Source organism: Faecalibacterium sp. I4-1-79 (assembly GCF_023347235.1).
In the GTDB taxonomy this organism is placed as follows: Bacteria; Bacillota; Clostridia; order Oscillospirales; family Ruminococcaceae; genus Faecalibacterium; species Faecalibacterium tardum.
On the sequence record NZ_CP094467.1, the window covers coordinates 170,952 to 282,531 of the forward strand.

General features: G+C 59.8%; 111 protein-coding genes, 1 tRNA gene and 1 other annotated feature (2 of these 113 only partly in view). Of the genes, 62 read left to right on the plus strand and 50 right to left on the minus strand.

Annotation, left to right across the window (positions count from 1 at the left end; genetic code table 11):
- Both thrS and MTP36_RS00830 read right to left on the minus strand, forming a co-directional pair.
- A protein-coding gene (gene thrS / locus MTP36_RS00825) for a threonine--tRNA ligase (protein WP_249252812.1) crosses the window boundary here: on the minus strand, nt 1-36 show its 5' portion. The gene continues 1,749 nt to the left of window position 1, outside the view; only the first 36 of its 1,785 coding nucleotides appear in the window; the start codon lies at nt 34-36; its stop codon lies beyond the left edge, outside the window.
- 82 nt (nt 37-118) lie between these two features.
- Nucleotides 119-304 carry a hypothetical protein gene (locus tag MTP36_RS00830; RefSeq protein WP_143406238.1) on the minus strand — a complete coding sequence of 62 codons (186 nt, stop codon included), beginning with the start codon at nt 302-304 and terminating at the stop codon, nt 119-121.
- Between the two features lie 214 nt (nt 305-518).
- Here MTP36_RS00830 and MTP36_RS00835 point away from each other — a divergent pair, with 214 nt between their 5' ends.
- Nucleotides 519-1,439 carry a nucleotidyltransferase family protein gene (locus MTP36_RS00835; protein WP_097779343.1) on the plus strand — a complete coding sequence of 307 codons (921 nt, stop codon included), beginning with the start codon at nt 519-521 and terminating at the stop codon, nt 1,437-1,439.
- A gap of 83 nt (nt 1,440-1,522) precedes the next feature.
- On the opposite strand, the gene MTP36_RS00840 is transcribed toward MTP36_RS00835, so the two are convergent.
- On the minus strand, nt 1,523-1,978 hold the full coding sequence (locus MTP36_RS00840; RefSeq protein WP_249252814.1) for a MarR family winged helix-turn-helix transcriptional regulator: 456 nt from the start codon (nt 1,976-1,978) through the stop codon (nt 1,523-1,525).
- A gap of 81 nt (nt 1,979-2,059) precedes the next feature.
- Complete coding sequence (locus tag MTP36_RS00845; protein WP_249252816.1) at nt 2,060-3,733, minus strand: Na+/H+ antiporter NhaC family protein; 1,674 nt, start codon at nt 3,731-3,733, stop codon at nt 2,060-2,062.
- A gap of 107 nt (nt 3,734-3,840) precedes the next feature.
- Here MTP36_RS00845 and MTP36_RS00850 point away from each other — a divergent pair, with 107 nt between their 5' ends.
- Complete coding sequence (locus MTP36_RS00850) at nt 3,841-3,996, plus strand: hypothetical protein (RefSeq protein ID WP_154252423.1); 156 nt, start codon at nt 3,841-3,843, stop codon at nt 3,994-3,996.
- On the opposite strand, the gene MTP36_RS00855 is transcribed toward MTP36_RS00850, so the two are convergent.
- Complete coding sequence (locus MTP36_RS00855; RefSeq protein ID WP_249252818.1) at nt 3,993-4,382, minus strand: thioesterase family protein; 390 nt, start codon at nt 4,380-4,382, stop codon at nt 3,993-3,995. The genes MTP36_RS00850 and MTP36_RS00855 overlap by 4 nt on opposite strands.
- Nucleotides 4,383-5,277: 895 nt before the next feature.
- On the opposite strand from MTP36_RS00855, the gene MTP36_RS00860 reads away from it, so the two are divergent.
- From MTP36_RS00860 to MTP36_RS00875, 4 genes are read left to right on the plus strand one after another with little or no spacing between them, the layout of a single operon-like run.
- The gene (locus tag MTP36_RS00860; RefSeq protein WP_055186601.1) at nt 5,278-5,613 is read left to right on the plus strand and encodes an ArsR/SmtB family transcription factor; all 336 of its coding nucleotides are present in this window, start codon (nt 5,278-5,280) and stop codon (nt 5,611-5,613) included.
- Nucleotides 5,614-5,654: 41 nt separating this feature from the next.
- The gene (locus MTP36_RS00865; protein ID WP_055186604.1) at nt 5,655-5,876 is read left to right on the plus strand and encodes a cation transporter; all 222 of its coding nucleotides are present in this window, start codon (nt 5,655-5,657) and stop codon (nt 5,874-5,876) included.
- Nucleotides 5,866-6,123: a hypothetical protein gene (locus MTP36_RS00870; protein ID WP_249252820.1), complete on the plus strand. Its 258-nt coding sequence runs from the start codon at nt 5,866-5,868 to the stop codon at nt 6,121-6,123. Before MTP36_RS00865 ends, MTP36_RS00870 begins: the two co-directional genes overlap by 11 nt.
- Nucleotides 6,124-6,135: 12 nt before the next feature.
- Nucleotides 6,136-8,019, plus strand: a complete 1,884-nt coding sequence (locus tag MTP36_RS00875) for a heavy metal translocating P-type ATPase (RefSeq protein WP_249252821.1) — start codon at nt 6,136-6,138, stop codon at nt 8,017-8,019.
- 59 nt (nt 8,020-8,078) lie between these two features.
- Here the strand turns inward: MTP36_RS00875 and MTP36_RS00880 are convergent, their stop codons facing one another.
- From MTP36_RS00880 to MTP36_RS00890, 3 genes are all read right to left on the minus strand, one after another.
- Nucleotides 8,079-8,762, minus strand: coding sequence for a 5'-methylthioadenosine/adenosylhomocysteine nucleosidase (locus MTP36_RS00880; protein ID WP_118658520.1), 684 nt, complete (start codon nt 8,760-8,762; stop codon nt 8,079-8,081).
- Between the two features lie 223 nt (nt 8,763-8,985).
- A complete protein-coding gene (gene ychF, locus MTP36_RS00885) occupies nt 8,986-10,119 on the minus strand; it encodes a redox-regulated ATPase YchF (protein WP_249252833.1) in 1,134 nt (377 codons plus the stop codon).
- Between the two features lie 86 nt (nt 10,120-10,205).
- On the minus strand, nt 10,206-11,102 hold the full coding sequence (locus tag MTP36_RS00890) for a Fic family protein (protein ID WP_249252843.1): 897 nt from the start codon (nt 11,100-11,102) through the stop codon (nt 10,206-10,208).
- A gap of 252 nt (nt 11,103-11,354) precedes the next feature.
- Here MTP36_RS00890 and MTP36_RS00895 point away from each other — a divergent pair, with 252 nt between their 5' ends.
- The 11 genes from MTP36_RS00895 (at nt 11,355) to MTP36_RS00945 (ending at nt 23,769) form a co-directional block, all read left to right on the plus strand.
- The gene (locus MTP36_RS00895; RefSeq protein WP_005921458.1) at nt 11,355-12,053 is read left to right on the plus strand and encodes a response regulator transcription factor; all 699 of its coding nucleotides are present in this window, start codon (nt 11,355-11,357) and stop codon (nt 12,051-12,053) included.
- A complete protein-coding gene (locus MTP36_RS00900; protein WP_249252845.1) occupies nt 12,053-13,582 on the plus strand; it encodes a sensor histidine kinase in 1,530 nt (509 codons plus the stop codon). Before MTP36_RS00895 ends, MTP36_RS00900 begins: the two co-directional genes overlap by 1 nt.
- A 503-nt stretch (nt 13,583-14,085) precedes the next feature.
- Nucleotides 14,086-14,736: a ribulose-phosphate 3-epimerase gene (gene rpe / locus MTP36_RS00905; RefSeq protein WP_118658524.1), complete on the plus strand. Its 651-nt coding sequence runs from the start codon at nt 14,086-14,088 to the stop codon at nt 14,734-14,736.
- A 12-nt stretch (nt 14,737-14,748) separates the two neighbouring features.
- Nucleotides 14,749-15,768 carry an RnfABCDGE type electron transport complex subunit D gene (locus MTP36_RS00910; protein WP_249252847.1) on the plus strand — a complete coding sequence of 340 codons (1,020 nt, stop codon included), beginning with the start codon at nt 14,749-14,751 and terminating at the stop codon, nt 15,766-15,768.
- The gene (locus tag MTP36_RS00915; protein WP_249252849.1) at nt 15,765-16,490 is read left to right on the plus strand and encodes an Rnf-Nqr domain containing protein; all 726 of its coding nucleotides are present in this window, start codon (nt 15,765-15,767) and stop codon (nt 16,488-16,490) included. Before MTP36_RS00910 ends, MTP36_RS00915 begins: the two co-directional genes overlap by 4 nt.
- A complete protein-coding gene (locus tag MTP36_RS00920) occupies nt 16,487-17,101 on the plus strand; it encodes an Rnf-Nqr domain containing protein (protein ID WP_249252851.1) in 615 nt (204 codons plus the stop codon). The genes MTP36_RS00915 and MTP36_RS00920 overlap by 4 nt, the downstream gene beginning before the upstream one ends.
- Nucleotides 17,102-17,125: 24 nt before the next feature.
- Nucleotides 17,126-18,235 (plus strand): putative glycoside hydrolase, encoded by a 1,110-nt coding sequence (locus tag MTP36_RS00925; protein ID WP_249252853.1) that lies wholly within the window; start codon nt 17,126-17,128, stop codon nt 18,233-18,235.
- A gap of 32 nt (nt 18,236-18,267) precedes the next feature.
- Complete coding sequence (locus tag MTP36_RS00930) at nt 18,268-19,560, plus strand: DUF1015 domain-containing protein (RefSeq protein WP_055186591.1); 1,293 nt, start codon at nt 18,268-18,270, stop codon at nt 19,558-19,560.
- A gap of 10 nt (nt 19,561-19,570) precedes the next feature.
- The gene (locus MTP36_RS00935) at nt 19,571-21,454 is read left to right on the plus strand and encodes a DEAD/DEAH box helicase (protein WP_249252855.1); all 1,884 of its coding nucleotides are present in this window, start codon (nt 19,571-19,573) and stop codon (nt 21,452-21,454) included.
- Entirely contained in the window at nt 21,451-22,299 is an 849-nt protein-coding gene (locus MTP36_RS00940; protein WP_117930009.1) for a putative RNA methyltransferase, read from the plus strand. The genes MTP36_RS00935 and MTP36_RS00940 overlap by 4 nt, the downstream gene beginning before the upstream one ends.
- 285 nt (nt 22,300-22,584) lie before the next feature.
- Nucleotides 22,585-23,769 carry an alpha/beta hydrolase gene (locus MTP36_RS00945; protein ID WP_256466549.1) on the plus strand — a complete coding sequence of 395 codons (1,185 nt, stop codon included), beginning with the start codon at nt 22,585-22,587 and terminating at the stop codon, nt 23,767-23,769.
- A gap of 81 nt (nt 23,770-23,850) precedes the next feature.
- Here MTP36_RS00945 and MTP36_RS00950 read toward each other — a convergent pair whose 3' ends face one another.
- The 3 genes from MTP36_RS00950 to MTP36_RS15920 form a co-directional block, all read right to left on the minus strand.
- Nucleotides 23,851-25,206, minus strand: coding sequence for an MATE family efflux transporter (locus MTP36_RS00950; protein WP_055186588.1), 1,356 nt, complete (start codon nt 25,204-25,206; stop codon nt 23,851-23,853).
- A gap of 89 nt (nt 25,207-25,295) precedes the next feature.
- Nucleotides 25,296-26,735: an alanine/glycine:cation symporter family protein gene (locus MTP36_RS00955; protein ID WP_249252859.1), complete on the minus strand. Its 1,440-nt coding sequence runs from the start codon at nt 26,733-26,735 to the stop codon at nt 25,296-25,298.
- A gap of 415 nt (nt 26,736-27,150) precedes the next feature.
- Nucleotides 27,151-27,276: a hypothetical protein gene (locus tag MTP36_RS15920; RefSeq protein WP_256466534.1), complete on the minus strand. Its 126-nt coding sequence runs from the start codon at nt 27,274-27,276 to the stop codon at nt 27,151-27,153.
- Nucleotides 27,277-27,349: 73 nt separating this feature from the next.
- Between MTP36_RS15920 and MTP36_RS00960 the strand changes: the two genes are divergently transcribed.
- Nucleotides 27,350-28,273 (plus strand): hypothetical protein, encoded by a 924-nt coding sequence (locus MTP36_RS00960; protein WP_154252161.1) that lies wholly within the window; start codon nt 27,350-27,352, stop codon nt 28,271-28,273.
- Here MTP36_RS00960 and pdxR read toward each other — a convergent pair.
- Nucleotides 28,180-29,622 carry a MocR-like pyridoxine biosynthesis transcription factor PdxR gene (gene pdxR / locus MTP36_RS00965; RefSeq protein WP_249252861.1) on the minus strand — a complete coding sequence of 481 codons (1,443 nt, stop codon included), beginning with the start codon at nt 29,620-29,622 and terminating at the stop codon, nt 28,180-28,182. The two genes, MTP36_RS00960 and pdxR, sit on opposite strands and share 94 nt — an antisense overlap.
- A gap of 166 nt (nt 29,623-29,788) precedes the next feature.
- Between pdxR and MTP36_RS00970 the strand changes: the two genes are divergently transcribed.
- Nucleotides 29,789-30,448 carry an ECF transporter S component gene (locus MTP36_RS00970; protein ID WP_117930003.1) on the plus strand — a complete coding sequence of 220 codons (660 nt, stop codon included), beginning with the start codon at nt 29,789-29,791 and terminating at the stop codon, nt 30,446-30,448.
- A 57-nt stretch (nt 30,449-30,505) separates the two neighbouring features.
- Here MTP36_RS00970 and MTP36_RS00975 read toward each other — a convergent pair whose 3' ends face one another.
- A complete protein-coding gene (locus tag MTP36_RS00975) occupies nt 30,506-31,756 on the minus strand; it encodes an aminoacetone oxidase family FAD-binding enzyme (protein WP_249252863.1) in 1,251 nt (416 codons plus the stop codon).
- Between the two features lie 156 nt (nt 31,757-31,912).
- Here MTP36_RS00975 and MTP36_RS00980 point away from each other — a divergent pair, with 156 nt between their 5' ends.
- A complete protein-coding gene (locus tag MTP36_RS00980) occupies nt 31,913-32,455 on the plus strand; it encodes a stage V sporulation T C-terminal domain-containing protein (RefSeq protein WP_249252872.1) in 543 nt (180 codons plus the stop codon).
- A 70-nt stretch (nt 32,456-32,525) separates the two neighbouring features.
- Here MTP36_RS00980 and MTP36_RS00985 read toward each other — a convergent pair whose 3' ends face one another.
- Complete coding sequence (locus tag MTP36_RS00985) at nt 32,526-34,208, minus strand: hypothetical protein (RefSeq protein ID WP_249252874.1); 1,683 nt, start codon at nt 34,206-34,208, stop codon at nt 32,526-32,528.
- 721 nt (nt 34,209-34,929) lie between these two features.
- On the opposite strand from MTP36_RS00985, the gene hrcA reads away from it, so the two are divergent.
- The 4 genes from hrcA (at nt 34,930) to dnaJ (ending at nt 40,002) form a co-directional block, all read left to right on the plus strand.
- Entirely contained in the window at nt 34,930-36,003 is a 1,074-nt protein-coding gene (hrcA, locus tag MTP36_RS00990) for a heat-inducible transcriptional repressor HrcA (protein WP_097785731.1), read from the plus strand.
- On the plus strand, nt 36,000-36,617 hold the full coding sequence (locus MTP36_RS00995) for a nucleotide exchange factor GrpE (protein ID WP_118658541.1): 618 nt from the start codon (nt 36,000-36,002) through the stop codon (nt 36,615-36,617). Before hrcA ends, MTP36_RS00995 begins: the two co-directional genes overlap by 4 nt.
- Nucleotides 36,618-36,718: 101 nt before the next feature.
- On the plus strand, nt 36,719-38,545 hold the full coding sequence (gene dnaK / locus MTP36_RS01000) for a molecular chaperone DnaK (protein WP_055186579.1): 1,827 nt from the start codon (nt 36,719-36,721) through the stop codon (nt 38,543-38,545).
- Nucleotides 38,546-38,829: 284 nt separating this feature from the next.
- A complete protein-coding gene (gene dnaJ, locus MTP36_RS01005) occupies nt 38,830-40,002 on the plus strand; it encodes a molecular chaperone DnaJ (protein ID WP_249252876.1) in 1,173 nt (390 codons plus the stop codon).
- A gap of 246 nt (nt 40,003-40,248) precedes the next feature.
- On the opposite strand, the gene MTP36_RS01010 is transcribed toward dnaJ, so the two are convergent.
- The 6 genes from MTP36_RS01010 to MTP36_RS01035 all read right to left on the minus strand — a co-directional run bounded on the left by MTP36_RS01010 (nt 40,249) and on the right by MTP36_RS01035 (nt 45,569).
- Nucleotides 40,249-40,578, minus strand: coding sequence for a hypothetical protein (locus tag MTP36_RS01010; protein WP_249252878.1), 330 nt, complete (start codon nt 40,576-40,578; stop codon nt 40,249-40,251).
- 75 nt (nt 40,579-40,653) lie between these two features.
- Nucleotides 40,654-41,007, minus strand: coding sequence for a hypothetical protein (locus MTP36_RS01015; protein ID WP_055186576.1), 354 nt, complete (start codon nt 41,005-41,007; stop codon nt 40,654-40,656).
- A 223-nt stretch (nt 41,008-41,230) separates the two neighbouring features.
- Nucleotides 41,231-42,403, minus strand: coding sequence for a DHHW family protein (locus MTP36_RS01020; protein ID WP_249252880.1), 1,173 nt, complete (start codon nt 42,401-42,403; stop codon nt 41,231-41,233).
- A 12-nt stretch (nt 42,404-42,415) separates the two neighbouring features.
- The gene (locus MTP36_RS01025) at nt 42,416-43,834 is read right to left on the minus strand and encodes an MBOAT family O-acyltransferase (protein WP_249252881.1); all 1,419 of its coding nucleotides are present in this window, start codon (nt 43,832-43,834) and stop codon (nt 42,416-42,418) included.
- 166 nt (nt 43,835-44,000) lie between these two features.
- Complete coding sequence (locus tag MTP36_RS01030) at nt 44,001-44,573, minus strand: DUF4358 domain-containing protein (RefSeq protein WP_249252883.1); 573 nt, start codon at nt 44,571-44,573, stop codon at nt 44,001-44,003.
- A gap of 141 nt (nt 44,574-44,714) precedes the next feature.
- Nucleotides 44,715-45,569, minus strand: coding sequence for a M15 family metallopeptidase (locus MTP36_RS01035; RefSeq protein ID WP_249252885.1), 855 nt, complete (start codon nt 45,567-45,569; stop codon nt 44,715-44,717).
- 78 nt (nt 45,570-45,647) lie between these two features.
- Between MTP36_RS01035 and MTP36_RS01040 the strand changes: the two genes are divergently transcribed.
- From MTP36_RS01040 to MTP36_RS01055, 4 genes are all read left to right on the plus strand, one after another.
- Nucleotides 45,648-46,097, plus strand: a complete 450-nt coding sequence (locus tag MTP36_RS01040; RefSeq protein ID WP_249252886.1) for a SpoVA/SpoVAEb family sporulation membrane protein — start codon at nt 45,648-45,650, stop codon at nt 46,095-46,097.
- An 88-nt stretch (nt 46,098-46,185) separates the two neighbouring features.
- Nucleotides 46,186-47,202, plus strand: a complete 1,017-nt coding sequence (locus tag MTP36_RS01045; RefSeq protein WP_249252888.1) for a stage V sporulation protein AD — start codon at nt 46,186-46,188, stop codon at nt 47,200-47,202.
- A gap of 1 nt (nt 47,203) precedes the next feature.
- Entirely contained in the window at nt 47,204-47,560 is a 357-nt protein-coding gene (spoVAE, locus tag MTP36_RS01050; protein ID WP_117527757.1) for a stage V sporulation protein AE, read from the plus strand.
- A gap of 75 nt (nt 47,561-47,635) precedes the next feature.
- Nucleotides 47,636-47,884: a peptidoglycan synthetase gene (locus MTP36_RS01055; RefSeq protein ID WP_118658550.1), complete on the plus strand. Its 249-nt coding sequence runs from the start codon at nt 47,636-47,638 to the stop codon at nt 47,882-47,884.
- 72 nt (nt 47,885-47,956) lie between these two features.
- Here the strand turns inward: MTP36_RS01055 and rpsT are convergent, their stop codons facing one another.
- Nucleotides 47,957-48,217, minus strand: coding sequence for a 30S ribosomal protein S20 (gene rpsT / locus MTP36_RS01060; protein WP_005943554.1), 261 nt, complete (start codon nt 48,215-48,217; stop codon nt 47,957-47,959).
- Between the two features lie 164 nt (nt 48,218-48,381).
- On the opposite strand from rpsT, the gene gpr reads away from it, so the two are divergent.
- Nucleotides 48,382-49,167, plus strand: a complete 786-nt coding sequence (gene gpr, locus MTP36_RS01065; protein WP_249252890.1) for a GPR endopeptidase — start codon at nt 48,382-48,384, stop codon at nt 49,165-49,167.
- A 657-nt stretch (nt 49,168-49,824) separates the two neighbouring features.
- Entirely contained in the window at nt 49,825-50,949 is a 1,125-nt protein-coding gene (gene spoIIP, locus MTP36_RS01070) for a stage II sporulation protein P (RefSeq protein WP_249252892.1), read from the plus strand.
- Nucleotides 50,950-50,952: 3 nt separating this feature from the next.
- Here the strand turns inward: spoIIP and MTP36_RS01075 are convergent, their stop codons facing one another.
- The gene (locus MTP36_RS01075; RefSeq protein ID WP_242852982.1) at nt 50,953-51,486 is read right to left on the minus strand and encodes a hypothetical protein; all 534 of its coding nucleotides are present in this window, start codon (nt 51,484-51,486) and stop codon (nt 50,953-50,955) included.
- A gap of 146 nt (nt 51,487-51,632) precedes the next feature.
- Nucleotides 51,633-51,894 (plus strand) — a binding site (T-box leader).
- A 45-nt stretch (nt 51,895-51,939) separates the two neighbouring features.
- Here MTP36_RS01075 and asnS point away from each other — a divergent pair.
- The 8 genes from asnS (at nt 51,940) to MTP36_RS01115 (ending at nt 58,518) form a co-directional block, all read left to right on the plus strand.
- A complete protein-coding gene (asnS, locus tag MTP36_RS01080) occupies nt 51,940-53,328 on the plus strand; it encodes an asparagine--tRNA ligase (RefSeq protein WP_097779388.1) in 1,389 nt (462 codons plus the stop codon).
- An 86-nt stretch (nt 53,329-53,414) separates the two neighbouring features.
- On the plus strand, nt 53,415-54,458 hold the full coding sequence (gene mutY, locus MTP36_RS01085; RefSeq protein ID WP_249252894.1) for an A/G-specific adenine glycosylase: 1,044 nt from the start codon (nt 53,415-53,417) through the stop codon (nt 54,456-54,458).
- A gap of 241 nt (nt 54,459-54,699) precedes the next feature.
- Entirely contained in the window at nt 54,700-54,888 is a 189-nt protein-coding gene (locus MTP36_RS01090) for a hypothetical protein (protein WP_055186669.1), read from the plus strand.
- 113 nt (nt 54,889-55,001) lie between these two features.
- Nucleotides 55,002-56,306 (plus strand): murein hydrolase activator EnvC family protein, encoded by a 1,305-nt coding sequence (locus MTP36_RS01095; protein ID WP_249252896.1) that lies wholly within the window; start codon nt 55,002-55,004, stop codon nt 56,304-56,306.
- A gap of 25 nt (nt 56,307-56,331) precedes the next feature.
- Nucleotides 56,332-56,988, plus strand: coding sequence for a hypothetical protein (locus MTP36_RS01100; protein WP_249252898.1), 657 nt, complete (start codon nt 56,332-56,334; stop codon nt 56,986-56,988).
- Nucleotides 56,979-57,251 carry a hypothetical protein gene (locus MTP36_RS01105; RefSeq protein ID WP_249252900.1) on the plus strand — a complete coding sequence of 91 codons (273 nt, stop codon included), beginning with the start codon at nt 56,979-56,981 and terminating at the stop codon, nt 57,249-57,251. The genes MTP36_RS01100 and MTP36_RS01105 overlap by 10 nt, the downstream gene beginning before the upstream one ends.
- Before the next feature lie 86 nt (nt 57,252-57,337).
- Entirely contained in the window at nt 57,338-58,030 is a 693-nt protein-coding gene (locus MTP36_RS01110; RefSeq protein ID WP_249252902.1) for a zf-HC2 domain-containing protein, read from the plus strand.
- 2 nt (nt 58,031-58,032) lie between these two features.
- Nucleotides 58,033-58,518: an RNA polymerase sigma factor gene (locus MTP36_RS01115; RefSeq protein WP_249252904.1), complete on the plus strand. Its 486-nt coding sequence runs from the start codon at nt 58,033-58,035 to the stop codon at nt 58,516-58,518.
- Between the two features lie 191 nt (nt 58,519-58,709).
- Here the strand turns inward: MTP36_RS01115 and ptsP are convergent, their stop codons facing one another.
- The 4 genes from ptsP to MTP36_RS01135 form a co-directional block, all read right to left on the minus strand.
- On the minus strand, nt 58,710-60,353 hold the full coding sequence (gene ptsP / locus MTP36_RS01120) for a phosphoenolpyruvate--protein phosphotransferase (protein ID WP_249254447.1): 1,644 nt from the start codon (nt 60,351-60,353) through the stop codon (nt 58,710-58,712).
- A 102-nt stretch (nt 60,354-60,455) separates the two neighbouring features.
- Nucleotides 60,456-60,719: an HPr family phosphocarrier protein gene (locus tag MTP36_RS01125; protein WP_005925323.1), complete on the minus strand. Its 264-nt coding sequence runs from the start codon at nt 60,717-60,719 to the stop codon at nt 60,456-60,458.
- A 282-nt stretch (nt 60,720-61,001) separates the two neighbouring features.
- On the minus strand, nt 61,002-61,655 hold the full coding sequence (locus tag MTP36_RS01130; RefSeq protein ID WP_129872664.1) for a DUF4830 domain-containing protein: 654 nt from the start codon (nt 61,653-61,655) through the stop codon (nt 61,002-61,004).
- Nucleotides 61,656-62,322: 667 nt separating this feature from the next.
- A complete protein-coding gene (locus tag MTP36_RS01135) occupies nt 62,323-63,741 on the minus strand; it encodes a GH25 family lysozyme (RefSeq protein WP_249252906.1) in 1,419 nt (472 codons plus the stop codon).
- A 391-nt stretch (nt 63,742-64,132) separates the two neighbouring features.
- Here MTP36_RS01135 and MTP36_RS01140 point away from each other — a divergent pair, with 391 nt between their 5' ends.
- The 9 genes from MTP36_RS01140 to MTP36_RS01180 all read left to right on the plus strand — a co-directional run bounded on the left by MTP36_RS01140 (nt 64,133) and on the right by MTP36_RS01180 (nt 77,540).
- On the plus strand, nt 64,133-65,191 hold the full coding sequence (locus MTP36_RS01140; protein WP_249252908.1) for a PTS transporter subunit IIC: 1,059 nt from the start codon (nt 64,133-64,135) through the stop codon (nt 65,189-65,191).
- A gap of 306 nt (nt 65,192-65,497) precedes the next feature.
- Complete coding sequence (locus MTP36_RS01145; protein WP_249252910.1) at nt 65,498-66,730, plus strand: argininosuccinate synthase; 1,233 nt, start codon at nt 65,498-65,500, stop codon at nt 66,728-66,730.
- Nucleotides 66,731-66,864: 134 nt separating this feature from the next.
- Nucleotides 66,865-68,265 (plus strand): argininosuccinate lyase, encoded by a 1,401-nt coding sequence (argH, locus tag MTP36_RS01150; protein WP_097779399.1) that lies wholly within the window; start codon nt 66,865-66,867, stop codon nt 68,263-68,265.
- On the plus strand, nt 68,262-69,203 hold the full coding sequence (gene argC / locus MTP36_RS01155) for an N-acetyl-gamma-glutamyl-phosphate reductase (protein ID WP_005925346.1): 942 nt from the start codon (nt 68,262-68,264) through the stop codon (nt 69,201-69,203). Before argH ends, argC begins: the two co-directional genes overlap by 4 nt.
- Before the next feature lie 33 nt (nt 69,204-69,236).
- Nucleotides 69,237-70,466: a bifunctional glutamate N-acetyltransferase/amino-acid acetyltransferase ArgJ gene (gene argJ, locus MTP36_RS01160; protein ID WP_249252912.1), complete on the plus strand. Its 1,230-nt coding sequence runs from the start codon at nt 69,237-69,239 to the stop codon at nt 70,464-70,466.
- Between the two features lie 16 nt (nt 70,467-70,482).
- Nucleotides 70,483-71,337 (plus strand): acetylglutamate kinase, encoded by an 855-nt coding sequence (gene argB, locus MTP36_RS01165; protein WP_055186682.1) that lies wholly within the window; start codon nt 70,483-70,485, stop codon nt 71,335-71,337.
- Nucleotides 71,338-71,436: 99 nt separating this feature from the next.
- Complete coding sequence (locus tag MTP36_RS01170) at nt 71,437-72,639, plus strand: aspartate aminotransferase family protein (RefSeq protein WP_249252914.1); 1,203 nt, start codon at nt 71,437-71,439, stop codon at nt 72,637-72,639.
- Nucleotides 72,636-73,550 carry an ornithine carbamoyltransferase gene (argF, locus tag MTP36_RS01175; RefSeq protein ID WP_249252916.1) on the plus strand — a complete coding sequence of 305 codons (915 nt, stop codon included), beginning with the start codon at nt 72,636-72,638 and terminating at the stop codon, nt 73,548-73,550. Before MTP36_RS01170 ends, argF begins: the two co-directional genes overlap by 4 nt.
- A gap of 612 nt (nt 73,551-74,162) precedes the next feature.
- The gene (locus tag MTP36_RS01180) at nt 74,163-77,540 is read left to right on the plus strand and encodes a hypothetical protein (protein ID WP_249252918.1); all 3,378 of its coding nucleotides are present in this window, start codon (nt 74,163-74,165) and stop codon (nt 77,538-77,540) included.
- Between the two features lie 260 nt (nt 77,541-77,800).
- On the opposite strand, the gene MTP36_RS01185 is transcribed toward MTP36_RS01180, so the two are convergent.
- The 3 genes from MTP36_RS01185 to MTP36_RS01195 all read right to left on the minus strand — a co-directional run bounded on the left by MTP36_RS01185 (nt 77,801) and on the right by MTP36_RS01195 (nt 80,046).
- A complete protein-coding gene (locus tag MTP36_RS01185; protein ID WP_249252919.1) occupies nt 77,801-78,094 on the minus strand; it encodes a GIY-YIG nuclease family protein in 294 nt (97 codons plus the stop codon).
- Nucleotides 78,078-78,908 carry an MYG1 family protein gene (locus tag MTP36_RS01190; protein WP_005925370.1) on the minus strand — a complete coding sequence of 277 codons (831 nt, stop codon included), beginning with the start codon at nt 78,906-78,908 and terminating at the stop codon, nt 78,078-78,080. Before MTP36_RS01190 ends, MTP36_RS01185 begins: the two co-directional genes overlap by 17 nt.
- Nucleotides 78,909-79,410: 502 nt before the next feature.
- Entirely contained in the window at nt 79,411-80,046 is a 636-nt protein-coding gene (locus tag MTP36_RS01195; RefSeq protein WP_055186688.1) for a phosphoribosyltransferase, read from the minus strand.
- Between MTP36_RS01195 and MTP36_RS01200 the strand changes: the two genes are divergently transcribed.
- Together MTP36_RS01200 and MTP36_RS01205 are read left to right on the plus strand one after the other, a co-directional pair.
- The gene (locus tag MTP36_RS01200) at nt 80,036-80,389 is read left to right on the plus strand and encodes a hypothetical protein (RefSeq protein WP_249252921.1); all 354 of its coding nucleotides are present in this window, start codon (nt 80,036-80,038) and stop codon (nt 80,387-80,389) included. The two genes, MTP36_RS01195 and MTP36_RS01200, sit on opposite strands and share 11 nt — an antisense overlap.
- A 39-nt stretch (nt 80,390-80,428) precedes the next feature.
- On the plus strand, nt 80,429-81,796 hold the full coding sequence (locus tag MTP36_RS01205; protein ID WP_249252922.1) for an MATE family efflux transporter: 1,368 nt from the start codon (nt 80,429-80,431) through the stop codon (nt 81,794-81,796).
- Between the two features lie 157 nt (nt 81,797-81,953).
- Here MTP36_RS01205 and MTP36_RS01210 read toward each other — a convergent pair whose 3' ends face one another.
- From MTP36_RS01210 to MTP36_RS01225, 4 genes are all read right to left on the minus strand, one after another.
- A complete protein-coding gene (locus MTP36_RS01210; RefSeq protein ID WP_249252924.1) occupies nt 81,954-83,237 on the minus strand; it encodes an ATP-grasp domain-containing protein in 1,284 nt (427 codons plus the stop codon).
- A gap of 128 nt (nt 83,238-83,365) precedes the next feature.
- Nucleotides 83,366-84,124: an esterase family protein gene (locus tag MTP36_RS01215; RefSeq protein WP_249252926.1), complete on the minus strand. Its 759-nt coding sequence runs from the start codon at nt 84,122-84,124 to the stop codon at nt 83,366-83,368.
- A gap of 46 nt (nt 84,125-84,170) precedes the next feature.
- Nucleotides 84,171-84,941 carry an alpha/beta hydrolase gene (locus MTP36_RS01220; RefSeq protein WP_055186692.1) on the minus strand — a complete coding sequence of 257 codons (771 nt, stop codon included), beginning with the start codon at nt 84,939-84,941 and terminating at the stop codon, nt 84,171-84,173.
- Nucleotides 84,942-85,273: 332 nt separating this feature from the next.
- Entirely contained in the window at nt 85,274-86,353 is a 1,080-nt protein-coding gene (locus tag MTP36_RS01225; protein WP_005925392.1) for a branched-chain amino acid aminotransferase, read from the minus strand.
- Between the two features lie 252 nt (nt 86,354-86,605).
- Here MTP36_RS01225 and MTP36_RS01230 point away from each other — a divergent pair, with 252 nt between their 5' ends.
- Nucleotides 86,606-87,259: an HAD family hydrolase gene (locus tag MTP36_RS01230; protein ID WP_249252928.1), complete on the plus strand. Its 654-nt coding sequence runs from the start codon at nt 86,606-86,608 to the stop codon at nt 87,257-87,259.
- A 442-nt stretch (nt 87,260-87,701) separates the two neighbouring features.
- Here MTP36_RS01230 and MTP36_RS01235 read toward each other — a convergent pair whose 3' ends face one another.
- The 8 genes from MTP36_RS01235 to MTP36_RS01270 all read right to left on the minus strand — a co-directional run bounded on the left by MTP36_RS01235 (nt 87,702) and on the right by MTP36_RS01270 (nt 94,405).
- Nucleotides 87,702-89,657, minus strand: a complete 1,956-nt coding sequence (locus MTP36_RS01235; RefSeq protein WP_249252930.1) for a bifunctional metallophosphatase/5'-nucleotidase — start codon at nt 89,655-89,657, stop codon at nt 87,702-87,704.
- 430 nt (nt 89,658-90,087) lie between these two features.
- The gene (locus tag MTP36_RS01240) at nt 90,088-90,291 is read right to left on the minus strand and encodes a hypothetical protein (RefSeq protein WP_249252932.1); all 204 of its coding nucleotides are present in this window, start codon (nt 90,289-90,291) and stop codon (nt 90,088-90,090) included.
- Nucleotides 90,292-90,334: 43 nt separating this feature from the next.
- On the minus strand, nt 90,335-91,285 hold the full coding sequence (locus MTP36_RS01245; RefSeq protein ID WP_242852970.1) for an ROK family glucokinase: 951 nt from the start codon (nt 91,283-91,285) through the stop codon (nt 90,335-90,337).
- Nucleotides 91,286-91,435: 150 nt separating this feature from the next.
- Nucleotides 91,436-92,320: a fumarylacetoacetate hydrolase family protein gene (locus MTP36_RS01250; protein WP_113992453.1), complete on the minus strand. Its 885-nt coding sequence runs from the start codon at nt 92,318-92,320 to the stop codon at nt 91,436-91,438.
- Between the two features lie 15 nt (nt 92,321-92,335).
- Nucleotides 92,336-92,887, minus strand: coding sequence for a DJ-1 family glyoxalase III (locus MTP36_RS01255; RefSeq protein ID WP_249252934.1), 552 nt, complete (start codon nt 92,885-92,887; stop codon nt 92,336-92,338).
- Nucleotides 92,888-92,975: 88 nt separating this feature from the next.
- On the minus strand, nt 92,976-93,269 hold the full coding sequence (locus MTP36_RS01260) for a YerC/YecD family TrpR-related protein (protein ID WP_005925416.1): 294 nt from the start codon (nt 93,267-93,269) through the stop codon (nt 92,976-92,978).
- A gap of 111 nt (nt 93,270-93,380) precedes the next feature.
- Nucleotides 93,381-93,875, minus strand: coding sequence for a GNAT family N-acetyltransferase (locus MTP36_RS01265; RefSeq protein WP_005925419.1), 495 nt, complete (start codon nt 93,873-93,875; stop codon nt 93,381-93,383).
- An 8-nt stretch (nt 93,876-93,883) separates the two neighbouring features.
- Nucleotides 93,884-94,405, minus strand: a complete 522-nt coding sequence (locus tag MTP36_RS01270) for a nitroreductase family protein (protein WP_055186463.1) — start codon at nt 94,403-94,405, stop codon at nt 93,884-93,886.
- Nucleotides 94,406-94,630: 225 nt separating this feature from the next.
- Between MTP36_RS01270 and MTP36_RS01275 the strand changes: the two genes are divergently transcribed.
- The 4 genes from MTP36_RS01275 to nagA all read left to right on the plus strand — a co-directional run bounded on the left by MTP36_RS01275 (nt 94,631) and on the right by nagA (nt 99,005).
- Complete coding sequence (locus tag MTP36_RS01275) at nt 94,631-95,221, plus strand: RICIN domain-containing protein (RefSeq protein ID WP_097779417.1); 591 nt, start codon at nt 94,631-94,633, stop codon at nt 95,219-95,221.
- Nucleotides 95,222-95,412: 191 nt separating this feature from the next.
- Entirely contained in the window at nt 95,413-95,922 is a 510-nt protein-coding gene (locus MTP36_RS01280) for an NUDIX hydrolase (protein ID WP_112091557.1), read from the plus strand.
- Between the two features lie 286 nt (nt 95,923-96,208).
- The gene (locus MTP36_RS01285; RefSeq protein WP_249252947.1) at nt 96,209-97,672 is read left to right on the plus strand and encodes a PTS transporter subunit EIIC; all 1,464 of its coding nucleotides are present in this window, start codon (nt 96,209-96,211) and stop codon (nt 97,670-97,672) included.
- Between the two features lie 205 nt (nt 97,673-97,877).
- A complete protein-coding gene (gene nagA, locus MTP36_RS01290; protein WP_249252956.1) occupies nt 97,878-99,005 on the plus strand; it encodes an N-acetylglucosamine-6-phosphate deacetylase in 1,128 nt (375 codons plus the stop codon).
- A 120-nt stretch (nt 99,006-99,125) separates the two neighbouring features.
- Here the strand turns inward: nagA and MTP36_RS01295 are convergent, their stop codons facing one another.
- The 5 genes from MTP36_RS01295 to MTP36_RS01315 form a co-directional block, all read right to left on the minus strand.
- Nucleotides 99,126-99,638 carry a PTS sugar transporter subunit IIA gene (locus MTP36_RS01295; protein ID WP_249252965.1) on the minus strand — a complete coding sequence of 171 codons (513 nt, stop codon included), beginning with the start codon at nt 99,636-99,638 and terminating at the stop codon, nt 99,126-99,128.
- Between the two features lie 242 nt (nt 99,639-99,880).
- Entirely contained in the window at nt 99,881-100,219 is a 339-nt protein-coding gene (locus MTP36_RS01300; RefSeq protein ID WP_055186469.1) for a GIY-YIG nuclease family protein, read from the minus strand.
- 11 nt (nt 100,220-100,230) lie between these two features.
- On the minus strand, nt 100,231-100,437 hold the full coding sequence (locus MTP36_RS01305) for a hypothetical protein (RefSeq protein ID WP_249252967.1): 207 nt from the start codon (nt 100,435-100,437) through the stop codon (nt 100,231-100,233).
- 21 nt (nt 100,438-100,458) lie between these two features.
- Complete coding sequence (locus MTP36_RS01310; protein ID WP_155515407.1) at nt 100,459-100,611, minus strand: hypothetical protein; 153 nt, start codon at nt 100,609-100,611, stop codon at nt 100,459-100,461.
- A gap of 30 nt (nt 100,612-100,641) precedes the next feature.
- Nucleotides 100,642-100,827 carry a hypothetical protein gene (locus MTP36_RS01315; protein WP_055186471.1) on the minus strand — a complete coding sequence of 62 codons (186 nt, stop codon included), beginning with the start codon at nt 100,825-100,827 and terminating at the stop codon, nt 100,642-100,644.
- Between the two features lie 255 nt (nt 100,828-101,082).
- Here MTP36_RS01315 and MTP36_RS01320 point away from each other — a divergent pair, with 255 nt between their 5' ends.
- The 3 genes from MTP36_RS01320 to MTP36_RS01330 all read left to right on the plus strand — a co-directional run bounded on the left by MTP36_RS01320 (nt 101,083) and on the right by MTP36_RS01330 (nt 104,674).
- Nucleotides 101,083-102,183: a hypothetical protein gene (locus MTP36_RS01320; protein ID WP_249252969.1), complete on the plus strand. Its 1,101-nt coding sequence runs from the start codon at nt 101,083-101,085 to the stop codon at nt 102,181-102,183.
- Nucleotides 102,184-102,358: 175 nt separating this feature from the next.
- On the plus strand, nt 102,359-103,582 hold the full coding sequence (locus MTP36_RS01325) for a DUF3048 domain-containing protein (RefSeq protein ID WP_249252971.1): 1,224 nt from the start codon (nt 102,359-102,361) through the stop codon (nt 103,580-103,582).
- 12 nt (nt 103,583-103,594) lie between these two features.
- A complete protein-coding gene (locus MTP36_RS01330; RefSeq protein WP_249252973.1) occupies nt 103,595-104,674 on the plus strand; it encodes a DUF3048 domain-containing protein in 1,080 nt (359 codons plus the stop codon).
- Between the two features lie 207 nt (nt 104,675-104,881).
- On the opposite strand, the gene MTP36_RS01335 is transcribed toward MTP36_RS01330, so the two are convergent.
- The 3 genes from MTP36_RS01335 to MTP36_RS01345 all read right to left on the minus strand — a co-directional run bounded on the left by MTP36_RS01335 (nt 104,882) and on the right by MTP36_RS01345 (nt 106,865).
- Complete coding sequence (locus MTP36_RS01335) at nt 104,882-105,487, minus strand: hypothetical protein (RefSeq protein ID WP_055186475.1); 606 nt, start codon at nt 105,485-105,487, stop codon at nt 104,882-104,884.
- Nucleotides 105,488-105,585: 98 nt separating this feature from the next.
- Nucleotides 105,586-106,260, minus strand: coding sequence for a histidine phosphatase family protein (locus tag MTP36_RS01340; RefSeq protein WP_249252975.1), 675 nt, complete (start codon nt 106,258-106,260; stop codon nt 105,586-105,588).
- A 38-nt stretch (nt 106,261-106,298) separates the two neighbouring features.
- Nucleotides 106,299-106,865, minus strand: a complete 567-nt coding sequence (locus MTP36_RS01345; protein WP_097779428.1) for a leucine-rich repeat domain-containing protein — start codon at nt 106,863-106,865, stop codon at nt 106,299-106,301.
- Nucleotides 106,866-107,280: 415 nt separating this feature from the next.
- On the opposite strand from MTP36_RS01345, the gene MTP36_RS01350 reads away from it, so the two are divergent.
- The 5 genes from MTP36_RS01350 (at nt 107,281) to MTP36_RS01370 (ending at nt 110,478) form a co-directional block, all read left to right on the plus strand.
- The gene (locus tag MTP36_RS01350) at nt 107,281-107,976 is read left to right on the plus strand and encodes a helix-turn-helix domain-containing protein (RefSeq protein WP_005925474.1); all 696 of its coding nucleotides are present in this window, start codon (nt 107,281-107,283) and stop codon (nt 107,974-107,976) included.
- Nucleotides 107,977-108,093: 117 nt separating this feature from the next.
- Nucleotides 108,094-108,711 (plus strand): twin-arginine translocation signal domain-containing protein, encoded by a 618-nt coding sequence (locus MTP36_RS01355; RefSeq protein WP_249252977.1) that lies wholly within the window; start codon nt 108,094-108,096, stop codon nt 108,709-108,711.
- A gap of 170 nt (nt 108,712-108,881) precedes the next feature.
- Complete coding sequence (locus MTP36_RS01360; RefSeq protein ID WP_097779430.1) at nt 108,882-109,394, plus strand: twin-arginine translocation signal domain-containing protein; 513 nt, start codon at nt 108,882-108,884, stop codon at nt 109,392-109,394.
- Nucleotides 109,395-109,438: 44 nt separating this feature from the next.
- A complete protein-coding gene (locus MTP36_RS01365; RefSeq protein ID WP_249252979.1) occupies nt 109,439-109,978 on the plus strand; it encodes a twin-arginine translocation signal domain-containing protein in 540 nt (179 codons plus the stop codon).
- Between the two features lie 409 nt (nt 109,979-110,387).
- A tRNA-Ser gene (locus tag MTP36_RS01370) sits at nt 110,388-110,478 on the plus strand.
- A 108-nt stretch (nt 110,479-110,586) separates the two neighbouring features.
- Here MTP36_RS01370 and MTP36_RS01375 read toward each other — a convergent pair.
- Nucleotides 110,587-111,580 carry the 3' portion of a tyrosine-type recombinase/integrase gene (locus MTP36_RS01375; RefSeq protein WP_249252981.1) on the minus strand. 206 nt of this gene lie beyond the right edge of the window, so the window shows 994 of its 1,200 coding nt (coding positions 207-1,200); its start codon lies beyond the right edge, outside the window; the stop codon is at nt 110,587-110,589.

Here is a 111,580-nt window from a genome sequence, read left to right on the forward strand (position 1 = left end):
CTCGTCCACATGACCGTCCTTGTAGATGACCTTCATAGTAGATTCTCCTTTGACAATGCGGTTTTGAACAAAAATAAAAAGCGCTTCACCCCGTAAAACGCACGGGATGAAGCGCCGATCAAATGTCTGCGTTCCACGGTTCCACCCGAATTGCGCGCTCCCCGGCGGGGAAACGCGCCCCTCGCAGTGCTGTAACGGGCACGCCCGGCAGAGGTTCGCCTCTGCACTCTGCGGTGGTAGAAGCCGGGGTCATGGCAGGCTGCTTGCAGCACCCGGAAACCCGGGGCAGCCCTCTCTGCGGCATGAAAAGCGGGGCTTCAGTTTGTCCGCATCAATGTTTTGGACAGGATGAAACTACGCTGATTGTAGCACGCCGGAACAAAAAAATCAAGGGATAGCGGCAGAAATGTATAAAATCGTTCTCCCCTCTGCACCTTGCCACAGGCGGCGAAGCAGTGTATAATAGCCTCAGAACGCTACAACGCCGGAACCCCCGGCAGATACAGGAGGAAATGAAGATGAATAAACCGGTACTGGTCGTCATGGCTGCCGGCATGGGCAGCCGCTACGGCGGCATGAAGCAGATCGACCCGGTGGGCCCCAACGGACAGGTCATTATGGACTATTCTCTCTACGACGCCCGCCGCGCCGGCTTTGAGACCGTGATCTTTGTCATCAAGCACGAGATCGAGGACGCCTTCAAAGCTGCCATCGGTGACCGCGTGGCCAAAGCAATGAACGTGAAGTACGCTTTTCAGCAGCTGGAAGAGCTGCCCGCCGGCTTTGCCGTGCCGGAAGGCCGTGTAAAGCCTTGGGGCACCTGCCATGCCGTGCTGGCTGCAAAGCCCCTGATCGACGGCCCCTTTGCGGTCATCAATGCGGACGACTACTACGGCCCGGAGGCCTTTCAGGTGATGTACGATTACCTGTCCACCCACGCCGATGATGATTTCTACCGCTACTGCATGGTCAGCTACCTGTTGAAGAACACCCTGTCCGAGAACGGCAGCGTGGCACGCGGCGTGTGCATCAAAAACGAGGACGGCACCCTGCAGAGCGTGACCGAGCGCACCCGCATCGAGCCCTGCGATGGCGGCGCACACTACACCGAGGACGGCGGTGAGAGCTGGGTGGATCTGCCCGGCGACACCCCCGTGAGCATGAACCTGTGGGGCTTCGGCAAGAGCTTTCTGGACGAAGCTGAGCAGCGCTTTGCGGGCTGGCTGACCGAGAATCTGCCGGTGAACCCCCTGAAGTGCGAGTATTTCCTGCCGCTGGTGGTGACCGAGCTGATCGAGGAAAACAAGGCGAAAATTCAGGTGCTGCGCAGCACGGATAAGTGGTTCGGCGTCACCTACCGGGAGGATAAGCCTTTGGTGGTGGATGCCATCGCCCGCAAGACCGCCGAGGGTCAGTACCCCGAAAACCTGTGGAAGTAAATGCTTCCTGATCGCGTAAAATTATTTTGACAAAACCAAAGACGGGCAGCCTGCGGGCTGCCCGTCTTTGCGTTTTATCGTTCTTATTCCCCGCCTTTTTTCAGGATGTCCAGTTCCGGCATCAGCTCGGTGCTCACGATGGTAAGCATCTGTTCCAGCTTAGCGCATTCCTCGGGGGTAAAGCGCTGCCGGGCACGCTCCACTACGGTGTGCAGATACGAGTAGCTGATGTTGTAGTAGTCGATATACTTCTGGGTGGGGCGCAGATGGTACTCCCGCCGGTCGGTGGTGGACTGGATCTTTTCCACATAGCCCTTTTTCACCAGACTGCCGATCTTGTACGCCGCATTGGGGGTGGAGATCTGCATCATGCGGGAAAACTCCGCAATGGTGGGCTCGCCCATCGCCATGATGCCCTCCATGCAGAAGGACTCCACCGTGGTCAGGGTAGCCTCACGGGTGGCAAAGCGCTGGAACACGTTCTGATAAAAATGCAGCTTGAATTTGGTATAGACGTCCTGAAAAGCTTTTTCCAGCATGGGTCATGCGCCTCCGATGCTTTAGTTTTCTTGCTATACGGCTAGTATACCACGAAAATGCCCCGCTGCATAGCGGAATTTTTACACAGCATCCCCGGAATTTTTTGCCCGGGTGCGGGCGCGGATGACACCGAGCACCGCCAGTTCCAGCACGATGGCAACCACCAGCAGCACCAGCGAGGTGACAAGGCTTGCGCGGCTGCCCAGCACTGCCTGTGCAAGGCCGGTGATGATGTAGCACACCGCCGAGCAGGCCGCTGCCGTAATGGCGTAGGGCAGCTGGGTGGAAACGTGGTTCACATGGCTGCAATGTGCGCCCGCCGAAGCCATGATGGTGGTATCCGAGATGGGAGAGCAGTGGTCGCCGCATACCGCGCCGGACAGGCAGGCGGCAATGGACACCACCAGCATCTCGCCGTCCGGGAAGGCCTGACAGACGATGGGGATCAGGATGGAGAAGGTGCCCCAGGAAGTGCCGGTGGCAAAGGCAAGGAACACTGCCACAAGGAAGATGATGAACGGCAGCAGATACTGCAAAGCCGCCGCAGAGCTGCCCAGCAGGTTTGCCACATAATACTTTGCACCCAGCAGGCCAGTCATGCCGGACAGCGTCCATGCAAGGGACAAAATCAGCATGGGGCTGACCATGGCCTTGAAGCCCTCGGGGATGCAGGCGGCAAAGTCCTGAAAGGTCATCACGCCGCGTACCCGGTAAAATACAAAGGTGAACAGCAAAGCGATGCTGCTGCCCAGCACCAGACCCGCCGAGGCGTTGCAGTCCGCAAAGGCGGTGATGAAGTCCACGCCCTCAAAGAAGCCGCCGGTGTACACCATGCCGAAGATACAGGCCGCGATCAGCACCAGCACCGGCGCGATCAGGTCGATGACATGGCCGTTGGTATCATTCCCATCGTCCACATCGTCGCCGTAGGGACGGTCGGCGGTGGTAAACAGGTCGCCGTTCTTGGCGTTGTCCTCGTTCAGCTTCATGGGGCCGAACTCTGCCCCGGTAAAGATGAGGAACAGGCTCATCACAACGGTCATGACGGCGTAATAGTTATAAGGAATGGTGCGCAGGAACATGGTAAAGCCGTTGATGCCGGAACCCGCCGGGACGCTGGAAGTGACCGCAGCCGCCCAGCTGGACACCGGCGCAATGATGCAGATGGGTGCGGCGGTGGAATCGATCAGGTAAGCCAGCTTTGCGCGGGACACCTTCTGCCGGTCGGTCACCGGGCGCATCACCGAGCCCACGGTCAGGCAGTTGAAGTAGTCATCCACAAAGATCATCACGCCCAGCAGCAGGGTGGCAAACTGTGCGCCTGCCCGGCTGTGGATGTGGGTGGACGCCCAGCGACCGAAGGCTGCCGATCCGCCCGCCTTGTTCATCAGCGCCACCAGAATGCCCAGCATCACCAGAAAGGCCAGAATGCCCACGTTGCCGGAGTCCGACAGCTTGGTGATCATGCCGCCGTCCTCGTTGAAGAACAGGGTGTTCAGCGCCAATTCAAGGTTGCCGTTGGCGTACAGCAGCGCGCCGGAGGCAATGCCCACCAGCAGTGAGGTGTACACCTCCTTGGTGTTCAGCGCCAGCACGATGGCAATGACCGGCGGCAGCAGGGAAAAGAAGGTGCTGTACACCGCACAGGTGTAGGTGGCGGGGTCGGCCACCTTGCCGGGGGTTACCGCCGTGCACCACAGCAGCAGGGCAAAGACGAACAGCGCCCCCACCCAGGAAAGGTTTTTGTTTTTCATAAGCTCCTCATATCAGGTGTCAATCATTGTCTGCGGGGTTCGTCCGGCGTATCGGGGCGCAGGCTGCGGGGCAGACTACCCACAGAAATGCAAAGGGGGTGTGCACCGTGCCGGATTATAAGGCTATGTACTTTGAACTGTTCCGTGCCAGTGTGCAGGCTGTGCAGCTTTTGCAGGACGCGCAGACCCGCGCCGAGCAGCAGCTGCTGGCTGCAGACTTGCCGCCGCTGCGGCTGGACGAAACAGAACCGGACGATCCTTAGCCCTTTTTGGCCTCGGCCTTAGCGGCAAACTTTTCCTCAAAGATGACAAAGCGCTCGTGAGTGCCGCCGCCCACAGGGCCTTTCTCGTCCGCAAGCGTCACCTTGAAGGTCAGCTTGCGGCCTTCCACAGCCACCAGCTCACTGTGGCAGGTCACGGTCATGCCCACAGGGGTGGGTGCGGTGTGCTCCAGCTCCAGCTTGGTGCCCACGGTGCCGCTGCCCGCTTCCAGCGCAGGGGCAACGCTCTGCCAGCAGGTCTTTTCGGCCAGTGCCACCAGTGCGGGGGTAGCAAACACGTCCAGCGTGCCGCTGCCCATGGTCTTTGCAGTGTTCTCTGCGCTCACGCACACGCTCTGCTCGCCGCAGATTCCGGTTTCCAACTTCATATACAGTTCCTCCTTATGCGTCCTTTGGACGCAGTTGTGTTATTTGTGGTTACACACCTTTATAAGATATCACAAAACGCGCCGGAATGCACTATTTTTTGCATATTTTTTCAGGGAAGCGCCCGGAAAGCGGGAGGACTGGAAGCGTGTCGCGCTCCGCGGGGAACGTTTCTGCCTGCCTTCAGCGTGCAGGGACGCTCCGCTGGGCCAGAGGCAGGGAGGGGTGTTCCGATTCCCCCCTCCCTACCTCTGGACTCCACCCACCCCGCAACGGGCCAAGGGCTGCTCGCCCTTGACAATCCTAAAGAAGAAGTCGAAGCACAAAAAAGCTAGCGCTGCGCCAGTCGGCGCTATCGCTTTAACGCTTTTTTCGCTTCTCCATTAAAAGCCCCTCAGTCGCTGCGCGACAGCTCCCCCGAGGGGGAGCGAGCGCCCGCCCGCAGCGCTGCGCTTTCGCAGAAAGCGGCGCTGCAAATGCCGTTTCCCTCTACGACCCCTCCCGTGAAAATAGCGTTTGGAGCGCTCCAAACGCGAAAATATAAATATTATTTCCGCTGAACATGGCTAGCAACGACGACGACCGCCGCCAGCGGCGGAAACAGGGAGGAGTTGTTGGGGCAGCGGCCAGCAAGACGCGCGTGCCGCCCAAGGCACGATGCGGATGCTGGGTGCCGCAACCCGGAAGAAGCGGAAGCCATTCCAAATCGTTTTGCCTGTCCAACCCGCACCCAATTTGCAAATTAAATTTGCATCTTTTTTGCGTTTTACGGCGATTTTCAGCAATTTTGCGGGGATGTAAAAAACTTTGCGGATTTTGCTTGACAGGGGGCTGTCTGCGTGTTATCATGAACACATGAACAGATGCTCATATATCAAAACGAAAGGAGAGGACAGCATGACCGGGCTAGAACAGACTGCACCGGAAAAGGAAAAACAGCCGGTAGAGATGCCGGACGATGAGGTGCTGTACGAACTGGCAGACCTGTTCCGCGTGTTCGGCGATTCCACCCGCATCAAAATTCTGTACGCCTTGCATGACAGCGAACTTTGCGTGCAGGATATCGCGGACGCCGTGCAGCTGAGCCAGTCTGCCGTCAGCCACCAGCTGCGGGTGCTCAAGGACTCCAAGCTTGTGCGCTTCCGGCGGGAAGGCAAAACTGTTTTCTACGCACTGGACGATGACCATGTGCGCAGCATCCTTTCCATGGGAATGGACCATATCGAAGAGTAACCGGGCACATGCCCGCACAAAAAGAAAGGCTGGTACTTATTATGAAAAAGACCTACAAGATCGAAGTGGACTGCGCCAATTGCGCCCAGAAGATGGAGGATGCCGCCAACACCGTTTCTGGTGTGGAAAAGGCGACCGTCAGCTTTATGACCCAGAAGATGAAGGTGGAGTTTGCCGAGGGTGCCGACCCCCACGCCACCATGGAGAATGTGCTGTCTGCCTGCAAGAAGGTAGAGGACGACTGCGAGATCTTTGATATCTGATGTGCGGCAAAGCTCTCCCGGTCGGTACGGACTGGGAGAGTTTTTCTGTGGAAAAATCCGCCACTTTTCAACAATTTCCACCGGGTTTTCAACAGGTTTCGTGAGGAAAACGAAAAAGAAGCGTGAAAAAGAGCTTTTCTGCCGGAAAACTGTGTGGAAAACCCGGGTAAAACTGTGGAATACCCATTTTTTTGCCGAAAAACTTGTGGAAAACCACCCGTTTTTCATCCGCTGCACCGCAAAATGAGGAGCGTTGCTTATGAACAAGAAACAAAAAAAGACCCTTGAGCGCATTCTGATCGCCGTGGCGTTGGTGATCGTGCTCAAGCTTTTGCCCGCCTTGCCCATGCCGGTTGAGCTGGCGCTCTACTGCATCCCCTACCTTGTGGTGGGCTGGGATGTGCTGCGCAAGGCGCTGAAGGGCATCAAGAACCGTCAGCCCTTTGACGAGTGCTTCCTGATGGCAGTTGCCACCGTGGGTGCGTTTGCACTGGGCGATTATGTGGAGGGCTGCGCCGTTATCATCTTCTACCAGATCGGCGAGCTGTTCCAGAGCGTCGCCGTGGGCAAAAGCCGCCAGAGCATTGCCAGCCTGATGGACATTCGCCCGGACTACGCCAACATCGAGGGCGAGGACGGCAAGCTGGAACAGGTGGACCCGGATGAGGTCGAGGTGGGCACCGTCATCGTGGTGCAGCCCGGCGAGCGGGTGCCCATTGACGGCGTCATCGTGGAGGGTGCATCTGCCCTGAACACCGCCGCCCTGACCGGCGAAAGCCTGCCCCGGGACGTGAACGCCGGGGATGAAGTCATCAGCGGCTGCGTGAACATGACCGGCCTGCTGAAAGTGCGCACCACCAAGGAATTTGGCGAGTCCACCGTCTCTAAAATTCTCGACCTTGTGGAAAATTCCAGCATGAAAAAAGCCCGGGCAGAAAACTTTATCACCCGCTTTGCCCGGGTGTACACCCCCGCTGTCTGCTACGGCGCACTGGCGCTGGCGCTTCTGCCGCCGGTGGTGCTGCTGCTTATGGGACAGCCCGCCCGCTTTGGCGACTGGGTCTACCGCGCCCTGACCTTCCTTGTCATCAGCTGCCCCTGTGCGCTGGTCATCTCCATCCCGCTGAGCTTTTTCGGCGGCATCGGCGGCGCTTCCGCCTGCGGCATCCTCATAAAAGGCTCTACTTATCTGGAAGAGCTGGCAAACACCGGCGTTGTGGTGTTCGATAAGACCGGCACCCTGACGCAGGGCACCTTTAAGGTCACCGGCATCCATCCCGCCGAGGGCGTGACCGACACCGCACTGGTGGAAGCCGCTGCGCTGGCGGAAAGCTGGTCAAAGCACCCCATCTCCCTGAGCATCAAAGCTGCCTACGGCAAGCCCATTGACGCCGCCCGGGTCACGGATGTGCAGGAGCTTGGCGGTCATGGCGTGACCGCGAAGGTGGACGGCAAGAGCGTTGCCGCCGGTAACGCCCGCCTGATGGAAAAGCTGGGGCTGACCGTGCCCGCCGTGGACGGCGTGGGCACCATCGTGCACGTTGCCGTGGAGGGCAGCTACGCGGGCTATCTGCTGATTTCGGACGTGGTAAAGCCCCACAGCGCCGATGCCATCCGCGCTTTGAAGGCTTCCGGCGTGCGCAAGACGGTCATGCTGACCGGCGATGCACAGCCGGTGGCACAGGCGGTAGCGCAGCAGCTGGGTCTGGACGAGTACCACGCCGGTCTTTTGCCCGGCGACAAGGTGGACCAGATCGAAAAGCTGCTTGCCGCAAAGCAGCCTAAGGAGAACCTTGCCTTTGTGGGTGACGGCATCAACGATGCGCCGGTGCTGTCCCGCGCAGACGTGGGCATTGCCATGGGTGCGCTGGGTTCGGACGCTGCCATCGAGGCCGCAGACGTGGTGCTGATGGACGACGACCCCGCCAAGATCGCGCTTGCCATGCGCATTGCCCGCCGCACCCTGCGCATCGTGCACCAGAACATCGTGTTTGCGCTGGGCATCAAGGCGCTGTGCCTGCTGCTGGGCGCACTGGGTATTGCCGGAATGTGGGCAGCCATCTTTGCAGATGTGGGCGTGATGGTCATTGCCGTGCTCAACGCCACCCGCGCACTATATACCAAAGACCTGACCGAAAACTGACATAAACGCAAAACAGCCAGACCGGCACTGCCGGTCTGGCTGTTTTTGTTTCAAGACTTTTACAGCTTTTCCACCATCGCTGCCACGATCTTGGTGGCGGTGGCGACATACTCGCTGATGCTGAACTTCTTCACCACCAGAACTTCGTGGCCGTCCTCGTCGGCGTTGTCGCTCATGGCGCGCAGAATGACGCAGGGCACGCCGTTCTTGGCGGCGATCTGACTTACCGCAGCGCCCTCCATCTCTACGCAGTCCGGGGCGCACTTGGCTTCAATAGCGGCTTTGGTCTCGCTGTCGCCCACGAACAAATCGCCGGTGGCAATTTTGCCCACCAGTGCCTTGACCCCGGCTTCGGCGCAGGCGGCTTCGGCGGCGGCGATCAGTGCCGGGTCGCCGGTGTATTCCTTCAGGAACGGCGGGTTCTGGCAGATCATATCCAGCTGAGCGTCGTGGTACAGCACCGTCTTGCCAATGACCACATCCCCGATGCCGATCTTGCTGGTCATGTTGCCTGCAATGCCGGAGAAGATGATCTTCTCCGCGCCAAACTTGGTAATGAGCACCTGCGTGGTAGCGGCGGCGTTGGCCTTGCCCATACCGGCGCAGCACACCACCACCTGCTTGCCGGCCAGCGTACCCTTGTGGTACTCCACGCCGCCGTAGGGCTCAACGGTGACATTTTCCAGCTTTGCACACAGCTGGTCTACTTCATCGGGCATAGCGCCCATAATACCCAAGATCATGGTAAGCTCCTTTTACGATCAAAAATGGCCGCCGCGTGCGCTTTGGCCATATTCAGAGGAATGATTCTTTTTAATTCAGGAACCCGAACCGCCTGCGGAGCTTGTCGGGGTAAAACCCCTCCATCTGCTTACGCAGACCGCTCTGCCACTTAAAAGCCCCACTGGGGCTTTCATTGCTGCGCAAACGCGGGCATTTCGGGTTCCACTTTTCACGGGAAGGACTTTAAACATTAAACAGGAACTCGATGACATCGCCATCGTGCACAACATACTCCTTGCCCTCGGTGCGCTGCAGGCCCTTGGCCTTGACGGCGGCGTAGTCGAAGTTGTTGGCTTCCAGATCGTTATAGCCGATGACGCTGGCGCGGATGAAGCCGCGCTCGAAGTCGCTGTGGATCTTACCGGCAGCCTGCGGAGCCTTGGTGCCCTTGCGGATGGTCCATGCGCGGCACTCCTTCTTGCCGTCGGTCAGGAAGGAGATCAGTCCCAGCAGGTCGTAGCTGGCGGTGATCAGGTTGTCCAGACCGCTGGCCTCGATGCCCATCTCGGCCAGGAACGCCTTCTTTTCCTCGGGGCTGTAATCCGCGATATCCTCCTCGGTCTTGGCACAGATGGGGATGTAGCGGGCGCCCTCTTCCTTGGCGCGGGCAGCCACCAGCGGGACGTACTTGTTGTTCTCGATGCCCTCCATCAGGTCGTCCTCGCCCACGTTGCAGGCGTACAGCACCGGCTTTGCGCTCAGCAGACCCATCTCGTGCAGAACGGTCTGCTGCTCGGTGTCGGCGGGGTCAAAATCGAAGCTGCGGGCGGGCTTGCCGGTGCTCAGGTGGTCGGCCAGCTGCTGCAGCCAAGCGGCCTCGGCGGCAGCGCCCTTGTTGTTGCCGCTCTTGGCAGCCTTTGCCATGCGGCCAGCGCGGTTCTGCACCACCTCAAGGTCGGAGAGGATCAGCTCGTAGTCGATGGCGTCAATATCGGCAATGGGGTCCACGGCCTCGGCCTTGGTCACGTCCTCCACCACATGGATGATGTTGTCATCGTCAAAGCAGCGTACAACGTGCACGATGGCGTCGCACTCGCGGATATGGCCAAGGAACTTGTTGCCAAGGCCGGCACCCTGACTTGCGCCCTTCACAAGACCGGCAATGTCCACGAACTCCACGATGGCGGGGGTCTTTTTGTTGGTCTGCCAGATCTCGGCCAGCTTGTCCAGCCGCTTGTCCGGCACTGCCACGATGCCGGAGTTCGGCTCGATGGTGCAGAAGGGATAGTTTTCAGCCTCCGCGTTCTTGGTGGAGGTGATGGCGTTGAACAGAGTGGACTTGCCCACGTTGGGCAGGCCGACGATACCTAACTTCATATAAAATACGCTCCTTACACGTTTTTTGGCATAACGATACATCTACCATTATACGCGATGAACCCCGCCAGCGCAAGGGGGCGGGGCTATCTTGAATAAGGAATCCTGAAATAATCCAGAACTGCCTTGAACTGATCCTGCGCGGTCAGGCAGGTGTCCAGCAGATACCCGCGTTCAGTTTTCCACTCGTGCAGACCCCGATAGTAGAACATTTTGAGGTCATCCGTGATAATAAACGGCACGATGTTGCTCCGCAGGCATTCCTTGAAGAGCAGAAGCCGCCCAACACGGCCATTTCCATCCTGAAACGGATGGATGGATTCAAAGGCATAGTGAAATTCCAGCAGGTCTTCCAGCGACTTGGCAGGATTTTGATTGTACGCAGATAAAAGCTCTTTCATCTGTGGGGCAACCAGTTCTGGCGCAGTGGTGCTTCTGCCTCCGACCTCGTTCGGAAGCTTTTTATATTCACCGACAGCAAACCAGTCTTTGCGGGAATCGCTGGTGCCGCTTTTCAGGGTAAGGTGCAGCTTTTTAATAAACGCTTCGCTGATGGGTTTCTTTGCATCCCGGATGACAAGGTCAATGCACCTGAAGTGATTGGCTGTTTCGACCACATCATCCACATTGACAATACCATTCTCCATGCCGATGGTATTGGTCTCGTAGATATACCGTGTCTGGTCATGGGTCAGGCGGTTGCCCTCAATATGGTTGGAGTTATAGGTAAGGTCGATCTGGATTTTGTGGTAGATGCCGCCCTTGACCTGCCCGGTCATCTCGTTCTGCAAAACATCCAGCAGGGTTCTGGGTGCTTCTAGCTTTTTGTTGGTGCGCGCCGGGCGCTTTGCATCCTGCGGAATGTTCCAAGTCTTGCCGGTAAGCACTGCGCCCGGGATCTTGCCGGTAGCACAGTAGTTGCGGACAGTTCGTTCTGAAATATTCCATAATTTTGCCGTATCAGCGACAGAATGGTACTTCATGATAACACCTCCCAGTAAAACGATTATACCATTTTATCGGCAAGAAATCAAATTTTGGAGGTTCCATTGTGAACGTTTCTTGCCGATAGCGCGGCTGCGTAAGGTGCACCCTAGGCAGAAATGTGAAAAAAACTACACTTCCTTCTTTATTTTGTCATAACTGTCCCGTATAATAGAAAGGAAAGAGCCTGTCAAAACGCCCGGAAGGGCTGAAGATACAGCAAAAACCTGCATAAAAGGGGAGGAAAACTTATGGCAAACGAAAAGATCCTTGTGGTGGATGACGACGCCAACATCTGCGAGCTGCTGCGGCTGTACCTGACCAAGGAGGGCTATCAGGTCACTGTGGCCAACGATGGCGAAGAAGGTCTGGAAAAGTTCAACGCGGTCAAGCCGGACATGGTGCTGCTGGACGTGATGATGCCCCGCATGGACGGCCTTGAGGTCTGCCGCCGCATCCGCAAGGCGGGCAACACCCCGGTAATGATGCTTACCGCCAAAGGCGAGACCTTTGACAAGGTGCTGGGGCTGGAGCTTGGCGCGGACGATTACATGGTAAAGCCCTTTGACGCCAAGGAAGTGGTGGCCCGCATCAAGGCGGTGCTGCGCCGCTGCCAGACTACCTCCGCTGCCGCCGAGAGCACCGAGGGCGTCATCGAGTTCGACAACCTCCGTCTGGATATGAACAGCTACGAGCTGCGGGTCAAGGGCAAGGTGGTGGAAGCTCCCCCCAAGGAGCTGGAACTGCTCAACTGTCTGGCTTCCCACCCCAACCGCGTGTACACCCGCGACCAGCTGCTGGACGAGGTGTGGGGCTTTGAGTACTACGGCGACAGCCGCACCATTGACGTCCACGTCAAGCGCCTGCGCGAAAAGCTGGCCGGGGCTTCCGATAAGTGGGAGCTGAAAACCGTCTGGGGCGTGGGCTATAAGTTCGAGGTGCGTCAGTAATGCGTAAAAGTATCTCCACAGCCTTTTTCTCCATGGTGTCCACCCTGATGGTGCTGGGCATCGTGCTGATGGGCTGCTCGGAGTGGGTGCTGTTCAAAAATTATTTTGCGAAGGATCGCTACGAAACACTGGATCAGGTGGTAAGCGTTGCCAAGCGCACCGCAGAATATCTGGTAAACAGCGAGACCATGCCGCAGGGCGCAGAGCTGGACGCTTTGAACACCAAGCTGGAGATCATCGGCGAGAGCGCCGAGGCGTATCTGTTTTTCACCGACCGGCAGGGCAATGTGCTCATTGCCTCCGACCCGGAAAAGCTTACCACCGACACCGTGCCGCTGGATATCTGCCAGCGCGCCAATGCAGTGGCTGACCCGGACGCCCGGCACTACCACGCTTTCGGCGATTTGGGCGGTGCCCTGACCGAAAAAAGCTATATCGCGGCGGTGGAGACCATCGACGACCAGAGCCTGTTCAGCGGCTGGCTGTTTTTGTGCTCCTCCGGCGCGCAGCTCACCGACTTCAAGCAGCAGTTCTGGTCCAACTTCCTCATGTCCGCCTGTGTGATGCTGCTGTGCGCCAGCGTGCTGACCCGCCTGCTGATGCGTCAGCTCACCGACCCGCTGCAAAAGGTCACCGATGCCGCCCAGCGCTTTGGCGGCGGCGACCTCTCCGTCCGCGTGGAGGGCGTGGAGGGCGATGGCGAGGTGGCAGACCTTGCCCGCACCTTTAACCAGATGGCGGAGAATATCCAGTCCAATGATAACTCCCGGGGGCAGTTCATGGGCAACATCGCCCATGAGCTGCGCACCCCCATGACCACCATCAAGGGCTTTGTGGACGGCATTCTGGACGGCACCATCCCGCCCGAGATGCAGAACCACTATCTGCAGCTGGTCAGCGAGGAGACCGGGCGCCTTGCGCGGCTCATCCAGAATATGCTGGATCTCTCCAAACTGGAAAGCGGCGAGTATCAGGTGAACGCCCGGATGTTCAATATCTGGGAGACTTTGACCGGCGTGGCGCTGGCGGCAGAGCAGCGCATCAATGATGGCATGATCGAGCTGGAAGGTTTGACCATGGACGAAAAGGTGCTGGTCTACGCAGACCCCGACCTGATCCATCAGGTGGCGTATAACCTGCTGGACAACGCCATCAAGTTCACCCCGGCGGGCGGCACCATCCGCTTCAGCGTGGAAAAGCTTGGCCCCGAAGCCGAGATCTCCATCTGGAACTCCGGGCAGGGCATCAGCCCGGAGGCGCTGCCCTATGTGTTCGAGCGGTTCTACAAGGAGGATCGCTCCCGCGGCCTGCACGCCCGTGGTTCCGGCCTTGGGCTGAACATCTGCAAGGTGCTGGTCAATCTGTCCGGCGGGCAGATCCGCGTGGAGAGCCAGCAGGGCGAGTGGTGCCGCTTTGTGTTCACCCTGCCCACCTGTTCCCCCAATCCCGGCGGCATGAAGCGCCTGCCGGACGCCGCCGGTCAGCCCGGCGCAGTAGAGGACCCCGCCAGCATGAAGCCGGTAGAATAAGACCCCGCAGCCAGACTGCCCCGCCCGGGCGGTCTGGCTGCTTTGGCGTTGTTGCCCTCTCAGTACCCCCTCAGTCACGGCTTGCGCCGTGCCAGATTCCCCTTTTTGTCACCTGCGGTGACATCTTCCCCCGGAGCGGGGGAAGTCTTTCCTCAAGGGGACGCCTTTGGACTATGCCAGAAACTTTACCGCTACCGCCAAAAGCCGTCCCCTTGGACAGACTCTCCCCGGCCGGGGAGAGATGTCGCGTCAGCGACAGAGTGGGGAACGAGTGGCAAAGCCGTAGGCTTTGACGGAAGGGGTACTCCCCGCGCCCCGGATGGACTTTTTGCGCCATTTACGACTTTTCGGTGAAAAAAACGGCTGCGGGTTTGATTTTTTGGCCGTTTTCATGTAAACTAAAAGATAACCATGCCCGCGTATTTTTTGCCCGGCAGAACCCTGCAAAACGCGCAACGCATGGGATAAAAATTGCTAAAAATAACGGAGCGTAATGAAATATTATGGCCATCGTAAGTCCTTCGATTCTTTCTGCTGATTTTGGCAAGCTGGGTGCAGACTGCCGCATGGTGCTGGACGCCGGCGCACAGATGCTGCACTACGACGTGATGGACGGGCATTTTGTGCCCAACATCAGCTTTGGCGTGCCGGTGCTCAAAAGCCTGCACAAGGCGCTGCCGGATGCCTTTTATGACGTGCACCTGATGATCAGCCACCCGCTGCAATACGCCGAGCCCTTCATCAAGGCCGGTGCGACCCTGTATAACTTCCATCTGGAGTGCGAAGATGATATTCAGGCCACCATTGACGCCGTGCGTGCGCTGGGCTGCAAGGTGGGTCTGACCATCAAGCCCGGCACCCCGGCCGAGGCGCTGGCACCGTGGCTGGAGCAGCTGGATCTGGTGCTGGTGATGAGCGTGGAGCCCGGCTTCGGCGGGCAGAAGTTCATGCCCTCGGCGCTGGATAAGCTACGCTGGCTCAAGGCAGAGCGGGGAGCACGCGGCCTTTCCTACCTGTTGGAGGTGGACGGCGGCGTGGATGCCGCCACCGCACCCCTGTGCGTAGAAGCCGGTGCCGACGTGCTGGTGGCGGGCAGCGCCGTGTTCGGCGCGGCCGACCCCGCTGCGGCTGTGGGCGCACTGGCCAGCCTGTAAGGAGGGCTGTATATGGATGAAGCTTTGATCCAGGAGCAGGAACGACAGCTGCAAAAGACCGGCCGGTACTACGAGCACGTTTTCTGGCTGTGTGTGCCGCTGCTGTGCATGGCCTGCTATTTCTACGGCGCACGTCCGCTGCTGCTGTGCGGCATCGCCCTGCTTACCGGCAACCTGTGCGACCGTCTGGTGGCGCTGCTGCGCCATCGGGTGTACACCAATAAAGATCTCTCCAACGAGAGTTTCAGCCTGATCATCGCCCTGCTCATGCCCGCCACCGTGGACATCTATGTGCTGGTGGTGGCGGTGCTGGCGGGCGTGCTCATCGGCAAGGAGGTCTTTGGCGGCTACGGCAGCTACCCCTTCAACCCCGCTGCCGTGGGCTACGCCGTGGCGGCGGTATCGTGGCCGGAGCAGGTGGTGCGCTACCCGCAGCCCTATACGCCGCTGCCCCTGTGGAACGCCTCTGCCGTGCCGGTGAGCAGCACCATCGAGGATACCCTGCGCAGCGGCGGTATCCTGAACCTGAACGCCCTCGCCATCGCGCTGGGCGAGTTTGCCGCCCCCATGGGCACCGGCGCAGCGCTGGTCATTCTGGCCTGCGGCCTTGTGCTGTGGACCCAGAAGGACGTGCACATCGGCGCATCAGCGAGCTTTCTCATCACCTGCGGGCTCATCGCTTTCTTCTTCCCGCGGCAGGTAGGTCTGGCAGACAGCACCCTCTTCAGCAGCCTGATGCCCCGCTTGCAGGGCATCCGGGACGAGCTGCACACCGGTGCAATGCTGTTCTGCGCGGTGTTCCTGCTCAACGAGCCATACACCTGTGCCCATCACCGGCTTGGGCGCATCCTGTACGGCGCACTGGTGGGCATCGCCACCATGGGCTTCCGCTATTTCGGCGTGTACGAGACCGGCGTCTGCTTTGCACTGCTGGCAGTCAACAGTGTGTCCGCGCTCATTGACCGCACCGAGGAGCGGCTGTACCGTCTGCTGCACCGTCTGCCGTCCGAACGAAAGGAGGCTGCGGAATGAAAAAGCGTACTGCGGAGCTGATTTTAAAAGATCCCGAAAAGTTTGCCCATCACGACCGCGTGTTCCTGAATAACCCGGTGGTCATGCAGGGCATGGGTCTGGCACCGCTGGTGGTCGTGGCCACCACCGGCCAGAACAGTCTGACGCTGGCGGCGGCGGTGGCGCTGCTGCTGGTGCCCTCCCGCGTGCTGGCCTGCCTGCTCAGCCGCCTTGTGCCCCTGCGGGATGAGGAGCCTTCGCCCGCGCAGCTGCAAAAAAAGCTGCTGCCGCGTGCCATTCTGTATGCAGCCAGCGCCGCTGTGGTGTATCTGGCGGCGTATCCCATTTTGAACTTCGTGTTCGGCACTGGTCTTTTGAACCTTGGCATCTACCTGCCCATGCTGGTGGTGGAGCCGCTTCTGACCTACCGCTTCGGCCGCGTGCAGGAGACGGTGCATAAGGCTGTTTCCAAGGGCGTGCGCATCACCGTGGGCTACGCGCTGCTGCTGCTCGTGATCGGCATGGTGCGCGAGTGGCTCAGCCTTGGCACCGTGTTTGGTGCCCCGGTAGGGCGCTGGGCGCTGCTGCCGCTGGCTAAGATGCCGGCGGGCGGCTTTATCGTGCTGGGCATCCTGTGCGCCATCTGGCGCGCTGCCGCTGCAAAGCGCAAGGAATATCTGCAAAAGGAAGCGCGGGATACCCTGACCGTGCACTACCAGAAGGAGGCGGACCGCGAACCGTGAAAGAAGTTGTAAGCAGTTCGGCAGTGTTTTTCAGCTATGCACTGCTGGCTATTTTTGCACAGAACGCTGTCTTTACCCGTGCACTGGGCGTGTCCCGCATGGTGCAGCTGGTGGGGGACGACCGCACCAGCAGCGCCTTGTTCGGCATGATGCTGTGTATCACGCAGGTGCTGGTGGCACCGGTGGCTTTCTTTGCCGGGCGGTGGTTCATTGCCCCGCTGGATAACCGCGCCCAGCTGCGCCCGCTGGTGTATATCGCCAGCATTGCCGTGGTGTGTCTGGCAGAGCATCTGGTGCTGTGGCTGCTGCGCAGCCTGCCCCGCCGCGCCCAGCTGCTGCGCATCGTGCCGCTGGCCGCGCTGAACAGCGGCGTGCTGGGCACGGTGCTGGTGGAGCGCACCCAGACCTTTACCCTTGGCGAAAGCCTTGGCTTTGGCCTTGGCAGCGGCCTTGGCTATGTGCTGGCGGTGCTGCTGGTCACCGAGGCGCGTCACCGCCTGCGCAGCAAAGCGATCCCCAAAGCATTCCGCGGCCTGCCCATCACGCTGGTGTATATCGGCGTGCTGGCGCTGGCAATCTATGGCTTTACCGGACATTCCGTCATCCTGTAATGCAGACAGGGAGGAAAGAATACCATGGCTAAGTATAAACGTCAGAAGGTCAAGCATTATCACCGCAGCTTTTACAGCCGGGAAATGCGCGTCAAGCGCGGCATCGGCATTGCGGTGCTGGTAGTGGCAGTGCTGGCAGCAGCATGGTTTGCCGCACCCCATGTGCTGGATTGGGCCACCCACACATGGTATACCGTGGTCAAGGACCGGGACCTCGAGGCCGAAAGCGCTTCCCGCGCCGAGGCAGCAGCCTCCTCTGCGGCGGCAAGCAGCGCTGCCGCCTCGCAGGCAGCGTCGTCTGAACCGGAGCCGGAGGAGGAAAAGCCGCTGGACGGCAAGGCCATTACCGGCGGCAGCTGGGCAGAGCTGGATGTGACCGCCCTGACCGATGATGCCGCTATCCGCGCCGCCGCCCGGCAGCTGAAGCAGCAGGGCGCAGACTACGCCCTTGTCACCCTGAAGGACGCCGCTGGCACGGTGTACTACGCTTCCGGCGTGGCAGCTGCTGCGCAAAGCATCACGGAAAACCCGGTGGATGCGGCCAATATCGCTGCCATCCTGCGGGAAGAGGGCATCATCCCGGCGGCGCAGCTTGCCGCCTTTACCGACCCGGTGTCGGTGTACACCGACCGCAGCATGGGCGTGCACTACGACGGCAACAGCCTCTGGCTGGACAACGTCAGCGCAGCCAAGGGCGGCAAGGCGTGGATGAACCCCTTTGCCGCAAGTGCGGTGCAGTATATCGGCGACCTCATTGAGGAGGTGCAGGGCATGGGCTACGAGCAGGTGGTGCTTACCGGGGTGCAGTTCCCCAACATCATCACTCGCAAGCAGGACTTCGGCGCTTCCGGCGGCAAGAGCCGGGAGGGACGCGCCGCCCAGCTGACCGCTGATATCGCCGCATGGCAGACCCGCTTTGCAGGCAGCGTGACCCTGTGGGTCAGCTACCCTGACGCGCTGTGCACCGCTGCCACCGATGCCCTTGGCACCACCGGCACGTCCCTTGGCATGGAAAATCTGCTGGTCACCAGCAGCACCGCACTGGATGCGGACAGCCGCGCTGCGCTGGAGCAGGCCGCTGCCGATGCCGGTGTGCAGCACCTTGTGGTGCACGACGCCGCAGCATTCCGCTGAGAAGCGGCTTTTAGAGAGGGGAGGAAACGACTATGAAACCGACTACCTGTTTTGCACCCGCACACATCCTGCTGCCTTCGGAGCAGGTGCCGCTGGAACAGTGGGGCTGCATCGCCTGTGACCAGTTCACCAGTGACCGCAGCTACTGGCAGCGGGCAGAAAAGACCGCTGCGGGTGCGCCCAGCACCCTGAACCTGATCCTGCCGGAGGTGTATCTGGAGGACGGAGACGCCGACGCGCGGGTGGAAAAGATCCACGCCACCATGCAGGATTATGCCCAAAACGTGCTCACCCGGGCGGTGGACGGCTTTATCTATGTAGAGCGCACCGAGCAGAGCGGCCGGGTGCGGCAGGGTCTTGTAGGGCGTGTGGACCTGGAGGCTTACAGCTACCGCCGGGGCGAAAAATGTGCCGTGCGCCCCAGCGAGTGCACAGTGGAAAGCCGCATCCCGCCCCGCATGAAGGTGCGCACCGGCGCTGCGCTGGAAACGCCCCATATCATGATGCTGGCGGACGACCCGGACTGCACTCTCATCGAGCCCATTGCCGCCCACAAGGACAGCCTGCCCAAGGTGTACGAGGGCGAGCTGATGCTGGGCGGCGGCCATGTGGCAGGCTGGGCGGTGGAGGACCCCGCCCTCATTGCACAGATCGAAAATGCTCTGACCGTGCTGGGCAGTCAGGAAGAATTTGACAAGAAGTACCCCGATGCCACCCGCCGCGACCCGCTGACGCTGGCCGTGGGCGACGGCAACCACTCGCTGGCTACCGCAAAAGCCTGCTGGGAGGAGCTGAAAAAGACCCTGACCCCGGAGCAGGCAGAGAACCACCCCGCCCGCTGGTGCTTGGCAGAGGTGTGCAACGTGCACTCCCCGGCCATTGAGATCGAGCCCATCCACCGGGTACTGTTCAACGTGGACTGCGCCACCGTGCTGCTGAGCCTGATTACATGGAGCGATGCCAACATGGCCGGCTGCTGCTTTGGCGGCAGCAAAAAGCAGCCTTTTACGCTGGCAGGCCCCCACATGGCCAATGTGCTCAGCTTTGAGGACCCCACCGAGCCGCTGACCGTGGGCACCATCGACGATTTTATTTCGGATTATATCGAGCGCCACCCGGAAGCAAAGGTGGACTATGTGCATGACGAACCGGCTGTGCGCGCTTTGTGCAAGCAGGGCGCGGTGGCGTTTTTGATGCCGCCCTTCGCCAAGAGCGACCTGTTCCGCGGCGTTGTGATGGGCGGCGTGCTGCCCCGCAAGACCTTCAGCATGGGACACGCGGAGGAAAAGCGCTACTACATCGAGTGCCGGAAGATCACAGAATAATAGGAGAACCATGACATTTAAAGAACTGAATCTGTCCGCCCCGCTGCTGCGCGCTGTGCAGGAAGCGGGCTACGAGACCCCCTCGCCCATTCAGGCAGCGGCCATCCCGCCGGTGCTGGCAGGCCGGGATCTGATGGGTTGCGCCCAGACCGGCACCGGCAAGACGGCGGCTTTTGCGCTGCCCATGCTGGACCGGCTCACCGCCAATGCGCCCCGCCGCAAGGGTGCTGTCCGCGCGTTGATTTTGACCCCTACCCGGGAGCTGGCTTTGCAGATCGGCGAAAGCTTTGAAGCCTACGGCAAGTACCTGAAACTGCGCAGCACCGTCATCTTTGGCGGTGTGGGACAGGCACCGCAGGTGGAAGCGCTGAAAAAGGGCGTGGACATCCTCATCGCCTGCCCGGGACGGCTGAACGACCTGATCGGGCAGGGCTTTATCGACCTGTCCGCACTGGAAATTTTTGTGCTGGACGAGGCCGACCGGATGCTGGACATGGGCTTTGTCCATGACGTGAAAAAGGTCATTGCAAAGCTGCCTGACCAGCGCCAGAACCTGATGTTCAGCGCCACCATGCCCGCCGAGATCGAGCATCTGGCCGCCGGCATCCTGCACGACCCCGCCTTTGTCAAGGTGGACCCGGTGTCCAGCACCGTGGACCGCATCCAGCAGAGCCTGTACTATGTGGAAAAGGGCAACAAAAAGCTCTTGCTGCCGTGGCTCATCAAAAATTTGCAGCCGCCGGTGGTCAACGCACTGGTGTTCAGCCGCACCAAACACGGCGCGGATAAGATCGCAAAAGACCTGACAAAGCAGGGCATCCCCGCCGCCGCCATCCACGGCAACAAGAGCCAGACCGCCCGCGTGACCGCGCTGGAGGATTTCAAGTCCGGCAAGACCCGGGTGCTGGTGGCGACCGACATCGCCGCACGCGGCATTGATATCAGCGAGCTTTCCCATGTGTTCAACTACGACCTGCCCGAGGTGCCGGAGACCTATGTGCACCGCATCGGGCGCACTGCCCGCGCCGGCGCGGACGGCACCGCCGTCAGCTTCTGCGCCCCGGAGGAGCAGGAGTATCTGGCAGGCATCGAAAAGCTGAACCGCCGCAAGATCCCGGTGGTATCCGGCCACCCGTGGGACGGCGTGCCCGCCCCGGTGCGCCCCGTGCTGCCCGTGCGCGGCAAAAAGCCCCGCCCCGAAGCAGAAAAACAGGCCGAAACTGCGCCCGCAAAAGCTGCAAAGGCAGCTGTGCCCGCGCCGAAGCAGGAGCCGAAGGCCGCAAAGAATGCGGTGCCTGCAAAACCGAAAAAAGAGGAAACATTGATGCAAGACAGCAACGCAAAGCGCGGGGTCCGCAACGACCGCCGCGCCAACAACCGGGGCGCAAACGCCCCCAAGGAGGCGGCAGCGCCCCGCGCCCGCCGCGAGAATGCCGCCCCCGCCCGGGGCAGCAACGCCCAGCCCAAGTTTGACCCCCATTTTGTCAGCGCCCCGGAGGCTACTCCGCTGCGCCCGGCACGCAAGACTCCTGCTGCTCCGGCAGCACCTGCCATCCGCAGCGCACAGGAGCCCCAGAATAATCAGAACGCAAGCCGCAGCGGCAGCCGCCGCAATGACCGCAGCGAGCAGCGCGCTGCCCAGAGCAACAACGCCCGCCCTGCCCGTAACGAACGCGGCAGCGCAGGCAATCAGAACCGCACCGGCAGCGCACCCCGCGCTCCCAAGGCCGAGCCTGCCCGCCGTGGCCGCAATGCCGCCGCCCGGGACGAGGACCCGGGGCTGATGCTCATCAGCCGCCGCCCGCCCCAGCAGAAGTACACCAGCTTTGAGGAGTATATGGACGCCCACGGCGGTGCCACCGCACCCATTGAGGACCACAGCGAAGAAGTATGAGCCGGAACGAAGCCTTTGCCCCGTGGCAGTGCCCCCTGTGCGGCGGCGTACTGCAAGGGGAAACCGACCTGAAATGTGAAAAAGGCCACTGCTTTGACCGCGCCCGGGAGGGCTACTGGCATCTTTTGCCGGTGCAGAGTATGCGCACCAAAGCCCCCGGGGACAGCAAGGAGATGGTAGCTGCCCGCCGCGCCTTCCTGAACGCCGGATACTACGGCATTTTCGGGCAGGCGCTGGGGGAGCTGTGCCTTGCCCACGGCGTGCCCGCCGCGAAGGACGCCCCGCTGCATCTGCTGGATGCGGGCTGCGGCGAGGGCTGGTACGATCGCTGCATCGCGCAGCAGTTCGCGGCGGCGGAAAAACCGCTGCAGCTGGCGGGGTTCGATATCGCAAAGCCCGCCGTGCGCTTGGCTGCAAAGGCGCTGCCCACAGCGCAGTATGCAGTGGCGTCCAGCTTCAGCCAGCCGGTACGCACCGGCTGGGCAGATGTACTGCTGAACTGCTTTTCGCCCTTTGCGCAGGAGGAGTTCAGCCGGGTGCTGCGCCCGGGCGGGCGCATGATCTACGTTGTGCCGGGGGCAGAGCATCTGTACCAGATGAAGGCTGTGCTCTATGAAAAGCCCTATAAGAACCCGGTGCAGCAGGTGGAATACCCGGGTTTCCGTGCCATCGACGAGCGGGAGGTGCAGGGTACCATCACCGTGCCCGCCGCCCAGCTGGAAGCCCTGTTCGCCATGACCCCCTACTATTGGAAAACGCCCCGCGATGGTGCCGCCCGCCTTGCGGCTCTGCCGCAGCTCACCACAACCATCGCCTTCCGCTTTCTGGTGTTTGAGAAGCTGTAATAAGATAAAAAAGGACTGCCGTGCACTCTGCACGGCAGTCCTTTTTTGTGCCCATTCTCATGCTTGTTGATTTTCACAAGAACTGACATACTAATATATCAATTTCGCACAAAAACAACAAAATCTATTTACAAGCGCATTGTATTGTGGTACGATTTGTGCGGATTTCGATGGCATGATACACTGGAATGTCTATCGGGCCCGGCAGCAGGGCGTTTGCTGCACAGCTTTGGGCGGCTTTGCTCTGTACAAATGAGCCGTCTGCATTTAAAAGGAGAAATGATGATGAACAGAAGAGACTTTATGAAGCTTTCCGCCGCTTCTGCTGTGACCATGGGCGCAGTGGCTGGCATGGCGCCCGCATCCTTTGCTGAAAACGCTGGCGTGCACACCGATGCTGAGGTGCAGGCCATGGTGGCAGAGGAACTCCGCCTCTCCCGCGAGGTAGCCTTTTATCCGGCTGCTTTCCGGGGCGATTTTGACAAGTTCTATGTGCTGTTCCACAAGCTGTCCCGTGCTCAGTACGAGAAGGTGGACGGTGCAGCTGTGCCCGGCATCAACGCTTCTCACTACGATATGTGTGTTGCCCTGACCAATGCCCGCAAGGCGCTGCGCCAGATCAAGGACCCCAAGAGCACCGTTTGGGAAATTTGGGGAGATCAGATGGCCGTGGAATCTCCGCTGCCCACCAACTGGGAAAATTGCTACGATAACGAGGGCTTCCGTCCCTTCCTGAACCCGTACCTGCTGCGAGATCAGGGCAAGGTGAAGGGCAACGTGATCATTATTGCAGGCGGCGGCAGCACCCACCGCAACAACGTGGTGGAAGGCTACCCTGTGGCCGAGTTCTTCAACAAGAACGGCTACAACGCCTTTGTGCTGCAGCGCCGCGTCAATCCTTATGCCGCTGTGGATCAGCAGCTGGATCTGGCACGCGCTATCCGCTACATCCGCCACAACGCCTCTGAAAAACACATCGGCAAGACCGATATCATGATCGCTGTGGGCTTCTCTGCCGGCGGCATGAATGTGATGCAGGTGGTGGCCAACCAGTTCGGCACTACGAATACCCCGGATAAGGTCTATCCCAGCTACGTCTGCGATGCTGTGGACTATGAGAGCGCTGACCTGAACGTGGCAATCCCCATCTACGGCCTGTTCGTCACTGGTCTGAACTTCACGAAGAACCCCAACCTGCCTCCGGTCTTTGGTGTTGTGGGTCAGAAAGATGGCCTGAGTGCGATGATGCTGCCCTCTCTGCCGGAGTGCGCGGATATCTTCAAGGATTTCAGCTTCTATCTGGCACCCGATGCGCCCCACGGTGTGGGCTTGGGCACTGGCACCAAGGGCTATGTGGATTACTACACCCAGATCGCCCAGTGGCCGGATATGGCTGTCAACTTCATCGAGAGCCGTCTGGGGCTGATGGAAAAGAAGATCGACATGGACTCCGTGGGCTTTGCATGGTAAGCTGTCCTGACAGAAGTTCCTGAAAAAACAATGACCCGCCGCACCTCCTTCAGTGCGGCGGGTCGTTGTTTATAAAAATGGTTATGTATGATACTCCATCCATTTGCCCTTCCATGCGTACAGGATCATGAGCAATGCGCCCAGACCCCAGCTGACGGGGTAGAGGATGAACACGCCCTCGATGCCGGAGAAGAAGGGCAGCAGAAACTGGATCCATACCACACGGAACAGGCACAGCGAGACCAGCAGCACCACCATGGGCGGGATGCTGGCACCCGTGCCGCGCACGGCACCGGCAAGGCCGTGCAGGATGCTGAGCAGGAAGTAGAACGGGCAGAACCACTGCATGGCCAGCTTGCCGTAGGTGACCACGGCCTCGTCGGCGGTGAACAGGTGCAGAATGGCATCCTGCCCGGCCAGCAGGGCAGCGCCGGTGCAAAGGGTGTAGATGACCCCGATGGCAAGGGTGACCCACACCGAGCGCTTTACCCGGTCCAGACGCCCCGCGCCGTAGTTCTGCCCCACAAAGGTGGTAGCAGCCATGCTGATGCTGCTGACCGGCAGAATGTTGAAGCCGTCGATCTTCATGTAGGCTGCAAAGCCCGCCATGGCGGCGGCACCGTAGCTGTTCACGCTGGCCTGCACCAGCACGTTGGAAAAGGAGATGACCATGTTCTGGATGCCGGTGGGCAGACCCACCCGGATGATGCGGCCTGCCATTTTGCGGTGCAGCCGGATGGCGGAAAGCTCCACCCGGCAGGCGTCCTCGCTTTTCATCAGAAAGCGCAGGCTCAGCACGCAGGACACCAGCTGGCTTAAATCGGTGGCGATGGCAGCGCCTGCCACCCCCATCCGCAGCCCCACGATGAACAAAAGATCCAGCACGATGTTGGTCACCGATGCCCATGCCAGATACACCAGCGAGCGCCGGGAGTTGCCGGCGGCGTTCAGGATGCCGGCGGTCATGTTATACACCACGCTGAACAGCACGCCGCCAAAGTAGATGCGGATATAGGTCACGGCGTCGGCCAGCACCTCGGCGGGGGTGTTCATGGCTACCAGCAAAGCGCGCCCGCAGGCAACGCCGCCCACCGTCAGCAAAAGCCCCATGACCACTGCAATGGCAAGGGAGGTGTGCACCGCCTCGCGGGTCTCCTTGTGGTCGCCCGCGCCCAGATACTGCGACACCACCACGCCCGCACCTACGGCCAGTCCCTGACTGAAGCCGATGAGCAGATAGATGGGCGAACCACTGGAGCCCACGGCGGCAAGGGCATTACTGCCCACAAAATTGCCCACGATGATACTGTCAGCGGTGTTGTACATCTGCTGCAGCAGGTTGCCGAAGATCAGCGGCAGGGCAAACAGCAGCAGGCTTTTTACAATGCTGCCCTCGGTCATAAGGGTAGCGGTATTCCGTGTTTTTACGGCGGCCATGGGGCTCCTCCTCTCAGCGCAAAAAAATCGCTTGTACCCCTTAGCATAGCACAAACCCCGCCCCGGGACAAGGGGCAGGGCTGACGATTTTAAATCGTCTCGCCCGCCGACAACAGCGGCGGCGCGTGGCTGCCGTACAGTCTGCGGTCAAGATAGTTCTGTGTGATGCGCACCACCGTGCCGGACAGCGCAATTACGCCGATGAGGTTTGGCAGCATCATCAGGCCGTTGAAGGTGTCGGAAAGCGTCCATGCAAGGTCCAGCTGCATCACCGCGCCCACCGGCATCAGCGCTACGAACAGTACCCGGTAGCCCGCCCCCGCGCCTGCGCCGAAAAGATACTCCACGGCCTTGCAGCCGTAGCAGCTCCAGCCAAGGGTGGTGGAGTAGGCGAACAGCAGAATGCACACTGCAATGAGCTTTGACCCCAGCGCGCCGAACACGGCGTCAAAGGCCTGCCCTACCAGCGCACTGCCCGCCGCCCCGGCGGCGATGCGCCCGGTGTCCAAATCCACAAAACCGGAGGTCAGCACCACCAGCGCCGTCAGGGTGCACACCACCATGGTGTCCGCAAACACCTCAAAAATGCCCCACATCCCCTGCTGCACCGGCTCTTTTACGTTGGAAGCCGCGTGCACCATCACCGAGGAGCCAAGCCCGGCCTCGTTGGAAAAAGCACCCCGCTTAAAGCCCAAAGTGACCGCCCGGGACAGCCCGTAGCCTACGATGCCCCCACCGGCGGCTTGCAGCCCGAACGCGCCCTTTACGATGGCGGCAAGCGCCGCCGGGACGGCAGTGATGTGCACCCCCACCACGGTGAGCGCGCCCACGATGTACAGCAGCGCCATGGCGGGGACAAGCCTTTCCGCCACCGCAGCCACACGCTTGAGCCCGCCAAGCAAAATTACCGCCGATACTGCCGCCAGCACCGCGCCGGTAACGGTCTCCGGCACGCCAAAAGCCGCCCACAGGTTGCCTGCGATGGAATTGAGCTGGCTCAGGTTGCCGATGCCAAAGCTTGCCAGCGCACAGAACGCGGCAAACAGCACCGCCAGCACCCGCCCCGTCCTGCCGCCAAGGCCATCCCGCAGGTAGTACATCGGCCCGCCGCGCCAGCCGTCCGCCGGGTCTTTGCGGCGGTAGTAGATGCCCAGCACGTTCTCGGCGTAGCTGGTCATCATGCCCAGCAGCGCCATGACCCACATCCAGAACACTGCCCCTGCCCCGCCGGAAAGGATGGCGGTGGCCACCCCCACAAGGTTGCCGGTGCCGATGGTGGACGCCAGCGCGGTACACAGGCTCTGGAACTGGCTGATGGCCTGTTCCTCGCGGGCGGTATGGGCGGTGACGCTCCGGTCGGTCAGGATAGCACCGAGGGTGTGCCGCATCCAGTAGCCCCACCGCCGCAGCTGGAAGCCTCCGGTGCGCACCGTCAGCAGCAGCCCGGTGCCGAAGAGCAGCCCCAGCCCCATCGGCCCCCACACGATGCCGTTCACGGCCTCGACTCCCCGCATGAACCGCTCTGGCATCCTGTGGCCTCCTTTGCTGATGAAAAGTTTCTGCTTGCCTTCAGCGTGCAGGGACGCTCCGCTGGGCCAGAGGCAGGGAGGGGTGTTCCGACTCCCCCCTCCCTACCTCTGGACTCCACCCACCCCGCAACGGGCCAAGGGCTGCACGCCCTTGACAATCCTAAAGAAGAAGTCGAAGCACAAAAAAGCTAGCGCTGCGCCAGTCGGCGCTATCGCTTTAACGCTTTTTTCGCTTCTCCATCCATAGCCCCTCAGTCGCTGTGCGACAGCTCCCCCGAGGGGGAGCAGGCACGCCCGCAAGCATTGCACTTGAGCCGGAAACTTTCCCGCTATGCCAAAGGCTCCCTCCCAGAGGGAGCTGGCAAAGTCGTAGACTTTGACTGAGGGAGTTCCCTTGCCATCCTATGCAGCGCCATTATTCCTCATGCGGTGCGGGCAGCGGAGATTTATCGGGGTCGGGTGCGGGAAGGGGCTCCAGTGTCAGCCAGAAGTCCTCCTGCTCCTCGCGGTCTTTTTCGTTGGGGTTTTCTGTTTTAGCCATACAGCATCCCTGCCTTTCTGCATAAAGGGTCGCCCGTTGGGTCATGCTTTATGCACAAAAAGGAGGCAGAGCCATGAAACACGCAAAACGCAGCGGCTGGCGTCCCTTCTGGGCGGCGCTATGCGCCGCCCTGCTGGTGCTGCTGCCGCTGGTGGGCGGCACGGTGCTGCTCAGCCGTGCTCAGCTGCGCAGCAGTCTGCGGCAGGCCGCAAAAAGCCAGAGCGGGGTGCCCATCCGTCTGCCCAAAGCCACCGACCGGTGCACCGTGCTGCTGTGCGTGGCAGACGAGACCCCGGGCTTTGTGCTGGCCTACCTGAACGCCGGGCAGAACTGCATCCATCTGCTGGCGGTGCCCGCCGCGCTGGAGGTGCCCTTCGGGGGCAAAAATGTTCCCCTTGCGGACTGCTACGCCGCCGCAGGCCCCGCCCGCTGCCGGGAGGCGCTGGGCGAGGTGTTCGCCCTGCCGGAGGATACCGACTATCTTGCCATCGCCCCGGCAGTGCTGACAAAGCTGGCGGCGCGGTACGGCGCAGTGCGGGTGGGCTTTACCGGGGCGCTCACCCCGGAGCAGCTGGCGCGGTACGGCAAAGGCACCGGGGTGCAGGGCATCTCCGCCGCCGACGCCCACAGCTTTTTGGCGGCGCTGGATGCCGACACTTCTCTTTCGCCCCGGCGCAGCGCCGCCGCCCGGGCGGCGGTGTGGGATGCGTTTTTCCGGCAGGCGCTGGAGCTGCTGCCCACCACCCTGCCGCAGGGTCTGCGGGAGGTGAGCAGCAGTCTGCTGACCAGCCTGACCGCCGTAGACCTTGCTACACTGGAGCGCACGCTGGAATTTTTAGCCACCAGCGCCGAGCCGGTGGATATCACCGCCGACGCCCTGCCCGGAGACTGGGCGGGCGGGCACTATACGGTGTCCGATGCCTCCCGGGCGGCGGTGCAGAGCTTTTTCAACCTCTCCCCGGCGGCGGCGCAGTCCGCGTCCGGCAGTGAGCCGTAACCCAGCACCAGTGTCCCGGCGGCAGAATGCGCCGTGCCGGTCAGGTCGTAGTCGCTCAGCAGGGAACAGCGCACCCCGTACTGCCGGGCAGCTGCCCGCAGGGCGGCGTCCGGCGGCGGGTCCTTCAGCTGTGCCAGCAGGTGTAGCCCGGTGTGCAGCCCCGCAAGGGTCAGCTCCTCCGGCGCAAAGGAGGTGCGCAGCGCCGCCACCAGCGCATCCCGGCGGGCTTTGTAGGCGGTGCGCTCCCGCGCTAAGTGCCGGGTGAAATATCCCCCGGTGATAAAGCGCGCCAGCGTCTGCTGCTCAAACCGCCCTACCGTGCCGGAGTAGAGCCGGTATTTTTCCTGCCACGCACCCAGCAGCGGCCGGGGCAGCACCATGTAGGCAATGCGGATGCCCGGGGCAAGGCTGCGGGAGCAGGTGGACAGGTACACCACCGTGCCGTCTGCGCCCGCCATGCCCTGCAAGCTGGGCAGCGGGCGGGTATCGAAACGGAACTCGGAGTCGTAGTCGTCCTCAATGATGTACCGCTGCCCCGGGGCGCGGGCCGCCCAGTGCAGCAGCTCTGCCCGGCGTCCGGCGGGCATGGTGACCCCGGTGGGGAACTGGTGGCTGGGGGTGACGTAGCACACCGCCGCATCGCTGGCGGAAAGAGCCGTCAGCGACAGCCCATCCGCATCCACCGGCAGGCAGCGACAGGGCACGCCGTTGTTTTCCAGCACCTGCCGGGCGCGGGGGTAGCCGGGGGTCTCCACGGCGGCAGGGCCGGGCAGCAGCGGTGCCAACAGCCCCAGCAGATATTCCAGCCCTGCACCCACCACCAGCTGCTCCGGGTCGCACTGCACGCCCCGGTACTCGGCCAGATACTCTGCCAGCGCCTGCCGCAGGGCGGCATCGCCCCGGGCATCCCCGGGGGTGAGCAGCTCCGGCGCGGAGTACAGCAGTTCCTTTTGCAGCCGCGCCCATGTGCGGAAGGGGAACAGCCCCGGGTCCACGCCCCGGGTGGATAAATCGAACTGTACCGGCGGGGCGGTTTCGGCGGGGTGCTCTGCCGGCGGCGCGGAATGGGCGGCGGGCGGCTGCACCCCCTGCGGCAGGGCAAGATACTCCTGCACCGTAAAGCCGCTGCGCTCCCGGGCGGTCAGGTAGCCCTCTGCCGCCAGCATCTGGTAGGCGGTGTCCACCGTGTTCACCGAGATCGACAGCTCTGCCGCCAACCGCCGCTTGCCGGGCATCCGGGTGCCCGCCGTCAGGGTGCCCGCCCGCATCTCGGCGGCAAGGCTGCGGTAGAGCTGCTCGTACAGCGGCACCGCCGAAGCCGGGTCCAGTGCCGTGGTCAGATGTACCATAGAATGTCCCTCCCATCTGGGCATTGCGTCAAACTGACCCCATAAAAAAACTTTGTTCTGGGTATTTTCATAGGGTCAGTTCTGCGTATAATAGGAGCATACCCGCCGGACACCCAAATGTCAAGTAGTTTTGTGGGGTTATCGGCGTGATTGGAGGGAAAGTATCATGTCTACTACTGCAATGTGGCTGCTGCTGGCAGTCGTCGTTATCCTGATCCTGTTTTTCAGTGTGCTGTACAAGCGCCGCTTTACGGTGCACGAGCTGGCGCTTACCGGCGTGATGGCTGCGCTGAGCTTAGTGGCCTACCTGTTCTTCCGCATCCCGTTCTACGGCGGCTCCTCGTTCCATCTGGGCAACACCTTTACTGCCCTGACGGCGCTGCTGCTGGACGGTGTATCCGGCGGTCTGGCGGGTGCCATCGGTCTGGCGCTGGCAGATATCCTTGCCGGTGACCCGGGCTACGCCATTACCACCTTCGTGCTCAAGTTCATCATCGGCATCACCTGCGGTGCCGTGGCACATAAGGTGTTCAAGCTGCGGGATCAGGACCGTCACAGCGCCGGGTATCTGGTCAAGGTGATCGTCTCTGCGGGTTCCGGTCTGCTGTTGAACGTGTTCACCGACCCCTTCCTTGGCTACTTCCGCAACGTGTACATCTTTGGGCAGGAGTACACCGTGGCACAGGCGCTGACCAAGATCGCCGGCGGCGTCACCTTTGTAAACAGTGTGGCTTCCACGGCCTGCGCCGTGGTGCTGTATCTGGCACTGCGCCCCGCGCTGGAGCGTGCAAAGCTGCTTTCCAAGGGCGAGAACAAAGCTGCCTGATTTAGATAATAAAAGGGACGAGGGAAAGCCCGCGGGCTTTCCCTCGTCCCTTTTCTGTTACCGTTTTCGACTGCAAAGGTGCTTTGCAGCGTCCCGCCCGGCGGCAAGGCCGCTGCCGAACGCCCAGTGCAGGTTGAAGCCGCCGCAGCTTCCGGCGCAGTCCAACGTTTCACCCACGAAGTACAGCCCCGGACAGCCCTTGAACTGGAAGGTCGGTTCCACCTCGGTCAGGGCAAGCCCGCCGCCGGTGGTCTGCGCCTGCCGCCAGCCGCAGGGGGTAAGCCCCTCGAACCGCCAGTGCTTGGCGGTGTGGGCAAGCTTCTGCCAGCTGCCTGCGGGCAGGGCGTGGGGGGCAGTATCCGGCAGGGCGGCGGCAGCCCAGAGGGCGCGGCCAAGCTTGCCGTGCAAAAGCCCCAGCCAGAACGCCGCCGCCGTGTCCTCGGCAAGCAGCGGTGCACGCGCCGCAAACAGGGCGGCAAGCTCTGTCTCCGGCACAGCGGGGAAGAGATCAAGTTCCACCGCCGGGTGCTTCGGGCTGCGCCCGGGGGCAAGCAGGCCGGACAGCTGCATGATGCAGATGCCGGAAAGCCCGTAGTCGGTAAACTGTACCTCGCCCATCTCTTCAGCCAATACCCGGTCGCCGTCCAGCAGACGGGCGGCGGCTTTGGCGCGGATGCCCGCAAGGCTTTTGTTCGGCTTTGCGCATTGCAGGGCGGTCAGGCAGGGGTAAAGGGGGCGCATCTGCCCGCCGCAGTCGGCGGCAAAGCGGGTGCCGAAGCCGTCCGTGCCGAACTGCGGCCCGGCGGCGCCGCCCATAGCGCAGATAACGGCATCTGCCCGCAGGCTTTCGGTGCCGCCCTCGGCGTTCGTAAACTGCACCGCGTAGCCGCCCTTGCTCTGCCGCAGGGTGCTTACCGTGCAGCCGGGGCGCAGCTGTACCTTGTGCCGCTGCAGATGCAGCTCCAGCAGCGCCAGCACATCGGCGGCCTGATTGGAATAGGGGTACACCCGCCCGGCTTCATCGGTGCGGGTGTACAGCCCCAGCTGCTCAAACCACACCAGCGGCGCGGCGGCATCCACCGCCGCCAGCAAAGGCCGCAGCGCGGCGGGGTCGGCGGTGAAGTATTTTTCCGGCGCAATGGCGGTGTTGTCCAGATTGCAGCGGCCGTTGCCGGTAGCCAGCAGCTTTTTGCCCACCTTGGGGTTGCGCTCCAGCACCGTGACGCGGGCAGCGGGCGCGGCCTGCGCAGCCGCCAGCGCAGCGGCCAGTCCGGCGGCACCGCCGCCCAGAATAAGGATGTGTGCCATGCGGACACCTGCTTTCTTTAGGTTTATTCCTATTTATTGTAGCAGAACCCCGCCCGGAACGCAATGCGGCGGGTAAAGCAAAAAATGCACTGCCGGTATAATTTGCCGCCGCTGACAGATACTACATACAAAGGAAACCGCAAGGAGGGCAAAATAATGAAAGCAACCGGTATTGTGCGCCGCATCGACGAGCTTGGCAGGGTGGTGATCCCCAAGGAGATCCGCCGCACCCAGCGCATCCGGCGGGGCGACCCGCTGGAGATCTTTACCACCGGCGACGGGGAAGTGATCTTTAAAAAGTACTCGCCTATGGGCGAGGTGAACACCCTTGCCGCCCAGCTGGCAGAGGTGCTCAGCCGCCAGTTTGCACTGACCGCCTTTGTGTGCGACAGGGACCGCATTCTGGCGGTCAGCGGCAGCGGGCGGCGGGAGCTGACCGACCGCAGCATCAGCCAGCCGCTGGAAAAGCTGATGGATGCCCGCAAACCCTACCAGAGCCCCGGCAACCCGGAAAAGACCCTGCTGCCCTGCGAGGGCGCACCCCGGGTGCTGCTATGCGCCGCGCCGGTGCTGGCGGGCGGGGACGTGACCGGCGCGGTGGGTCTGTTGACCGAGGACCGCGCCGCCTGCCCGGAGGACGCCCAGTGCAAGGCGGTGGCAGTGGCAGCGGCCTTTCTGGCAAAGCAGATGGAGGAGTGAAAACACCGCCGCCCGGCCTGTGGAGACAAGCCGGGCGGCGGTGTACATGAAAGGATGAATGTGAGGATGATTATTTGGTGATGGTCACAGGCACCTTTTTCAGGCTGTTCCATGCGCGGATGATGCGGGCATTGGTCACCTTGGTGTCCGGGCCGAAGGTTGCGCCGTGGTCGGAGAGCAGACCCTGCTCTGCGCACCAGCGGGCGGCTTTCTGCTGATCGATAGCGTCAGCGGGGATATCGGTATACAGTGTAGTGCTTACGGGGTCGGGCTTGCCGGCAGTCGTCCACAGGACGTTTGCCAGTTCCTGCCGGGTGGAGGGGATAAAGCCGTCCGGCAGCGCATAGTGCAGGTACAGGGAAGAACCGTAGACATAGGTGGCATAACCCAGACCTGCAGTGCCCAGCACGATGCCAAGTGCGGCTGCGCCGGAAGAGAACGCCGGGTCAAGCTCGCCGGGTTCATCCGGTGTGGGCGGCGCGGGCACCTCGGTCACCAGAACGATCTTTTCATAGCCCCGCACAGGGATCTCGTAAGTGTTGCCGCCTTTGCTGACTACGGAGCTCATAATGGATACATCGGCATCGGCTGCACGGCAGTCGAACAGTGCGGCATCGGTCTTTACGGTAATGGTGTTGGGCTGCTCAGACGATCCGCTGGGGACATAAAGACTGGTGTAGCTTTCAGAAAAGCCATCATTTACAGGCACTTGGAAGTTTCCGCCATTCTGATCGCTCACAGAGGTAAAGGCGATGGCGCTGCCTTCCGGCACAATGGGCTTGTTCACAAAATAGCCGCCGGTGATCTGAAGATTGGTCGGGTCGTCGATGCTGCTTGCATTCACAGCTTTGGTAAACAGGCCGCCGGTGATGGAAAGCGGGGAGCGACATCTTTCGATGAAAACCTCGCCGTCAAACAGGCCGTCGCTGATGGTGATGGAAGCGTCATCATTCGCAAGCTTCATACCCTTTTCAAAGGTTCCGCCCTCGATCGTGGCATTTTCGCCGGAGGAGGCGTTTACCTCAACAGCTTCCCAAAAGGTGCCGCCGGAGATGGTTTTGTAGTTGTCCACAGGCTGTTGGAAGGTGCCGCCGGAGATGGTTTTGTGGTTGTCCACAGGCTGTTGGAAGATACCATCGGAGATGGTGCCCCAGTTGTGCACCTCCCTTTGGAAGGTGCCGTTGGAGATGGTGCCCCAGTTGTGCACCTCCCCTTGGAAGATGCCGCCGCGGATGGTTTTGGAGTTGTTCACAGGCTGTTGGAAGGTACCGTTGAAGATGGTGCCCTGGTTGTCCACCTTCCTTTGGAAGGTACCGTTGGAGATGGTGCCGGAGTTGGACACATCATCTAGGAAGGTGCCGCCGGAGATGGAGCCCCAGTTGCCTACATTCCTTTGGAAAGTACCGCCGGAGATGTTGCCGGAGTTGTTCACACCCGCTTGGAAGGTACCGTTGGAGATGGTGCCGGAGTTGGACACATCATCTAGGAAGGTGCCGCCGGAGATGGTGCCGGAATTGTTAGCCACCGACCCGTTGAACTGTCCGCCGGAGATGGTGCCGGAATTGTTAGCCACCGACCCGTTGAACTGTCCGCCGGAGATGATGCCGGAGTTATGCACCGGCTGTGAGTAGGTGCCGCTGGAGATGAGGCCCCGGTTTTCGAACACCGGGGCAGCTGCCAGTGCAGACACCGGCAGCAGGGACAGCAGCATACTGCCGGTCAGCAGAATGCTTACAATGCGTTTGGCTTTCATAGGGGTTCGCTCCTTTCGTGTGGTTTTTATACGGGGGTCTCGTTACTATAAATATACCATAAACTGGGCAAAAACAAAAGAAATTCTGCACGAATTGGGCTAAAACTGCACGAATTGCTGAAAAAGGGGGAAAACTAAAACACTGCTGCCCGGGGATGTTCTCTTTTGACACCAAAAGAGAACCAGAAAAGTGTGCGCTTTGCGGGGTGACTTTCTGCCTGCCGTCAGCGTGCAGGGACGCTCCGCTGGGCCAGAGGCAGGGAGGGGTGTTCCGACTCCCCCCTCCCTACCTCTGGACTCCACCCACCCCACAACGGGCCAAGGGCTACACGCCCTTGACAATCCTAAAGAAGAAGTCGAAGCACAAAAAAGCTAGCGCTGCGCCAGTCGGCGCTATCGCTTTAACGCTTTTTTCGCTTCTCCATTTATAGCCCCTCAGTCGCTGCGCGACAGCTCCCCCGGGGGAGCGGCTGCGCTCGCAAGCTTTGCGGTTTAGCCGGAAACTGTACCACCATGCCAAAGGCTCCCTCCCAGAGGGAGCTGGCAAAGCCGCAGGCTTTGACTGAGGGAGTTCACACCCCCTTTATGACAGAATTATGAATCTTTATAAACATTTTTGCAAAGGGCTTGACAGCAGGGCAAAAACGATTATAATGGTCTTAGCACTCAGGAACAAGGAGTGCTAAACAAACAAAAGCAATGCAAAAAGGAGGCAGGCGCTATGACGATGGACGCACGCAAGCAACGGGTCTTGCAGGCGATCGTGGCGCTGTATGGCCTTGAGGGCGAGCCGGTGGGCAGCAGCGTGCTGGCAAACTACTTTGATATGGCAGTGTCCAGCGCAACGCTGCGCAACGAGATGGCGGCGCTGACAAAGCTGGGCCTGCTGGAGCAGCCCCACACCAGCGCAGGGCGTGTGCCCAGCGCCAAGGGCTACCGGTATTATCTGGACAATCTGCTGACCGATGATCAGCCGCTGGACCGCGTTACCCGCGCCCGGGTAGATGCGGTGTTCGCCAGCCTTGACCACGAGCCGGAAAAGCTGGCACAGGGCGCTGCCAAGGCGCTGGCCGCCATCAGCGGCTGCACCGCCGCCGTCAGCACCCCCTGTGCCGAGGATCTGTGCATTGCCCATTACGAGGTGGTGCAGGTGGGCCGCAGCGCAGCCGCAGTGCTGGCTGTGACCACCGCCGGTTACGTCCGCACCCGGGTGGCGCGGGTACGCACCGGGCTTTCCCGGGAAAATGCAGCTGCCCTTGCAGCGCTGCTCAACCGCAACCTTACCTTTGTGGCACCGGTGGATCTTTCCACCCGGATGCTCAGCGAGCTGTGCAGCCAGATCGCACCGGAACTTGTGCCGGTGGTCAGCGCCGCAGCCGCAATTTTGCAGGACAGCGTAAAGCCCCATGTATTTCTGGGCGGCGAGCAGTACCTGCTGGACTGGCCGCAGCTGGACGGCCGGGTGGGTGATATCCTTACCCTGCTGAACGACGAGGAACAGGCCGCAAGCCTGATCGCACCCCCGGAAAACCGCAGCGAAAGCGTGCTGCTGGGCGAGGATCTGGAACCGCAGATCCCCGGGCTGTGCATCGTGAGCGACCGGTATCTGGTAGGCGGCGGGCTGTGGGGCTCCATTGCCCTGATCGGCCCCACCCGGATGCCCTTCCAGAAGCTGATGCCCCTGCTGCACGAGTTTGCAGACCAGCTGGGCGAGGGCATGAGCGGCAAACGAAAAGACACCCCGCAGGCTGCCGTACCACGGCGGACTGTGATCTATAAGGAGGATCTGGAATGAGCGAAGAAGCAAAGAACACGGTGCCCGAGACCGAGCAGCCGGAAACTGCCCCCGAGGAAAAGACCGCTGCCGCAGCGCCCGAACAGGCTGCTGCCGAAGCTGCCACCGAAGAGGACAAGAAGAAGGACGGCGGCTGGTTCAACAAGAAGGCCCGGGAGATGGAAGCCATTAAGGCAAAGCTGGATGCAGCGGAAAAGAACGCTGCACAGGCCAAGGATCAGCTGCTGCGCATGGCTGCCGAGTACGACAACTACCGCAAGCGCTCCACCCGCGAGGCCGACCAGAAGTTTGGCGACGGTGTTTCCCACGCAGTGGAAAAGATCATCCCCATTCTGGATACGCTGAATATGGCTGCCAACGCCCCCACCACCGATGAGAATTACAAGAAGGGCGTGGTCATGACGCTGGATAAGGCGGCAAAGGCACTGGAAGCCCTCCATGTGGAGGAGATCGAGGTGCTGGGCAAGCCCTTTGACCCCAACTTTATGAATGCTGTGCAGCAGATCCCCGCCCCGGACGGGCAGGAGAGCGGCACGGTGGTCACCGTTTTCCAGAAGGGTTACAAGCTGGGTGACAAGATCATCCGCCATGCAACCGTTGTGGTGGCCGAATAAACAAGCCGAACCTCCCGCAAGGGAGTTTGCAATAACATCCGCTTGACATCATCATAAGCATCATATAAACAAGATTTGTTCTTTCGAGAGGAGACTTCATTATGAGTAAGATTATTGGTATCGACCTTGGTACTACCAACAGCTGCGTAGCTGTTATGGAGGGCGGCGAGCCCGTTGTCATCGCCAACTCTGAGGGCGCCCGCACCACCCCGTCCGTTGTCGGCTTCACCAAGACCGGCGACCGTCTGGTAGGTCAGGTTGCAAAGCGTCAGGCTATCACCAACCCCGACAACACCGTTTCTTCCATCAAGCGTCAGATGGGCACCGACCACAAGGTGACCCTGAACGGCAAGGAGTACACTCCCCAGCAGGTCAGCGCTATGATCCTGCAGAAGCTGAAGGCTGACGCCGAGGCTTATCTGGGCGAGACCGTTACCGAGGCTGTCATCACTGTGCCTGCCTACTTCAACGACAGCCAGCGTCAGGCAACCAAGGACGCAGGCACCATTGCCGGCCTGAACGTCCGCCGTATCATCAACGAGCCCACCGCAGCTGCTCTGGCTTACGGTGTGGATAAAGAGGACGACCAGAAGATCATGGTCTACGACCTGGGCGGCGGCACCTTCGATGTGTCCATCATCGAGATGGGCGACGGCGTTACCGAGGTTCTGGCAACCAACGGCGATACCCATCTGGGCGGCGATGACTTCGACCAGCGCATCATCGACTGGATGGCAGACGCCTTCCAGACCGAGAACGGCATCGACCTGCGCAAGGACAAGATGGCTGCACAGCGCTTGAAGGAAGCTGCCGAGAAGGCTAAGATCGAGCTGTCCAGCGCAATGAGCAGCCAGATCAACCTGCCCTTCATCACCGCTGATGCTACCGGCCCGAAGCACTTGGATATGACCCTGACCCGCGCAAAGTTCAACGAGCTGACCGCTGATCTGGTCGATCGTACCATGACCCCCGTGCGCAAGGCTCTGCAGGATGCAGGTCTGCGCGCTTCCGACCTGAAGAAGGTCCTGATGGTCGGTGGTTCCACCCGTATCCCCGCTGTCTACGATGCAGTGAAGAAGGAACTGAACTGCGAGCCCTTCAAGGGCATCAACCCCGATGAGTGCGTGGCCGTCGGTGCTGCTATTCAGGGCGGCGTTCTGAACGGCGAGAAGAAGGGTCTGCTGCTGCTGGATGTCACCCCGCTGAGCCTCGGCATTGAGACTCTGGGCGGCGTGTGCACCAAGATCATCGACCGCAACACCACCATCCCCACCCACAAGAGTCAGGTGTTCTCCACCGCAGCCGACAACCAGCCCTCTGTTGAGGTCAACGTGCTGCAGGGCGAGCGTGAGTTTGCCCGCGACAACAAGAGCTTGGGTGTGTTCCATCTGGATGGCATTGCACCGGCTCCCCGTGGTGTGCCTCAGATCGAAGTTACCTTCGATATCGATGCCAACGGCATCGTGAAGGTCAGCGCTAAGGATCTGGGCACCGGCAAGGAGCAGAACATCACCATCACCGCTTCCACCAATATGTCCAAGGAGGACATTGACAAGGCTGTGAAGGAAGCTGAGCAGTTTGCTGCCGACGATAAGAAGAAGCGTGAAGAGGTCGATATCCGCAACGGTGCCGACCAGATGGTGTTCCAGACCGAGAAGATGCTGAAAGAGAACGGCGACAAGCTGCCCGCAGACGTGAAGAGCGATGCCGAGGCAAAGCTTGCTGACCTCAAGACCGCTGTCCAGTCCGGCAATGTGGACGACATCAAGGCAAAACAGGAAGCCCTGAGCCAGGTGTTCGAGAAGATGTATCAGGCAGCCGCTGCCGCACAGCAGGCCGCCGGTGCACAGCCCGGTGCTGACGCAGGCGCAACCAACGCAAAGCCCAACGATGACGGCGTTGTGGATGCCGACTTCAAGGAAGTCTAAGTCTGACACAAAGCGCTGTGTCCGGCCAAACCGGCGGGCACACGCGCAATAAAGCAAAAGCCGCTCCGGTTTAGGCCGGAGCGGCTCTTGCTGGTTTATAGAATGTAAACCCTCTCAGTCATTGCTTCGCAATGCCAGCTCTCCCTATGGGCGAGCTTTTGGCGGTGAGGACAAGTTTCCCTTCTCGGTCTAAGCTCCCCCCTCGGGGGAGCTGGCGCGGCAGCGCCTGAGAGGGTTTCGGCGGAGAAAGACCGTGACGGGAGAGGTTGGAGAGGTGAGTGGATATGGCACAGGAAAAGCGTGATTATTACGAAGTGCTGGGGGTATCCAAGGGCGCAAGCGATGCCGAGATCAAAAAGGCATACCGCAAGCTTGCCATGAAGTACCACCCGGACTATAACCCCGGCGATAAGGACGCCGAGGCAAAGTTCAAGGAGATCAACGAGGCAAACGAGGTGCTTTCGGACCCGAAAAAGCGCCAGCTGTACGACCAGTACGGCTTTGCCGGTGTTGACCCCACTTATGCAGCACAGAACGGCGGCGGCCCCGGCGGCTTCAGCGGGTTTGGCGGCGACGGCGTGGATCTGGGCGACATCTTTGGCGATATCTTCGGCGGCGGCTTTGGCGGCTTCGGCGGCTCGTCCCGTCAGGCAAATCCCAACGCCCCCCGCAAGGGTCAGGACATCCGGGTGCGCATCACCCTGAGCTTTGACGAGGCCGTGCACGGCTGCAAGAAGAACATTACCATCACCCGTCAGCAGGAGTGTACTGCGTGCCACGGCTCCGGCTGCGCCGCCGGTACTAGCCCCGAGACCTGCCCGGACTGCGGCGGACGCGGCTTTGTCATCCGCCAGCAGCGCACCCCCTTTGGCGTGATGCAGACCCAGCAGCCCTGCTCCCGTTGCGGCGGCAAGGGCAAGCTGGTAAAGAACCCCTGCAAGGTCTGCCACGGCAGCGGCAAGGTGGCTACCAAAAAGACGCTGGAGGTGTCCATCCCCATGGGCATCGACGACGACCAGAGCTTTGCACTGCGCGGCATGGGCGATGCCGGTACCAACGGCGGCCCCGCCGGTGATGTCATCGTCATGGTCAGCGTGCGCCCCAGCGAGGTGTTCCGGCGCGACGGCTACGATGTGTGGGTCACCGTGCCCATCACTTACAGTCAGGCTGTGCTGGGCGACAACGTTACCGTGCCCTCCATTGACGGCAAGGTGGAGTACACCGTGCCCGAGGGCACCCAGAGCGGCACCACCTTCCGCCTGCGCGGCAAGGGCATCCAGTATCTGAATGGCCGTGGCCGCGGCGATATGTACGTCAAGTGCGAGGTGGAGATCCCCAAAAAGCTGAACAAGGCGCAGCGCGATGCCCTGAAAAAATTTGAGGGCACTTTGAAAGAAGAAAACTACGAAAAGCGTAAGGGCTTCTTCAAAAAGCTAAAGGATATGTTCAACGCATAAAAGCCAAACGGCGGCGCGTTCCATCGGAGCGTGTCGCCGTTTTTTGCGTCTGCGCAAGGCCGATTCGTCTCACACACTTGCGCTTTCGTCTAAAATGCACCCTGTTTTAGACGAAAGCTGGGATACATGAGACGAAAGCTAAAAGAAAACCCTATAAAAACAGCGGAGGCGCTGCCCTTTCGGGCAGCGCCTCCGCCTGCTTTGTTCTTTGGTGTACTCCGAGCCGGTCTTATGAGATAAGATGGATCAGAGTAGGATAACTGCTGCGTTGATGATCAGGCCGACACCGGTAGCGCTGGTGCTGATCATGTAAGCGGTGCAGGCGATGTCACGGATGGCATTGGCAGTACTCTTGTTCATGTCGGCAGTCAGAGCATCCAGACCGGTCTCAGTCCAAGTGTTGGGGTTTTTACGGCGGTAGTCGCGGACAGCGGTCACGCCTCTGAACCAGCCATACGGAGGGATCAGCCAGCACAGCAGAGCCTCGGTCATGGTAGCATTGGCGCCGCCTTCGGTGTAGGTCATTTCCTCAGTGGACAGGACGTTGTAATACGCGGGCATCATCATTTTTTCCATAATAACACTCCTTTTGAAACAAAGCTATCCAAAACGGTGCACCCAAAAACGCACCGTTTTTTCTGAATAAAGGGTTCAGCGCACGACCAGCAGAATGGCGCTCAGGGGAGCCAGTGCCACTACCATGGTGGCGGAAACGGCGTCCCGTACAAAGTTGCCGGCAGATTTGCCCATATCGGCAGCAATGGCATCGGTGGCACGGCCCATCACGGTAAAGAAGTTGCCGTCCTTGTTGCCGTCCTGCTGCAGCCAGGTGCGTGCCTGCTTGATGCCCCAGATATAGCTGGAGGCCAGCACCACAGCACCTACGACCGTTGCGGCGGTAGTGGCGAGACCAGCAGCATTATCCACTGCGCCGCCGCCGGTGGTATAGGTCATTTCTTCGTTGGAAAGTACCGCATAATCTGCGGGATAATTCATCTTTTTCATCTTCAATACTCCTTTGTCAAGGGGGAATGCCGCATTGCATCCCGATTCCCCGGCGTCCATACCCAAGGCCGATAGAGCATTGTTCTCTATATGGTCATTCTACAACAGTGGTCGGATTTTATCAAGGGGTTTTGGCACATCTGTGCAAAAACTGGCGGGACGCATGAAATTGCGGCTATAAATTTGTGAAAATAGACTGCAATAATTTCGGCATTTGGTTATTTTACCCCGTCACCCCGGCGCGGTAGAGGTAGGGGTCGCTCTTGAAACTGTCAAAATTGTACAGCACAAGGATCTGGTCGTAGCTGTTATCGGCGATCAGCTTGTCCAAGCCGTAGTTATAGTTGCGGAAATCCACCACGTCAATGTCGGCGTAGTTGGCGGTCAGGTAGGGCACAAAGCAGTTGGCGTAGCTGTCCTTGATGACAAGGATGCGCCCGCTGCCGTTGCCCTGCACCCGGCTTAAACCGTTGTTGCCGTGCAGGAACATGGCATATTTATCATAGACGGCGAGCTTCTCTGTGTCGTACAGGCCGGTGGTCTGCCCCTCGGCGGGCTGGCCTGCCGCCGTCACGTTCCAGACCGTCAGGGTGTTGTCAAGGTCGTAGTAGGTGATCACGTCCGGCACGGCGTTCCATGTGCGCGCCTTGGCGTAGTGGGTGCCGTAAAAGCCGTCGGCAGTCAGCGCAGTGTGGGCGGCGGTATCAAAGGGGGTAAGGCCAAGGGTCTGGCACAGCTGGCTGTAAGCGTAGTAGGCGCCAAGGCTCGTCCAGTGGTGGTCGGTGCGGTAATAAATATACTCGCTCTTGTGGGCGGTAAGGGTCTGGCGCACGTCCACAAAACTGCCGCCCGCCGCCTGCACCGCAGCGGAAAGCTGGTCAAGGTAGCCGTCCTCGTCCAGCAAAGGGGCGTTGGCGGGCACGTTCTCTTTATAGATATCGCTGGCGGCGGGTGCCACCAGTACATTCACCTTGCCCGGGTAGCGCTGGCACAGGCTGGTGAGCGCTGCGGTGTTTTTGGGCAGGGTGCGCTCCTCGCTGGAAAGCAGCCCGTAGGTGCGGGGGAACATCATGTGCTCCTTGCCCAGCAGGATGCCGCCGTTCTGCTGCTTTTGCAGCAGGGTGGTCTCCACCACGCTCTGCAGGCTGATCCACTGGTCGCGCCCCGCCACCTGATCCTTGACGTATTTGGTGTAGGCGGTAAAGTAGCTGTTCAGCCCCTTGGCGGTGAACTGGGTCAGCGCCGGGCGCTGGCTGAGGGTAGTATTCTCCAGCTCGCTGTAGCTGCGATCCGGGGTGACCATATCCAGCGCGAACAGCCCGATGAAAAACAGGCTGAACACCACCAGCACCGGGTAGTGCAAAAGGGAGGAGGTCTTTTTCTCGTGTTTGGACATCTTCCCGCCTCCTTAAAAGTTAAAGTACAGGAATGGGCTGTTGGTGCTGCCCACCACATAGGCGGTGGAGACCACCAGCAGCGTCAGGATGGCGGCGCAGCGGGTGACCACGTTCTTGCGCAGCACGTCCCACAGTTTTTCGATCAGCGGGGTGCAGCACACCACGCTTACCGCCAGCAGCACGCCGTAATTCCGCAGGAAATACAGCGGCGACACCCCGCCGGAGGGGATAAAGAGCTTCTGGAACAGCAGCCCGAAGGACACGCCGGTGTCGTTGCCCACGAACATCGCCCAGCCTACCACCACGAGGAACAGGGTGTAGAAATGCGGCCACACCTTGCCCTTTTTCAGGTAGGGCAGCAGGAACAGCTTTTCGACCGCCAGCAGCACAAAGTAGTAAAGGCCCCAGCAGATAAAGTTCCAGTTCGCGCCGTGCCAGATGCCGGTGAGCAGCTCCACGATAAACAGGTTCAGGATCTGCCGCTTGAGCCCCTTGCGGTTGCCGCCCAGCGGGATATACACATACTCCCTAAACCAGCCGGACAGGGTCATGTGCCAGCGCCGCCAGAACTCGGTGATGGAAGCGGAGATATAGGGGTAGTTGAAGTTTGCAGGGAAGTCGAAGCCCAGCATCTTGCCCATGCCGATGCCCATGAGGGAGTAGCCGGAAAAATCGAAGTACAGCTGCAAACTGTATGCGATGATGCCCAGCCACACCAGCGGGGTGGAAGCGTTTGCCAGACCCACAAAGGTGGTGGAGGGGCTGTCGGCTACCCCGATAATGTCTGTCCACAATGCGCCCACGGCGTCTGCCAGCAGCACTTTTTTGGCAAGACCGAAGGTGAACAGGGTCATGCCCTCTTCAATCTGCTTGAGGTTATAGCGGTGCCTGTAGACGTGCAGCTGGTCGGAGACGTCCCGGTACTTGACGATAGGCCCCGCGATGAGTTGCGGGAACATGACCACATAAGCGCCGAAGTCGATGATATTGCGCTCGGCTTTTACATCCCGGCGGTAGACGTCGATGGAGTAGGAAAGGGTCTGGAAGGTGTAGAAGCTGATGCCCAGCGGCAGCGTGCCGATGCCCTGAATTTCGGCAAAGGCGGTGCCCAGCAGGGCATTCACGCTGCGCAGCACAAAGTTTGCGTACTTGAAGTAGAACAGCATCCCCAAGCTGCCAATGAGCGCCACCAGCAGAAAAAAGCGGCGCAGCGCGGGCTTTGCATCAAAATGTTCGATGGCAAGGCCGCTGAGGTAGTTGATGAGGATAAGCGCCACCATGACCGGGAAAAAGCGCACCTCGCCCCAGCAGTAGAACACTAGACTGCACAAAAACAGCACGGTGTTTTTCAGTTTTGCGGGGGCAAGATAGTACAGCGCCAGCGTGATGGGCAAAAAGCGGAACAGGAAGATGATGGTGCTGAAAACCAAGGGGTCAGCCTCCTTTTTTACACGGAATTACAAACTCAGCCTTCCCCCGGCCGGGGGAAGGTGGCATGACGGATGCGGGCGCATCTTCAGCAGAAATACCCCTCATCAGGGGTTTTCTACTGAAAAAAGCCGATGCCGCAGATGGCACCGGCTCAGAAGATCAGATTCAGCTGTTCAGGGCGCTGTCCACAGCACTGTTCAGGTCTGCGGAGCACTCGTTGGAATTGACAACCATGATGACAAGATTTCCCTTGCTGGCAATGATTGCATTGTTGGCATTCTCCAAAGCCTGTGCAAATTCAGCGGGATAATTGCTGGCAGTGTCAATCAACTGCTGCTTGTAGGCGTTCATGCCGTCAATAACATTTTGAACCTTACCGTCAGCAGCTTCAACGGCGATAACTAAACCGGCATCGCCATTGTCGTTGCTCTTTACGCCCTTGTAACTAACAATATCTTCAGCCTTTAACTGAAAATCATATTCGATACTAATAGGGTCAATCTCGAATTGATTTGAGATTGTGTTAGTTTTCAGCAGACTGCTAACGATACTGTCCAAATCGATAGCGCCGTTTTCGGTGGTATCCGCTGCCGGGGCGGCAGTGCTGGAAGCCGGTGCAGAGGCAGAGGCGCTGGACACGGAGGACGGCGCGGAAGAAGCGCTGCCGCCGCAGCCGGTCAGGGCAACAGCCAGCACGGCGCTGACGGCGATCACAGAAAGTTTTGTGCGGTTTATCATAAAATATTCCTTCTTTTGTTGAATTCATTTGTCACAGCCCGGGGCGGTATCGCGCACACGGGCAGACTGTACTTATCTTACCATAACAGCAGGTAAATTGCAACGCACCCCACAGGGTTTTCCGGCAGTTTTCATTGGATTTTAACCGGTCACGGTCTCCCCGGCGGCAATGCGCTGCAAAACGGCGATGGCGTCCTCCAGACACAGGCCGCTCTGGTTGAGCAGGGCGGCGTTTTCCGGGCCTACATAGCGCCAGTGCCACGGCTCGTAGGTGATGCCGGTCACGCTTTCGGCTTCCTTGGGGTAGCGCAGGATAAAGCCGTACTGCTCCGCGTTCTCGCACAGCCAGCGGAAGGCGGCAGTGTCGGCAAAGCCGGTGTCAAGGGTGGTGTGCTCCGGGCTGTTCAGGTCGGCGGCAAGGCCGCAGTTGTGCTCAGAGCAGCCCGGCGGGTTGACGATGACAGCTGCCTTTTCCCGGGCAGCGGCTTCGCTCAGACCCTTATCACGGTAGTACTGGGTCTTGTTGTCGTACAGCTTTTTCTGGTAGCTGACGCTGCGGTAGCCGCTCTGCATCCGCACATCCACGCCGTCCTTGGCGGCAGCGGCCTGCATGGAGAGAAAGGCATCGGCGGCTTCGGTCTGCAAGGTCTTGTTGATGGCGGTAGCCGAGCCGCATTCCTTGGTCTCGACGGGGTAGTCCTCCGTTATCGGGTGGGTGCGGCTCACAAGGATCATACGGGGGTCGTCCAGGATGGCCTGTGCCTGTGCGGCGGTAAGGGTGCTCTGCTGCACGCCGTTTTCGGCGGGCTGCTGCACTGGCGTTTCGGGCAGGGCGCTTGCAGGCTGCGCAAGGCTCTCGGCAGGCAGCTCGGGCAGCTGCGGCACCGCAGCTTTGCGGGTGCAGGCGTAGGCAGCGCCGCCCGCCACAAAACAGGCCAGCGCCGTCAGGCAGAGCAGACGGCGGGCGTGATGGTTGCGATGATGGGAAGAACGCATAGACTATACCTTCTTTCGCAAAAAAGGATAAGCACCCGCCGCCCCGGGCAGACTATCCGCAAAAGGGGGCGCGGGAAGATGAAGATGACAGCGCAGGAATACGCACGCCGGGTGCAAAAGGCGGGGCCGCATTCGCCGCTTCTGGCAGACTGCCTGTGGGCGTTCTGTGTAGGCGGCGGCATCTGCCTGCTGGGCGAAGGGCTGCGTCAGCAGTTTTTGCGGCAGGGCGCGGACGCCGAAACGGCAGGCACCCTGACCAGCTGCACCTTGATTTTGCTCTCGGCGGTGCTGACCACACTGGGCTGGTACCAGAAGCTGGCGGCAAAGGCCGGGGCGGGGTCGCTGGTGCCCATCACCGGCTTTGCCAACGCGGTGGTCAGCGCGGCCATTGAGTTCAAGGCCGAGGGACGGGTGCCGGGCACGGGAGCAAAGATATTCCTCATCGCCGGGCCGGTCATCGTGTACGGCACGCTGGCGGCGGTAGTGTACGGTGCGGTGCTGTGGCTGCTGGGGGCTTCTATCCTATAATACGGAACAGCCCCGCCGGATATTGCGGCGCCGCAGCAACAGTATAGCACGTTCCGGGGCATTTTTTGCAGAAAGGGAGAAATTTTTTATGACAGAGCGTCGGGGCGATACCCTGTTGTTCCACACCCCGCCGGTCATCGCCGCACAGGCGGCGGTGGGCGGCAAAAAAGAGAGCGATGGCCCGCTGGCGGCGGGCTTTGACGAACTGACCACCGACAACTGGCTGGGACAGTGCAGCTGGGAAGCCGCCGAAAAGCAATTGCAGCTGCGGGCGGCGCGGCTCTGCCTGCAAAAGGCGGCTCTGCCCGCAGAGCGGGTGGACCTTGCGCTGGCAGGGGACTTGCAGGCGCAGTGTACTGCCTCCGGCTACGCGCTGCGGGAGCTGGGCGTGCCCTTTGCGGGGCTGTTCGGCGCGTGCAGCACCATGGCCGAGGCGCTGGCGCTGGGCGCGGCACTGTGCAGCAGCGGGGCGGCACAGAACCTGCTGGCCATGACTTCCAGCCATTTCTGCGCGGCAGAGCGTCAGTTCCGCACCCCGCTGAGTTACGGCGCGGTGCGCACTCCTACTGCCCAGTGGACGGCTACCGCCGCCGGGTGCTGCCTGCTGCGTCCGGCAGGGCAGGGGGTGGGCATTGCCGCCGCGACCCTTGGTCGGGTGCAGGATTATAACATCAAGGATATCAACAACATGGGCGCAGCCATGGCACCGGCAGCAGCCGCCACCCTGCTGCACTATCTTGCCGATACCCATGCAGAACTGCGGGATTTTGACTGCATCTACACCGGCGACCTTGGGCTGGTGGGCAGTCAGATGCTGCGGGAGCTGTTGGCGGCAGAGGGTCTGCTGCTGAAAAACCACGCGGACTGCGGCTGTCTGCTTTACGATGCCGAGGAGCAGCGGGTAAAGAGCGGTGGTTCGGGCGCGGGCTGCTGCGCCGCCGTGCTCTGCGCACATATCCTGCCAAAACTGCTGCGCCGCGGCAGCCGCCGGGTGCTGTTCATCGCCACCGGGGCACTGATGAGCCAGACCACCTTTTTGCAGAAGGAGAGCATCCCGGCGGTGGCGCACTTGGTGGAACTGACCGCACCGGAAAAGGAGAGCTGAAATGAACTATCTGTGGGCATTTTTAATAGGCGGCGCTATCTGCGCGGTGGGGCAGTTGTTCATCGACCTGACAAAGCTGACCCCGGCACGCATCCTGACCGGCTATGTGGTGGCGGGAGTGGTACTTTCGGCGGTGGGGCTGTATGCGCCGCTGGCAGAGTTTGCCGGTGCGGGGGCGAGCGTGCCTCTGCTGGGCTTTGGGCATCTGCTGGCAAAGGGAGTGCGCACCGCCGTGGCGGAAAAGGGTGCCATCGGCATCCTGACTGGCGGGCTGACTGCTGCCTCTGCGGGCATCACCGCAAGCCTTGTCTGCGGCGTGGTGTGCAGCCTTGTGGGCAAAAGCCACGACCAGAACTGATGTTTTGTCTGCGCTGCTTCGCTATATTTTGCGCCCGGCGGCTGGTAAACTGGGGGCAAAACGGAGGTGAAGCGCATGAAACACAGCGGACAGACCGTATTGTGGGAGCTGTGGGCGGCGCTGTGCCTGTGCACAGCGCTGGTGCTGCCGCCCGGCAGCCCGTGGCTGCACGAGCCGGCACTTTTGTACCCGGGGCTTATGCTGGCGGCGGTGGTCCCTGCAGCGTGGGCGGTGTGGTGGATGGTGCCGCCGCAGCCCCTGCCGCCGGAGCAGCTGCTACAGCCGGTGCAGCGGCAAAGCCTTGCCGCGCTGTGCGGGACATAACGGCGGAAAAAACAAAAACCCCTGTACCGGATACCCGGTACAGAGGTTTTGTTCGTCAATCAAACTGCGCGATCAAGCGTTCTTGTTAGCACGCTTTGCCATACGGCTGATCTTGCGGCTGGCGGTGTTCTTCTTGATGACACCCTTAGCGCGAGCCTTGTCGATCGCGGAAACAGCAGCCAGGACGGTTGCGTCCTTGTCAGCGGCATTCGCATCGATGGCAGCGTCTGCCTTCTTGACGACTGTTTTCAGGTTGGTCTTAATGGCCTTGTTGTGAGCCTGCTCTGCAGCAGCCTGCACGACGCGGTCCTTCTGAGATTTGATGTTAGGCATTCGTTCCACCTCCTTGGCTACCTATAACAGCGCACCCTATGATACCATATTTCGCGTACCAGCGCAAGCGTTTTTTTGATTTTTGTTTGGAAAAGTTTTATTTTTCCCATACTTTCCGGCAAGAAAGCGGGCTTTTGCCCCAAAAAGGAACGGAGAGTGTGGAAATGCGTACTACGGATATGGCCGACGAGCTGTTCAGCGGCGCGGCGCAGCCCCTGCCCGCAGGGGTGCGGCTGGCCACTGCCCGCCACGGCGGGGTGACAGTGACGCGGGTAGAAGTTGCCCGCGAGGGGCTCAGCCGCCCCCGGGGCAGGTATGTCACGCTGGAAATGCCCAGCGTCAGCGTGCTGGACGAGCGGGACGCCGCCGTCATTGAGGTGTGCGCCCGGGAGCTGCGCGCCCTTTTGCCGCCCAAAGGCCCGGTGCTGGTGCTGGGGGTGGGCAACCGCCGCATCACCGCCGATGCCCTTGGTCCGCGCACGGTGCAGCACATCCTTGTTACTATGGGCGCGGGCGCTGCCCCGCCGGTGCAGGGCCTGCGCCCGGTGGCAGCCGTTGCGCCCGGGGTGGCGGCAGCCACCGGGCTTTCGCTTCAGCAGCTGGCGGCGGCGCTGGTGGGGCAGCTGCGCCCGGCGGCGGTGGTCTGCGTGGACAGTCTTTGCTCTGCCGAGGGGCAGCGGCTGGGGCGTACGGTGCAGTTTTCGGACTCGGGGCTTTACCCGGCGCAGGCCGACCACACCCGCCATCTGACCCGGGACACCGTGGGCGTGCCGGTGGTGGCGGCGGGCATCCCCACCCTGATGCAAGCGCAGGAGGGCGCAGACCTTGTGGTCACGCCCCGCGCACTGGACAGCGTCATCGCCCACGGCGCGGCGCTGCTGGCGTGTGCGGTCAACCGCGCCTTGCAGCCCCGCCTTACCGTGCAGCAGCTCTGCTGGCTGACGGGGTAAACGATTCAAAATGCGCGCTGCGGGGGAAGTTTCTGCTTGCCTTCAGCGTGCAGGGACGCTCCGCTGGGCCAGAGGCAGGGAGGGGTGTTCCGATTCCCCCCTCCCTACCTCTGGACTCCACCCACCCCGCAACGGGCCAAGGGCTGCACGCCCTTGACAATCCTAAAGAAGAAGTCGAAGCACAAAAAAGCTAGCGCTGCGCCAGTCGGCGCTATCGCTTTAACGCTTTTTTCGCTTCTCCATCTATAGCCCCTCAGTCGCTGCGCGACAGCTCCCCCAAGGGGGAGCGGGCACACCCTGAAGCTTTCTCATTGTTCCTAAAACTTTAGCAACGAGGTTAACGGCTTGGCTCTCCCTTCGGGAGAGCTGGCGCGGGAGCGCCTGAGAGGGTTTTAAATCGGCGGAGCCGAAAAAAACGGTTAAAAGATCTTCACGCCGAACAGGCGTGAATCTTCAGTTTTTTCCGGTGTAGCCCACCCCTTTGGGGTTAAAAGGGGCGAGTAGCCCCTTTTTCGTGGCTCCAGCGCGTCGAAATCGCTGGCACTTTTCTGGTTCTCTTTTGGTGTCAAAAGAGAACATCCCTCGGCAGGCAGAAATGTTCCCCGCGGAGCGCGGGGCGTTTAAAATCGTCCCACTGGTCGGAAAGGAGGTCTTGCCATGCGCAGCAGAGAGCCTTGGCGTCTGCCTGCGGGGCAGAGCAGGGCAGTGCCCTTTTTGCAGGCTGCGGTGCTGTTTGCAGCGCTGTGCATCTTTGCCCGCAGCGCCGCGCTGGTGCTGGCGGCCTTTCTGGCGGCGCCGGTGCCCGCCGCGCAGACTTTGCTGCATCTGGGGCAGCAGGCGGTGGAGAGCCGGGCGGCGGCAACGTCTGCGGAAAGCGTGCCGGAGGCCGCGTCCGTGCCGCCGGAGCAAGAAACTGCCGCCCCGGTACAGACCGGAGTGGAGCAGTATTTTGTGGCGCTGCAGCCGGACGAAGCCCGCCCCGCCGATGCAGGTACGGTGACAGAGCAGCAGTTCGGGCAGGGCAGCGGCGAAAAGTACATTCCCTGCGGTGCGGGCAGCATCAAGAATAACACCCGGCAGACGGCGGCAGACATTGCCGCCGAGGCGGCGCAGCCCCTGCCCTTTGCCATTGAAAAGGACAGCGCCGCGCCGCAGGTGCTCATCATGCACACTCACGCCACCGAGGACTACCGCCTTTCTGCCGGGCTGTGGTTTGCCCCCGGGGACGGTGCCCGCAGCACCGACCGCAGCATCAATATGTGCGCGGTGGGGCGGGTGATGGCCGATACCCTCAACGCGGCGGGAATATGCACCCTGCACGACGAGACGCTGAACGACTACCCCAGCTACACCGGCAGCTATGCCAACAGCCGTGCGGTGGTGCAGCAGTATCTGGCGCAGTACCCCAGCATCAAGGTGGTGCTGGACGTCCACCGTGACGCCATCGAGCGGGAGAATGGCACCCGCTGCGCCCCGGTGTGCAGCATAGACGGGCGGCAGGCGGCGCAGGTGATGATCATCTGCGGGTGCGACAACGGCACCAGCGTGCAGCTGCCCGCATGGCGGCAGAACCTTCGCTTTGCCGCTGCGTGGGAGCGCAGCATGGAGGCAAAATACCCCGGACTTACCCGCCCGGTGCTGTTCAGCTACCGGTTTTATAATCAGGATCTGACCACCGGCAGTCTGCTGATCGAGATCGGCGGGCACGGCAACAACTTAAATGAGGCCCTGTACGCCGGATATCTGGCAGCACAGGGCCTCGCGGATGCACTATTAAGTTGAGGGTCAGCCGCCAAGGCTGGAGATCATGCTGCTCTTGGCAGACTGATAGTAACTCCATGCCTGATCGGCCACGGTCTCGGGCTGGTTATACTCCCGCAGCACGCGGCGCATCTCGCTGACCACCGAGGAGACGGCACTGTCGTAGGTGCTCTCCACAGAGGAAAGATGCTTGTAGGCGATGCTGACCTTATTGGCAAAGGTCCGCTCTTCGGCGGGCAGAGAGTGGTACTCATCCTTTGCGGCAGATATTGCGGAGGACACCGCAGACCGTGCCGAGGACTCCAGCGAGTACAGCTGGCTCAGCAGAGAGGAGATCTTGGCATCGCACTCGGGGTTTGGCGGGTCGTAGACGTGGTCGGGATCATACGATGTGCCGGACTGGGAAGTGCTTCCGTAGGTGGGGAACCAGTCGCCGAACATAAACTCGTTGTACCCGGCAATAAATTCCTCCTTGGTGCAGCCGCTCAGCAGGGCTGCCAGTGCGCAGCTGACCACGGCAAGGGTCAGCAGACGGATGATATGGTGTGTGTGTTTCATGATCTCCTCCAGAATCTGTTTTTGCGGAATACCGCTTTTTTCCATTTTACCAGAGAAAAGGCGTTCTGACAAGCAAAAAAGCGAAAATTTGCCTGATGCCGCACCGTAAGGTTGACAAAATGCCGCCAACGTGCTATTTTAAAACAACAAATGCAAGGAACGGGAAAAGTAGCGCGGGCCGTCCGGCCCAGAGAGTGCGGCACAGCTGAGAGCCGCGCCCGTGCGCCGCGTGAACGAACACCCGGGAGCAGCAAACTGAACACGGCAGCGCGTCTGCCGTTAAGTAGGTGCGCCGCAGGTCCAGCGTTACAGGGACAGCGCTTAAACAAAGAGCGCGTGAGCGACCGGACACTTCCGGTAATTCAGGTGGCACCGCGGACATTACAAGACAGCTTGTTCGCCCTGAACTTTCAGGGCAAAAGCTGTCTTTTTTGTTTATAAAGGAGAACTACTATGGAACGTACCGAGATCCTTTCGCTGTTCAAGAACACCCCGGCAGACGGCACCGAGATCACCGTCTGCGGCTGGGCAAAGAACATCCGCGACTCCAAGAACATCGGCTTCATCGCCCTGTCGGACGGCGGCTGCTTCAAGACTTTGCAGGTCGTGCTGGAAGCCGGTAAGCTGGCAAACTATGATGAAGTCATCCACACCGGTCTGTACAGCAGCCTGCGCATCAAGGGCAAGCTGGTGCTCACCCCGCAGGCAAAGCAGCCTTTTGAGCTGAACGCCGAGAGCGTGGAGATCCTGGGCGACTGCCCCGCCGACGAGTACCCCCTGCAGAAAAAGAAGATGAGCATGGAGTATCTGCGCACCATGCCCACCCTGCGCCCCCGCACCAACACCTTCAACGCCGCTTTCCGCGTGCGCAGCGTGGCAGCCTACGCCATCCACAAGTTCTTTCAGGAGAACGGCTTTGTCTACGCCCACTCTCCGCTGATCACCGCCTCCGACTGCGAGGGTGCCGGCGAGATGTTCCGCGTGACCACGCTGGATCTGGACAATCTGCCCAAGACCGAGGACGGCGCTGTGGATTACAGCAAGGACTTCTTTGAAAAGCCGGTCAACCTGACCGTTTCCGGCCAGCTGGAAGCCGAGGCCATGGCCATGGCCTTTGGCAAGGTGTACACCTTTGGCCCCACCTTCCGCGCCGAGAAGAGCTTTACCACCCGCCACGCTGCGGAGTTCTGGATGATCGAGCCGGAGATGGCCTTCTGCGACCTGAACGGCTACATGGACAACGCCGAGGCCATGATCAAGTACGTCATCCGTTATGTGCTGGACAACTGCCCGGACGAGATGGCCTTCTTCAACCAGTTCATCGACAAGGGCCTTGTCGAGCGTCTGGAGCTGGTGGCAAACAGCGATTTTGCCCGCATCAGCTACACCGAGGCTATCGAAATTCTGAAAAAGAACAACAAGAAGTTCCAGTACCCCGTGGAGTGGGGCGTGGATATCCAGACCGAGCACGAGCGCTATCTGACCGAGGTGGTGTACAAAAAGCCGGTGTTCGTCACCGACTACCCCAAGGAGATCAAGAGCTTCTACATGAAGCAGAACGCCGACGGCAAGACCGTGGCCGCAGCAGATATGCTGGTGCCCGGCATCGGCGAGCTGATCGGCGGCAGCCAGCGTGAAGAGGACTACGGCAAGCTGGTGGCACGCATGGACGAGCTGGGCATGGACAAGACCAACTACGAGTGGTATCTGAACCTGCGCAAGTTCGGCGGCGTGGAGCACGCAGGCTACGGTCTGGGCTTTGAGCGCATGATCATGTACCTCACCGGCATTCAGAACATCCGTGACGTGCTGCCCTTCCCCCGCACCGCATACGGCTTCTGAGAAGCGCACATACTGTAACTAAAGAAAGCCGCCGCCTCTGCGGCGGCTTTCTTGTTCTTCATTTTTCAACAAGGAGCACAAAACAAGTGGAAAACATTTCGCCCGCCCTCTTGGAGTGGTTTTACAAGAACCGCCGCAGCCTGCCCTTCCGGGAGGATCCCACTCCCTACCATGTGTGGCTCAGCGAGGTGATGCTGCAGCAGACCCGGGTGTCGGCGGTGCTGCCGTATTACTACCGCTTTCTGGAAGCGCTGCCGGATATCCCCGCGCTTGCCGCCTGCGAGGAGGAAAGGCTGCATAAGCTGTGGGAGGGGCTGGGCTATTACAGCCGGGTGCGCAACCTGCAAAAGGCCGCAAAGCTCGTCTGTGCGCAGTACGGCGGGCAGCTGCCCGCCGACTATGCCGCCCTGCGTGCACTGCCCGGCATCGGGGAGTATACCGCTGGTGCCATTGCGTCCATCAGCTTCGGCCTGCCCGTGCCCGCCGTGGACGGCAATGTGCTGCGGGTGTTTTCCCGCCTGTATAATGACCCGGGTGTGATTACAGAACCGGCGGTAAAAAAGGCCTTTACCGCCCGGGTCATGGAGCATCAGCCGCCGGAAAAGGCCGGGGACTACAATCAGGCGCTGATGGAGCTGGGTGCGCTGGTCTGCGTGCCCAACGGCGCGCCCCTGTGCGGGCAGTGCCCGCTGGCAGAGCTCTGCCTTGCCCGGGCGGCGGGCACCACCGCCCAGCTGCCCCAAAAGGCAAAGCCGAAGCCCCGCAAGATTGTGCCGGTAACGCTGGCGCTTGTGGAAAGCCCGGCGGGCTTTCTGGTGCAGCAGCGGCCGCAAAAAGGGCTGCTGGCCGGGCTGTGGCAGCCGGTATTGTGGGAGGACGAGCATCTTTTGCAGGCCGAGGTGCTGGCACGGCTGGCGGCACTGGGGCTGGACACCGGCACGGCAGCTCCCACCGCCTTGCCCGCCGCAAAGCACATCTTTACCCACATCGAGTGGCTCATGTCCGGCGTGCAGCTGCAAGTGGCGGCGCAGAGCGCCCCGGCGGGCTATGTCTGGGCAAGCCGGGAGCAGCTGCGCACCACCTACACCCTGCCCGGGGCGTTCCGGGCGTATAAGCCGCTGCTGCTGTGATTTTGGCAATTTGCTGTAATGAACCGCGCCAAAACCGGCACACTGCCCAAACTGCGCCCCGCAGCACCTTCGGGGCGTGAAAATTGGGGTGCAACGGTTGTAATTTTGGGCGGGAACGGGTATAATAAAAGCTACAAGGCGGCACTGATCGCCGCTTGAATCAAGATCCTTTTGCGGGTCGCCCGCTGGAAAAATCAAGCTGAAACAACGTTTCAACTGCAAAAAGGAGTGTACTGAATCTATGAAAAAATCTTGCTTGGTCGCTGTGATCGCTGTTCTGGCTGCTGTGGCTGGTGCGCTGGCTGCTGTGGCTCTTTACCTGAACCGCCGCGAGAAGGAGCTGGACGAGTACGAGCGCCTGCTGTTCGGCGAGGATGACGCAGAAACCGTAGAGCCGGAGGAAGCCGCTGCTGAGGACGAGGCAGAATAATTCCCCCAAAATACCGGAAACTGCCGGGAAGATAAGCGCATCGGGGCGCACGGAGCAGTCTGTCTGAACGGACTTGCCCCGGTGCGCCCTTTTTGTACATAAGGAGAAGGAACATGAAGCGTTTTTTGCTTTGGCTCATCAGTGTGGCGCTGGGTGTGGTGGTGCTGCTGGCGGCTGTGATGGGGGTAAGCTATGCCTTTACCACCGAGGGCGGCTGCCCGGACGGGGCGGCGCAGTTCGGCGGGCAGGCGCTGGAAGCCAACGGCTCCTGCTGGCAGGTGCCGCTGCTGGGCGGGCAGCTGGATAAGGTCTTTGCCAGTCCCTCCACCCTGACCGTGCAGAAGCTGGGGGTGCTGTACACCGCCCACCCGGAGCTGACGTTGCCGGACTGGACGGGCTACACTGCCCTGACCATCCAGAATGCGACGGGGGATGTGCTGTTTGCGGGCAGCGCAGGGGAGTACCAGAACTTCCTCTTCCCCGCGAACGGCGAGTATAAGGCGGAGCTGACCGCATGGCGTGTGCCCAAGGGCGGGGTCATCACCCAGTTTGAGGGCGGCAGCACCGGGCAGCTGCGCAAAAACTTAGGGCTGGAGCGCCCGGCCAAGCCCACGGGCTGGTACCGGTACAGCTTCCGGTTCACCTTGCAGGCCAGTGCGGAGGTGGAGCTTTCCGCCGAGCGGGTGGAGCAGGGCGGCACGGTGGGCGTGCGCATCTCCGGCATGACCGGAGACGCCGTGCCCACCATCGAGACCGACCTTGGCAGCGTGCAGTGCGTGCGCGCCGCCGAGGGCTGGCGCGCCTATATCCCGGCAGCCTATAACGCCTCCTCCGGTGGGCATGAGGTGAACATCACGGTGAACGGCGAGACCATCACCCGCACCCTGACCGTGCTGCCGAAGGACTTTGGCACGGTGGAGGTGGAGGCCGAAGAACCCGCCCCGGAGAGCGCCAACGCCCAGTTCCGCAGTGCCATCTGGCCGCTGTACGAGGCTGCCGCCACCGCCAAGCAGTGGCAGGGCGGCTTTGTGCCCCCGGCTGAGGACTCCATGACCTTGGTGGACTACGGGCAAATCAAGGTAACGAACGGCCAGCAGGGCAGCCGCTCCAACTCCACAAAGCTGTACACCATCCCGGGCGCGCCCTGCCGCGCAGCGGCCAACGGTACGGTGGTGTTTGCGGGCAATCTGGAACTTACCGGCAACACGGTGGTCATCGACCACGGCTGCGGGCTGCGCAGCTACCTGTACGGCTTGCAGGAGCTTTCGGTCAGCAAGGGACAGACCGTGGAAAAGGGGCAGGCCGTGGGCGTACTGGGCGAAGAGCTGACCATGGACTTCAAGCTGGGCAGCAGAAGCGTGAACCCGCGCCTGCTGTTCCAGACTTCCGGCGGGTTGTTCTGGAAGGAAAACGACTGAGCCGTAAGATGCAGGAGGAACGACATTGAAAAAGAGGATCATTGCATGGACGGTGCTGCTCTCGGTATGCGCAGCAGCCCTTGGGCTGTGGTGCAGCGCCGCCGCCGGCAAAACTGCCCGCACCCTGCCCTGTGAGGACGAGGGACTTATCCTTTCCATCACCACCTTTGACGGCAAGAGCGAATCCAAGCCCTTTCTCAAGTGTTTCGGGCATACATGGATCGGGCTGGACAACCGCACCGGGCACACGGTCTACCTGAAAGACCGCGCCATCCCGGACGGCGAGATGGTCACCTTCTCGGTCTGGGCGGTGTCAGGGCTCTCGGGGCTGCTGTTCGATCTGAAACCGTGCTATATCGCCAATTACGGACGCTACTCCGGCAGGTTGTCCCTGAGCACCAATATCGGGGAGGAGCAGCTGAAGGTCATCGAGGACTACATGGAACAGCACGATAAATGGACAGTGAACAAAAATTGCAGCTACTGGTCGGTCCATCTGTGGAACGCGGTGGTGGGCGAGGATGCTGCCCTGAAGATCCGGGGCTTTGTCTGCACGCCCGAAAAAATTGAACAGGCCTTCAGCGCTTTTGACTGCGTGGAGGTGGACAAGGACTTCTCCCGCGCAGGCGGCATCTACTGCTACAAGGACGGAGAGAGAACGGAGCTGCAATTATGTTCATAAGATTCATCATAAGCAGGCTGCTGCGGGTCATCGTGTGCGCAGCGGCGGGGCTGTACGGCCTGTACAACGCCATCTCCTGCTTTGTCACCCTGTACAAAGCGGGGCACCAGCCCTACCTGATGGCCGGCGCGGTGCGGTTCGATTTTCAGGGCTACTACATGATGGCCGCCATGCACGCCGGCATCTGCCTGCTTTTGGGAGTGCTGGTATGGCTCTTCCTCAAGGGAACGAAAAAACTGCGGGAAAAGACCGCAGTCCGGTGAATTTGCGGATTTTTTGTAACGTTTTTCCTCTTTGTGCGTTATTGGGGTGAAAGGGCGCACGAAAGCCCGCAAAGGAGGAAATGACCATGAAACTGGAATGTGACGTGATCCGCGATTTACTGCCCCTGTACGCCGAAAAGCTTGCCAGCCCCGCCAGCAGTGCGCTGGTGGAGCAGCACCTTGCAGAGTGCCCTGCTTGCCGTGCAGAGCTGGAACAGATGGAAAAACCGGTGCCGGTGCAGCCGGAACCCCAGCCGGATGCACCGCTGCGGAGCATCCGAAAGACCATGCAGAAAAAGAGCATCCGCATAGCAGCGGCAGCGGTTCTGGCAGTGCTGTGCGCTCTTGGGCTGGTGTTCTGGATGGGCGGCGCAAAAACGCCGGTGACGGCAGAACAGGCGAAGATCTGGACTTACAATAAAAAGGAAAACGAGGCCAACCTCTGTGTGCTGGAAGTGCAGGGCGAAAACGTCTGGCTGGAACTGGAAGGCTCTTTTAACTGGGGCAAACCATCCGTTACCGTCCGGGCGGTGCGCTATACCTTCCCGCACATCCATGCCGCGCTGGAAGGGCTGCTGGGCACATCGGCTTCCGATACCAGCATCGCAGTTTCCGGCACACAGCTGCTGACAGTGCAATGCGCCGACGAGACCCGCTATTACAGGGACGGTCAGCAGGTGGAGCGGTTCATCCTGAAAAAAGAGGATGGGACACAGACCTATGTTTACGAATCCGAGGATGTAGTCACACAGGAACAAGGCGTGTTTGAGAAGGGCTGACTATGGACATTGAAACCATCTATCGGCTCTACTTCCGGGACGTCTGCCTGTTTTTGCAGGGGCTTACCCGCAGCGAAGCGCTGGCCGAGGAGCTGACGCAGGAGACCTTTTTCCGGGCACTGGACGGCCTTGAGGACTATGACGGCAAGCAGGATGTGCGGGCGTGGCTGTTCACCGTGGCGCGCAACGCCTACTACGACCACTGCCGCCGCGCAAAGCACGCCGCCCCGCTGGAAGATGCCGAAACAAAAGCTGCCGAAAGCCCGGATATCGCGCAGCTTTTGGTGGACAAGGATGCCGCCTTTACGGTGCACCAGTGTCTGCACGCGCTGGAAGAACCCTACAAGGAGGTTTTCAGCCTGCGGGTGTTTGGCGAACTGCCCTTTGACCGCATCGGAGCCATTTTTGGCCACAATGCCGCATGGGCGCGGGTGACCTATTACCGCGCCAAGACCCGCATCCAGACCATGCTGGAACAGCGGAAATGATCCGGAATGCCCTCCGTTTGAACCCTCTCAGTCACGCCTTACGGCGTGCCAGCTCCCCCGAAAGGGGGAGCTTTTTTGTGTGGCGGCAAGGTTTGCCTGTCCGGGAGTTACCCCTTCTGTGAAAAAAAGTGGCTCAGAAACGCCCGCAGGCGTTTCTGAGCCACAAATTATAATAATATTTTTTCCGCGGTTCAGACCTTCTCAGAGGGCTTGCTCAGGTCTACGCTGCGGATGATCTTGCGCACCGGCAGGATGCTCTTGGCGTTCATGGACAGCTCGTCCACGCCCATGCGCAGGAAGGTCTCGGTCAGGGCGGTGTCGGCACCCAGCTCGCCGCAGATGCCCACCCAGATGCCGTGACGGTGACCGGCTTCAATGGTCATCTTGATGGCGCGCAGCACGGCGGGGTGGTGGGGGTTGAAGAAGGGCTCCAGCTTTGCGTTCTGGCGGTCCAGTGCGCAGGTGTACTGGGTCAGGTCGTTGGTGCCGATGGAGAAGAAGTCGCACTCAGCGGCCAGCTCGTCCGCGATGAGCACGGCGGCGGGGGTCTCGATCATGGTGCCTACTTCAATGTTCTGCCCCATCTTGACGCCCTCGGCGGCCAGCTCGGCGCGGCACTCTTCCAGAACAGCCTTTGCGTCCTGCAGCTCCCGCAGGCTGGTGATCATGGGGAACATGATGCTCATGTTGCCGTAGGCAGAAGCCCGCAGCAGCGCGCGCAGCTGGGTCTTGAAAAAGTCCTTGCGGGTCAGGCAGATGCGGATGGCGCGGTAGCCCAGTGCGGGGTTGTCCTCGTGATCCAGCTTCATATAATCCACGGTCTTGTCTGCGCCGATATCACAGGTGCGCACCACCACCTTGCGGGGGGCAAGGCTTTCCACCACCTGCTTGTAAGCCTCGAACTGGTAGTCCTCGGTGGGGAAGTCCTTGCAGTTCAGGTAGACGAACTCGGTGCGGAACAGACCCACGCCGCCGGCGTCGTTCTGCTGCACAGCACCCACATCGCCCATGCCGCCGATGTTGGCAAATACGTTGATGGTCTTACCGTCCAGCGTGGTGTTGGGCTTGCCCTTCAGCTCCTGCAGCAGGGCCTGCTTTTTCTGGTCCTCCTGCTGGCGCTTTTTCAGGCTCTTGAGCAGGTCGGGGGTGGGGTCTACATACACACAGGCGTTGTAGCCGTCCACCACAGCCATCTTGCCGTCCCAGTCGTCCTGAATGTCCTTGCACTGGATCAGGGCGGGGATGTTCATGCTGCGTGCCAGAATGGCGGTGTGGCTGTTGGAGCTGCCCTCGCGGGTGATGAAGCCCAGCAGCAGGCTTTTATCCATGCGCACGGTCTCGGAGGGAGCCAGATCCTCGGCTACCAGAATGCTGGGCTCGGTGCCCTGCAGGGAAGCGTTGTCCACGCCCTGCAGAATGTCCAGCATGGCCTGTGCAATGTCCAGAACATCGGCGCTGCGGGCCTGCAGATACGGGTCGTCCATGGCAGAGAACACCGCAGCCTGATTGTTGCCGGCGGTCTTGACGGCGTACTCAGCGCACATCTTCTGCCCGTTGATGATCTCCTTGATGGCGTCCACAAAGTCGTCGTCATCCAGCATCATGGCGTGGATGTTGAACACCTCGGCAATGTCCTCGCCGGCTTCTGCCAGTGCCTTTTCGTACAGGGCGGTCTGCTGCTCAATGGCCTTCTGGCGGGCAGCTTCAAAACGCTCCAGTTCTGCGGCAGTATCTGCCACAGGAGCGGTGGAAATCGCGGTATCTTTTTTCTTGTAGATCTTCAGCTTGCCAATGGCGATGCCATTGAGCACGCTTTTGCCGGTGCCTACCTGCATAGCACGTTCTCCTTCCACTTACAGCCGGGCGTGCAGCGCCCGGCGTTTTTTCAAAAAAGCCCCCGCAGTTTCCCCGCGAGGGCTCGGCTTTTAAGCCGCGGCTCAGACGTTCTCGCTCAGGAACTTCTGGATGGCCTCTGCGGCTGCTTCTTCATCATCGCCCTCGACCTTGATGGTCACGGTCTCGCCCTGCTTGACGCCCATGCCCATCAGAGCCATCAGCTTGCGCATATCGCAGCTCTTGCCGTCCTTCTCGAGGGTGGCGGTGCTTGCAAAGCCCTTCACGGTCTTGACCAGCAGGCCGGCGGGACGGGCATGGATGCCGCAGGCATCCTTAATAGTGTACTGAAATTCCTTCATAATCATTTTCTCCTTACTGGATCCCTCTGCCCGGGCTGCACATTCAGCCCCGGAACATGGCTTTGCCAACGGGGATCGGTATACTACTATTATAAACCTGTACCGGTTTTTTTGCACCGTTTCATATTGCCGATTTTTACAAGAATTTTTTGTTATATTTGAACATACGGATGCTACAAAAATCCGTGTTTTGTCTAATTTTTGTCGAATCGTTTGTAAAAACTAGGCAGTTTGTGCAACTGCCGGACAAGAGCTTAAAAAAGGTCGTTTTTCCCCCGAATGCTGTCCCTATTCCACGGGGTAGCCCTCCGCGTCCAGCGGCAGCTCGGTGTATGGCGCTGCCTGCGGGGCGGCTTCGGGCTCTGTCTCCGGTTCGCCGGAGGTCTGCTGTGCGGTGCTGTCGGTCAGCTGCTCGTCGTGCCGCTCGCCCCAGTCGCCGCTGTAATCCTCGCCGGAAGTTTGTTTTGCCAGCTCGTTCTGTGCGTCCTGCAGCCCCAGCACCGTGCCGGAGGGTTTTTCCAGCAGATACGCGCCCACAGCCTTCTTTTTGTACACCAGCAGCACTCCGTAGCGGCTGGTCTCGCCGTTGCTTGCCGCCGGGAGCAGCGCCGACCATTTTTCCACCGTTTTGCCCTTGTAGCGGGCAAGATCCATGCCGCTTTGCTGCACCACCCCGTTGAAAGCGGAAAAGCTGTCGTCCCACTTGCGGGGAATTTTGACCTTATCCGCCGTGATGGACGCGCCGTCCACCTCCAGCCCGTAGCCGGTGAACCATGTCTGGATGTCCTGCGCACTTTCGATACGGTTCACCGGTGCAGCCACCGCCACCGTCCGGGTACTGATGAACCGCCCCAGCATGGCGCTGAACACCACCAGTGCGCAGCACGCCGCCCCTGCTCCCAGTTTTTTCAGGCTCGTTTTGCTCAGTGTGACCACAAACATATCCCCATGCCTCCCCGCCATTTGCGCTTGCATACTCTGCCACCAGCTTATGCACAAAAACAGGGAAGTATGCCCTGTTTTTGCGGCAGGGGGACGATTTAGAATGTGCTCCGCTGCGCTCTGCACATCATCAGCGGAAGAATTATTTTAAATTTCGCGTTTGTCGCGCTCTGCGGAGCGCTCCAAACGCCTTTTCACGGAAGGGGTTTGGAACGAACTCCCTCGGTCAAAACCTATCGGTTTTGCCAGCTCCCTCTGGGAGGGAGCCTTTGGCATGGTGGCAAGGTTTCCGACTAAAGTGCAAAGTTTGCGGGAGTGTCCGCTCCCCCTTAGGGGAGCTGTCGCGTAGCGACTGAGGGGCTATAAATGGAGAAGCGAAAAAAGCGTTAAAGCGATAGCGCCGACTGGCGCAGCGCTAGCTTTTTTGTGCTTCGACTTCTTCTTTAGGATTGTCAAGGGCGTGCAGCCCTTGGCCCGTTGCGGGGTGGGTGGAGTCCAGAGGTAGGGAGGGGGGAGTCGGAACACCCCTCCCTGCCTCTGGCCCAGCGGAGCGTCCCTGCACGCTGAAGGCAGGCAGAAACTTCCCCTGTGAAGCGGAGCGCATTTAAAATCCTCCCACGGCAAGAAAAAAGCTGCTGCACAGGGCGTGTGCAGCAGCTTTTGGGTGTTACCCGATGTAGCTGATATTGGCGTCCAGCTCGCCGCTGTAACCGTTGATGCGGGCCTTCTCGGTGCCCTGCCACAGATCACAGCCGATGGGGCTGGAGGAGACGCCGTAGTGGGCGTTCCAGATGGTGTAGCGGCTGCGCAGGGTGTTGTAGTTCACCCGCTTGCGATACCATGTGGTGGAGGCGTACACGCCGGGCTTGTAGCCCAGCGCCTTCACCCGCTCGCAGAAGGCGATGGCGCACTTGGTACGGTCCTCAGCGCCCAGACCGTCGGCGCGGCCGGTGCCGCCCGGGGCGGTGGAAGCCTCGGTGTCGTAGAAGATGGGGTAGTCCAGCATCCGGCCGTTCAGCGCCCAGTTGCAGGCTTCGGCCTCCTCCTGCGCCTCGGCCTCGTTTACGGCCTGTGTAAAGAAATACACGCCCACCTTCAACCCCGCGTTGCGGGCGTTGGTGAAGTGCTCTTCGAACATAGGATCCTTGACCAGGTTTCCCGCAGCGCCGTAGCCCCGGTAGCCGATGCGGATGATGACGAAGCTCACGCCGGATTTTTTGATCTTGTTCCAGTCCAGCCCGGACTGATACTTGGACACGTCGATGCCAAAGGTCACATTGTCCTGTTTAACGCCGTTGGCATCGAAATAATACAGCTTGCCGTCAATGGAGCGCAGCCCGGTGACCTTTTTGTTGGTGTTCTGCGCGTAGTAGTAGGTCTTGCCGTTCTCGGTGCGCCAGCCGGAGTAGGCCGGTTCCTCTTCCTTATCCTTGGTGCCGAACAGCCAGTTGAACAGCCAACGGAAAAAGCCGTTTTCATCGGTCAGGTCGATGCACTGCGCCTCGGCATCCTCCAGCGCGCCGGAATCCAGCGCCTGCTGGATCTGCTCTGGGGTCAGCAGTACGCTGTCCTCCGGGGTGTACTGGGCAGCGGTGTCGTTCTGGGTGGTGTCGTCCGCTGCGGGAGCCTGCGGGTCCTGCGCGGCCAACTCCGGGGTCTCTTCCAGCAGTATGGCAGGGGAGTTCTCCTCTTCCAGTGCGGTATCCTCAGCGGGCTGTACCGGCGTTTCCGGTGCTTCAACAGCTTCTTCCGGCGCAGCCGGTGCAATTTCGGCGGTTTCCGGTTTTTCCGTTTGCGCCGGGGCGGGCTCAGCCTGCTGCGTGGTGCTTTCCGCTGCCTGTTCCGGGACGGCGGCCGTGCTCTCCGCTGCTGGAGCAGGGTCAGCCGCTGCCGGGCTGCTTGCCTGCGGTGCCTCGGCGGTAACATGGGGCACGACCGCACCCACGGTCAAAGTTTCCGGCTGTGCAGACAGCAGGGTCGCTGCTCCTGCGCCGCCCACAGCCAGAACCAGCGCCATGGTCAGCGCTGCAATGGTTGTCACCGCCTTGCGGCGGGCTGTGCCGGATCGGTCAAATCGCTTTTTCATCTGTCGTCTCTGCCTCCGAATCTCCCGGTGGTGCAGCGCTGCGCTGCACCGGGTCTTTGCCCCTTGCCCGGGGCGGGCCCGCTTTTATTCCACGCCGCCCATGTGCTTATGATAAAAAGGACGGCGGATGATAACTTTACGCTTCCTCTAGTATACACCCGCACGCGGGGAGCAGTCAACGGCACAGCGGGCTTCTACACAAATTCTCCACCGGGGCAGTGTGTCGGAAAATGTTCCAAATGAAATACGTTCCGACAGGGCAGAACATTGCACAAAGCCGAAATTTCACAATTTTTCCAGCAACCCCTTGCTGTCTTGACAGGTGTATGGTATGATACAGGACATACGTTCGTAACCTTAACGATCTGTTTTGGATAGAAAGGCAAGTTTTATGTCGAAGCTGAAAGAATTTTTGGCGCGGAAGGATATCGTCATCTCTCCGCAGCGTTACCTCATTGACGCACTGGGCGCAATGGCACAGGGCCTGTTCGCCAGTCTGCTCATCGGTACCATCATCAAGACGGTGGGTCAGCAGACCGGTCTTGCACTGCTGGTGGATCTGGGCGGCTATGCCACGGCCATGAGCGGCCCCGCCATGGCCTGCGCCATCGGCTGGGCACTGCATTGCCCGCCGCTGGTGCTGTTCAGCCTGATCACCGTGGGCTACTCGGCCAATGCGCTGGGCGGTGCAGGCGGCCCGCTGGCCGTGCTCATCATTGCCATTGTGGCAGCAGAGCTGGGCAAGGCGGTAAGCAAGGAGACCAAGGTGGACATCCTTGTTACCCCGCTGGTGACCATTTTTGCGGGCGTCGGGCTTTCCATGCTCATCGCCGCCCCCATCGGCGCAGCCGCAAGTCAGGTGGGCACCCTGATTATGTGGGCCACCGAGCAGGCTCCGCTGGTCATGGGCATTCTGGTGTCGGTCATCGTGGGCGTGGCACTGACCCTGCCCATCTCCTCTGCCGCCATCTGCGCCGCACTGGGTCTGACCGGCCTTGCAGGCGGCGCTGCCGTGGCAGGCTGCTGCGCCCAGATGGTGGGCTTTGCCGTGATGAGCTACAAGGAGAACGGTGTGGGCGGCCTTGTCAGTCAGGGGCTGGGCACCAGTATGCTGCAGATGGGCAATATCATCAAGAACCCCCGCATCTGGATCGCCCCCACGCTGGCAAGTGCCATCACCGGCCCGCTGGCTACCTGCCTGTTCCACTTTGAGATGAACGGCGCGGCGGTCTCCTCCGGCATGGGCACCTGCGGTCTGGTGGGTCAGATCGGCGTCTACACCGGCTGGGTCAGCGATATTGCCGCCGGTACCAAGGCTGCCATCACCCCCATGGACTGGGCCGCCATGGTGCTGCTGTGCTTTGTGCTGCCCGCCGTGCTCAGCGTAGTGTTCTGCGAGGTGGAGCGCAAGCTGGGCTGGATCAAGGACGGCGATTTGAAGCTGAACTAAATAGTTATAGTTAAACCACCGGAGCGTCTGCGGATGCTCCGGTGGTTTATTTCTCTCTCTCTAACCCCATGAAAAAATACACTCAAATTGCATAAAAAGCGCATATATTTAAAAACATTTGAATAAAGATACAGATTAAACCAAAAGAAAAGCGAAACGGGCGCTATGTTTGGCAGTTTTTAGCATTGACGGAAAACCCGCGCTGCGTATAATAAAAGCATCAACCGCAAACGAAAGACAGAGGATGCGAAGGGAAATGCGCATCAGAGAACAAAAGTGTATTTTTATTAAAGGAGCGCGTTTATCATGAAAAAGGAAAACATCAAAAAAGTTGTGCTGGCTTACTCCGGCGGTCTGGATACCTCCATCATCATTCCCTGGCTGAAGGAAAACTACAACAACTGCGAGGTCGTTGCTGTTTCCGGTGACGTGGGTCAGGGCACCGAGCTGGACGGTCTGGAAGAAAAGGCCAAGGCTACCGGCGCATCCAAGCTGTATGTGCTGGACCTGAAGAAGGACTTTGTGGAGAACTACATCTTCCCCACCCTGAAGTTCGGCGCGAAGTACGAGGACTACCTGCTGGGCACCAGCTTTGCACGTCCGTGCATCGCCAAGGCACTGGCTGATATCGCCATCAAGGAAGGTGCAGATGCCATCTGCCACGGCTGCACCGGCAAGGGCAACGATCAGGTGCGTTTTGAACTGACCCTCAAGGCCCTGTGCCCGGATATGGCCATCATCGCTCCGTGGCGTGAGTGGGACATCGAGAGCCGTGACGAGGAGATCGACTACGCCGAGGCGCACAACATCCCCCTGAAGATCAACCGTGAGACCAACTACTCCAAGGACAAGAACCTGTGGCATCTGAGCCACGAGGGTCTGGATCTGGAGAACCCCGCCAACGAGCCCCAGTACAATAAGCCCGGCTTTCTGGAGCTGGGTGTCAGCCCCGAGCAGGCACCCGATGTTCCTACCTATGTGACCATCCACTTTGAAAAGGGCGTTCCCACCGCTGTGGACGGCAAGGAGATGGGCGCTGTGGAGCTGGTGGAGTACCTGAACCAGCTGGGCGGTGCAAACGGCATCGGTCTGCTGGACATTGTGGAGAACCGTCTGGTGGGCATGAAGAGCCGCGGCGTGTACGAGACCCCCGGCGGCGCCATCCTGTACAAGGCCATCGACGTGCTGGAGACCATCACGCTGGATAAGGAGAGCGCTCACTTCAAGGCACAGCTGGCACAGAAGTACGCCGATATCGTGTACAACGGCCAGTGGTTCACCCCGCTGCGCGAGGCACTGGATGCCTTTGCCGACAGCCTTGAGAAGACTGTGACCGGCGATGTCAAGCTGAAGCTCTACAAGGGCAACATGATCAACGCCGGTGTCACCTCTCCGTACACCCTGTACGATGAGCAGACCGCTTCCTTCGGCGTCGATAAGGATTACGACCAGTCCGATGCCACCGGCTTCATCAACCTGTTCGGCCTGTCCATCAAGGAGCGCGCAAAGCTGTCCAAGAGCTGGCCGGAGGTCAAGTAATCGCAACATTTTCGACTGCGTGTGTTTTCACACTTTCACACGCGGGTTCTCACACCGGCATCGTTGCCGGCGGCACCGCCGCAGGAGCGTTTTCCCCTGCGGCGGCTTTGCCGTTTTTATAAGGAGTTTATATTATGGCAGAACAACTCTGGAAGGGTCGGTTTTCCAAGGCAGTGGACAGCCGCGTCAACGACTTCAACTCCTCCATCCGCTTCGACCAGCGGATGATCGCGCAGGATATGCGCGGCAGCGGCGTCCATGCCGCCATGCTGGCACGGCAGGGCATCATCTCGGAGCAGGACTGTGCGGACATCCTCAGCGGTCTGGCTTCCATCGCGGACGACCTGTCCAGCGGTGCGCTGACCATCGACCCCGCCGCCGAGGACGTGCACACCTTTGTGGAGCAGACCCTGACCGCCCGTATCGGGGATGCGGGCAAGCGGCTGCACACCGGCCGCAGCCGCAACGATCAGGTGGCGCTGGATATCCGCCTGACTTTGCGGGATTACAGCAAAACTTTGCAGGCTTACATCGTGGAGCTGGTGCGGGTGCTGTGCAAAAAGGCAGCGGAGAACACCGCCGCCGTCATGCCCGGCTACACCCACCTGCAGCGCGCCCAGCCCATCACCTTTGGCCACGCGCTGATGGCCTACGCTTCCATGCTGCTGCGCGACCTTGACCGCTTTGCGGACGCCACCGCCCGCATGGACAGCCAGTGCCCGCTGGGCTCTGGCGCACTGGCGGGCACCACCTACCCGCTGGACCGGGATTTCACCGCCGAAAAGCTGGGCTTTGCCGCCCCCTGCGCCAACAGTCTGGACGGCGTGTCCGACCGTGATTTCTGCATCGAGCTTGCAAGCGCCATCTCCATCTGCATGATGCACCTGTCCCGCCTTTCGGAGGAGATCATCCTGTGGTGCAGCTGGGAGTTCAAGTTCATTGAGCTGGACGATGCCTTTACCACCGGTTCGTCCATCATGCCCCAGAAGAAGAACCCGGATGTCACGGAGCTCATCCGCGGCAAGACCGGCCGGGTGTACGGCGACCTGAACACCCTGCTGGTGATGATGAAGGGCCTGCCGCTGGCCTACAACAAGGATATGCAGGAGGACAAGGAAGCCATCTTTGATGCAGTGGACACCTTGGAACTCTGCCTCAAGACCATCACCCCCATGCTGGATACCATGAAAACCCTGCCCGCCAATATGCGCCGCGCCGCCGCGAAGGGCTTTATCAACGCCACTGACTGCGCCGACTACCTGACCAAGAAGGGGATGCCCTTCCGGGATGCCTACAAGCTGACCGGCTGCATGGTGTCGGACTGTATTGCCGCCGACAAAACGCTGGAGGAACTGACCCTGACCCAGTTCCAGACCTACAGCCCGCTGTTTGAGGACGATATCTATGATGCCATCGACCTTGTGCACTGCTGCGAGGGACGCACCAGCTACGGCGGCCCCAGCGCCGCCAGCGTCCAGCGCCAGATCGTGCTGGCAACGGCGCGGCTGGACGCATGGGAGGAGGAGAACGCATGAAGGTAAAGGTGTTTATTGATGGCTCTTCCGGCACCACCGGCCTGCGCATCGCCGACCGTCTGGCCGAACGCCCGGAGATCGAACTGCTGTCCATCTCCGCCGAAGGGCGCAAGGACGTGCACGAGCGGGCAAAGGTCATCAATTCTGCCGACCTTGCCTTCCTCTGCCTGCCGGATGCGGCTTCTAAAGAAGTCATGCCCCTGCTGCGCCCGGACGTGAAGGTGCTGGACACCTCCACCGCCTTCCGCACCGATGCCGCATGGGACTACGGCTTCCCGGAGCTGAAGGGACAAAAGGAAAAAATTCAGAACTCTTACCGCGTGGCAGTGCCCGGCTGCTATGCCAGCGGCTTTATCAGCATCGCCCGCCCGCTGGTGGAGCTGGGGCTGGTGCCGCAAAGCTACCCCTTCAGCTGCACCGGCATCTCCGGCTACTCCGGCGGCGGCAAAAAGATGATCGCGGACTACGAAAGTCCCGACCGCCCGGCGCACAGCAAGCTGGATGCGCCCAAGAGCTACGGCCTGAGCCTTGGCCACAAGCACCTGCCGGAGATGCAGAAGATCAGTGGCCTTGCGCACACGCCGATGTTCGTGCCGGTGGTGTGTGACTACTACTGCGGGATGCAGGTGCTGGTGCCGCTGGATCTTACCCTTGCGGGCACGACTGCCGAGGCCGTGGCTGCCGCTCTTGCGGACTACTACAAGGACGCTGCCACCGTCAAGGTGCACGGCCTGAACGAGCCGCTGCCGGAAAACGGTCTGTACTCCAATGCCATGGCGGGCACCGACCGCATGGAGCTGTACCTGACCGTGAACGCCGCCGGAGATCAGATGATGCTGGTCTCGCTGTTTGATAATCTGGGCAAAGGCTCCTCCGGTGCCGCCGTCCAGTGCATGAACCTGATGCTGGGTCTGGAAGAGACCAAAGGGTTGGAATAAACTTGTTTTTCTTTGTGGGAAAGGAAAATCGTTATGCAGTATAAGGAAGTTGCGGGCGGCATCTGTGCGCCCAAGGGCTTTGCCGCCGCCGGTGTCCATTGCGGCATCCGGGCAAATCACAGCGAAAAATATGATCTGGCACTGATCAAGGCCGAGGTGCGCTGCGCTGCTGCGGGCGTGTACACCACCAACAAGGTCTGCGGTGCGCCCATCAAGGTGGACCGCGCCCATCTGGCAGATGGCTATGCACAGGCCATTGTGGTAAACAGCGGCAACGCCAACACCTGCGCCGCCAACGGCGTGGCGCTGGCTGAGGAGTGCTGCACACTGGTGGGCAAGGCGCTGAACATTGACGAAAAGGATGTTCTACCCGCCTCTACCGGCGTCATCGGCCAGCCCATGGTCATTGACCCCTTTGCCCGGGGCATCCCGGCGGCAGCGGAAAAGCTGGCTGCCACCGCGCAGGGCAGCACAGACGCTGCCACCGCCATCATGACCACCGACACCCATAAAAAGGAGTACGCCATTCAGTTCGAGCTGGGCGGCAAGGTGTGCACCGTGGGTGCTATCGGCAAGGGCAGCGGCATGATCGCTCCCAACATGGCTACCATGCTGGCGTTCTACACCACCGACGCCGCCGTCTCGCCCGCGCTGCTGGAAAAGGCGCTCAAGACCGTGGTGCCCGGCACCTATAACCAGATGAGCGTGGATCTGGATACCTCCACCAACGATACCCTGATCATTATGGCGTCCGGTCTGGCGGGCAACCCGGAGATCTGCGAAGAGAACGCGGACTACGCCGCTTTTGTGGCAGCGCTGACCGCCATTGCAGAGCACATGTGCGCCGAGCACGCCGGAGACGGCGAGGGCGCCACCCACCTCATTACCTGCGAGGTGACCCACGCGCCCGACCTGAAAACCGCCCGCGCCGTCAGCCGCAGCGTGGTCTGCTCCAACCTGTTCAAGGCGGCGGTCTTTGGCCGTGACGCCAACTGGGGACGCATCCTGTGCGCCATCGGCTACACCCCCGGCGATTTCTCCATTGATAAGGTCTGCGTGTGGCTTTCCAGCAAGGCGGGCGAGGTGTATGTGTGCGAGAACGCCGCTTACCACCCCTACAGCGAGGATGAAGCCGCCAAGGTGCTGGCAGAGCACGATATTCTGGTCAAGGTGGATATGGGCACCGGTGAGGCAAGCGCCAAGGCATGGGGCTGTGACCTGACCTACGACTATGTGAAGATCAACGGCGATTACAGAACCTGACAGGAGCGCGAAACAGATGAAAAACGAAGAAATGGCGCGGCTTTTTTCGGAGGCCACCCCTTATATCCAGAAGTACCATGGCAGAACCATGGTCATCAAGTACGGCGGCAACGCCATGATCAACGAGAGCTTGAAAAACGCCGTGATGAACGACCTTGTTACCCTGACGCTGCTGGGCGTGCGGGTGGTGCTGGTGCACGGCGGCGGCCCTGCCATCAACGAGATGCTGAAAAAGGTGGGCGTGGAGAGCCACTTTGCCAACGGTCTGCGGGTGACGGACGATGCCACCATGGAGATCGTGCAGCAGGTGCTGGCAGGTAAGGTGAACAAGGACCTTGTGGCAAAGCTGCGCGGGCGCGGTGTGGGTCTGTGCGGCATGGACGGACAGATGCTCCGCTGCACCGAGCTGGACCCCCAGCTGGGTCATGTGGGCGAGATCGTCCATGTGGATGCAACTCTGATCGAAAGCCTGCTGGACGGCGGCTTTATCCCGGTGATCGCCACCGTGGGTATGGACGACCTTGGGCAGGCGTACAACGTCAACGCCGACACCGCCGCGGCGCAGATCGCCATTGCCCTCAAGGCCGAAAAGCTGGTGTCCATGACCGATATCGCGGGTCTGCTGCGGGATAAGGAGGACGAGACCACCCTCATCCCCGAGGTGGAGGTGACCGAGATCGAGGGCTACAAGTCCGCCGGCATCATTGCGGGCGGCATGATCCCCAAGATCGGCGGCATGGCAGATGCCATCTATCAGGGCGTGCACGAGGCGGTCATCATTGATGGCCGGGTGCCGCACTCCATCCTGCTGGAACTGTTCTCTGACCGCGGCTCCGGTACCCGCTTCTATCGCCGCAGCCACCGCGAATAAAAAGATTGCGCAAGCGAAAAAGCAGTATTATAATAGAAAAAACGCTCCCTCCGGGGGAGCAGCGCATGCGCGGAACTTCTATTCACAGGAGGTACACCTATGGATTCTGAAAAAGTCATCAAGCGGGACAACGAGTACGTCCTGCACACCTATAACCGCAGCCCCGTCGTGCTGGAAAAGGGCCACGGGCTGTACGCCGAGGGCCCGGAGGGACAGAAGTATCTGGACTTCACCAGCGGCATCGGGGTGAACAGCCTTGGCTACTGCGACCTTGCTTGGGCAGAAGCCGTGTCCCAGCAGGCACACAAATTGCAGCACACCTCCAACCTCTACTATACCGCACCCTGCGGCAAGCTGGCCAAGAAGCTGTGCAAGCGCACCGGCATGAGTAAGGTGTTCTTCGGCAACTCCGGCGCCGAAGCCAACGAGGGAGCCATCAAGGCCGCCCGCAAGTACAGCGTAGACCATTACGGCAAGGACCGCTACAACGTCATCACGCTGGTCAACAGCTTCCATGGCCGCACCCTTGCCACCCTGACCGCCACCGGGCAGGAGGTGTTCCACAACTATTTCGGCCCCTTCAACGAAGGCTTCCAGTACGTCCCGGCGGGGGATATCGAGGCGCTGCGGGAGCTGGTAGACCGCCACACCTGCGCCGTGATGATGGAACTGATTCAGGGCGAGGGCGGCGTGATGGCGCTGGACCCGGACTATGTACAGGCCGTGCGCGCTTTGTGCGACGAAAAAGACCTTGTGCTCATCGTGGACGAGGTGCAGACCGGCGTAGGCCGCACCGGCACCTTCCTGTGCTGTGAGCACTATAACCTCAAGCCGGACATCGTCACCCTTGCCAAGGGGCTGGGCGGCGGCTTGCCCATCGGTGCGGTGCTGATGAATGAAAAGGTAGCCGAGGGCATGGGCCCCGGCACCCACGGCTCCACCTTTGGCGGCAACCCGGTGGTCTGCGCCGGTGCCAACGTGGTGGTGGATCGTCTGGATCAGAGCTTCCTTGCACAGGTCAGCGAGCGCGCCGTGCAGCTGCGCACCGGTCTGGCAAAGCTGCCCCACGTCAAGAACATTTCCGGCATCGGTCTGATGGTGGGCATCGAGTTCTTTGATGTACAGGCTGCGGATGTGCTGGCTGCCTGCCGTGAAAAGGGCTTGCTGGTGCTTACCGCCAAGACCCGGCTGCGTCTGCTGCCGCCGCTGACCGTCTCCGAGCACGAAGTAGACATGGCGCTGGAGGTGCTGGCCGAGGTGCTGGGCACGATGGAGCCGACGGCTCCGAAGGAGCAGGCATGAAAAATCTGCTGAAAATGAGCGACCTTTCCCCCGCCGAGCTGACCCACATTCTGGATGTGGCAGACCAGCTGAAAGCGGACTGCAAGGCAGGCCGCACCGCCCCGCTGCTGGCGGGCAAAAGCGTGGCGCTGCTGTTCTCTAAGGCATCCACCCGCACCCGCACCAGCTTTGAGGTGGGCGTGTACCAGATGGGCGGTCTTGGCAACTACATGAACACCGCCGAATTACAAGCCGGGCGCGGCGAGCCCCTGCGGGACACCGCCCGGGTGCTGGGGCGCTACTACGACTGCGCCGTCTGGCGCACCTACCGCCAGCGGGATTTGGAGGAGCTGGCAGAACTTTCCGGCATTCCGGTGATCAATGGCCTGACCGACTACGCCCACCCCTGTCAGGTGCTGGCAGACCTGATGACCATCCGGGAGCGTCGGGGCACACTGGCAGGGCTGAAGCTCTGCTTTGTGGGCGACGGCAGCAACATGGCAAACAGCCTGATCGTGGGCGGCCTTTTGGCGGGGATGCAGGTATCCTGCGTCTGTCCTCCGGGCTACCGCCCGGCAGCGGATGTGCTGATGTTTGCCCGCAAATACGGCAATGCCTTCCACCTGACCACCGACCCCGCCGAGGGCCTGCGGGACGCGGACGTCGTAGCTACCGCCGCGTGGAACACCACCGCCCCCGGCACTGCCGAGAGTGAGCAGCGTCTGCGGGATTTTGTGGGCTTTCAGCTCACCGGCCGTCTGCTGGAAAACGCCAAGCCGGACGCGCTGGTGCTGCACTGTCTGCCCGCCCACCGGGGCGAGGAGATCTCCACCGCCCTGTTCGAGCAGCACGCGGACGAGATCTTTGACGAAGCGGAGAACCGTCTGCACGTCCAGAAAGCCGTGCTTGCCGTTCTGCTGGCGGGCAAATAAAACGGTTTTGAATGCCCGCCGCGTGTGCTTTGGGCATCAAGAGCGGAAAGAATATTTTTATTGCAGTTCCGAAACGCCTGCGGAGTTTGGCGGGGCGAAGCCCCTCCATCTGCTAACGCAGACCACTCCGCTGCTTGAAAGCCCCACTGGGGCTTTCATTGCTACGCAACCGCCGCCTTTTCGGAACTGCTTTTTTACGGGAGGGGTGGCGGTGGAAAACCTCTCAGGCTCACATTCGTTCGCAGTCCCCTTTTTGCGCCCCAAAAGGGTGCGCAAGGGCTTTTTTAGGGCTTTTCGGGGCGATTCGATGCATTTCAGGGGTCATTCACGCAGAATTGCTCCACTTTTGCCGCCGTTCGTGGTATACTACGGGCACAGAGCAGAACTCTGTTCAATATGCCATTCTCATAATTCCTATAGAGCAGAAAACCGTCCGGTAACCGCAAACCGGGCGGTTTTCTGTTTTTGCGGGTGCGTGTGGTGCACCGGGTCGTTTCAGCGCATTTGCGGGGCGATTCGTGCCCAAAACCGTCCAAAGCGGGCAAAACGTGGTACACTGGGTACAACAAAAAACGCCCGGCTTGGAAGGGCGACTGAAAAGGAGAGGATCTTATGCAAAAACGGCTCATCAGCATGGTTCTGGCGCTGAGCATGGCACTGACCGCAATGCCGCTGCCCGCCCTTGCCCAGAGCGCCCCGCCCGACACCGCCAGTGCTGCCGCACTGGCAGAGGAAAACGGCGATGTCACCGATATCTATACAGACGACAACTCTAGCAAGCCCTACGGCGATCTCTTCGGCAACAGCAACGGCAGTTGGTCCTACGATGAGACCAGCAATACGCTCACTCTGGTAGACGGCACCTTCCGGCTCCACCATTATAGTTACAGCAGCTCCAATAATTACAGCAAATTGAACGTGAAGATCGAGCCCAATGCCACCCTGCAGGAGGCGCGGATCGGCTCGGAATACCATAACGGCTATACCGTGACCAACGCGGGCACCATCTCCGGCGGCACCTTCTACGGCAAGGTGATCTGTGAAGCCGGGGCTGTCATCAGCGGCGGCACCTTTAAAGGAAATGCCATTGTTAATGCTGCGGGCGGCGAGGTCACCATTGAAGATGGCACCTTTGAAGAGGGGAGTTATACCAGCGGCGTGACCGTTAAAGCAGCGGGTACCCTTACCATCAACGGCGGCACCTTTAAGGGCAAGCGCACCTGCTCCGTGGATATCGACAATTGTGAAAAGATCGTCATCAACGGCGGCAGCTTTGAAAGCTCGCTCACGGATCTTAAAAGGACAACGGAAATCATCATCAATGGCGGTCTGTTCAACGACAAGCTGTATGTTGCAGAAGATAAATGTACCGTCAACGGCGGTCTGTTCACCACTGAAGATGACCCGCTGCCCGAGGGCGCAGCCGTCAACGGCGGCTACTTTGTGACAGACCGCGATGGCCTTGCAGCCATCGATGCAGCCAGTGCTCCGGTGTACGCCCCTGTCGCAGTGGCAGCGGACGGCACGGTGAACGAGTGGTCGGCAGATGCTTATAGTACTCTCTATGTCGCTCCCAATACCAGTGTCACCCTGAAGCCCACCTGCAAGCTGGAAAGTGTTTTCAGCGGCGACGACAAGCTGAGCTATAAAGCCAAGGACGGCGCGGTCAGCTTTACTGTGGGCACGGAAGCTGTCCAGCTCAACAGTGTCACTTTGGAAGAACTGGTCATTGAAAAGAACGGCTTCCCCAAGGGTACGGACGGCGGCGTCTACGGTGCCAAGGGCAACGGCTGGTCCTTTGAACCGAACCACAAGCACGCAGAACTGTTTACAAACGATGTCCCCACCCTGACCATCGAGAAGGACGCTGTGCTGGACTTCGACAAGGTGACAAATAAGGCCGGTACAGTAAAATTTGCGGTTGAAAACTACGGCACCTTCAGCGGTATGCTGAACTCCACCCGGTATGTGTACAATAGGGAGGGCGGCGTCATCACGGATGCCAAGCTGAACAGCGCGCAGAGCCTTTACAATGACGGCCTTGTGGAGGACTCGGTGCTGTGCTTTGACTACATCGGCAACGGCTGGCGCGAAACGGCACAGCCCGCTACTATTCGCAATTCTGCGCTGGATATCACCGGCTGGCTGCTGGCCAACAGCTCTACCCACAAGGCTGTGCTGGACGGCTGCTATAACAGTGCCGGTTACACCGGCACTGCCGTGATCAAAAACGGCGGCACGGTCGAAAACAGCAAGAACACCCTGAAGCTGCCGGTGAAAAATACGGCCGGCTATGACGGCAACGCAGAGCCCTACCAGCCCATCATTGACGGCGGCGAGTGCACCGTTGTCTATAATGAGGGCGGCATCATTCAGAATAACCCCATCATCCACGCGCTGGTGGCAAAGGAACCCAAAGACCTGAACGGCGCTGCGGATTACTACACCCTGAACTACACTGCACCGGAAGATGCCGAGTACGCTAAAAAATACATCAACGGCATCAATGGCATGATGGAGGGTGTTTGGGACGCAGAAACCTCCACCCTTTACGTTGACACCGATCTGAACACCATCTCGGTCATCACCCACGCGCCCATCAAGAGCGTGAACGGCGTAGCTTATAGCGGCTCTGTGCGCTATGATACAGAGCGCTACACCAGCACCATCGACCTGAGCAAGTATAACATCCCGCAGACCCATATCCTCAATCTGAGCGCCACCGGCGAGGGCGCGGCAGAGCTGCCGCCGGCAGACCCCGCAGACTTTACCTTTGCCCTGCCCACCGACCTGACCTATGACGGCAACCCCAAGAGAGTGGAAGTGGACGTGAAGGACAGCGCCACCAAGGAATACGGCGCTGTTACCGTGACCTACAAGCAGAATGGTGTAGCGCTGAGCGGTGCTCCCGTTGAGCCGGGCACTTACACCTTTACCGCGAATGTAGCAGCTACCGCTACCTGTGCGGGCGGTGATGTGACCCCGCAGTATAACACGTTTACCATCCAGAAGGCTGCACTGAACCCCGCAGACTTTACCGTGACAGAGCCCACTGACCTGACCTATAACGGCAGCGCCAAGGAAGTAACCGTTAAGAACACCAGTGATAAGGACTACGGCGAGATCACCGTGACCTACAAGCAGGATGGTGAAGCACTGAACGGTGCTCCTACTGAACCGGGCGAATACAGCTATACCGTCACCGCCGCAGGCAGCGCACGGTATGTGGGCGGCACTGTTAAAACAGGCTCGTTCCGCATTACAAAAACAGGCACGACCGACCCCGAACCGGAAAAGACCTATCAGCTTACCGTTGCCGGTGCGGACATCACTCTGCCCGAGGATGCAGACGCAAGCGCCCTGAAAGCAGGACAGCTGGTCAGCCTGACCGCTTACCCGGACACCGACACCGTGCACTTTGCCCAGTGGGTAGTGAGCGGCGCTGACGGCGCACTGAGCCCGGCAGACCTGATGGATGCCGCAGACGAACCGCTGACAGAGGATGCCTTTAAGCAGCGCACCCTGACCTTCAAGATGCCCGCAAAGAGCCTGACGATCACCGCCGAGACCGCCACGGTGGAGCAGCCAGAGCAGCCGCCGGAGGAGGACAGCACCGAGTACAGCCCGCTGCAAACGGTGGGCATTCTGGCTGGTACAACGGCAATGTTTGCTGGCTGCGCAGTGATCGGCTACGAGGCCGTTACCGGCAGCATCCTTGTAGACCTGCTGCCCAAGGGCACGGCCATCCCGAGCACCCGGGAGCAGCTGGCAGTGCTGCTGTGGAGCACCGCAGGCAAACCTGAACCCACTGCACCCGCTGTTTACAGCGATGTAGCCGAGCCTGAGACCGCCAAGGCAGCCCGCTGGGCTGTGGAGGCCGGGCTGCTGCCCGACATGGGCGAGGGCGTCTTTACGCCCGGCAAGCGTGTGACCAAAGTACAGGTCATCCGTGCTTGGAGCCAGCTGAAAAAGCTGGGTCTGGCGAAATAACCATTGCCATCTCCCGATCGATCCTTTCCAATAAGCACAGCAAGGCCGTCCGGCGAATGCCGGACGGCCTTGTTGTGTTGTGTAGGAGGGGATTCCCCGCAGCGCCGCCGCTTCCGCAGGAAGCAGGCGCTGTAAATGCCGTTTGCCATTACGACCCCACCCGTGAAAATGGGATAGCGGAGCGTCCGCAGACGCTCCGCTATCCCGAAAATTAAAATAATTCTTCCGCTGAATATGCCCAAAGCGCAGCGGAGGGCATTTCAAATCGTCTCCACCCCGGGACACCCGGCGGCGCGCCATGCGGCGCACAGCACCTCTTTTTCCGGCTTGGAGAGCTTTTTCAGGGCGGCTTCCCGGCGCAGGGCGGCGCGTTTGTCCGCGCAGCGCTCTAGATAGGCAAAGCCCACCGCGCCGTGGGCGCGGGTGTAGCGGGCACCTTTGCCGCTCTGGTGCGCTTTCAGCCGGGCGGCGGGGTGGTTCGTCCAACCGGTGTACAGCTGCCCGCCGGTGCAGCGCACCATGTAGACGTAGGCGGCGTCAGGCAAGGCGTCCATTGTTTTTCAGCACCTGACGGCAGGCGGCAAGGGCGGTCTCCTTGTCCTTGGCGGTGATGAGAAAACGGCTGGCGTGGCAGAAGCTGATGCCCGGGATACCGCTCTTCTGCTCGATGACCTCCTGCGGCTGTCCCGCCCAAGACTGGGGGAAGGGCAGCTTGGACTTTTTGGTCTTGTGGTCGGTGACGCACTGGGCGCTCCACCCGCCGCGCTGGCTGGGGTACACCACAAACAGAGCGTCGGTCTTGTACAGGCCGTTTTTCCACGGCAGATAGCAGGGCAGCACCACGATGCCGTCGCGGGAGTTGCGGTAGGCCTGCTGTACTTTTTCGTCCGCGCGGTTCACGGCGTTGGCGCTGTCGATCTGGTTTTCCAAGATCTGCTTTGCCACAGCCACCGCCTTGAAAAAGCAGCTGTCCTGATCCTCCTTGGAGTCCCACACCGGATTGAAAAAGCCAATGGCATCGCACAGGCTGTTCTGCTCGCCGGTGTTGTCGTTCAGGTCCAGCGGCTGGATGAAGTTTTCGTCGATGAGCCGCGCCTGCCGCTCGCCCACAAGGCCGGGCCCAAGCACCCGCCACAGCAGACCAAAGGCTGCGTAGGGCACGCCGTTTGCGCGGTACTCCCGGGGCTCCTGATGGTGGTCGAACATCCCAAAGCCGATATCGTACACGATGCCGTCAAAATCGTCAGGTACGGTAAAGCCGCGGGTGATCTTGATATCCGGGCGCAGAATTTGCAATAGCGCCGTAGCAAACACGTCATCGGCATGGAACTTGCCGGCGTGGGTAAAACCGTTTGCGGGAATTTTCATGGATTTGATACCTCTTCTTTACTTTCAGATACACCTTAGTTTTGTCTGGTATCAGTATAGCACAATCCCGCCCGTGGGACAACAAAAAGGAACGGCAGCGCCGCCGTTCCTTTTGTGCGGGACGATTTGGAATGCGCTCCGCGTCTTACGGGTTGCGGCACCCAGCATCCGCATCGTGCCTTGGGCGGCACTTGCGTCTTGCTGGCCGCTGCCCCAACAACTCCTCCCTGTTTCCGCCACTGGCGGCGGTCGTCGTCGTTGCTGCGCATCAATAGCGGAAGAATTATTTTTATTTCGGGATAGCGGAGCGTCTGCGGACGCTCCGCTATCCCATTTTCACGAGAGGGGACGCAGCGGAAAACTGCATTTAATATTCTTTCTCTGTGAAAAAGGGGTTCAGGAAAGTCCGCAGACTTTCCTGAACCCCGAAATTAAAAAGATATCTTCCTCTGAATATGCGCAGAGCAACGCGGAGCGCATTTTCAATCATTTGGCATTTGCGTTACAGCGCCGAATAGCCGAAGCTGTTCACCAGCGCGTCAATGTGCTGCCCGGCCTTGCACAGGGGGCAGTCGCGGGAGTCGAAGCTGGCGTAATCCGGCAGACTGGTGGGGTCGAAGATGGAGGTGACCGGGTAGCCAAGGCACTCGTGGGTGGTGGCAAAAATCGCCGAAAGCCCTGCCACGATGCCGCCGTAGTAGTTTACGGCTTCTACGGCTGCCTGAATGGTGTAGCCGGTGGTGATGGATGCCGCCAGAATGAGGACGTGCTTGCCCTTGACCATGGGAGCAAGATTGTCCCGCAGAATGATCTGGCTGCCGGAGGTGTATTCCGGCGTGACGATGTAGATGGTCTTGTGGGCGTTCATATTGGTAAAGCCGTCCTTGGTCAGCTCGTTGGCAAGGCAGGTGCCAATGACCTGTGTGCCGTCCAAGCAGAGCACGGTATCCACGATGGTGCTGTGCTGGTAAGCGCTGACCAGCTCCTTTGCCACGGCCTTGGCCTCGGAAAGGCGGGTCTTTTGGGTGGTCACGTCGATGTAATAGTTGATGTGGCTGTGGCTGGTGGCAAAATGTCCCTTGGCCACCCGCAGGAACAGTTCGCTTTTGCTGGTGGGAAGCTTGACCATGTTGATCATTGTACAGCACTCCTTTTTTCACCGGGCGCAGCTGCGCCGCAAAATACAAAACAGCGCGGCGACCTATTTTGATCGCAGCGCTTATTTTTCTTCTCTGCTTCTTTATTGTACTGAAAAATGCCGCTGTGCACAAGACACAAACCTGACGAAAAACCTTGCTTTTTTACAGACATATCGCCGAAAACTTGGATGCAAAGGCCGCTGCCGCCCGGAATGCCGCACCGCAAAAGGGGCACAGCGGCAAGACCGGTACTGCGGCAGGGGAGGAACACACTTTTTTGCGCAACACGGAAAATTTTACAAAAAGGGACTGGTATTTTTGCGGGTTTTGAGTATAATATAAGAGATAGTTCAAATTTGAAGTAAAAGGAGAATCACTTCCATGGCACAGGCAAAACAGGATATGGGCTCTGGCAGCGTAAAAAAGCTGATGCTGCAGCTCATGATCCCGGCGGTCGTTGCACAGGTGGTCAACCTGCTGTATAACATCGTGGACCGCATTTACATCGGACATATTGCCGGCATCGGCGCGGCAGCGCTGACCGGCGTGGGACTGTTCACCCCCATCCTTATGCTGCTGAACGCATTCGCCATGCTGGTGGGCGCGGGCGGCGCACCCCGCACCGCCATTGCGCTGGGGCAGGGCGACAAGGAGCAGGCAGAGAAGATCATCTCCAACAGCTTTACCATGCTGCTGCTCTTCTCGGTGGTGCTGACCGTGGTGTTCTACGCCGGAGCGCCCACCCTGCTGCGGCTCTTTGGTGCCAGTGACGCCACCCTGCCCTATGCGCTGGCGTACAGCCGCATCTACATTCTGGGCTCGGTGTTTGTGCTGCTGGTGCTGGGCATGAACCCCTTCATCACCACGCAGGGCTTTGCCAAGACCAGTATGCTTACCACCGTCATCGGTGCGGTCATCAACATTATTCTCGATCCCATCCTGATCTTTGGTCTGGGGCTGGGCGTGCGGGGCGCTGCCATTGCCACCGTGCTCAGTCAGGCTGTGGGCGCGGTGTGGATCCTGCACTTCCTCACCGGCAAAAAGACCATCCTGCGCCTGCGCAAGGACTGTATGCGCCCGGAAAAGAAGGTCATCCTGCCGGTGATGGCGCTGGGCATCTCCACCTTTGTGATGATGTCCACCGAAAGCCTGCTGTCCATCAGTTTCAGCTCCAGTCTGGCGCGGTACGGCGGCGACGTGGCTGTGGGTGCCATGACCGTCATCACCAGCGCTTCCCAGCTGTGCACCCTGCCCATTCAGGGCATCTGTCAGGGCGGTCAGCCGGTAATGAGCTTCAATTTCGGCGCGGGCAAAAAGCTCCGCGTCAAGGAGGCGTTCCGCTTCCAGCTGCTGCTGTGCGGCTGCTACACCTGCCTGTTCTGGCTGCTCATGATGCTGGCGCCGGGGGCTGTGGCGGGCATCTTCACCTCGGATACGGCGCTGATCGACTACACCACATGGTCCATGCGCATCTACATGGCAGGTATCTTTGCCATGGGCTTCCAGATCGCCTGCCAGCAGAGCTTTATGGCGCTGGGTCAGGCCAAGGTCAGCCTGCTTCTGGCCTGCCTGCGCAAGATCATTTTGCTGATCCCGCTCATCTTCATTCTGCCGCACCTGCTGCCGGACCCGGTGTTCGGCGTCTTTCTGGCAGAGCCGGTCAGCGATATTCTGGCCGCCACCATTACCACCATCACCTTCTTCTCCCGCTTCAACGGTATTCTGGAACGGGGCGCTGCAAAGGTATAACGCATACGATTGGAATGCGCTCCGCTGCGCTCTGCGCATAATCAGCGGAAAAACTATTTTTAATAGAACAATGCCGGAGCGTCTGCGGACGCTCCGGCATTGTATTTTCACAGGAGGGGTCGTAATGACAAACGGCATTTGCGCCGCGCACTCCCAATTACTTTTCAGCTACTGCCGCCTCCGGCTCACCCAGAGCCAGCACCTTCGTCAGCTCGGCCTGCACCTTGGCGTTGGTGGCATCGGTGACGGCCAGCACATCGGAATAGAACTTTTCCATCTCGTCACGGGTGGAGAAGGTGGCCACATACATCTGGTTGCCCATGGCACCGGACAGTGCCTCGGGGATGCGGTCCACCATGCGCATGTTGTCCTGATACTTCTGCATCAGCTGCTCGTGGCTGTAAACGAAGCTCTTGCCGTCCCGGCGGCCGGCAAAGGCGCAATAGTAGTGCTCCCCCACCGGCATATCGGTGCCGCCGAAGGCGATCATGTCCGCCCAGATCTTGTACACGTTGGTGGAGCGGGCAAAGTCGATCATGTCCGGGGTAAAGCCGCCGCAGGGGCGCATGTTGACCTCCAGCGCCACGAGCTGGCCTTTTTTGCCCATGCTGGCCTGATCCTCGGTCATGCGGAAGAACTCGAAGTGGACAAAGCGGCTCTTCACCCCAAAGCTCTTGACGGCGGCACGGCCTGCGGCGCGGGTGTCCTCCGGCAGATCCTTAATGATGTAGTAGATGGAGTTGTCATCGTTGTTCACGATGTCCATGATGGACACCGGGCTTACGTTGCCCGCCTCAAAGATGGGGTTGCCGTGGGCGTCGATGATGGCATCGTAGCTGTTCACCTCGGCGCGGACGAACTCCTCCATGATGTAGGCCACATCCGGGTGCTCTTTTTCCTTGTAGGCCAGAAATGCCTCCAGCTCCTTGTCGGTGGAAAGGCGGTGGGTATCCGAAGCACCCACGCCGTTGTCCGGCTTGACCACCACCGGGTAGCCCACCTGTTCCACAAAGGCCTTGCAGCCCGCAAGGTCGTCTACCATGTGGTAGCGGGCGGTGGCGATCCCGGCCTTCTGATAGTACTCCTTCATCTTGCTCTTGTACTTGATGCGGGGCATATCAGAGGTCTGGAAGCCGCTGGTAATGTGGAAATCGGTGCGCAGGGCGGCATCCCGCTCCAGCCAGTATTCATTGTTGGACTCCAGCCAGTCGATGCGGCCATACTTGAAGGTGAAAAAGGCCACGGCGCGGTATACCTCGTCGTAGTTTTCCAGACTGTTCACCTTGTAGTATTCGTTCAGGCTTGCCTTCAGTTCGGGCTTCAGCTCCTCGTAGGGCTGGTCGCCGATGCCCAGCACGTTCAGGCCGTTGTTTTTCAGCTCCCGGCAGAACTGCCAGTAGTTCGTGGGGAAGTTGGGGGAGATAAAAATAAAGTTCTGCATAGTATTTGTTGATTCCTCTTTCCGTTACCTCTATGATTGCAATGCCCCTGCGGGGCGGGACAGACTTTAATATTGGGAAACAACGGCGCGTCCATGGACGCGCCGTTGTTTCGTTTTCACGGGATGGGTCACTGCTGGCCCAGAATGTAGGGCATATAGTACGCCACCTGCTTATACCACCAGTTCCAGTCGTGGTTGACATCGTGACCCCACAGGTCTACCCAGATGGGGATATGCTTTGCTTCAAAGATGCGCTTGAGCATCCATGTGGTGTCCGGCTGTTCCCAGTCGCCCTGACCGCAGCAGATGACAGCTTTCTGGCTGCGGAACAGCTGCATATAGGGGTGATCCTCCGGGAAGTTCTTCATGTAGTCCACGGGGGAGTTCATGTACACCAGCTCGTCCATATAGTCGCCAAAGCCGTAGTGGGCAGTGTAGATGCCGCTGAGTGCCAGACAGCCGCAGAAGATATCCGGGCGGCGCAGGTACAGGTTTACCGCATGGGTGGCGCCCAGACTGCACCCGAAGGCGATGATGCCGGGCAGGTCGCTCCAGCCGTTGCGCTGCTGCGCCAGATGCTGAAGCATCGGGGCGGCCTCGCGGGTGATGTAGTGCAGCCACTGCTCATAGCGGCGGATGCGCCAGTAGGGGTTGCCCTGCGCGTCCGACCATGTTTCCTGATCCATGGTGTCGATGGAAAGCACCATGATCTGCCCGGACTCGATCCACGGGGCAAGGGCGTCGGTCATGTGGAAGTTTTCAAAATCGAAAAAACGGCCGTCCTGACAGGGGATGTACAGCATCGGGCGGCCTGCGTGGCCGTAAAGCTTGCACTCCATATCCCGTCCCAGTTCCGGGCTGTACTCCTTGAAATACTGCATCTCCATGGTGTTTCCTCCTTTAGTGTTGTTGGGCTATGGTGTCGCCCTTCTTTTATTCCTCCACCTCATACAGCAGGGTGTGGAACACGAAGGGCAGCTGTTTTTCCCAGCTGGCTTCGCTGTGGGTGCCGCCGGGCACGATGCGGCTGGTCAGGTGGATGCCCCGGGTCATCAGCTTGCCGCTCAAGGCAGAAAATTGTCGGCGGATGCCCTCGTGGTTGCCCATCTCCCGGGAGCCGTAGTCCATGTACAGCACCGTGCCGGGGGCAAGCTTTGCGCGCCCCACAAGGCCGGAAAGCTTATCCGGTGCCACCCAGATGGAGGGGGAAAGTGCTGCGGCGCGGCTGTAAGTATCGTTATATTGCAGCAGGGCATACAGGCTCATCAGTCCGCCCATGCTGCTGCCGCCGATAAAGGTATTTGCCCTGTCCGGCAGGGTGCGGAAATTTTGGTCGATCAAAGGCTTGAACCGGTGGATGAACCAGCTCATGGTGGCCTGTCCCTTGCCGTCAAAGTGGCCGTAGGTGGGGTCATCGAAGCGGTAGGGGGAATACTCCACCAGACGCTCGTTGTTCGCCCCGGCGTTGCACTCGATGGCCGCCACGATCAGCGGGGTGTCGGTATAGTCCAGATAATCTGCCACGCCCCAGCTTTTGCCGTAGGTGGCATCCTCGTTGAAAAACACGTTCTGCCCATCGAACATATACAGCACGGGGAACCGGCGCTCCGGCTGTGCTTCGTACATGGTGGGCAGGTAGACATACGCCCGGCGCTGTTCGGTGCCGTTGACCGCCGGGTAACTCATGCTCCATTTTTTGATCATGGTGCTTCTTTCCTCTCAAATCTTCCTGCAAAGGGCACAGGCGGCAAGCCCACGCCCTTTATAGGTAGTGTAGCACCATGCGGCGGGAATTGCAATCTTTATGCGCAAAGGGGCGGCGGGACGATTTGGAATGGCTTCCGCTTGCGCTCTAGCCATATTCAGCGGAAATATTATTTATAATTTCGCAATTCTGGAAAATCTGCGGATTTTCCAGAATTGCCTTTTCACGGGAGGAGCTGTGACGGCAAACGGCATCTGCGGTGATGCAAAAGGGACTGCTGCCCCAAATGGTATGCAGCAGTCCCTTAAAAAGCCGTAGGGTGACAGGCGGCTCAATATTTCTTTTCCACAGGCACGATCCAGCCCTTGGTGTCGGGCAGCTTGCCCCACTGCATACCGGTCATGGTGTCGTACAGCTTCTGGGTGACAGGGCCGATCTTGCCGTCGCCGATGAAAGCGTGCTCGCCCTTCCAGACCAGCTCCTTGACAGGGGAGACGACAGCGGCAGTACCGGTGCCGAACACCTCTTCCAGCTTGCCTTCGCGGGCAGCAGCCATGATGTCGGCAATGGCGATCTTGCCCTCAACGACCTCGTAGCCCCAGTCCTTCAGCAGCTCAATGCAGCTGCGGCGGGTGACGCCGGGCAGCACGGTGCCCACGGTAGCAGCGGTGTAAACCTTGCCGTCGATCTTGAACATGATGTTCATGCTGCCAACTTCTTCAACGTACTTCTTCTCCACGCCGTCCAGCCACAGCACCTGTGCGTAGCCCTGCTCCTCGGCCAGCTCGCCGGCCTTGATGGAAGCAGCGTAGTTGCCGCCGCACTTGGTAAAGCCGGTCAGACCCGGGGCGGCGCGGATATACTCATCTTCCACATAGATGCGCACGGGGTTGATGCCCTCGGCGTAGTAAGCGCCGGAGGGAGCGCAGATGATGCAGAAAATATAGTGCTTGGAGGCGTGCACGCCCAGACCCACATCATTGGCAAAGATGAAGGGACGGATGTACAGGGAAGCGCCGTCGGTGTGGGGCACCCAGTCGCGGTCCACATCCACCAGAGCCTCAACGGCCTGAATGTAGTCCTCTACCGGGATCTTGGGGATGCACAGACGGTCGGCAGAATCCTGAAAGCGCTTGGCGTTGCAGTCCGGGCGGAACAGCTGCACGGTGTCATCGGCGGTGCGGTAGGCCTTCATGCCCTCAAAGATCTCCTGTGCGTAGTGGAACACCACGGTAGCGGGGTCCAGCTCAAAGGGGCCGTAGGGGACGATGCGGGCATCGTGCCATCCCTCACCCTCGGTGTAATCCATGACGAACATGTGGTCGGAGAACTTTTTGCCGAAGCCGAGCTTCGTCTCATCGGTGGGCTTTGCCTTGGGCGTAGCCGTGCGGGTGATCTTGATATCCAACATAGTGAGTTTCCCTCTTTCCTTTTATGCGCGTGCGCACGATTTCCGGCGCTTTATGACACAAATGTTGGTTTCTATTATAATATTCCCAGCCGGTTTTGCAAGGAATCGCAAAATGTTTCATCTTTCCACCGGTAAAGTTGCACCAGATTGTGAGCACAATGGTGTGCAAACTGCCAAATCTATGGTACAATAGGGGCACAGAGCACTTTTGCGGAGCACAGCCCCGCTTTTCTATGGAAGGAGCATACTGCCATGATCGACAGCGTTATTTTTGATATGGACGGCCTGATGTTTGACACCGAGCGGGTCTGGGCTACCCTGTGGGAGCCTGCACTTGCCACCCTTGGGCTTTCTTATAAGGAAGGGCTGGACGTTGCCGCCCGCGGCACGGCAGGGGACACCATGCGGGCGGTGCTGCGCCGCTTCTACGGGGAAAACTGCGACACGGACGCCATCATCGAGGCGCTGCACGCACAGGCGGAAAAGGCGTTTCAGGCACCGCCGCCCAAAAAGCCCGGACTGGACGAAATTCTGACATGGCTGGACGCACAGCACATCCCCATGGCAGTGGCTTCCTCCAGCCGGATGGCGTCTATCCGGCACCATTTGGACGGCTGGGGTCTGACCCACTATTTTAAGGTGATCGTCTCCGGCGAGCAGTTCTCAGCCTCCAAGCCCGACCCGGAAATTTTTCTGCGCGCAGCGGAAGCGCTGGGCACTGCGCCCAGCCGCACCCTTGTGCTGGAGGACAGTTACAACGGCGTGCGCGCCGGTGCCGCCGGCGGCTTTGTTACCGTGATGGTGCCGGACATGGCCCCCGCCGATGACGAGATGCGCCGCCTGTACACCGCCGAGTGCCGCGATCTGTACGAGGTGCTGGAAGGCTTGCAGAAGGGGAGATTCTGAGTGAGGGATGTTCTCTTTTGACACCAAAAGAGAACCAGAAAAGTGCGTGCTCCGTGGGGAAAGTTTCTGCTTGCCTTCAGCGTGCAGGGACGCTCCGCTGGGCCAGAGGTAGGGAGGGGTGTTCCGATTCCCCCCTCCCTACCTCTGGACTCCACCCACCCCGCAACGGGTCAAGGGCTGCACGCCCTTGACAAACCTAAAGAAGAAGTCGAAGCACAAAAAAGCTAGCGCTGCGCCAGTCGGCGCTATCGCTTTAACGCTTTTTTCGCTTCTCCATTTATAGCCCCTCAGTCGCTGCGCGACAGCTCCCCCCGGGGAGCGTTCCCACCCGTGAAAATGCAATGCCGGAGCGTCCGCAGACGCTCCGGCATTGCTCTATTAAAAATAATTTTTCCGCTGAATATGCGTAAAGCGAACGCGGAGCGCATTCAAATCGTCGGGTTTAGCCCTGCGTTTTTCTTTTGCGGCGGAGCTTGCGCACCAGCTTACGGAGCAGCAGCACAAGGCACACCACCAGCAGAATTACGGTGAGGATCAGACCGAGAAGGATAAAGGCAAAGCGGTTGGGCTTTTTCAGCAGCGCGGAAAGGCTGCGGCTGTCCTCCACCTTTTTGCGGTCGTGCAGGGTGCTGTAATAGTCCGGCACGTTGCCGATGCCGTCGCCGTCGGTGTCCTCGAACGAGGTCATGTACCGCGCAATGGCGTCCCAGCCTTTCAGCTCTTTGCCGTTTTCGGTCAGGATCACATCCTCAAAATCTTCGATGGGAGTGCCGTCGGCGTATTTCGGCACGATGGACAAAATGCCGTAGGACATATCGGTCACGGCGCTCAGCATCTGCCCGCTGTAAAGGTCTGCCACAATGCGGTACAGCTTGTCGTCCTGCAGCTCTACGCGCTGCCCGTCCTTGACCAGATAAACATCTGTCACCTTGTTCAGCAGCAGCCGGTGGGGGTTATAGGTAAAATTCAGGCCGCTGCAATATAGCCGCGCGGTGGTCATGAAATCCGACACGGAAGCGTCGATCTCGGCGGCGGTGCGCAGTTCCTTGCCGGTGAGGTAGACCTCAATGAGGGGATAGCCCGGCACACCGTCTGCGCCGATGCCCAGCGAGAAGGAGTTGAACACCTGCTCCACCGTGATATCGCCCCGGGCGTAGGTATCGCGCACGGTGCCGCTGGGCACTACCGCCAAGTCGACCGGAACGCCGTCATAGTCGGCGGCGTTCTCCACCGCGTACACATAGGCGTCCGCGATGATATCACCCAGATTGTGCTCGGTGTGCACCTTGCCCAGATCTTTCAGGTTAGAAAAAACAACGTCGTTTTCTGCCAGAACCTGATCCTTAGTGTAGCCGAACTGCGCCAGATAATCCGCGTCCACGGTGTCCATAAAGCGGTCGATGACCTCTTGCGTGTCGGCATCGGCAGGGATGTCGGCAGTAATGGGAATCAGCTGGTAATCAGTCACCTGCCAGCGGCCATCCGCTTTCTGTGCCATGGAAAGGCTGCCCAGATTTTTGCCGTACTCGCCGCAGGACACCACATAGGTGTCCCCGTGGCGGATGGGCTCCCGGATGCGGCTGTGGGTGTGGCCGCTGAGGATAAGGTCGAGCTCAGGCACACCTTTAGCCAGCAGCTCGTCCTCAGACTTTTTGGGATTGTCCCATGTGCCGCTGTGGGAAACGCAGACGATCATATCCGCATTTTCGTTTTCCTTGATCTCTGCCACGGTGGCTTTGACCGCTTGTATCGGGTCTTTGAATTTCAGTTCACAGGTGGGCGCGCAGGAGAGCGCATCCTTGCCGAAAACGCCCACCACAGCAATGCGCACATTGCCCTTCTGCACCACGGTGTAGTCCTGCACGCCGTAGGCGGCAAAGGCGTCCCGGAGCTCTTGTTGTCCCTCGGTGAGGCCGGCGGCTTCCATGGCGTCCCAGTCCACATTGCAGACCACGATGTCCGGGACGGCATCGCCGGAGGTGCGGGCGCTGGTAAGCATATTGGCAAGCCCCTTGGAGCGGTAGTCGAACTCGTGGTTGCCAAAGGTGGTCACATCGTAGCCCATGTAGCCCAGCATCCGCAGCTCTGCGGCCTGTGTTTCAAACACGGTCTGGATCAGGGTGCCCATGGAAAAGTCACCGCCGTCGATCACAAGGGTGTCCGGGTCTTTGGCGCGCTGCGCCTTGATGAGGGTGTTGGCGCGGGCAAAGCCGCCAATCTCTGCTTCCTCGTCCTCCACCACGGTGGTGAAGGTGTTCAGGTGGGAGTGGGTGTCGTGGCTGAACAGGATGTCCAGCGTTTTGCCCGTCTCCGGTGCCTGCCCATAGGCGGCGGGAATGCCCAGCAGCACTGAAAACAGCAGCAGCACGGCCACCGTCATGGCAAAAAGTTTTTTCATGGCGTGTTCTCCTTTGTTGCGTCCTTATTTTTTCGGCTCAGCCGAATTTTTACAGCATCGGAAAAGTAATACCGCTCTATAAAAATCAACCATCTGCACGCTATTTTAGCATAAATGTACAAAATAAACAAGACGGCAGTTGCCTTTTTGCACCGATAGGCAACGCTTTTAGAAAATCAGACTTGTTTTAGCTCTGTGGGGACGAACCCTCTCAGTCACGCCTGACGGCGTGCCAGCTCCCCCGAAGGGGGAGCTTAACTCCCTCAGTCAAAACCTGACGGTTTTGACAGCTCCCTCTGGGAGGGAGCCTTTGGCATGGCGGGAAAATTCCCGGCTAAACCGCAAAGCTTGCGGGCGGGCGTGCTCCCCCTCGGGGGAGCTGGCGCGCAGCGACTGAGGGGCTTCAAATCGGCGGAGCCGGAAAAAACGGTTAAAAGATCTTCACGCCGAACAGGCGTGAATCTTCAGTTTTTTCCGGTGTAGCCCACTTCTTTGGGGTTAAAAGGGGCGAGAAGCCCCTTTTTCGTGGCTCCAGCGCGTCGAAATCGCTGGCACTTTTCTGGTTCTCTTTTGGTGTCAAAAGAGAACATCCCTCGGCAAGCAGAACCTTTCCCGCAAAAACAAAACCAGCCAAGCCCGCAGGCTTGGCTGGTTTGAAAGCTATCGGTATTCCCTAATCAGGCACCCACGATCAGGCGCACGGCACCGTAGATGCCGGCGTCGTTGCCAAGGCTGGCGGCCTTGATGGGGGTCTCCTTGCAGGACTGGAAGGCGTACTCCTTGTAGTGGCGCACCAGCGGGTTGAACAGAACCTCCCCGGCGCGGGCCACGCCGCCGCCGATCATGAACATTTCGGGGTCGGTGGTGGCGGCAATGTTTGCCAGTGCCATGCCCAGCGTGGAGGCCATCTCGTCCACCTCGCGGGCAGCCAGTGCGTCCCCGGCGCGGGCGGCGTCGAACACGTCCTTGGCTTCAAAGTCCTTGCCGCGCAGGGTGCAGGCGGTGTCCGGGTTTGCGTCCAGCAGCTTCTTCATGCAGCGCACAACGCCGGTGGCGCTGGAATACTGCTCCAGACAGCCGCGCTTGCCGCAGCCGCAGACGGCGGTCTCGTGGGGGTTGACGGTGATGTGGCCGATCTCGCCGCCGGCACCGTGAGCGCCGTCGATGACCTTGCCGTTCACGATGACGCCGCCGCCTACGCCGGTGCCCAGCGTGACCATGACGGCGCTGCGGCAGCCCTGTGCCGCGCCCATCCAGATCTCGCCCAGCGCAGCCACGTTGGCGTCGTTGCCCACCAGCACCCGGATGCCGCCCAGCAGTTCGCTGAGCTCAATGGACACGTTGCGGTTGCCCCAGCCGCCAAGGTTTGCACACACGATGGGCACGATGCTGGAATCCAGCACCGGGCCGGGCACGCCCAGACCGACACCCTCGACCTCGTCTGCGGACAGACCCTTTTCCTGCATCTTCTGCTGCACGGCAGCAGCCAGATTTTCCAGAATGTGAGCACCATTATTGGAAGTATCGGTGCTTACCTCCCACTTTTCCAGCAGCTTGCCGCTGGTGGTGAACAGGCCGACCTTGGCAGTAGTGCCGCCCAGATCGATGCCAAATGCGTATTCCTTCATGTCATTTACCCCTTTGATGCGGATGCGCCGCATTTTTTATCAGTATTTTATAGTATACCATATTTTTCCGCAAAAGAGCAGTGCTGCGGCGGCATTTCGTGCAATCGGACTGAAATCCATGTAAAATTTTGGGCAGTTCCACAAGTAGATTCAGCGCACGGTGTTGGTCAGCGTGCCAATTCCCTCGATCTCGCACTGCACGGTGTCGCCCGGGTGCAAAAACTGCGGCGGGTCCATGCCCATGCCCACCCCGGCAGGGGTGCCGGTGGCAATGATGGTACCGGCTTTCAGGGTCATGCCCTGCGAAAGCTCGTGGATGACGTGGTCGATATCAAAAATTTGCAGCTTGGTGTTGGAATCCTGCCGCAGTTCGCCGTTCACCCGGCTGCGGATGGGCAGCGCGGGCGGGTAGGTGTCGAATTCGTCGGCGGTGACGATGCAGGGCCCCATGGGGGTAAAGCCGTCCAGACTTTTGCCGAAATACCACTGCTTGTGGGCGGTCTGTACGTCCCGGGCGGAGACATCGTTCAGGATGGTGTAGCCGAACACATAGTCTTTGGTCTGCCCGGCGGGCACATCCTTGGCATCCTTGCCCAGCACCACAGCCAGCTCACACTCGTAGTCCAGCTTCTGCACAAGGTCGGTGTGCGCCTCGATGAAGCCGCCGTCCGGTACCGCGCGGCTGACCCGCTTGGAGAAGTAGATGGCGTCCTGATGCTGGGTGGAAAAGGCATCCGCAGAGTACTTTTCGGCTTCGTCCGAGTGCGCCATGTAGTTGATGCCCAGACAGACCACGTCCTGCGCGGGGCAGGGGATGGGGCTTTGCAGGGTGACGGCTTCCACCGGCAGCGCGGGGATGCCGCTGATGGCCAGCTGCAAGCCGAACCGCACCTGCGGGGTGAGGAAGGGGATGGCGTCGGACAGGGTCTCGTAGGAAAGCCCCAGCCAGCTCAGCGGCCAGACCTGTGTGCCGTCCTGCGAGAGGATGGCGGGGTCCTCCACACCGTCCGGCAGGCGGCAGGTGACAAAACGCATACAGTCCCCCTCCCCTCAGTGCCGGTAGGCGATGGCGCTGCGGATGCGGTCGGCTTCGGCGTCTCCCGCCAACTGGCGCACCAGCTCCAGCGCAAAGGGGATAGCGCCGCCCAGACCGTAGCTGGTGGTGATGTTGCCATCCACGACCACCTCGGTGTCCAGCACATGGGCGCCGGCCAGCTTGTCCTGAAATGCAGCGTGGGCGGTGGCGTTTTTGCCCTCCAGCAGACCCAGTGCTGCCAGCACGCTGGGCGCAGCGCAGATGGCGGCTACCTTTTTGCCTGCCTTTGCAAAGGCGGCGCAAGTGTCGGTCACCGTTTTGTTGGCGGCAAGGTTCGGCGTGCCGGGAATGCCGCCGGGCAGCACCACCAGATCTACGTCGGAATAATCGACCTCCTCTGCCAGCGCATCGGCGGTGATATGCACCTTATGGCTGCTCAAAATCTCCCGGCTGCCGGAAGCACTGGCCACCAGCACCTCCACTTTGGCGCGGCGGAGCAGATCCACCACCAGCAGTGCCTCGCACTCCTCGGTGCCCTCCGCAAAAAATACAACAGCTTTTGCCATAAGAAAAACCTCCTGTTCAAATATCAAAAAGAAAAGCCGCGTGCCGCAGCTTTGGGCAAAGCCCTTTTGGCGGTACGCGGCCTTTGTATCAGTCAGCGGCCTTTTTTTCAGCTTCCAGCAGCGCACGCAGCACACTGTCGTCCGCGCTCAGCACCCGGCTGACCCGGCTGATGATGGCGCTGGACGCACCGGTCTTGTCCATGATCTCGGTGTAGATGCACTTGTCGGCCAGCAGCTCGGCAATATTGTAGCGCTGCTCCATTGCGCTGAGCTCCGAATAGCTGCACACGTCCTGCAGAAAACGATAGCATTCCTCCGGGGTCTTGAGCTGCAGAAAAGCCCGGTACAGGCCGGAGTTGCCGGTGGGATGATCTTTCGCCATGATAGTCTCCTTTTTTGCACAGAATGCCCGCAGACAGCGGCTTTATTACACTACATCAGTGTAGTACAAACGCGGATAAATTTCAATGGCTATTTTGTGATTTTTCGGAAATCAGCTCAGGGTATGCTCATACACCAGCTCGTTGCGGGGCACGGTGCCGGTCTCCTGCTCGGCGGGGCGCAGCTCGCGGTAGCGCAGTGCCTTGAAGAACTGCTGCACCGGCAGTGCCTTGGCGTGGATGGTGCACCACACCCGGCCTTTGCCCTCGCCCTTGGCCAGCCGCTCACAGGTCTGCACGATATCCCTGCCGATGGCCTTGCCGCGGTACTCCGGCTTGAGGTACAGGTGCATCAGGTGCAGGGCGGTGTTCTCCATCTTCCACGCAAAGTAGCCGATGAGCTTGCCCCCCAGAAACACCAGAAAATAGTTCACATCGTTGTCGATGTCCGCTTCAATGGCGTCGGCGCTTTGCAGCTCCTCCACAAGGGTGTCCAGCTGCTTTGCGGGGTAGTAGCGCTTGTAGACCTCGTGCCACAGCTCGCTGGCAAGGTCGGCGGTGTTGTGGATGTATTTGGCCTTTGCGACCAGCTTGTAATCAGGCTTCATAAAACTCCTTATACTTTTACGATGTAGTCCGGCTTGCGGGGTGCGGCGGGCTTGGGCGCGGCGGCGGGGTAGCCCAGAATGCAGTGACCTACGCCGATCCAGTCCCCCTCAATGCCCCACTTTTTCAGCAGTGCTTTGCCCTCGGCGGAGTCGAACTCCTCCCGGGCGCGGTTGATCCAGCAGCTGCCCAGCCCCAGCGATGCGGCAGCCAGCATCAGGTTGCCCATGACAAGGCTGCCGTCCTGCACGGCGCAGTTTGCGTGGGCATCGGCCAGCACCACCAGAATGGTGGGTGCGCCGTACATGGGGTCGCTGTCGGCACCCATGACGGCGGCGTTCATCCGGGTCAGCTGGGCGCGGGTAGCGGCATCCTGCACGACCACGATCTTAGCGCTCTGGCGTCCCATAGCGCTGGCGGCGTAGGTGCCGGCCTCCAGTACGGCGTCCAGCTCTGCATCCGTGATCTGCCGGGGCTCGTAGGCGCGGCAGCTGCGGCGGCTGCGAATGGTTTGTAAAGTCTCGTTAGTCATGAAAGATCCCCTCCTTAATAGTGGATGGCTTTATTGTACCACAACCTGCGCCGGAGTGCAAAGTGCCCGCCGGTAAAAAACATTGCTGGCTTCCGAAAACGTTTGCGCTGCAAAAACACGACAGAATGCACAAAAAACAAAAGAAAGATTATGGAAAAGCATTCTTGTTGCCAGCGGGCAAATCGGGTATAATAGGGCTACCATAGCGGAAAGGAGTTGTGCTCTATGGCAAAGGCATCGCAGGTCGTCATTATGGAGGGGGAATACTATATTATCAAGGCCCCCAACGGGAAGGTACTGGAAGTAAAGGATTTCAACACGGAGAACGGCGCCGGCATCCAGCTGTGGAGTTATGCGGGGCATCCGTGGCAGCAGTGGCAGTTTGTGGACGCGGGCGAGGGACGCTGGCGCATCCAGAACCGCTTTACCGGCAAGATGATCGATCTGGCACTTGGCGGCGTGGTGGAGGGTACATGGCTGCACCAGTGGAGCCGCACCAGCGGGCTGAGCCAGTGCTGGGCACTGGAGCCTACCCGCAGCGGGCGCACCCGCATCCGCAATGTGCTGGCGGATAAATACATCGACCTTGTGGGCATGAACACCGCCAACGGCGCACAGGCGCAGATCTGGAACTATGTGGCGGGCGGCAATCAGGAGTGGACGCTGGAACGCATCGACCCCGATGCTGCCCAGACCGGCAAGCGCGCCGGGGAGGCAAAAGATCCCCAGCCCACGCCAAGCCAGCGCAAGCACCAGAACGATCTGGTGCGCAAGCTGAACAGCGCAGGCAAGGGCCGTGCCGGGCGCAAGGCATAAATCGAAAAACGCTTCCGCTGCTTTGCGTGGGCATCCGCAGCGGAAACACTTCCCAAAGGGCTGCTGCACAGCGTTTCATGCAGCAGCCCTTTCTTATGAAAAAAGATACGCGTATGCCACCGCGCAGCGGCGGCATACGGTAAGCATTCTCGCCAGCTGGCAAAAAAATCGGACAAAAAGGAGAACCACCTATGAACTTAGGCGCATTTATGGACCCGGAATTTCCCATCTTCAGCACCACCCTTTGCTATCTGGAGCGGGAGGACGCTTACCTGATGCTGCACCGCATCAAAAAGCAGGACGACTACAACCACGACAAATGGGTGGGCGTGGGCGGCAAATTTGAACGGTTTGAAAGTCCGGAGGACTGCCTTGTGCGGGAGGTGCGGGAGGAGACCGGCCTTACCCTGACGCGCTACCGCGCCCGGGGACTGCTGACCTTTGTGTGGGGCAACATGACCGAGTTCATCCACCTGTACACCGCCGACCGGTGGGAGGGCGAGATGATAAGGGGCGATGCCTGCGCCGAAGGCGAATTGCAGTGGGTGCAAAAGTCTGAGGTGCAAACGCTGCCCATCTGGGAGGGGGACAAGCTCTTTTTCCGTCTGCTGGAGGAAGAACACCCCTACTTTTCCCTCAAGCTGGTGTATGACGGCGACACCCTGAAACAGGCCGTGCTGGACGGAAAACGCATTGTATAAAAAAGTGCAAAACATATGGACTTATGGTGGGATGCAACCCTTTGGACAAAATAGACATAAAAAGAAAAGATTTTTCAGCACTTAAATCAGGACGCGTGCAGAAAAAACAAAAAATACTGACAGATGTGCCATCAAATAAGGACTTTTGGCGCATTTTAATGAAAAAAAGAAAAAACCACTTTCTTTTTTTGCAAAAATATGTTACTATTCTGTTACGGAACTGTGGACAGCCTGCAACCAGAGACTGTCTGTAAACACAAACATTCTTTAAGGAGGAATGTGTCTTATGATGAAGTATCTCCAGAAACTGGGCAAAGCTCTGATGCTTCCCGTCGCTGTGCTGCCGATCTGCGGCATCCTGATGGGCATCGGCTACGCTCTGGCTCCCGCTGTTATGGGTGCCGAGGGCGCAACTTCCGGCGCAGCATACACCGTCGGCTTCCTGCTCATCAAGGCAGGCGGCGCATTGATCGATAACATGGCATGGCTGTTTGCCATCGGTGCCGCTGTCGGCCTTGCTGACAACGACGGTACCGCAGGTCTGGCCGGTCTGGTCAGCTTCCTGATGATGCAGCAGCTGCTGAACCCCGGCGTGGTCAGCGCTGTGCGCCACATCGAAGAGGGCACCGCTACCTACATTGCATACCAGAAGGTCGCCGGCAACTCCTTCATCGGCATTCTGGCTGCCGTCATCGGCGCTGCCTGCTACAACAAGTTCAAGGATACCCAGCTGCCTGACTGGCTGGCATTCTTCTCCGGCAAGCGCTTTGTTGCAATCGCTACCGGTCTGATCTCCATCGTAGCATCTGTTGTTCTGCTGTTCGTCTGGCCGCTGATCTTCGGTGCACTGGTCGCTCTGGGCAAAGGCATCGTCGGCATGGACGGCATCGGCGCAGGCATCTACGCTTTCCTGAACCGTCTGCTGATCCCCACCGGTCTGCACCACGCTCTGAACAACGTGTTCTGGTTCGACACCATCGGTCTGGGCGACCTGACCCACTTCTGGGCAGGTGAGACCAGCGCTGATGTGGGCTGGAGCCTTGGCATGTACATGTCCGGCTTCTTCCCCTGCATGATGTTCGGTATTGCCGGTGCTGCTCTGGCTATGGTCAAGACCGCTAAGAACAAGAAAGCTGCTATTGGTCTGGTCGTCTCCGCTGCAATCTGCGCATTCGTCTGCGGCGTTACCGAGCCCTTCGAGTTCGGCTTCATGTTCCTGTGCTTCCCGCTGTACGTTGTGTACTCCGCTCTGTACGGCATCTTTACCATCATCACCTACTACTCCGGTTTCCGTGCTGGCTTCTGCTTCTCCGCAGGCGCTACCGACCTGGTGTTCTCCGCTTCTCTGCCCGCAGCTGCTAAGACTTGGATGATCATTCCTCTGGGCATCGCAGCATTCCTGGTGTTCTACTTCGTGTTCTACTTCGCCATCACCAAGTTCGACCTGAAGACCCCCGGCCGTGAGGATGACGACGAGGAAGCTGAGAAGAAGGTCGTTCTGGCTAACAACAACTACACCGAAGTCGCTTCTGCTGTTCTGGCTGCTGTCGGTGGCAAGGAGAACGTGAAGGACGTTGGTTACTGCGCAACCCGTCTGCGTTTTGAGATGAAGGATAACGCTAAGGTTGACGAGAAGGCTGTCAAGGCTGCCGGTGCTGCCGGTGTCATCCGTCCCAGCAAGAACGCTTGCCAGGTCATTATCGGCACCAAGGTGCAGTTCGTGTACGACGAGCTGAAGAAGATGCTGTGATCCTGCACTTCTGAAAAAGAATGAACTGCAAAAGTCTGGTTGATTTTGCAGTATGAACCGGGCCGCCGGGGGCGGGGTGCACAGCGCCCCCTCCCGGCGGTCCGCTCTTTTTGCACAGCGGTACAATGTTCACACAAAAGGACTTTTGAAAAAACACCCGGCGTGCTATACTGGGTGAAAAAGAAGAAAGAACGAGGTGTTTTGTATGATCCTTCAGAATGCACTGGTCTATACCCCGCGCCACACCTTTGAGCGCGGCACCATCGTCATCCGCGATGGCCGCATCGTGCCCTTTGCCGCCCCGGAAGAGGGCGAGGAGGTGCTGGATGCCGAGGGGCTGTACGCCCTGCCGGGTCTTGTGGATATCCACTTCCACGGGGCAATGGGCAAGGATTTCTGCGACGGCACCGAGGAGGCCATCCAGACGCTGGCGGATTTCGAGGCCAGCAAGGGCGTGCTGGCCATCTGCCCTGCTACCATGACCTACCCGGAGGAGTTTCTGAACAAGGTGATGGACGCCGCTGCCGCCCATAAAAACGGCAAGGGTGCCGACCTTGTGGGCATCAACATGGAGGGCCCCTTCATCAGCCCCAAAAAGGTGGGTGCACAGAACCCGGAGTATGTGCAGGGCGCAGACGCCGCCATGTTCCGCCGCCTGCAAAAGCGTGCAAACGGTCTGATCAAGCTGGTGGACGTTGCCCCGGAGGAGCCGGGCAATCTGGACTTTATCCGGGAGTGCCATAACGAGGTGCGTATCTCCATCGCCCACACCTGCACCGACTACGACACCGCCGTCAAGGCCTTTGAAGCCGGTGCCACCCACATGACCCACCTGTACAACGCCATGCCCGGCATCACTCACCGTGCGCCCGGCCCCATCATTGCGGCCATGGAGCACGACGCCGAGGTGGAGCTCATCACCGATAACGTGCACATTCACCCCGCCATGGTGCGGTTCACCTTCAATACCTTTGGCGACGACCGCGTCTGCCTGATTGCAGACAGCGCCATGTCCTGCGGCCTGCCGGACGGCCAGTACAGTCTGGGCGGACAGGCTATTACGGTCAAGGGACCCCGCGCTACCCTGACCGAGCACCCGGACACCATTGCGGGCAGCAACACCTGCCTGTACGACTGCATGAAGCGCGCCGTGCTGGAGATGAACGTGCCGCTGGAAAGCGCCGTCCGTGCTGCCAGCGAGACCCCCGCCAAGAGCATCGGCGTGGATAACGATTACGGCAGCCTTGCCGCCGGACGCTACGGCAACGTCATCCTTGCGGATAAGGAGCTGAACATCAAGGCCGTCATCCAAAAGGGCGTCCGCATCGTCTGAGTTTTGTAAAAAAGTGATGCCGGGCAGCCGCAGGCTGCCCGGCATTACGCTGTAAAAATATATTTTCCGCAAAAAAGAGGCCGCTGCGCGATTGCAGCGGCCTCTTTGTGATGCAAAAAATCAGACCTTGAACAGCGGGGTGCCGGGGGTGACATCGCCCTCTGCCAGCATCTTCACTTCATCGTCTGCACCATCGGTCACGATGATGGCGGTGGCGGTGGGGTGACCTGCGGCGCGGATGGCGTCCAGATCCACCTTCAGCAGCGGAGTGCCGGCGGAGACCTTCTGGTTCTCCTTGACCAGAGCGGTAAAGCCCTGACCCTTCATGTCCACGGTGTCCATGCCGACATGAATCAGCAGCTCGATGCCGTCGTTGCTGGTAATGCCAACAGCGTGCAGGGTGGTGGCGATCTGGGTCACAGTGCCGTCAAAGGGGGCGTACACGGTATCGCCGGTGGGCTCGATGCCGCAGCCGGGGCCCAGAATGCCCTGTGCAAAGGTTTCGTCCGGGATGTCGGCCTGAGCCAGCACCTTGCCCTGCAGCGGGGTCAGCACGGTCTTGCTCTGGTTGGTGAACTTAGCGGTGTTTTCGTCCTTGGACTTGCCGCCAAAAAGCTTGTCAAAAAAACCCATAAGTATCATTCCTTCCTGTCATCATGCAAGGGCGGCAAAGGTAACAAAATGTTTGCCGACCCTGAAGTGTTTACCTGTATAAAAAGATACCATATCGCGCACCAAAATGCAAGAAAAGCGTGGACTTTTTCTCCATGCGATCAGGGCAGAGGCGGCTGTTTTTTGCCGGGGCGCGGAACAGCAAAAAAGACACCGGCCGAAGCTGGTGTCTTTTCAGGTTCCCGGGTGCAGCCACGGAAGCGTTACTTCCCGGCGGGTCTGCCTTCCCCGCCTTTGGAGCGGTTCAGGGTGGGGTGGTGCTTCTCGATGGACTGCTGCTCGTGCTCCCGGCGGGTACGGGAGGTGGAGCGGCCGTCGGCCACCATGTACTCAAGGGTGCTGCCGCAGCCCTGACCGGTGGGCAGCTTACCGCTGCGGATATGCTCCCGCATACGCCGGGCGAGATCGTTGGTCTCCCCGATGTATGTAATGCAGCCGGAGCCGTCCCGCATCCGGTACTCGCCGGGACTGTTGGGCGGCCTGTGTCCGGCCCCGGTGGTGGGGTCGAATTTCCACGGGCGGCCTGCCTTGTAGATGGACATAGGGTACCTCCTTATCGGTGGCCTCCGCGCTTGCGGAGGGAAAGCTCTGCGGTGGGGAAACTGGCAGGGAATGCGGGCTGCGGCAGATGCTGCGGCTCTGGGGAGCACTGCGCTTTGCCGCAGTACCGGCACACCAGACCGAGGTCGCCGGTCGAGGGGTTATAGCGGTAGGTGCGGCGGCAGTGGACGCACTGCCGGGTCATGGGCAGCAGGCTCATGCAGAAACCCTCCTTTCCGGGTCAGCGGCGGTCGCTGTCGTGCTCCCGGGCGTCCCGGGAGATCTCGGCTGCGTCGGACAGGGCCTTGAGCCCGATGGCGGCGAGGAGCAGCCCGCCGACGGGCGGGGTGGTGGAGACCACAGCGGCCGTAGCCGCAGTGAGAAGCGTGAACATACGGACACACCTCCTTTCCTGCCGGGGCGCTCAGGCGAGCTGGCGCGCTGCGGCCTCGGTACCCTGCACGGTGCAGGCTGCCGCAGTGGTCCCGGCACCGATCAGGGTGCCGACAGCCGTGCCGGTGGCGACGGACGTGCCGGTGATGGTGGCGATGGCGCCGCCGATGGTGCCGCCCAGCGTTGCGCCGGCGATAACGGTAGAAAGAATAAACATGATAGACCCTCCTGTTGCAGATTACATGAACGAAAACGAAATGAGCCGGAACCTGCCCGGGAAGCCGCGCTCTGGCAGCTCCCGTGGGGGTGGCTCCCTTGACTGTGGCTTTATTATACAGCAGCCTAAATGGAATTCCTAGGTGACAAAAAACTTTATTTTTTGTTCCAATTCCGGTAGAAATATGCTATAATCGCCTTATAAAAGTACCGGTACGGAACGAATGCCTGTTTTTTGAGCCTGCGGAGGTGCAAGATGCTGTTTTCGGAGCTTGAGGAAGTTCTGGAGGATCTTTCCAGAAACAAACAGCGGCTGACTGTGAGCCGCCATGCCTACAATATCCTGCTTCAGGATGACGAGATCTTTGAACCGGACAAAAGACAAAATCGCTCCGGCGGCGACCCCTCTTCTACACTGGTCAACCAGCTTTTCCAGAACCTTTACGAAACGGCGGAGTCCTCCATCTGGATGCGGCTCGGCGCGGAAAAGGAAAAGCTTGCCGAGCGCTTCCATGGGCAGGAGAACGCCGAAGCCTGTACCGTGGCGGTGCTTGCGCTGCTGCAGGAACAGCTTGAAGAAAAGGCGCGCTGTCGCCAGCAGGACAAGGGCTGCTCTTTTTTCGTCCGGCTTAGTAAGCCCGTGCTGGAAGCGCTTGCTTCTGATGAGCTGCGGAAGGATGCCGCGTTTTACGGCGACAAGGTCGGCAACTACCTGAAAGCACTTCTGGAGGAATACTGCGCGCTGCCCTATGCAGAGCGGGAACGCATCTATTACAAGCAGCAGCTGCAAAGCATTGAGCTGGCCATCACCAGACAGGAAAAACTCAAGCTTACCCTGAACAGCAGAAAAAAGCCGACCGGGGGCGCGGCTGCGCCGAACAATATCACCTACCTGAAGCCCCTGTGCATCCAGAAGGACACCGAGCAGCTCTACAATTACCTTGTCGGCATGACCTCTGCCCAGCCCGGCGGCCCATGGGGCATGGGGTGTGTCCGGCTCAGCTCCATCAAAAAGCTCAGCAGCCTGAAATGCAGCGGGTTCATCAGCGCTGACGACCGGCGGAAGATCGCAGAGACGATCCAGAAAAACGGGGTGCAGTACCTGCCGGAGCAGGGGGCATGGCAGACCATCCTTGTCCGGTTGACGCCATCCGGGGAAAGAAAGTACCAGCAGATCCTTCATCTCCGGCCGCAATACGCCCGGAAAGAGGGGGCAGTGTACACCTTTACCTGCACACAGCGTCAGGTGGAAAACTACTTTTTCAAGTTCGGCCACGATGTCAGGATCCTTGCCCCGCAGGAGCTGGCAGATAAATTCAAGCGGATGTATGAATCGGCGGCAGAGCAGTACGAGTGAAAAGCCGCAAAATCCTTTCCCGCGCGGGCGCTAATTTTCACTTTACAAACGCCGCAAGAACCGTTACAATTACAATCAAAGCAATGCCGAAAGGCCGTTCGTTTTCATCCACCGTGCGCAACCGTTCCGACAGCGCCGGGGCTGCGCAGAACACTCTTGTCAGGAGGTTTTTTGCATGAAAAAGATCACACGCCGTACCATTCTTCGTGCCTCGGGGCTGGCAGCCGCCTCGCTGGCTCTGTCCGGCTGCGCACCCACCGGCAGCGCCTGTGTGGGCAACGGTTTTTCCGACTGGCTGCAGCAGACCTTAGGGAAGAGCGGCAGCGCCGCCTCTTCTGAAAGCACCGAAGCCGCTGCCCCGGACGCCGGAGCCGCGTCCGAAGCCCCGGCAGAAAGCGCCGACAGCAGCCTGCCCGCCTACAACGCCGATCCCCTTACCGGTGAGCCCCGCCGCAGCAATGGCCGCATGGTGGGTGTGATGGTGAACAACATCAGCAACACCCAGCGACAGAACGCCCGCCCGCAGCGCGGCCTTGGCTCTGCCGACCTGCTCATCGAGAGCAAGGTGGAGGGCGGCATCTCCCGCTTCTGCGCGGTGTACTATGACGCCAATGCCATCCCGGAAGTAGGCCCGCTGCGCTCCGGCCGCGACCAATTTTTGCAGCTGCTCATGCCGTGGCAGGCGCTGTACTATCACGATGGCGAAAGTGCCCCCTGCACCAAGTTTATCAATGTGTACAACTACTCCGGCCTGAACATCGGCGGCAAGAGTTACTTCAACACCCCCACCCATCCCCATGTGGCGCACCGCGACAGCCGCGGCCGCAATGTGGCCTACGAGCACACCGAGTTCACCTCCGGTGCCGAGATCCGGCAGGCCGCTGCCAACGCGGGGATCGGGCTGCAATACCCTTATGAGAGCACCTTCTTCCGCTTTGCGGACTACCGCACCGGCGCAGAGAATAAGATGTCCGGCGCTGCCGCCGCCAAGACCATCAACATCGTGCACTCGGACAGCTACAAGACCACCTTCAGCTACAACCGCTGGGATCACCTTTATAAAATGTCCATGTACAGCCGCGCCGCCGGTGCTTTTGAGAACACCGTGGACGAGCTGACCGGCAAGCAGCTTGGCTTTACCAATCTGCTGGTCTGTTTTGCGGGCATCGCGGACTACCCCGGCAACTCCGGCGGCGTGCAGCAGGTGGACTATGTGTCCGGCGGTGAAGCCTATTTCTTCACCCGGGGCGCAGTGCAGCGGGGTACATGGCAGAAAGCTTCCCCGGAACACCCGCTCAAGGTCTATGCCGCCGACGGCAGCGAGCTGTGCTTCAACCGCGGCAAGACCTATCTGGCCATCGTGGACGATGACGAGTGGCAAAACTTCAACTATCAGTAAGGGGAGAAGCCCATGAAACGCAAATGGAGCCTGCGCCTTGGTGCAGCCGTGCTGTGCGCGGTGCTGCTGGGCAGCTGCGGGAGCACCGCCGCTGCGCCCGCAGAAAGCACCGCCCCGGCAGACCCGCTTACCGGACAGCAGCTGCTGTACCCGGAACAGCGGGCGGCGGCGGTGGTCATTGAGAACACCACCGGCAGCACTACCCAGTGGGGCATCGGCAGCGCCTCGGTGGTGCTGGAAGCCCTGACCGAGAGCGGCAGCTCCACCGAGCTGTGTCTGGTATACCCCGCCCTTGAGGCCATGCCCATCGTAGGGCCGGTGACGCGCGGGCAGGACTTATACTGGCGGCTGCTCAGCGGGCAGCAGGTGCTGCCCATCCAGTGCGGCAGCAGTGCGTATGCCAAGCGGTATCTGGAATACTATAACCTCCGCGCGGTGGACGCGCAGGAGGTGGGGCGCAATGCCTTTGTCAGCACCGGTTATGGCTGGAACAGTACGCCTTTGTGGCGCACCAGCGGCAAGGCGGTCGCCTCGGTGCTGGACAGCCTGAGCATCTCCACTGCCGTGAACCAGAACACCGCCTCCGGCAGCGAGAGCGAAACGGCGGGCGTGCTGCCTGCCCTGCTGCCCCAGCGGGACACCGGCCATCTGCCGGACGCAACCGCTGCAGATGCGGTAAAGGTGACCGTAAATTTCCAATCTGGCGGTGCCACCGGCTTTGTCTATGATGACGCCCTTGCCGCCTACGGGATGCAACACGCTGACGGCACCCCCCAGCTGGACGCCAACACCGGCACACAGGCAGCCTTTGACAACCTGCTCATCCTGTACAGCGGCTCTTCCCTGCGGGACGACGGCCACACGCTGGACTACGACCTTTCCATGGGCGGCGGCGTCTGGCTGAACGGCGGACACCTGTGGCAGGTCACATGGACGCAGGGCGTAGAGAGTACCCTTGCCCTCTACGATTCCAACGGCAAGCCGCTGGAGCTCCCGGCAGGGCGCAGTTACATTGCCCTGCTCTCCAGCCTTACCGGGCAGGAACTGCTGGTGCAAAACAGCACCGGGGAGGCGCTGGTGGGCGCCGGTTGATCTCCGGCAACGGGACGATTTTGAATGCGCTCCGCGTTGCTTTGCGCATATTCAGCGGAAAATTTATTATTATAATTTGCGGCTCAGAAACGTCTGCGGACGTTTCTGAGCCGCTTTTTCACGGGAGGAGGCATAGCGGTAAACGGCATTTGCTGCAAAAAAAGAGCCATTGCACGCAATTTGTGCAATGGCTCTTTTGGTATGCTGTTACAGGTCCACCACGCTGCCGACCTCGGCGGGGGTGGTGGGCACGGGGCCCAGAGCGGCTTCGTCGGCATCGCGGCGCACCGTAAAGATGGCGCTGCGCCCGGCAGCAAAATCCGGGTGCCAAGTCAGCGCAAGGGTCTGCCAGTCCTCCGGCACGGCGCAGAAGCAGTGCAGCAGCGCACCGCGTCCGGCGGCAAGGTTCAGGGTGAACACCGAGGCATCCGCTGCATTCTCACTGTACAGCGGGGCGGCAAAGCTGCCGCAGGGCACGCTCTGACCGTTGCAGGCAGCGGTCACGCCGGTGCCCATGCTGTACAGCTGCTCCCGGGTGCGCAGACCACGGCTTTGCAGATAGCTGGTATCCACCGGCAGGCTGGCTGCCGAAAGGTTTTCCACCGAGAGGTACACCAGCACGCCGCCCAGCTCCGGTGCCGGGGCATAGCCCAGCAGCTCTACGGCAGCTTTGCCGTCCAGCAGGGCAGGCTCGCCCGCAAGACACGGCTGCTGCGCCGCAGCACAGACCCCGGTAAGCAGCGCAGCCGCAAGGCTGACCGCACCGGAACCGGCACATTTCAGGAATGACCGGCGGGAGATGGATTGGGACATGACAGCGTTCCTCCTGTATACGATACAATACACTACCCTTTAACAATAAAGGATTCTGCGCGTTCTGTCAAGGGGCAGCGGGAAACTGTAACCCTTTCTTATTCGTAGGCCTCGTTTTCCTCGGCTTCGGCCTGCCCCTGCAGGGTGTCGGCGTAGCCGAAGGGTACGATGTCGATAGCCTCCACCAGCTTGTCCCGCATCCACAGCTGCACATCGGTCTGCACGGTGTAGCCGCAGCCCGGGTCTGCCATCCACTGCTCGGGGCGGCGGGTAGGCACGGCGCGCTGGCTGAGCATGCTCATGATCACGCCGCCGTGGGTCACGCAGGCGGCCTCGGTAACGTCCATACGGATCATGTACTCAAACAGCTTCAGCAGGCTGTCGGCGCAGCGGGCGTGGAACTGCTCGGTGGGCTCTGCGCCCTCCGGCAGATAGCCGGAGCCCGGGGTGATCCATTTTTTAAAGTCCTCGTCGTGCACGAGCTCCTTTACCGGTTTGCCCTCAAACTTGCCAAAACCGGCCTCCCGTAGGTCGTGCACCGTAAACTGGTGGGCAGCCCCGGGGAACAGGATGTTGGCGGTTTCCACCGCACGCAGCAGCGGGGAGGAAAACACGGTGTCCACCTGTGGGTAGGCGAACCGCTCCTTCAGGTCAGCCAGCTGGGCGCGTCCCTCGTCGCACAGGGGCAGGTCGGTGCCGCTGCCGATGTACAGGCCTTGCAGGTTGCCCGCGGTTATGCCGTGGCGGATGAGATGAAGCTTGAAGGTTTTCATGGATCACACCTCTTTTGGTTTAAAATTACGGATGGGGATTAGCCCTCGGCGTAGTTGACCTCCACGGTATCGGGGAACACGTTCATGTCCAGACGGCAGTTGTCGCGGATGGTCACGCTGGTCAGGGCGGTGCAGCCCTTGAATGCGCCGGTCTTGATGTAGCCCACGCTCAGGGGGATGTTGACCTCGGTCAGGGCGGTGCAGCCGTTGAAAGCGCCGGCCTCGATGTACTCTACACCGTCGGCGATGTTCACGGTGGTCAGGGCAGTGCAGTCCTTGAAGGCGGTAGCGCCCACGCTGGTAACGGTGCCCTCCACCTCAACGGTGGTGATCTGGTCGGCCTGATCAGCCCAAGGAGCCGGAGCGTCCTTGGTGAAGTTGGTCATACGGCCGGTGCCGCTGATGGTCAGGGTGCCGTCAGCCAGTGCCCAGGTCACGCCCTCGCCGCAGCTGTTGTTGGTGGCAGCGGCGGTGGAAGCAGCCACAGAAGAAGCGGCTGCGGAAGAAGCAGTGGACTTGGAACCGCCGCAGCCGGTCAGGGCGATGGCGGCGATCAGGACGGCAGCGGCAGCGCTGCACAGACGGACTTTGCGCTCGAGTTTCATGATGAAGTTTCCTCTTTCTTATTCTTGGTATATTACCTTTTATAGCGTCTGGCTTGTCCTTTGCGGATTTGTGCGCCGGTCAAGAACAGTCGCCAAAAAGAGATTATAGCACAAACTGCAGAAAGATGGAACCACCTATTTGAAAAATTTTTGTTTCAGAAAAGACGGACTTTCACCGCGGCTGTCGGTTTTCTTCCACAGCGAAAACACAAAATCTATGTGTTAATACCCATAGTTTAGCATAGATGTGGGGGGCGGGCAAGAGTTTTGACAATAATGACGAAAAAAGACGAAAAATATCGGCATTTTTCTTGCTTTACAAGTCGTTTTCCAATGTGTATAATCAACCTGTTGTAAACCAAAAACAAGGATGTTACCAAAAAATAGATCCTGCAGATATTGAGGAGAGCACACCATGGAGTTCAATCGCATCATCAAGCTGCTGCGCAAGGAGCGCGGCATCACCCAAAAGCAGGCGGCAGAGGATCTGGGGGTCTCTCAGGCGCTGCTGTCCCACTACGAAAAAGGCATCCGCGAGTGCGGCTTGGACTTTGTGGTGCGGGTGGCAGATTATTATAATGTTTCCTGCGACTATCTGCTGGGGCGCAGCGCCGAGCGCAACGGCATGATGCTTTCTGCCGAGGATCTGCCCAACCCCGAAAAGATGAAAGACAACGTCTACCACGGCAGCGTGCTGCCCACCATGAACAAAAAACTCATCTCCAACAGCCTGAACGTGCTCTACGCCAAGATCGGCCAGTGCCACAGCAAGGCGTTGACCACCGAGGTGAGCGCCTACCTGATGATGGCGGTGGCCAAGATGTTCCGGATGCTCTACTCTGCGGAGCCGCACAACGCCTCCAGCATGTTCAGCATTGAGCCCCACCGCTGGCACGGCTATTCCGATGCGGTGATGCGGATGGCCGAAGCCAACGTGGAGGCGTTGCTGGACGGGCAGGATGTGAACGGCGGCGAGGGCGTCAAGGACCCCGCCTGCCTTGCCATGACCACCGAGAGCCTGACGCGGGAATTTCCGCTGTACACGCCCAGTCTGTTAAATCTGGTCAAGACCAGCGAGACCCATGTCAAGGGGCTTTCGCCGCAGGAGTGACCCCGCTTGTGAAATTGTTGTAAAGAATCGCCCCGGGCTCTTGCATCTGCGTCCGGGAAACGGTATAACCAAATAAGAAAGAAAAAGAAAATCACCCTTCAAGGAGGATATAACGTTATGTCTACTGTCATTTCCCGCCGCAGCTTTCTCAAGTGCACCGGTGCATCTGCGGCTGCACTGGGCGCAGCCAGCCTGCTGGGTGGCTGCAAGTCTAACGGCAGCGATACCGTGGTAGAGGTCAAGGTGGGCGATACCGTCCGCAACTGGAACGGTCTGGGCGTGCAGCTGACCAGCGTGTTCCACCTGACGCAGGACCCCGTGCAGCCGGCAGGCTACGAGTATCTGGGCGTGCGGGTGACCGCCGTCAACCGCAGCAAGACCGAGAGCTACGCCATCGGCGCACAGGGCATTGACGCCATCAACGAGGCTTACCCTGTGCCCCCGCTGGAGAACGTGGACGCAAACTTTCAGGCTATGGCTGCTGCTACCCCGGATTTTACCGCTGTCTGCGATGGTCAGCCTGCAGCCTGCTGCGCCAATATCTCGCTGTACAACGCCAATTCCCAGAGCTTTTCCGATGTGGAGAGCCTGCCCCCGCAGGGCAGCGCCTACATTGTGCTGATGCTCATGGTGCCTAAGGACTGGAAACAGCTGAAGGTCACCTATGTGCCCACCTTCCTGGAGGGCAAGAGCCTGACTTTTGTCATGAACGCTTCCGACGTGATCCGCAGCTGACAGAATTACCAGAAAAAACACTTAAACTTCGTCTAAAATGCACGATGCTACCACAAAATATTCACATTTGTTTTGCGGAAAATCATTGACATTTTTCTCCGTTTCGCCTATTGTATAGGTAGTGCCCTATGGCAGAATCTGTATTGATGTGTCCCAAAGGAGGAACGAATATGACTGGGGAATTTTCCCGCCGCTCTTTCCTGAAATATACCGCCCTCACCGCTGTGGCTGTGGCGGGCAGCAGCCTGCTGACCGGCTGCTCCGGGTATGCCCCGGTGCAGCACGCTCCCGGCACCAGCAACACGGTGCTGAAGGTCGTCTCCACGCTGGACTGGGTGGAATACGATGAAGAGACCAACACCACCTTGTTCCGGCTGGTGGTGACCAACGGCCGTAAAAACGCGCTGGAGGTCACTAAGGCAAACTTTGCCGTAAAGGCAGAGGGCTACCTTGCCTATCAGAACGACAAGCTGCAGGTGATCTACCCGGATTCTCTGAGCCATCAGGTCAAGCAGGGCGAAACCTTCACCTATTATGTGAAAGCAAAGGACCTGAACGCGCTGACAGACGGCCCTGTGACCCTTACCTACTACCCTGACCTGCAGTACAGCGAGTTCAGCGCCAACTGGGAGCTGGCCGCAGATGTTCTGGAACCGGAGCTTCCCGGCACCTCCACGAACTGATCCCAGGTGGAAGAACATATAGGTAAAAAACGGAGGAACAAGCCATGTCTTATACATTTTCCCGCCGCGCATTCCTGAAGTATTCGGCAGCCACCGCAGTGGCTGTGGCCGGTGCCAGTCTGCTGGGCGGCTGTGAATATCAGGATCCCCAAAACCCGGTCTGCAAAACGCTGCCCGGCGCGATCAAAAGCGATCTGCAGGTCATTGCCGGCCTGAAAAGCATGAAGATCGAGAAAGGCACTTGCACTCTGGAGGTGGACATTGAGTCTGCCCGTGCAAACCCCATCCCGCTGGACCCCTACCGCTTCTCTGTTGCCGTGAAGGATGCCGAGGACAAGCCGGTCTATTTCAGCGGAAACAACGGCGGCGTGCGCATTCTGGACGCCGAGAACAGCCTGATCCAGCAGAAGAAACCTGTCACCATCCATTTGGCCGCCGACCACTTCCCCGAGTTGAAGGATGACGACACTGTACTGTTCCAGTACATTCCCATCCGCGAGAACTCCGAGTTTTCCATGACTTGGGAGATCACCAAGGAAGTGTACGACGAGTTCATCGCAAATCAGAGCACCAGCAAGAACTGAGCGTATCATAGCTGAACTATGACCGCAGACCGCTGCACAAAGCTTTGTGCAGCGGTCTGTTTTTGTGTGCAGGCTGTTTTGTACTGTGTGCGGATGATTCAGGCGCAGCACCGCGCTTTGCGAGGCACTTGGAGAAAAGTGTTGACGGCAGCAGGCTTTTTTGTTATACTGTATAAGGTTTATTATGGAGATGTATCGAAGCGGTCGTAACGAGAACGACTCGAAATCCAAGTGGATGCTTCGCTGAATGCCTCCATATCACACGGGAGAACGTCAATTTTGATGTCCTGACGGGCTTCAAAGCCTGTCTGAACGATGCGTTTTCTAACAATATTCTAACAGCAACTGTTCCAAGTTTCAAGGCCGATTTGCGATATACAAATCGTAAATTTGCCATGAAAATATACTTGGAGATGTATCGAAGCGGTCGTAACGAGAACGACTCGAAATCGTTTTGTCCTTAATCGGGCACGTGGGTTCGAATCCCACCATCTCCGCCAGAAGTCGCAGATTCAAACGAATCTGCGACTTTTTCTTTTGCATCAAGCAGAGAAAGACCGCTTTTGCCTCATCACAGTATGCTTTATACATGAACGATAAATCCATAATTATTTGGGGAGCTTGGATTCTCCCAAAAGGTTCGCAATGACCCCAGCCGACCCTTCCTTGCTCTTGTAATCGAGATGTGCGTAGATGTCAGCGGTGGTAGAAAAGGTACTGTGCCCCAGCCACTCCTGAACCTGCTTCATGGATACGCCGTTCATCACCATCAGGCTGGCACAGCTGTGGCGCAGATCGTGGAAGCGGATGCGCTTCAGCCCGTACTTGGTCAGAAACCAGTCGAAGTGCTCCGTCACGAAGTTCGGGCGGATCAGCTTGCCTTCCTGATCGGTGCAGACGAAATCCAGATACTCAGTGCTGTAGCTCTTCTTGAACAGCTTGCGGTAAAGCTGCTGTTTTTCCTTCTGCTTCAGAAGTTCTTCTTCCACAGCCGGGATCAGCGGCAGGGTGCGGCAGCTGGTCTTGTTCTTCATCACATCGCTGACCACAGGAACGTACTTGCCGTTCACCAACTGTTCCGTTACCTTGTGATTGATGGTGATGGACTTGCGCTCAAAGTCGATAGACGACCACTTCAACCCCAGTACCTCGCTGCGGCGCAGGCCATAGTAGGCCGTAATGAGGATGCACAGGTGCAGGGGGTCATCCTGTGATACTTCCAGCAGCTGCTGGACTTCATCCTTGGAGTAGAAGTTGGGCCGGAAGCTGTTCTTCTTCGGGCGGTCAACTTTCAGCATCGGGTTGGTTTCCAGATAATCCTTGCGGACGGCATCCTTGAACGCTTTACCGAAGATGGCGTGGTAGTGAATGACCGTGTTAGTGGTGTAGCCCTCCAGCAAGATCTTCTCCTGAAACTCATCCAGCACCTGCGGCGTGACCTCGCACAGCTTCAAGCCCAGCGGCTCAAAATACTGCGTAATGCGCCCGGTGATCATCCGATTGTAGCTGATAAAGGTTGCAGGCTGGATGGATGCTTTATGGATTTGCACCCACTCGTTGAGATAGTCCAGAAACAACATCTCCGACTTGTTGACGGGCTGG

Excerpts from the sequence above, each read along its gene's own strand:
- MTP36_RS01205 (WP_249252922.1), top strand. The coding sequence starts at position 80,429 with ATGGCACAGGCAAAACAGGATATGGGCTCTGGCAGCGTAAAAAAGCTG.
- MTP36_RS00975 (WP_249252863.1), bottom strand. The coding sequence starts at position 31,756 with ATGGCACACATCCTTATTCTGGGCGGCGGTGCCGCCGGACTGGCCGCT.
- asnS (WP_097779388.1), top strand. The coding sequence starts at position 51,940 with ATGGAACGTACCGAGATCCTTTCGCTGTTCAAGAACACCCCGGCAGAC.
- MTP36_RS01270 (WP_055186463.1), bottom strand. The coding sequence starts at position 94,405 with ATGACTAACGAGACTTTACAAACCATTCGCAGCCGCCGCAGCTGCCGC.
- argB (WP_055186682.1), top strand. The coding sequence starts at position 70,483 with ATGAAAAACGAAGAAATGGCGCGGCTTTTTTCGGAGGCCACCCCTTAT.
- MTP36_RS00915 (WP_249252849.1), top strand. The coding sequence starts at position 15,765 with ATGAAAAAGCGTACTGCGGAGCTGATTTTAAAAGATCCCGAAAAGTTT.
- MTP36_RS01185 (WP_249252919.1), bottom strand. The coding sequence starts at position 78,094 with ATGGACGCCTTGCCTGACGCCGCCTACGTCTACATGGTGCGCTGCACC.
- MTP36_RS00985 (WP_249252874.1), bottom strand. The coding sequence starts at position 34,208 with ATGAAAGCCAAACGCATTGTAAGCATTCTGCTGACCGGCAGTATGCTG.
- MTP36_RS01300 (WP_055186469.1), bottom strand. The coding sequence starts at position 100,219 with ATGTCCATCTACAAGGCAGGCCGCCCGTGGAAATTCGACCCCACCACC.
- argC (WP_005925346.1), top strand. The coding sequence starts at position 68,262 with ATGAAGGTAAAGGTGTTTATTGATGGCTCTTCCGGCACCACCGGCCTG.
- ychF (WP_249252833.1), bottom strand. The coding sequence starts at position 10,119 with ATGAAGTTAGGTATCGTCGGCCTGCCCAACGTGGGCAAGTCCACTCTG.
- MTP36_RS15920 (WP_256466534.1), bottom strand. The coding sequence starts at position 27,276 with ATGGCTAAAACAGAAAACCCCAACGAAAAAGACCGCGAGGAGCAGGAG.
- MTP36_RS00995 (WP_118658541.1), top strand. The coding sequence starts at position 36,000 with ATGAGCGAAGAAGCAAAGAACACGGTGCCCGAGACCGAGCAGCCGGAA.
- MTP36_RS01135 (WP_249252906.1), bottom strand. The coding sequence starts at position 63,741 with ATGAAAAAGCGATTTGACCGATCCGGCACAGCCCGCCGCAAGGCGGTG.
- MTP36_RS01310 (WP_155515407.1), bottom strand. The coding sequence starts at position 100,611 with ATGTTCACGCTTCTCACTGCGGCTACGGCCGCTGTGGTCTCCACCACC.
- MTP36_RS01045 (WP_249252888.1), top strand. The coding sequence starts at position 46,186 with ATGACAGAGCGTCGGGGCGATACCCTGTTGTTCCACACCCCGCCGGTC.
- MTP36_RS00875 (WP_249252821.1), top strand. The coding sequence starts at position 6,136 with ATGAACAAGAAACAAAAAAAGACCCTTGAGCGCATTCTGATCGCCGTG.
- MTP36_RS00835 (WP_097779343.1), top strand. The coding sequence starts at position 519 with ATGAATAAACCGGTACTGGTCGTCATGGCTGCCGGCATGGGCAGCCGC.
- MTP36_RS01040 (WP_249252886.1), top strand. The coding sequence starts at position 45,648 with ATGAAGATGACAGCGCAGGAATACGCACGCCGGGTGCAAAAGGCGGGG.
- MTP36_RS01095 (WP_249252896.1), top strand. The coding sequence starts at position 55,002 with ATGAAGCGTTTTTTGCTTTGGCTCATCAGTGTGGCGCTGGGTGTGGTG.
- MTP36_RS01260 (WP_005925416.1), bottom strand. The coding sequence starts at position 93,269 with ATGGCGAAAGATCATCCCACCGGCAACTCCGGCCTGTACCGGGCTTTT.
- MTP36_RS01360 (WP_097779430.1), top strand. The coding sequence starts at position 108,882 with ATGACTGGGGAATTTTCCCGCCGCTCTTTCCTGAAATATACCGCCCTC.
- MTP36_RS01215 (WP_249252926.1), bottom strand. The coding sequence starts at position 84,124 with ATGGAGATGCAGTATTTCAAGGAGTACAGCCCGGAACTGGGACGGGAT.
- MTP36_RS01320 (WP_249252969.1), top strand. The coding sequence starts at position 101,083 with ATGCTGTTTTCGGAGCTTGAGGAAGTTCTGGAGGATCTTTCCAGAAAC.
- dnaK (WP_055186579.1), top strand. The coding sequence starts at position 36,719 with ATGAGTAAGATTATTGGTATCGACCTTGGTACTACCAACAGCTGCGTA.
- gpr (WP_249252890.1), top strand. The coding sequence starts at position 48,382 with ATGCGTACTACGGATATGGCCGACGAGCTGTTCAGCGGCGCGGCGCAG.
- MTP36_RS01075 (WP_242852982.1), bottom strand. The coding sequence starts at position 51,486 with ATGAAACACACACACCATATCATCCGTCTGCTGACCCTTGCCGTGGTC.
- dnaJ (WP_249252876.1), top strand. The coding sequence starts at position 38,830 with ATGGCACAGGAAAAGCGTGATTATTACGAAGTGCTGGGGGTATCCAAG.
- MTP36_RS00845 (WP_249252816.1), bottom strand. The coding sequence starts at position 3,733 with ATGAAAAACAAAAACCTTTCCTGGGTGGGGGCGCTGTTCGTCTTTGCC.
- MTP36_RS01265 (WP_005925419.1), bottom strand. The coding sequence starts at position 93,875 with ATGAAGCCTGATTACAAGCTGGTCGCAAAGGCCAAATACATCCACAAC.
- MTP36_RS01285 (WP_249252947.1), top strand. The coding sequence starts at position 96,209 with ATGATGAAGTATCTCCAGAAACTGGGCAAAGCTCTGATGCTTCCCGTC.
- MTP36_RS01055 (WP_118658550.1), top strand. The coding sequence starts at position 47,636 with ATGAAACACAGCGGACAGACCGTATTGTGGGAGCTGTGGGCGGCGCTG.
- MTP36_RS01325 (WP_249252971.1), top strand. The coding sequence starts at position 102,359 with ATGAAAAAGATCACACGCCGTACCATTCTTCGTGCCTCGGGGCTGGCA.
- MTP36_RS00970 (WP_117930003.1), top strand. The coding sequence starts at position 29,789 with ATGTCTACTACTGCAATGTGGCTGCTGCTGGCAGTCGTCGTTATCCTG.
- MTP36_RS01035 (WP_249252885.1), bottom strand. The coding sequence starts at position 45,569 with ATGCGTTCTTCCCATCATCGCAACCATCACGCCCGCCGTCTGCTCTGC.
- MTP36_RS01105 (WP_249252900.1), top strand. The coding sequence starts at position 56,979 with ATGTTCATAAGATTCATCATAAGCAGGCTGCTGCGGGTCATCGTGTGC.
- MTP36_RS01305 (WP_249252967.1), bottom strand. The coding sequence starts at position 100,437 with ATGAGCCTGCTGCCCATGACCCGGCAGTGCGTCCACTGCCGCCGCACC.
- MTP36_RS00945 (WP_256466549.1), top strand. The coding sequence starts at position 22,585 with ATGAACAGAAGAGACTTTATGAAGCTTTCCGCCGCTTCTGCTGTGACC.
- MTP36_RS01125 (WP_005925323.1), bottom strand. The coding sequence starts at position 60,719 with ATGATTATGAAGGAATTTCAGTACACTATTAAGGATGCCTGCGGCATC.
- MTP36_RS00940 (WP_117930009.1), top strand. The coding sequence starts at position 21,451 with ATGAGCCGGAACGAAGCCTTTGCCCCGTGGCAGTGCCCCCTGTGCGGC.
- MTP36_RS00955 (WP_249252859.1), bottom strand. The coding sequence starts at position 26,735 with ATGCCAGAGCGGTTCATGCGGGGAGTCGAGGCCGTGAACGGCATCGTG.
- MTP36_RS01245 (WP_242852970.1), bottom strand. The coding sequence starts at position 91,285 with ATGAAGGAATACGCATTTGGCATCGATCTGGGCGGCACTACTGCCAAG.
- MTP36_RS00930 (WP_055186591.1), top strand. The coding sequence starts at position 18,268 with ATGAAACCGACTACCTGTTTTGCACCCGCACACATCCTGCTGCCTTCG.
- MTP36_RS01115 (WP_249252904.1), top strand. The coding sequence starts at position 58,033 with ATGGACATTGAAACCATCTATCGGCTCTACTTCCGGGACGTCTGCCTG.
- MTP36_RS01250 (WP_113992453.1), bottom strand. The coding sequence starts at position 92,320 with ATGCGTTTTGTCACCTGCCGCCTGCCGGACGGTGTGGAGGACCCCGCC.
- MTP36_RS01180 (WP_249252918.1), top strand. The coding sequence starts at position 74,163 with ATGCAAAAACGGCTCATCAGCATGGTTCTGGCGCTGAGCATGGCACTG.
- MTP36_RS00890 (WP_249252843.1), bottom strand. The coding sequence starts at position 11,102 with ATGAAGTACCATTCTGTCGCTGATACGGCAAAATTATGGAATATTTCA.
- MTP36_RS00855 (WP_249252818.1), bottom strand. The coding sequence starts at position 4,382 with ATGAAGTTGGAAACCGGAATCTGCGGCGAGCAGAGCGTGTGCGTGAGC.
- rpsT (WP_005943554.1), bottom strand. The coding sequence starts at position 48,217 with ATGCCTAACATCAAATCTCAGAAGGACCGCGTCGTGCAGGCTGCTGCA.
- MTP36_RS01225 (WP_005925392.1), bottom strand. The coding sequence starts at position 86,353 with ATGTTGGATATCAAGATCACCCGCACGGCTACGCCCAAGGCAAAGCCC.
- MTP36_RS01220 (WP_055186692.1), bottom strand. The coding sequence starts at position 84,941 with ATGATCAAAAAATGGAGCATGAGTTACCCGGCGGTCAACGGCACCGAA.
- rpe (WP_118658524.1), top strand. The coding sequence starts at position 14,086 with ATGGCCATCGTAAGTCCTTCGATTCTTTCTGCTGATTTTGGCAAGCTG.
- MTP36_RS01295 (WP_249252965.1), bottom strand. The coding sequence starts at position 99,638 with ATGGGTTTTTTTGACAAGCTTTTTGGCGGCAAGTCCAAGGACGAAAAC.
- MTP36_RS01140 (WP_249252908.1), top strand. The coding sequence starts at position 64,133 with ATGTCGAAGCTGAAAGAATTTTTGGCGCGGAAGGATATCGTCATCTCT.
- MTP36_RS01255 (WP_249252934.1), bottom strand. The coding sequence starts at position 92,887 with ATGGCAAAAGCTGTTGTATTTTTTGCGGAGGGCACCGAGGAGTGCGAG.
- MTP36_RS00935 (WP_249252855.1), top strand. The coding sequence starts at position 19,571 with ATGACATTTAAAGAACTGAATCTGTCCGCCCCGCTGCTGCGCGCTGTG.
- MTP36_RS01315 (WP_055186471.1), bottom strand. The coding sequence starts at position 100,827 with ATGTTTATTCTTTCTACCGTTATCGCCGGCGCAACGCTGGGCGGCACC.
- MTP36_RS01010 (WP_249252878.1), bottom strand. The coding sequence starts at position 40,578 with ATGGAAAAAATGATGATGCCCGCGTATTACAACGTCCTGTCCACTGAG.
- MTP36_RS01330 (WP_249252973.1), top strand. The coding sequence starts at position 103,595 with ATGAAACGCAAATGGAGCCTGCGCCTTGGTGCAGCCGTGCTGTGCGCG.
- MTP36_RS01210 (WP_249252924.1), bottom strand. The coding sequence starts at position 83,237 with ATGCAGAACTTTATTTTTATCTCCCCCAACTTCCCCACGAACTACTGG.
- MTP36_RS01230 (WP_249252928.1), top strand. The coding sequence starts at position 86,606 with ATGATCGACAGCGTTATTTTTGATATGGACGGCCTGATGTTTGACACC.
- MTP36_RS00950 (WP_055186588.1), bottom strand. The coding sequence starts at position 25,206 with ATGGCCGCCGTAAAAACACGGAATACCGCTACCCTTATGACCGAGGGC.
- MTP36_RS01350 (WP_005925474.1), top strand. The coding sequence starts at position 107,281 with ATGGAGTTCAATCGCATCATCAAGCTGCTGCGCAAGGAGCGCGGCATC.
- MTP36_RS00895 (WP_005921458.1), top strand. The coding sequence starts at position 11,355 with ATGGCAAACGAAAAGATCCTTGTGGTGGATGACGACGCCAACATCTGC.
- MTP36_RS00880 (WP_118658520.1), bottom strand. The coding sequence starts at position 8,762 with ATGATCTTGGGTATTATGGGCGCTATGCCCGATGAAGTAGACCAGCTG.
- MTP36_RS01170 (WP_249252914.1), top strand. The coding sequence starts at position 71,437 with ATGGATTCTGAAAAAGTCATCAAGCGGGACAACGAGTACGTCCTGCAC.
- MTP36_RS00910 (WP_249252847.1), top strand. The coding sequence starts at position 14,749 with ATGGATGAAGCTTTGATCCAGGAGCAGGAACGACAGCTGCAAAAGACC.
- nagA (WP_249252956.1), top strand. The coding sequence starts at position 97,878 with ATGATCCTTCAGAATGCACTGGTCTATACCCCGCGCCACACCTTTGAG.
- MTP36_RS01340 (WP_249252975.1), bottom strand. The coding sequence starts at position 106,260 with ATGAAAACCTTCAAGCTTCATCTCATCCGCCACGGCATAACCGCGGGC.
- MTP36_RS01355 (WP_249252977.1), top strand. The coding sequence starts at position 108,094 with ATGTCTACTGTCATTTCCCGCCGCAGCTTTCTCAAGTGCACCGGTGCA.
- MTP36_RS00865 (WP_055186604.1), top strand. The coding sequence starts at position 5,655 with ATGAAAAAGACCTACAAGATCGAAGTGGACTGCGCCAATTGCGCCCAG.
- spoVAE (WP_117527757.1), top strand. The coding sequence starts at position 47,204 with ATGAACTATCTGTGGGCATTTTTAATAGGCGGCGCTATCTGCGCGGTG.
- MTP36_RS01345 (WP_097779428.1), bottom strand. The coding sequence starts at position 106,865 with ATGAAACTCGAGCGCAAAGTCCGTCTGTGCAGCGCTGCCGCTGCCGTC.
- MTP36_RS01090 (WP_055186669.1), top strand. The coding sequence starts at position 54,700 with ATGAAAAAATCTTGCTTGGTCGCTGTGATCGCTGTTCTGGCTGCTGTG.
- MTP36_RS01200 (WP_249252921.1), top strand. The coding sequence starts at position 80,036 with ATGTTGATCATTGTACAGCACTCCTTTTTTCACCGGGCGCAGCTGCGC.
- spoIIP (WP_249252892.1), top strand. The coding sequence starts at position 49,825 with ATGCGCAGCAGAGAGCCTTGGCGTCTGCCTGCGGGGCAGAGCAGGGCA.
- hrcA (WP_097785731.1), top strand. The coding sequence starts at position 34,930 with ATGACGATGGACGCACGCAAGCAACGGGTCTTGCAGGCGATCGTGGCG.
- MTP36_RS01020 (WP_249252880.1), bottom strand. The coding sequence starts at position 42,403 with ATGTCCAAACACGAGAAAAAGACCTCCTCCCTTTTGCACTACCCGGTG.
- MTP36_RS01130 (WP_129872664.1), bottom strand. The coding sequence starts at position 61,655 with ATGTTTGTGGTCACACTGAGCAAAACGAGCCTGAAAAAACTGGGAGCA.
- MTP36_RS01235 (WP_249252930.1), bottom strand. The coding sequence starts at position 89,657 with ATGAAAAAACTTTTTGCCATGACGGTGGCCGTGCTGCTGCTGTTTTCA.
- MTP36_RS01365 (WP_249252979.1), top strand. The coding sequence starts at position 109,439 with ATGTCTTATACATTTTCCCGCCGCGCATTCCTGAAGTATTCGGCAGCC.
- argJ (WP_249252912.1), top strand. The coding sequence starts at position 69,237 with ATGCAGTATAAGGAAGTTGCGGGCGGCATCTGTGCGCCCAAGGGCTTT.
- MTP36_RS01195 (WP_055186688.1), bottom strand. The coding sequence starts at position 80,046 with ATGATCAACATGGTCAAGCTTCCCACCAGCAAAAGCGAACTGTTCCTG.
- MTP36_RS00960 (WP_154252161.1), top strand. The coding sequence starts at position 27,350 with ATGAAACACGCAAAACGCAGCGGCTGGCGTCCCTTCTGGGCGGCGCTA.
- MTP36_RS01145 (WP_249252910.1), top strand. The coding sequence starts at position 65,498 with ATGAAAAAGGAAAACATCAAAAAAGTTGTGCTGGCTTACTCCGGCGGT.
- MTP36_RS00925 (WP_249252853.1), top strand. The coding sequence starts at position 17,126 with ATGGCTAAGTATAAACGTCAGAAGGTCAAGCATTATCACCGCAGCTTT.
- MTP36_RS01015 (WP_055186576.1), bottom strand. The coding sequence starts at position 41,007 with ATGAAAAAGATGAATTATCCCGCAGATTATGCGGTACTTTCCAACGAA.
- MTP36_RS01030 (WP_249252883.1), bottom strand. The coding sequence starts at position 44,573 with ATGATAAACCGCACAAAACTTTCTGTGATCGCCGTCAGCGCCGTGCTG.
- MTP36_RS00830 (WP_143406238.1), bottom strand. The coding sequence starts at position 304 with ATGCCGCAGAGAGGGCTGCCCCGGGTTTCCGGGTGCTGCAAGCAGCCT.
- MTP36_RS00860 (WP_055186601.1), top strand. The coding sequence starts at position 5,278 with ATGACCGGGCTAGAACAGACTGCACCGGAAAAGGAAAAACAGCCGGTA.
- MTP36_RS01110 (WP_249252902.1), top strand. The coding sequence starts at position 57,338 with ATGAAACTGGAATGTGACGTGATCCGCGATTTACTGCCCCTGTACGCC.
- MTP36_RS01190 (WP_005925370.1), bottom strand. The coding sequence starts at position 78,908 with ATGAAAATTCCCGCAAACGGTTTTACCCACGCCGGCAAGTTCCATGCC.
- MTP36_RS01275 (WP_097779417.1), top strand. The coding sequence starts at position 94,631 with ATGGCAAAGGCATCGCAGGTCGTCATTATGGAGGGGGAATACTATATT.
- argH (WP_097779399.1), top strand. The coding sequence starts at position 66,865 with ATGGCAGAACAACTCTGGAAGGGTCGGTTTTCCAAGGCAGTGGACAGC.
- MTP36_RS01335 (WP_055186475.1), bottom strand. The coding sequence starts at position 105,487 with ATGTCCCAATCCATCTCCCGCCGGTCATTCCTGAAATGTGCCGGTTCC.
- MTP36_RS00840 (WP_249252814.1), bottom strand. The coding sequence starts at position 1,978 with ATGCTGGAAAAAGCTTTTCAGGACGTCTATACCAAATTCAAGCTGCAT.
- argF (WP_249252916.1), top strand. The coding sequence starts at position 72,636 with ATGAAAAATCTGCTGAAAATGAGCGACCTTTCCCCCGCCGAGCTGACC.
- MTP36_RS00980 (WP_249252872.1), top strand. The coding sequence starts at position 31,913 with ATGAAAGCAACCGGTATTGTGCGCCGCATCGACGAGCTTGGCAGGGTG.
- MTP36_RS00900 (WP_249252845.1), top strand. The coding sequence starts at position 12,053 with ATGCGTAAAAGTATCTCCACAGCCTTTTTCTCCATGGTGTCCACCCTG.
- ptsP (WP_249254447.1), bottom strand. The coding sequence starts at position 60,353 with ATGCAGGTAGGCACCGGCAAAAGCGTGCTCAATGGCATCGCCATTGGC.
- MTP36_RS01280 (WP_112091557.1), top strand. The coding sequence starts at position 95,413 with ATGAACTTAGGCGCATTTATGGACCCGGAATTTCCCATCTTCAGCACC.
- pdxR (WP_249252861.1), bottom strand. The coding sequence starts at position 29,622 with ATGGTACATCTGACCACGGCACTGGACCCGGCTTCGGCGGTGCCGCTG.